Source organism: Arthrobacter sp. Cza30, from assembly GCF_059090765.1.
This window is the reverse complement of sequence record NZ_JBNHGA010000011.1, coordinates 1-115343: the sequence shown is the minus strand read 5'-3', so window position 1 is coordinate 115343 and position 115343 is coordinate 1. Positions and strand designations below refer to the sequence as shown.

The window sequence follows — 115343 nt, the reverse complement described above, 5'->3', positions numbered from 1 at the left end:
CTGGACCACCACGCCGTGGACGCTGCCCACCAACGCGGCCCTCGCCGTCGGGCCGGAGATCAGCTACGCGGTGCTGCCGGCCGGCCCCAACGGGACGCAGGCCGCGGGGGAGAAGTTCCTGGTGGCCGAGGACCTGCTCGGCTCCTACGCCAAGGACCTGGGGTACGACGACGCCGCTGCCGCCACCGAAGCGGTCACCGCCAGCTACGCCGGCGCCCAGCTGGCCGGCCTGCGCTACGAGCCGCTCTGGGACTACTACACGGACGCCGCGAAGTGGGGCACCGGCAACGCGTGGCAGATCGTCGTGGCCGACTACGTGACTACCACCGACGGCACGGGCCTGGTCCACCAGGCTCCGGCGTTCGGCGAAGACGACCAGAAGGTCTGCGAAGACAACGGCATCCCCGTGATCGTCTCCGTGGACGAGGGCGCAAAGTTCCTGTCGAATTTCGCCGAGGGCCCGCTGGCTGAGATCGCCGGCGTGCAGGTGTTCGAGGCGAACAAGCCGATCACCCGGGTGCTGAAGGCCGACGGCCGGCTGGTCCGCCAGGCCAGCTACGAGCACAGCTACCCGCATTGCTGGCGCTGCCGCACGCCGCTGATCTACCGCGCCATCTCCTCCTGGTACGTGGAGGTCACCAAGTTCAAGGACCGGATGGTCGAGCTGAACCAGCAGATCAACTGGATCCCGGAAAACGTCAAGGACGGCCAGTTCGGCAAGTGGCTGGAGAACGCCCGCGACTGGTCCATCAGCCGCAACCGCTTCTGGGGTTCGCCCATCCCGGTGTGGGAATCGGACAACCCGGACTACTCGCGCCGCGAGGTGTACGGCTCGCTGGCCGAGCTGGAGGAAGCGTTCGGCACCCTGCCGCGCAACCACGACGGCGAGGTCGACCTGCACCGCCCGTACATCGACGAGCTGGTCCGGCCCAACCCGGACGACCCGACCGGCCAATCCATGATGCGCCGCGTGGAGGACGTGCTGGACGTCTGGTTCGACTCCGGTTCGATGCCCTACGCCCAGGTGCACTACCCGATGGAGAACAAGGACTGGTTCGACAGCCACAACCCGGCCGACTTCATCGTGGAGTACATCGGCCAGACCCGTGGCTGGTTCTACACCATGCACGTGCTCGCGACCGCGCTGTTCGACCGCCCGGCGTTCCGCAACGTGATCAGCCACGGCATTGTGCTCGGCTCCGACGGGCAGAAGATGTCCAAGAGCCTGCGCAATTACCCGGATGTGTCCGAGGTCCTGGACCGCGACGGCTCCGACGCCATGCGCTGGTTCCTGATGGCCTCCCCGATCCTGCGCGGCGGCAACCTGATCGTCACCGAGCAGGGCATCCGCGACGGCGTCCGCCAGGTGATGCTGCCGCTGTGGAACGTGTGGCACTTCTTCAAGCTCTACACCAACTCCGCGAACAACGGGGCAGGCCATGAGGCCGTCTCCGTCGTCGGCGACACCGACCGGATCAAGGGCATGGAGTCCCTGGACCAGTTCATCCTGGCCAACACCGGGGACCTGGTCCGCGACATGACGGCCGCGCTCGATGCCTATGACGTCTCCGGCGCGTGCGACGCGCTGCGCGAGTACCTGGACACCCTGACCAACTGGTATGTCCGCCGTTCCCGCCAGCGGTTCTTCGACGAGGACCGCGACGCGTTCGACGTGCTCTACACCGCGCTGGAGGCAGTCTGCCGCGTGGCAGCCCCGCTGCTGCCGCTGGTCACCGAGGAAATCTGGCGCGGCCTGACCGGCGGGCGTTCGGTCCACCTGACCGACCTGCCCGACGCCGGCGAGTTCCCGCAGCTGGCCGAACTCGTGGAACTGATGGACACCACCCGGCAGATCTGCTCCTCCGGCTCGAGCCTGCGCAAGGCAGCGAACCTGCGCGTCCGGCTGCCGCTGGCCTCGCTGACCGTGGTGGTGCCGGGCGCCGAGCGGCTCTCCGGCCAGTACGCCCTGATGATCCAGGACGAACTGAACATCAAGTCGGTCCGGCTGATCGACGCCGCCGACGCCGCCCCGGAAGAGTTCGGCATCTCGCAGAAGCTGGTGGTCAACGCCCGCGCGGCCGGCCCGCGGCTGGGCAAGAACGTGCAGCAGGCCATCAAGGCCGCCAAGTCCGGTGACTGGTCGGTGGACGACGCCGGTGCCGTCACCGCCGGGGGACTGCTGCTCGAGCCGTCGGAGTACTCCCTGGAAACCGTCGTGTCCGGGGATGCCGCGGCCGGCGCGGCGGTCACCATGCTGCCCGGCGGCGGGTTCCTGGTGCTGGACACCGCCGTGACCGCCGAACTGGAGGCCGAAGGCGTGGCCCGCGACTACGTGCGCAGCATCCAGCAGGCACGCAAGGAGGCCGGACTGGTTGTCAGCGACCGCATCCGCACCACGGTGACGGCGGACCAGTCCGTCCTGGACGCGCTGACCCTGCACCAGGGGCTGGTCTCGCAGGAAACCCTCACCGTGGACCTCGTCCTGGTGGCCGGGGACGGCGACGCCGTGTCCGTGGAAAAAGCCGGATCCTGAAGGGGCACCAAACCATGAGTGATGAATTCGGCGTCGAGAGCGTCTACGCGGAACTGCTGGGCCGCGCCCCGGAAAACAAGATGGAACCACGCATGGAACCACTGTTCCGGGCGATGGACATCCTGGGCGAACCGAACAAGGCCTTCGCCAGCATCCACCTGACCGGCACGAACGGCAAGACGTCCACGGCCCGGATCATCGAGGCCGGGCTGCGGGCGCACGGACTGCGGACCGGCCGCTACACCAGCCCGCACCTGTCCAAGGTCACCGAACGGATCAGCATCGACGGCGAGCCGGTCGCCGACGAGACGTTCGTGCGGGTCTGGGACGAGATCCGGCCGTACCTGGAAATCGTCGACCAGGAACTGAACGCCGAGGGCGCGCCCCGGCTGACCTACTTCGAGTGCGTGACCATCCTGGCCATCGCCATCTTCGCCGACGAGCCGGTGGAGGTGGCGGTGATCGAGGTCGGCCTGGGCGGCATCACCGACGCGACCAACGTGGTGGACGGCCAGGTCTCGGTGATCACCCCGATCTCGCTGGACCACACCGACCTGCTCGGCGACACCACCGAGGACATTGCGCGGGAAAAGGCCGGCATCATCAAGCGCGGCGGCTACCTGGTCAGCGCCGCCCAGCCACTGGACGCAGCCCAGGTGCTGCTGGAACAGGCGCGGGACCTTCAGGTTCCCTTCCGCTTCGAAGGCGTCGAGTTCGGCGTCGAGTCCCGCAAGGTCGCCGTCGGCGGCCAGCAGCTGACCATCAACGGGCTGGCAGGCCGCTACCAGGACCTGCTGCTGCCCCTGCACGGCGCGCACCAGGCCCAGAACGCGGCGGTCGCCGTGGCCGCGCTGGAAGCGTTCCTTGGCGGCGGTGAAAAGGAACTCAACGTGGAAGTCCTGCGCGAGGCGTTCCTTGAGGTGACCTCGCCCGGCCGGCTGGAAGTAGTGCGCACCGCGCCGACGATCATCGTGGATGCCGCCCACAACCCCGACGGGATGAAGGCCAGCGCGCAGGCCATCCTGGAGGCGTTCAACTTCACCAAGCTCATCCCGGTGGTCGGCGTGCTCCAGGAAAAGGACGCCGTCGGCCTGCTGGCCCAGCTGCGCGAGCAGCTCAGCGACCTCACCAACGAAATCTGCGTCACCGAGTCCAACTCACCGCGGGCCATTCCCGCCGAGCAGCTGGCCGAAGATGCCATGGCCGCCGGTTTCCCCGAGGACGCCGTGCACATCGCGCCCCGGCTCGACGACGCCATCGAATGGGCCGTCGGCCGGGCCGAAGCCGACAACGACCTCGCCGGCGGCGTGCTGATCACCGGGTCCATCACCCTGGTCGCCGACGCCCGCATCCTGCTAGGAAAGTAACAAGATCCATGGCCAAACTGACCAAAGCCCAGCGCGAGTGGCGTCCGGACATGCCGAAGAAACGGCGCTCGATCAAGACGATGTTCGCCTCCACCGTGCTGCTGCTGGAAGCCTTCGTCGCCTTCTTCGCCACGCTGGTGGTCTTCGGGCTCTACCGGGACGACGTGCCGCCGGCGCTGATCCTCGGGCTCGGGATCGGCCTGAGCGTCCTGCTCGTGCTCTGCTGTGCCCTGCTGCGCCGCCCGTCCGGCTACGCCATCGGCTGGGCGATGCAGGTGCTCCTGATCGCCACCGGCATCGTCGAACCGGTGATGTTCGTCGTCGGCGTGCTGTTCGCGCTGTCCTGGTTGTACGCCGTGCGCACGGGCGGCCGGCTGGACCGCGAGAACGCGCAGCGCGACGCGGAACAGGCGGAATGGGAACGCCGGCACGGCTCGGCGGCCGGCGCCGCGGACGGCACGGCTGACGGCCCGGAGACCGGCGCCGCGGACGACGCCGGGCGCTGACCTGCGCTGCCCGCGCGTCCCGTTAGGATTGAACGGGGTTTCGGAGCCAATCGTGAAGCAAATGAGGAGAAATTGTGAGCGTTGAACGCACACTGGTACTGGTCAAGCCCGACGGCGTATCCCGCGGTCTCACGGGCAGCATCCTGGCCCGCATCGAGGCCAAGGGCTACACCCTGGTCGAGCTGAAGCTGGTCAACGCCACCCGCGAACTGCTGGAACAGCATTACGAAGAGCACGTCGGCAAGCCGTTCTACGAGCCGCTGGTCGAGTTCATGCTCTCCGGCCCGGTCGCCGCCGCCGTGTTCGAGGGGCACCGGGTGATCGAAGGCTTCAGGTCGCTGGCCGGCACCACCGACCCCACCACCGCCGCCCCCGGGACGATCCGCGGCGACTTCGGCCGCGACTGGGGCGTGAAGGTGCAGCAAAACCTCGTGCACGGTTCCGACTCGCCCGAGTCCGCCGCGCGCGAGATCGGGATCTGGTTCTCCTAGACCCCTGAAGCAGCCGAGGCCGCGGCCCCCGACGGGGACGCGGCCTCTGGTTTATCCGGGTTCAGCCCGGGTAGGCTTTTCCGGTCAGCCCGGGAAGACGATCCCGGTCAGCCCAAAAAGGCGTCGATGAAGGCCAGGAAGATCGTCCCGGCGGTCACGATCCACAGCAGGGCGGTCAGCGTCCAGGCCCAGCTGCCGGCGAAACGGACCACCGCCGCCGGCGCCTTGATCACGCCGTGCGCCAGGTTCCGCGCCGTGGTGTGCACCAGCATCGGGATCATGGCGGCCCACACACCCATGCAGTATAGGCACAGGATGTGGATGTCGTAGAGCGCCTGGCTCCACAGCCAGACGACGAAGACGAAGCCCAGCGTGACGCCGGCCTGCAGTCCCATCCAGTACCACCCGCGGAACCGCGCCCCCGCAAGGATCGCCACCGCCGTCGTGATGGGAACCGCGAAGGCGACGATCCCGATCAGCGGGTTGGGGAAGCCGAAGAGGCCGGCCTGCCAGTGCAGGAACACCTTGCCGCAGGAGACCCACGGGTTGATGTCGCAGCTGGTCACATGACCCGGATTTTCGTAGGTGGCCAGCCGCTCCAGGACCAGGATGCCGGACATGATCCAGCCGACAACGCCGGTGGCCAGCAGCAGCCACGCGAAGGGTTTCTCCCGGGCAACGCCGGGAACCCCGCTGTCAGGGAGTTGGCCGGGGGCGGTGGCGGCCGGGGATGTGGAGGTCTGCGCGTGGGTCTGCACCGTGTTCCTCGGGCTAGGGGGGCATGTGGCTCGATTCTACGCCGGAGAGAACGCCCATTACTCACCAAATCGCACCCGGTGTGAGAGAATGATCGTGGCTAATAGCAGCCCCACATGCTGCTGTTGGTCCAGCGACAGGCTTCCAGGTCCGTCGGCGACGCTTCCCGAACAAGGAGCCCATCAATCCGGATGGGCGCTGGGAATCCGCCGGGCGGCCCTGCCGGTGAAGAGAAGGTTACGGCAGACGGAAAAGCGCCGCTGGTCCCCGGGTGTGCCGCGCCCCACGTGATGGCGCGAGCTCGGGTGATACCAAGACGACTTTCGGTGTCGGGCAGCCCAAGGCACCCGGATACCCGGCTACATGCCCCCAAGGGCACCGGGATGTGGCCGGTGCCGCAAGGGTTGGAGCATAACTTTAAATGGACAATGAACAGGTAATTCCCGCTACCTCCTCTCCGGTCGATGCGCCGGAGGTACCAGCCAAGAAACCGCCGCGGCCCCGCCGCAAGCCCACTGTGTCGGCACCGTCGCAGGACCAGTTGGACGTTGAACTGCCCGCCGTGGCGCCCACCGCCCCCACCAACGACGGCGACGCCTCCGCCGCTTCCCCCGCCGCCACCGCGCCGGACGCCGCGCTAGCCGCCGCGGAGCAGCCGGCAGGGGAGCAGCCCGCAGGCCAGGCCCCCGCAGGCGGCCAGCCGGCCGAGGCCGCTCCGGCGACCACCCGAGCCCGGCGGCCGCGCAAGACCGCCGCCCAGAAGGCCGCCGAAGCGGCGGCCGCCCAAGCCGCGCCGACGGAAGATGCCGCCGCGGCGGAGCAGGGCACCGTCCCGGCGGCCGCCGGTGAACCCGGCGCCGACCAGTCGGGCGAAGAAGCGCCGCCCGCCAAGACCCGCACGCGCCGGCCGCGCAAGACCGCCGCCGACAAGGCCGCCGAGGCTGCCGAAGCCGCCGGGGCCGCCCAGGCCGCCGGGACTGCGGCACAGGACAGCGTTCCGCAGGACGGCGCCGAGGCGCAGCCCGCCGCGGAACCCACCGAAGCCGAAGGCGTCCCGGCCGCCGGAGGAGCGGCCGAGCCCGCCGAACAGCCGGCCGGCCGACGCCGCACCGCCGCCACCCGCACCCGCCGCAGCAGCAGCAAGGCCCAGGCCACCGCAGCGGCGGCCGCCGAACTGACCGTCGCCGAGGGTGAAGCCCCGGCCACCGCAGCCGCCACTACGCCGCCGGCCCCGATGGCGGCCGACGGAGACGCCGCCCAAGCCGTCGCCGGACACGCCGCCGGGACGGAAACCGAAGCCGAAAACACGGCAGGGGAGCAGCCCGCGAAGGCCCCAACCCGCCGTCGTCGTTCCACCGCGGCCGCCGCCGCCCCTGCCGTCGAGGACACCGCCGCCGCCACGCCGGAGCAGGCCGCGGCCGCCACGCCTGAGCAGTCCGCCGCCGGGGGAGACCCGGCCGAAGAAACCTCCGCCGAGGCGGGCCTCGGGGCCGATCCGTTCACCATCCCCTCCTCGCCGGTATCCCTGCTCTTCCACGCCCCGGACCTGTCCGCCGTCGCCGCCAAGCCGGAACCGGCCGCCGCCGACGAGTCGGACGAAGACGACGAAGACGGCGGGCGTCGCCGCAGCCGGCGGAACCGCCGCGGCCGCACCCGCAACCGCTCCGAGGAAGCCGCCGGTGACGAGGCCGGCGCCACCGAAGAAAGCGACGAGGCCGCCGAAGCCGCTGAAGAGGGTGCTGCGGGCGAGAAGGACGGCGTGACCTCGCGCCGCCGCCGCCGTCGCCGCCGCGGCGATGCCGATCTTGAGCTCACCGGCGGTGCCGACGACGACCCGCCCAACACGGTCACCCGGGTCCGGGCGCCGCGGCCGATCACCGAGACCGCCCCCAGCAACAAGGTGGCGTCGGTCAAGGGGTCCACCCGGCTGGAGGCCAAGAAGCAGCGCCGCCGCGAATCGCGGGAGACGGGCCGCCGCCGCCAGGTCATCACCGAGGCCGAGTTCCTGGCCCGCCGCGAATCCGTCGACCGCCAGATGGTGGTCCGCCAGCGCGACGACAGGATCCAGATCGGCGTGCTCGAAGACGGCGTGCTGGCCGAGCACTTCGTGTCCAAGACCCAGCAGGACTCGTTGATCGGCAACGTCTACGTGGGCAAGGTACAGAACGTGCTGCCCAGCATGGAAGCGGCCTTCATCGACATCGGCCGCGGCCGCAACGCCGTGCTCTACGCCGGCGAGGTCAACTGGGACGCCGCCCACCTCGACGGGCAGCCGCGCCGGATCGAACTCGCGCTCAAGTCCGGCGACTCTGTCCTGGTGCAGGTCACCAAGGACCCGGTGGGCCACAAGGGCGCCCGCCTCACCAGCCAGATTTCGCTGCCGGGCCGCTTCCTGGTCTACGTGCCCGGCGGCTCCATGACCGGCATTTCCCGGAAACTGCCCGACGTGGAACGCAACCGGCTGAAGAAGATCCTGAAGGAACATGTTCCCGACGGCGCCGGCGTGATCGTCCGTACCGCGGCCGAGGGCGCCAGCGAAGAAGAGCTGATGAACGACATCAACCGGTTGCGCGCGCAGTGGGAGGGCATCGAATCGCGTGCCGGGTCCACCAAGACGCTGGCACCGGAGCTGCTCTACGCCGAGCCGGACCTGACCATCAAGGTGGTCCGCGACGTGTTCAACGAGGACTTCTCCAAGCTGGTCGTCTCCGGCGAAGAAGCCTGGGACACGATCGAGGCCTACGTGACCTATGTGGCCCCCGACCTGGTGGACCGGTTGGAGAAGTGGACGTCGGAGACGGACATTTTCGCCGCCCAGCGGATCGACGAGCAAATTCACAAGGCGCTGGACCGCAAGGTCTTCCTGCCCTCCGGCGGTTCCCTCGTGATTGACCGCACCGAGGCCATGACCGTGGTGGACGTCAACACCGGCAAGTTCACCGGCTCCGGCGGCAACCTGGAAGAGACCGTCACCAAGAACAACCTGGAAGCGGCCGAAGAAGTGGTCCGCCAGCTGCGGCTGCGCGACATCGGCGGCATCATCGTCATCGACTTCATCGACATGGTGCTGGAGTCCAACCGCGACCTGGTGCTGCGCCGCCTGGTCGAATGCCTGGGCCGCGACCGGACCAAGCACCAGGTGGCCGAGGTGACCTCGCTGGGCCTGGTCCAGATGACCCGCAAGCGCATGGGCACCGGGCTGCTGGAAGTCTTCGGCGAGCAGTGCGAGCATTGCGCCGGCCGCGGCGTGATCACCCACGACGAGCCGGTCGAACACCGCCGCCCCGCCGCGGCCACCGAGCACCACCAGGTCCGCATCGAGAAGCGCTCCGAACGGCAGTCGCGCAGCGAGAAGCGCCGCAACCGCGGCCAGGGCGGGCAGGAGACTGCCGCCGAGGCCCCGGCCGCCGTGGTCCAGGAAGACGACGCCGAGCGCCGGGCCAAGGCCGAGGCAGCCCGCGCGGCACTGGCCACCATCGCCGCCGCCGCGCACGCCGCCCACGAGGCGGAAGAGCACCCGGAGACGGCCAAGGCCAAGCAGCACGACGGCGAACAACCCGCCGGCGCCGCCGCTGCCGGCAAGCCCGAAGCCGCTGCGGCCGGTGCGCCCGCGGGAGCGTCGGGCCAGCCCTCCGGACGCAAGCGCAGGTCGCGCCGTGCCGACGATCCCGGCGTCGCTACTGCCGTGCCCGCGGCATCGGCCGGTGAGGGACCCGAAGCCGCCGTGCTGGAGATCAACGGAGAGACAGTGGCCATCCCGCGCGCCGTGCACAGCCCGGCGGCCGCCCCGGAAGAGCCCTCGCTGACCTTGGAGAGCCTCACCGAGGCCTTCAACAAGGTAGCGCCGGTGGAGAAACCGGAGCCGACCGCGGTGGAGGCATCCGTGGCTGCCGAACCGCAGGCCCCGCACGGCGACGCCCCGGCCGCGAAGGCCGCCGAACCGGCCGCTCCGGCACCGGCCGCCGTCCGCAAGCCGCGCCGCCGTCGTGCCGCCAGCAGCCCCCAGGGTGCCGCCGACGCTCCCGTCCAGACGGTTGATGCCGCCCTCCCGGCGGAGAACAACGGCGGCCACCGCCACGCCGCCACGGCCCCGGCCGGGTCCGCGCTGGCCGAAGCGGCAGCGGACAAGAATGAAGCCGCCGCTCCGGTGGTGCTGGGTGTAGGAGTACCGGCCTCGGAACTGTAGGCACCGTCGCATGCCGGGCAGGCCGCGGACCGCATCGGTTCCGCGGCCTGCCTGCGTCCGGGGCGGCTGTGCCCGGCAGCGGCTGGGCTGGCTGGTTCCCGGCTGCCCGGCCGGCAGGTGGCCGAGGACGCCGTCCCAGCCCATTTCCCGCCGCGGAATCCACGCACGGCGTGTCGCGGCGGCGAAGTGCACGTGCCCGGCCGGCCTGGCCGGTAGTATTGTCAGGTGCGCCCGAGCGGATTGCAGTCCGCCCGTGCCAGGAGAAGATAACGCCAGAGCCCGTCCCGGCACCCCCGGAGCCCGCTGGTTTGCGGCTGATAGCCGTAATAGCGTAATCTAGATCTTCGGTGCGTACGCCTTCGAAGGGTTTCCACCCGCAGGCGCGGATGCACAGTGCTTTCCAGGCCGTCACGTCGTGCCTGCGTATTCGAGCAAAAACTGTAATAAACGTCTAGAGAAGTGAGTTCCCAAGTGGTGTACGCGATTGTCCGCGCCGGCGGCCGCCAAGAAAAGGTTTCCGTTGGAGACCTCGTGACCCTTGACCGCGTCCCCGGCGAGGCCGGTAGCACCATCGAGCTGCCTGCTCTGCTCCTGGTCGACGGCGACAAGGTCACCTCTGCTGCCGATGCTTTGGCCAACGTCAAGGTCACCGCCGAGATCGTCGAAAATCTCCGCGGCCCGAAGATCGTTATCCAGAAGTACAAGAACAAGACCGGCTACAAGAAGCGCCAGGGCTACCGTTCTGCACTGACCAAGGTCAAGGTCACCGACATCGCGTAAGCGGTCGGCTGACTTATAGTAAACGTTCCTTCAGAAACAAAGGTAGGCAAATCAGATGGCACATAAGAAGGGTGCGAGCTCCACTCGCAATGGTCGCGATTCCAACGCACAGCGCCTTGGCGTGAAGCGCTTCGGTGGCCAGGTAGTTTCCGCCGGCGAGATCATCGTCCGCCAGCGCGGCACGCACTTCCACCCCGGCGCCAACGTAGGCCGTGGCGGCGACGACACGCTGTTCGCCCTCGAGGCCGGTGCCGTTGAGTTCGGTACCCGCCGCGGACGCCGCGTCGTGAACATCGTTGCTGCCGCTGCGGAGTAATCCAAGCAGCTAACAGCTTTCCAGTGAGGCGGGCCGTCGGTCCGCCTCACTGGTGTTTTAACCAGACTAGAATCACTGGTGGGCCGTTTCGGTTCGCGCCCACCGGCACAGAGGAGATCGATCACGTGGCAACATTTGTTGACCGGGTAGTCCTGCATGTATCCGGCGGATCCGGTGGCCACGGTTGCGTCTCCGTCAAGCGCGAAAAGTTCAAGCCGCTGGGCGGGCCCGACGGCGGCAACGGCGGCAACGGCGGCGATGTGATCCTTCGCGTGGACCCCCAGACCACCACGCTGCTGGACTACCACCACGCCCCGCACCGGCACGCCACCAACGGCGGCCCGGGGATGGGGGACTGGCGCGGCGGCAAGAACGGCGCCACGCTGGTGCTGCCCGTCCCCGACGGCACCGTGGTCAAGACCAAGAACGGTGACGTTCTCGCCGACCTCGTGGGCGAGGGCGCCGAGTTCGTTGCCGCCGCCGGGGGCCAGGGCGGGCTGGGCAACGCCGCGCTGGCATCGGCCAAGCGCAAGGCACCCGGATTCGCCCTGCTGGGCATTCCGGGCGACGAGCGGGACATCGTCCTTGAGCTGAAGTCCATCGCCGATGTGGCGCTGGTCGGCTTCCCGTCCGCGGGCAAATCGAGCCTGATCGCGGCCATGTCCGCCGCCCGGCCCAAGATCGCCGAGTACCCGTTCACGACGCTGGTGCCGAACCTGGGCGTGGTCCAGGCGGGCGATATCCGTTTCACCATCGCCGACGTGCCGGGCCTGATCGAGGGCGCCAGCGAAGGCAAGGGACTGGGCCACAACTTCCTGCGCCACGTGGAGCGCTGCGCCGCGCTGGTGCATGTGCTGGACTGCGCGGCGCTGGAAGCCGACCGCAACCCCCTTGCCGACCTCGACATCATCGAGCGGGAACTGGAACAGTACACCGTGGACATGAGCTACGCCGGCGCCGACGGCGGCGTGGTCCCGCTGAACCAGCGGCCCAAGCTGGTGGCGCTGAACAAGGTGGACGTGCCCGACGGCCGCGACATGGCCGAATTTGTGCGCCCCGAACTGGAAAAGCGCGGCTACCAGGTGTTCGAAGTCTCCGCCGCCACCCATGAGGGCCTGCGCCAGCTCGGCTTTGCAATGGCCGGGATCGTCGCCGCCGCGCGCGCCGAAGCGAAGGCCGCCCCGCCGAAGGTGGCCCCCGCCGTCCTGCGCCCGCGCTCCGTGAACGAGCGGGGCTTCATCATCCGGCGCGAGGAAAAGAACCTGGAACCGCTGTTCCGGGTGCTCGGTGACAAGCCGGAGCGCTGGGTCAAGCAGACCGACTTCAACAACGACGAAGCCGTGGGCTACCTCTCCGACCGGCTGGCCAAGCTGGGCGTCGAGGACCAGCTGTTCAAGTCCGGCGCCCGCCCGGGCGACACGGTGGTTATCGGCGAAGACGACGCCGTGGTCTTCGACTGGGAGCCCACCATGGCCGCCGGCGCCGAGCTGCTGTCCTCCCCCCGCGGCACCGACCTGCGCCTGATGGAGTACATCCGGCCCACCCGCGAAGAGAAGCGCGAGCAGTACCAGGAGCGGAAGGAAGCCAGGGCCGCCACCCGCGCCGAGCTCGAGGCCGAACGCAAGTCCGGCGCCTGGACCGCAGAGGAAGACAGTGACGACGACGATGCGCGCTGAGCCGGCCACGGCGGCCGACCGGACCCTGCTGGCCACGGCCGGACGTCTGGTGGTCAAGGTCGGCTCGTCGTCGCTGACTTCGGTGGCGGGGGGCATCTCCGAGGAGGCCCTGCTGTCCCTGGTGCAGGTGCTGGCCGCCCGCCGGAACGCCGGCAGCGAAGTCATCCTGGTGTCCTCGGGTGCCATCTCCGCCGGACTGGCCCCGCTGGGCCTGGCCCGCCGGCCGCGGGACCTGGCCACCCAGCAGGCCGCCGCCAGCGTGGGACAGGGCCTGCTGATGGCCCGCTACACCCAGGCCTTCGGCGCCCGCGGCATTACCGTCAGCCAGGTGCTCCTGACCGCCGAGGACCTGATGCGGCGCCAGCACTACGCCAACGCCTACCGGGCGCTGCACAGGCTGCTGCACCTCGGCGTCGTCCCCGTGGTTAACGAGAACGACACCGTGGCCACGCACGAAATCCGCTTCGGCGACAACGACCGGCTGGCCGCCCTGGTGGCCCACCTGGTCAAGGCCGACGCGCTGGTGCTGCTCTCGGACGTGGACGCGCTCTACGACGGCCCGCCCAAGGACGGCGCGCGGCGGATTCCGCTGGTGGCCCGGCCCCAGGACCTGGACGGCGTCAACATCGGCCGCACCGGCGCCGCCGGCGTGGGCACCGGCGGCATGGTGACCAAGGTGGAGGCCGCCGGGATCGCCGCCGGCTCGGGCATCCCGGCCCTGGTCACCTCCACGCCGAACGCGGCGCGGGCTTTGGCCGGCGAGGACGTGGGAACCTGGTTCGCGGCCAGCGGCACCCGCCGCCCCCCGCGGCTGCTCTGGCTGGCGCATCTGGCCTCCGTGCAGGGCCGGCTGGTACTCGACGACGGCGCAGTGCAGGCCGTGCGCGAGAAGCACCGCTCGCTGCTGCCGGCCGGCGTCGTCTCGGTCAAGGGCGACTTCGAGCCGGGGGATCCGGTGGAGCTGGCCGACGGCGACGGCCGCGTGGTCGCCCGCGGCCTGGTCAACTTCTCCTCCTACGAGCTCCCGCGCATGCTGGGCCGCTCCACCCGCGAGCTCGCCGCCTCGCTCGGCCGCCAGTACGAGCGCGAAGTCATCCACGTGGACGACCTCGTCCTGCTCTGAACCACCGCGCCGGCCGGCGGCGGCAGCGTAACGTGACCTCCGTCGTCGTGCTGTGCCGCGCCCACGGGCTAAAATCGAGGGTATGACCCAGACAGCCTCTTCCCAGTCCACGGCCGACGAGCTCCAGGACGGCCGGAAACCGGACGCCGTCGCCGCCGTCGAGGCCATCGCGGGACGGTCCCGGACCGCCGCCCGCCGCATGGCACGCGCCAACCGGGCCTGGAAGGACAAGGCGCTGCGGGAGATCGCCGACTCCCTGATCGCCCGGCGCGACCTGGTGCTGCAGGCCAACCGCCAGGATCTGGACGAGGGCAAGTCGAACGGCACCAGCGCCGCACTGCTGGACCGGCTGTCCCTGGATACCAAGCGCATCGACGGACTGGCCGCTGCCCTGCAGAACCTGGCCGCGCTGCCGGACCCGGTGGGCACCGTCATGCGCGGGCAGACCCTGCCGAACGGGTTGCGGCTGCGCCAGGTCCACGTCCCCATGGGCGTGGTCGCCGCCATTTACGAGGCCCGCCCGAACGTCACCGTCGACATTGCCGGCCTGGCCCTCAAGAGCGGCAACGCCGTGATCCTGCGCGGCGGCAGCGCGGCCCGGCACACCAACGTGGCGCTGCTGGGCATCATCCGCGACGCGCTGGACCGGGTGGGCCTGCCCTCCGACGCGGTGCAGAGCGTGGACGACTACGGCCGCGACGGCGCCACCGCGCTGATGCAGGCGCGCGGCCTCGTGGACGTCCTGATTCCGCGCGGCGGCCGCGAGCTGATCCAGTCCGTGGTGAACAACGCGAAGGTGCCGGTGATCGAGACCGGTGAGGGCAACGTCCACATCTACCTGGACGAATCGGCCGGCACGGAGATGGCCGTGGACATCCTGCTCAACGCCAAGACCCAGCGGCCGTCGGTCTGCAACACCGTTGAGACCCTGTTGGTGCACCGCGACGCGGCCGCCTCGGCCGACGTCCTCGCGGCGCTGGCCGGTGCCGGCGTGCGGCTGCATGTGGACGAGCGGGTGGCCGGCATCCTGCCGTCCGGCGTCGAGGCCCAGACCGCCACCGACGAGGACTGGGGCCGCGAGTACATGGACCTGGACCTGGCGGTGGCAATGGTGGATTCCGTGGACGATGCGGTCAAGCACATCCGCACCTGGACGACCGGCCATACCGAGGCCATCATCACCAACGACCTGCGCAACGCCGAGAAGTTCATCGCCGAGATCGATTCGGCGGCGGTGATCGTCAACGCCTCCACCCGGTTCACCGACGGCGGCGAGCTGGGCCTGGGCGCGGAGGTCGGCATTTCCACGCAGAAGATGCACGCCCGCGGGCCGATGGGGCTGCGCGAACTCACCACCACCAAGTGGATCGTCCAGGGCGACGGCCAGGTCCGCGACTAGGCATGTGCCGGCCGGCCTGTCCCGGCCGAATCACGGTTCCGCGCCCGGAACGCGTACCATGAGTAGGAAGCCATATCCCGTCCGCCTGCGTGCGGCCGGGCTGAAGAACCGCAAGGGAGAATCATGCTGTCTCAGGTCCTCGACGCCGCACTCGTGGCCAGCGAAGCCGCCCACGTCGAACTACCGGTCCCCGCCTGGGCGATCGGCGCCGGTATCATGGCCGCCTTCCTGATCATGATGTTCGCCACCATCGCGTTCACCAGCGTCGGGCAGCGCCACTCGGCGGTCGAGGAGACCGTGGACCCGCACCGCCAGCATCCGAACAAGCACGATCACGGCCAGGCCTCGCGCCGCTAGCCATTCGTGTCCGCGCTGCCCGTCAAAGCCCTCAACGCCGGAGACCTGCACCTCACTTACCCGGGGCGCAAGCTCCGGCTGGGCGTCATGGGCGGAACGTTTGACCCAATCCACCACGGGCACCTCGTGGCGGCCAGCGAGGTAGCGTCGGTCTTCGGCCTGGACGAGGTGGTCTTCGTGCCCACCGGCCAGCCCTGGCAGAAGAGCGGACGCGAGGTCAGTCCGGCCGAACACCGTTACCTGATGACGGTGATCGCTACCGCATCGAATCCGCAGTTCACGGTCAGCCGGGTGGACATCGAACGGCCGGGACTGACCTATACCATCGACACGCTGCGGGACCTGCGCGCGAGGCGTCCCGACGCGGAACTGTTCTTCATCACCGGAGCGGACGCGCTGGCGCAGATCATGTCCTGGAAGGACATCGACGAGCTGTGGTCGCTGGCGCACTTCGTCGGCGTGACCCGGCCGGGCCACGAGCTGCACGACCTGGGCCGCAAGGACGTGAGCCTGCTGGAAGTTCCGGCGATGGCCATTTCCTCCACGGACTGCCGGGAGCGCGTGGCCGAGAACCAGCCGGTCTGGTACCTGGTGCCGGACGGCGTAGTACAGTACATAGCCAAGTATGGTCTCTACCGGCGCGCGCCGGACGGCGCCGTCGCCCTGAGCCAACTGCAACCAAGCCAATGAAATCAGTCGTTTACTTCTGGGTGATCAGCAAAGCATGAGCAATCAATCCCAGCCGCCGCCCAGCCGCCGGGACATCCGGCGGCAGCGCGACGGCGCCGGTACGGGTCCGGAGAATGCCTCCGGGAACGTCTCCCAGGCACCGGATGCCCAGGCAGCGGCCCCAGTCGATGGCGGGGGAGAAGTTGCCCAGGCGTCCGGCGACAGTCGGACGGAGTCCCGCGAACGCCAGGGCGAGCGGTCTTCACAGACCCGTGCCCGCGAGCGTGAGGCCCGCCGTGCGCTCAAGACCCTGACCGCGGCGCTGCCCAAGATCCCGGCCCCCGAGCAGGAACAGATTCCCACCCGGCGCCAGCTGCGCCAACAGCAGCTGGAGCGCGAGAACCGGCTCCCCGCGTCCGGCGCCGCTCCGGCCGAGGACCGGACCGGGAACTCCGACGGCCCGGCCGCCCCGGCGGGCAGCCGCGGGCGCACGTCGGGCGCCCCGGCCGGCGCCCCGGCCGGCGCCCCGGCCGGCGCGCGGGCCCGGACGCCGGGTGCCCCGGCGGCCCCGGCGGACGCGCGCGCCCGGACATCGGGCGCGCCGGCGGATGTCCCGTACGAGCCGCAGCGGCCGCCGATCGAGGGCGGACGACGGGCCCGGCGCAGCGGGGACACCGGCCGCCATCCGGTCCAGCCTCCGGCCGCCGCGCCGGACAAGCCCCTCTCGGAGGCCGGGCGCGAGGCCGTCGACGCCGGCGAGATGACCGTTGAGCAGGCGCTGGCCGCTCGCGATCTGCTGATGGGCCAAGCCAAGAACATGGTGGCCATGATGGAGTCCCGGCAGGAGCAGGACCCGCATGACGTGGACCTGGAACTGCTGGCCCAGCAAAAGGCCCTCGCCGAGCGTGCCGCCGTCCTGAACCGCAGGGCCGCGGACAAGAAGCGGCTCAGCGACGAGAACGAACAGCGCCGGCACACGGCCATGGAGCGGCCGGCGGCGGACATTGCCTCCGCACCGATGGAATTCGTGGCCGTCCCGGGGACCGACCGGCACGAGCTCCGGCCGTCGTCGACGTCCTACGTTCCGGTGGTGACGACGCCGGCTCCGGCCCAGGCGCCGCCCACTCCGGCGAAGCCTACTCCGGCGCAGGCGCCGCCCGGCCGGCAGCAGGCTCCCGCCCGCCGGAAGCCGGCACCGGAAACGGTCAAGCCGCAACCACCGGCGGCGACGCAAGCTGTGCCGGCGGGATCAGGGAAACCTGCAGGGCAGGACCGGAAACCGGCTCCGGCACCGTTGGACACGGCCGCATCGGCGCCGCCGCGATCGAAGATCCTGGCCCAGGCCGAAGCACTGGCCGAAGGGCGCGGTGCCACCATCCATCCGCTCAAGGCCAGCAGTGCCTACGGGCTGGATCCCCTCGATGCCCGGACGGCAGGGCTCGACCGGCTCCGTCGGGTGAGGCTTGCGGTCGGTGGTGCGCTGGTGGTTGGCGCCGCCGCCTTCGCGGCGGGGATTGCCATGATGCTCGGTATCTTTGGCGGCTAAAGCCGCCGCTCATTCGCTGGTTCACATTCCAAGGAGACACATGACCGCACCCGAGAGCTCAATCGCCATCGCGCGCACTGCCGCGAAGGCAGCCAGCGACAAAATCGCCGAAGACATCGTCGCCATCGACGTCAGCGAACGGCTGGCCATCACCGACGTGTTCCTCATCGCCTCGGCACCCACCGAGCGGCAGGTCAACGCCATCGTCGACGGCATCGAAGAGGAACTGCACAAGCAGGACCTGCGCCCGGTCCGCCGCGAAGGCCGGTCCGAGGGGCGCTGGGTGCTGCTCGACTACGCGGGCGTGGTCATCCACGTCCAGCATCAGGAAGACCGCGTCTTCTACGCCCTGGAGCGGCTGTGGAAGGATTGCCCCTTCATCGACTTGCAACTGGACGCGAAGCCCGCGTCGACGGACACGGAGTAGCCGGGCCGACGGGCCCGGGCGGCCGGAACCAATCCTCCGGCTGCCGGCTGCCCGGAACCACCCGCTGATTTGGAATCCGTGCGGGTCTCTGCATAGAATATTCAAGTTGCTTCGAAGGAAGCGGCACGGAATCCGCAAGGATAACGGGGCTGTGGCGCAGCTGGTAGCGCACCTGCATGGCATGCAGGGGGTCAGGGGTTCGAGTCCCCTCAGCTCCACTCCGTGAACCACCATCGGTGATATTCACGCAGCGGAATATAACGCCTGTTCGGCGAATCATTCCGTTCCAGGGGCTGTGGCGCAGCTGGTAGCGCACCTGCATGGCATGCAGGGGGTCAGGGGTTCGAGTCCCCTCAGCTCCACCCTTCAGAAAAGGTCCGGGGCAAACATCTGTTTGCACCGGACCTTTTCGTATCCGCCAGGCGGGAGAACTTTCTTTGTGTCCGCCAAGCGGCCGTCCCAAGCCGGCCGGCAGCCGCGGCGACCGGCGGCCCCCGTCCCCGTTATCTCGAGCGCGAAGCGAATCGCGATCGAACTCTTGTTGCGCATCACGCGCCGAGGAGCAGAAAACGCTCCTGTTCGACCGACGTGGTCACGATGCCATAACTCCTTGAAACCCGCAGTAATTCAACGTTAGAGCGCCGCGCTCGTGCGTTTTCGCGGCGGATCCGCACGCGGATTCAGCTGAGGGCGAACGGGGCGTTGCTACGGTGGGAATGAAACAACCAGTCAACGATCAGCCTGGGGACAAGACGGCGGAGCCGTCGCAATGTGCTGGATGTCGAACTGACGGTTGGGGGTAGCTTCCCGCCAGCGCCTTGGCGAGACCGTCTTCCTCTGCGCCGCGATCGCGGCAGCCGGAGCTAAAAGGTTCGACGCCTGGCCGTTGTCCGCAGGACCAAGCACCAATCGCTGCAAAGCCGCGCGATCCTGGCGGCCCGGCAGCGTAGACGGGCCGTGAGTGAACGAACAAGTTGCGCTGAGCGTACAGCATGTCTACAAGGTCTTCGGCAAGCGTCCTGCCGAGGCCGTCAAGCGCCTCAAAACCGGGAAGACGCGCGAGGAAGTGTCCTCCCTGGGCACGGCCGCCGTGATTGACGCGTCGTTTGATGTCCGGGCCGGCGAGATCTTCGTGGTCATGGGGCTTTCCGGTTCCGGCAAATCGACACTGATCCGGACCCTCAACGGACTGCAACCGCAGACCGCTGGGAACGTCGTCGTCCGCGGAACGGACATCTCCAAAATCTCCGAGAGGGAACTGCGGAAGGTCCGGCAAGAGAAAATCTCCATGGTCTTCCAGCACTTTGCGCTGATGCCGCACCGCACCGTGGCGGACAACGCGGCCTATGCCCTGGAAGTCCAGGGCGTCGGCAAGGCCGAACGACTGTCGCGCGCCGAGAAGGTGCTGAAGCTGGTGGGCCTGGACGGCTGGGGGGACAAGTTCCCGTCCGAGCTGTCCGGCGGCATGCAGCAGCGCGTCGGCCTGGCCCGCGCGCTGTGTGCCGAAACCGACATCCTGCTGATGGATGAGGCGTTCTCGGCCTTGGACCCGCTGATCCGGCGTGAAATGCAGGAACAGCTGGTCGGGCTGCAGGCCGAACTGGGCAAGACGATCGTGTTCATCACCCACGATCTCAACGAGGCAATGTTCCTCGGCGACCGGATCGCGGTGATGCGTGATGGTCGCATCGTGCAGATCGGCACCCCCGACGACATCCTGACCCACCCCGCCAACGACTACGTGGCCCAGTTCGTACAGGACGTGGACCGAACCCGGGTGCTGACCGCAGGATCCGTGATGGAGCCGGCCCGCGCCGTCGTCAATCTCTCCGGCGGTCCGCGCAACGCCCTGCGCACCATGCGGGATTTGCAGACCTCCGCAGCCTTTGTGGTGGACCGGCGCAGGACCTTCTTCGGCACGGTGCGCGACCGCGATGTGATGAACCTGGTGGAATCGCGGGCGCAGGACCTGACGGCCGCCGTGCAGAACGGCAACGGGCCGGTCCGCGCCGAGACCCCGCTGTCGGAACTGTTCGGCCTCGCGGTGGAAAGCCCCGTGCCGCTGCCGGTGGTCGACGACGAGGGCCGGCTGGTGGGGGCCATCCCGCGGGTGACGCTGCTGGCCGCCCTGGGCAACGTGCCGTCAGCCACCACCGGCATTCCGATCGTGGAAAGCGCGCCCGCGCCCATCCCCGAACAGGAAGTCACCCGGACCCTCAATAAGACCTCTGAGCAAGGAGGAGCCCGATGACGGACCTCGAGTTCCGGATCCCGCTGGGCGACTGGGTGGACGTTGGCCTCGATTGGCTGCTGGCGACCTTTGCGGCGGTCTTTGCCTTCGTCCGCACCTTGTTCCTGGGTGCCTACGACAGCCTGGAGTGGCTGCTGATCACGCCTCCCAGCTGGGTGATCATTATCGTTCTTGCCGCCATCGCCTATGCAGCCAAAGGCTGGAAGCTGGCGCTGGGCACCCTGGTCGGCTTCCTGCTGATCGTCGGCGTGAACCAGTGGGAGCACGCCATGGAGTCGTTTGCGCTGGTCATCGTGGCCACCGTGGTTGCGGTGGTCATCAGCGTCCCGACCGGTATCCTCGCCGCCAGCTCCACGACCGCCTCCGCCATCATCCGGCCCATCCTGGACTTCATGCAGACCATGCCCGCCATGGTGTACCTGATTCCGGCCCTGGTCATGTTCCGCGTGGGGGTGGTTCCCGGCATCATCGCCACCATCATCTTCTCCATGGCGCCGGGCGTGCGTTTCACCGAGCTGGGCATCCGCGGGGTGGACAAGGAAGTGGTGGAGGCCGGCTATGCCTTCGGCTCCAGCCCGGGCAGCATCCTGCGCAAGATCCAGCTGCCGCTGGCCATGCCCACCATCATGGCCGGCATCAACCAGGTCATCATGCTGGCCCTGTCCATGGTGGTCATCGCCGGCATGGTCGGTGCCGGCGGGCTGGGCGGCGAAGTGGTCGCCAGCCTGAACCGGATCGACGCCGGCCTCGGGTTTGAGGCGGGGTTGGCCGTGGTCATTCTCGCGATCTTCTTGGACCGCGTGACCGCCAGCGTGGGCAAGGCCTCGCAGCCCGGACAGCGTCGGCGCGCCGGCCGGCCGGCGAAGCGGACCCTGCAGAGTGCGTGACGGCGCCGTCGACAAGACCAATCAACGTGCCCTGGGGCATAACGAAAGGAACAACATGAAGCACTACAGCAAGCTGGCGGCGGTAGCCGCCGTCGCGGCACTCGGACTGACAGCCTGCGGCAGCGGCGGCGGGTCGGAGGGTGGCGGCGCCACCGGCGGCCTGGACAACGGGGACCAGCAGGACGTGACCATCGCGGTGTTCAACGGCTGGGACGAGGGCATCGCCGCGTCCGAACTGTGGAAGACCATCCTTGAGGAGAAGGGCTACAACGTCACGCTCGAATACGCCGACCCGGCACCGGTCTTCTCCGGCCTGTCCAGCGGCGACTACGACGTGACGCTGGATACCTGGCTGCCGGTCACGCACGCCAGCTACCTGAAAGAGTACGGCGACAAGATCACCGAACTGGGCCAGTGGAACGACGAAGCGAAGCTGACCATCGCGGTGAACGAGGACGCTCCGATCGATTCCCTCGACGAACTGGCGGCCAACGCCGACCTGTTCGACAACCGCCTGGTGGGCATCGAGCCCGGCGCGGGCCTGACCGAGGCCACCAAGGAGCAGGTCATTCCGACCTACGGCCTGGAGGACATGGAGTACCTGACCTCCTCCACCCCGGCGATGCTCTCCGAACTGAAGTCGGCCACCGACGCCGGCGAAAACGTCGCGGTCACCCTGTGGCGTCCGCACTGGGCCTACGACGCCTTCCCGATCAAGGACCTGGAAGACCCCGAGGGCACCCTGGGCGGGGCCGAAGGCCTCTACACCTACGCCAGCACCACGTTCGAAGAAGACTTCCCGACCCTCGCGGGCTGGCTGAAGGACTTCAAGATGGATTCGGAAACGCTGTACTCGCTCGAGAACGCCATGTTCAATGAGGCCGACACCGACGACTACGGACCGATCGTGGAACAGTGGATCGGTGAAAACCAGGAGTACGTGGACGGCCTCACCGCCGGATAAGTCCGCAACCGTAACCGACCGCAACAGCCCAGCAGGCGCCGCCGGATCCCGCCCTACCGCGGGGACCGGCGGCGCCTGCCCCGGCGAATGCCTCAGGTGCGCCTGGTCGTGATGCTCATGTCGCGCAGGATCACCGACAGCTCGTCCATGAACAGGCCCAGCTGCGCGTTCTGCCGGTCGTTGATCAGCAGCGCAAAGATGTTCCGTGCCAGCCGGATTTCCGGCACGTCCAGCACCACGATGCCGTCCGGCCCGTCATGCATGGCCAGTTCCGGCACCAGGGCGGCGCCCAGGCCCGCCGCAGCCATGGCCAGGCTGGCGTTGAAGTCGTCGCAGTAGGCGACAACCCGCGGGTGGAGGTTGCAGCCGGCGAAGAGGCGCTCAATCACGGTAGCGTCCGCCGTGCCGGGATGGTGCATGATCCAGGGCATCTCCGCCAACTGGGAGGCCGTCACCGAAGCCCCGGGCCGGATGCCCCACGATTCAGGCAGCACGACCCTGAAATTGTCGTCGCCGATCCATTGCCGGCTCACCGTGTTGGGCCACGCCAGCCCGCCCTGGCCCACTTGGAACACCAGGGCGACGTCGAGTCCGCCGCCGGCGCGCAACCCCTGGATCGTCTGGCCCGGCTCCGCGACGGAAACCTTGAGGTTGATCCCCAGGCCCGGCCATCCGGGGGCCTGCAGCAACCGGGGGAGTACGTAGGTGGCCAGGCTGGGAAAGATCCCCAGCCTGACTTCCTGGGTGCTGGTGTCCCGGCTGCGGGCGGTGGCAGCCAGCAGCGCATCGATGTCCGTGAGGACCTTGGCAGCGTGCCGGGACATCACCATCGCCGTCTCGGTCGGCTGGACGCTGCGCGCCGACCGCTCGAACAGCTTGGCGCCCGTCTCGCGCTCCAGCGCGGACATCTGTTGGGAAACGGCCGAAGCCGTATAGCCCAGGTTGGCCGCGGCCGCGGCGAACGACCCGCGCCGGGTCACTTCGAGCAGCGTGCGCAGGTGCACCGTGTTGACCATCAGCCCTCCTGTCGCTCATTCACTCTTGCGCTAAGCCTACCTTGGGCTCTGCTGGGGCCGCCGGGCCGTACCGGGAGGAATGCCGCTGCCCTACGCAGCGTTGTATTAAGGGTGCCGCGAGCACGCGAGGGGGAGTGTTTCGGGCCCGGACGTGCTGCCCAGGCAGTCCCGGACGTGAATGACATCGGACCGCGGCGCGTGGCGCCGGCGAAAGCGGCGGGCCGATTGTCCGAGGCGGCCGCTAGAGTCCGGGGCACCAGGAAGCGCCATAGGAGAAACGACGGAAGCCAGGACCACAACATCTAGTGGTCCAGGCCCCTAGGAGCGACACGCCGAGGAAACAGCGACACGAGACTTTCCGAAGTTGTGGGCAGCCCATCCACAGGCTGTGGACGGCGGTCTGGAAACGCCGGAATATCAACTGTTTAACCGCAGAAAATATCCCCATGGGCTGTGGACGAAGGCGGACTCGGAATGACATACTTGTAATACATCATCTTGGGGTTCCGAATGGCCGAGTCCACTAGATGTAGTATTGGAACCGCTGGCGGGCAGCGAGCGCGGGTTCTTCTGAGGGACAGCCGCACAGCCAGAAATCAGCAGAACGCCGTACCGAGAATTAGGGGAGAAGGACCATGACTGTAACGGTTTACACCAAGCCAGCATGCGTGCAGTGCAATGCCACGTACCGGGCTCTGGACAAGAAGGGCATCGCCTACCAGAGCGTTGACCTGTCCCAGGATCCGGAAGCGCTGGAGCGTGTCCGTTCCCTTGGTTACATGCAGGCGCCCGTCGTCGTCACCGAGCAGGACCACTGGTCCGGGTTCCGCCCGGACAAGATCGAGGAGCTGGCCCAGGCCGCTGCCTCGGTAGCCTGAGCGGATTCGTTCGGAACCAGAACCAAGCGCCATGACCGAGCTGCTGATGAGTGAGGCCGCCAGGCGTGAGGCGGGTCCGGCAACCGACGGGACCGCCGATACGGACCTGATCTATTTCTCCTCCGCCTCCGGCTACACCGACCGCTTCATGCAGAAGCTGGGGCTGGCGGCGGCACGAATCCCGCTGCGCACCCAGCAGGAGACGCTGCACGCGCTCCGGCCGTTTGTCCTGGTACTGCCGACATACGGCGGCGAATCCGGCCGGAATTCGATTCCGCCACAGGTCATCAAATTCCTCAACCTTGAGGAGAACCGGCGCCTGCTCCGCGGAGTGATCGGCTCCGGCAACACGAACTTCGGCACAACGTACTGCCTGGCGGCGGAAAAGATCGCCGCCAAGTGCCAGGTGCCGCTTCTTTATCGATTCGAACTCATGGGCACGTCCGAAGACGTCGACCGGGTCAAGCAAGGATTGGAACACTTTTGGAAACGACAGTTGCACACGCAGCCGTAGCCGATGCCAAGGCAGAACTGCCCGCGGCATTTAAGGGACTGGGCTACCACGAACTCAATGCCATGCTGAACCTCTATGGTCCGGATGGGAAGATCCAGTTCGAAGCCGACCGCGAAGCTGCGCGCCAGTACTTCCTGCAGCACGTTAATAACAACACGGTGTTCTTCCATGACCTGGAAGAAAAACTCGACTACCTGATCAAGAACGACTACTACGAGCGCGAGACGCTCGACCAGTACACGATGAACTTTGTCCGGTCGCTCTACGACCGGGCCTACAAGAAGAAGTTCCGCTTCGAGACCTTCCTGGGCGCGTTCAAGTTCTACACGTCCTACACGCTCAAGACGTTCGACGGCAAGCGTTTCCTGGAGCGCTACGAAGACCGTGTCTGCATGGTGGCCCTGCACCTAGCCAGGGGTGACGAGGAACTGGCGAACCGGCTGGTGGACGAGATCATCGACGGTCGCTTCCAGCCGGCCACGCCCACGTTCCTGAACGCCGGCAAGAAGCAGCGCGGCGAGCTGGTCTCCTGCTTCCTGCTGCGCATCGAAGACAACATGGAGTCGATCGCCCGCGGCATCAACTCCGCCCTGCAACTGTCCAAGCGCGGCGGCGGCGTCGCGCTGTCGCTGACCAACATCCGCGAGCACGGCGCGCCGATCAAGCAGATCGAGAACCAGTCCTCCGGCGTCATCCCGGTCATGAAGCTGCTCGAAGACAGCTTCTCCTACGCCAACCAGCTCGGCGCCCGCCAGGGTGCCGGCGCGGTGTACCTGCATGCGCACCACCCGGACATCTACCGCTTCCTGGACACTAAGCGCGAGAACGCCGACGAGAAGATCCGGATCAAAACACTCTCGCTGGGCGTTGTCGTCCCGGACATCACGTTCGACCTGGCCAAGAAGAACGAGGACATGTACCTGTTCTCGCCGTACGACGTCGAGCGCGTCTATGGGGTGCCGTTCTCGGACATCTCCGTCTCGGAGAAGTACTACGAGATGGTCGACGACAGCCGGATCAAGAAGACCAAGATCAGCGCCCGCGAGTTCTTCCAGACGCTGGCCGAGATCCAGTTCGAATCGGGTTACCCGTACATCATGTTCGAGGACACGGTGAACCGCGCCAACCCGATTCACGGCAAGATCATCATGTCCAACCTTTGCTCTGAGATCCTGCAGGTTTCCTCGCCGTCGCTGTACAACGAGGACCTCACCTACGCCGAGATCGGCAAGGACATTTCCTGCAACCTCGGCTCGATGAACATCGCCAAGACGATGGACTCGCCGGACTTCGGCACCTCCATCGAGACCGCGATCCGCGCGCTCACCGCGGTGTCGGACATGTCCTACATCAACTCGGTGCCCTCGATCGCCGAAGGCAACCTGCAGTCCCACGCCATCGGCCTGGGCCAGATGAACCTGCACGGCTACCTGGCCCGCGAGCGGGTCCATTACGGTTCCGAGGAAGGCCTGGACTTCACCAACATCTACTTCTACACGGTGCTGTTCCACGCGCTGCGTGCCTCGAACAAGCTCGCGATCGAACACCGCCAGACCTTCGGCGGCTTCGAGAAGTCCAAGTACGCCTCGGGCGAGTTCTTCGACAAGTACACCGAGCAGGAATGGGTGCCGCAGACCGACCGGGTCAAGGAACTCTTCGCGCATGTGGAGATCCCCACGCAGGCCGACTGGCGGGAGCTGAAGGCCTCCGTCATGGAGCACGGGATCTACAACCAGAACCTGCAGGCCGTCCCGCCCACCGGTTCGATCTCCTACATCAACAACTCCACGTCCTCGATCCACCCGGTGGCCTCCAAGATCGAGATCCGCAAGGAAGGCAAGCTGGGCCGCGTGTACTACCCGGCTCCGTACCTGACCAACGACAACCTGGAGTACTACCAGGACGCGTACGAGATCGGCTACGAGAAGATCATCGACACCTACGCCGCGGCCACCCAGCACGTGGACCAGGGCCTGTCGCTGACGCTGTTCTTCAAGGACACCGCCACCACCCGCGACATCAACAAGGCGCAGATCTACGCCTGGCGCAAGGGCATCAAGACCATCTACTACATCCGGCTCCGCCAGCTCGCGCTGGAGGGGACCGAGGTAGAGGGCTGCGTCAGCTGCATGCTGTAGCAGACCCGGACAACTGAAAAGTACGACGGCGGGTGCCCGCCCGCCGTCGTACGGGCACCGACGGGAAGCCGGACATCCGGCCACCACCCGCTGGCCCCAGCCGGCCGCACCCCGGCCGGCATTCGGGCACTATGGAACAAGACAGACTTTGGGAAGAAGGGGACGCGATGTCAGCCGAGAAGGTCAAGCTTCTGCACCACGTGGAAGCGATCAACTGGAACCGGATCGAGGACGAGAAGGACGTTGAGGTCTGGAACCGGCTTTGCAACAACTTCTGGCTGCCCGAAAAGGTCCCGCTGTCCAATGATGTGCAGTCCTGGGGCACGTTGACCGAAGACGAAAAGCTGCTCACCATGCGCGTCTTCACCGGCCTGACCCTGCTGGACACGCTCCAGGGAACCGTCGGCGCCGTCAGCCTGATCCCGGATGCGCTGACTCCGCATGAGGAAGCCGTCTACACGAACATCGCGTTCATGGAGTCGGTGCACGCCAAGAGCTATTCGTCGATCTTCTCCACCCTGTGCTCCACCAAGGAGATCGACGAGGCCTTCCGGTGGTCCACCGAGAACGAAAACCTGCAGAAGAAGGCCCGGATCATCGAGGGCTACTACTACGGCGACGACCCGCTTAAGCGCAAGGTCGCCTCCACGCTGCTGGAGTCCTTCCTGTTCTACTCCGGCTTCTACCTGCCGATGTACTGGTCCTCACGGGCCAAGCTGACGAACACCGCGGACCTGATCCGGCTCATCATCCGCGACGAGGCGGTGCACGGTTACTACATCGGCTACAAGTTCCAGAAGGGCGTCGAGGGGGAGTCCGAGGCGCGCAAGCAGGAGCTGAAGGACTACACCTTCGAGCTCCTCTACGAGCTGTACGAGAACGAGGTGCAGTACACCCACGACCTCTACGACGCCGTCGGCCTGTCCGAGGACGTCAAGAAGTTCCTGAACTACAACGCCAACAAGGCGCTGATGAACCTGGGCTACGAAGCCATGTTCCCGTCCACCGTCACCGACGTGAACCCGGCCATCCTCTCCGCCCTGAGCCCCAACGCGGACGAGAACCACGACTTCTTCTCCGGCTCCGGCTCCTCCTACGTGATCGGCAAGGCCGTCAACACCGAAGACGAGGACTGGGACTTCTAGCTCCTTGTGAGATCCGGACCTATCTGAGCAATACCGCAGCATTTGAGCAAAATGGCCGACCTATCTGGGCATTGCTCAGATAGGTCGTCATTTCGTTTGTTCTTATCCGTCGCGCTTGTAGATAGGCGCATAGCATCTGCTCTTTCTCCTGCCTCATGGAAAAAGCGAGTCAGTTAGGTCGGACGACGGCTCTTAGCAGTGGGGGACCAAGTTGGCTTTTAGAACCACGAAAATTCAGTCTGTAGCAGTAGCCGACCCGGAGGCTCTGTACAGACAGCTTGCAAAGACCAACTCAGGTCCGGCCCATCTGTGGGGCCACCAGCAAGAACTTCTTCGTGGCTGGCACGAAGGCTTCCGGGGCAAGGAAAATGTTGCTTTGGAGCTTCCAACCGGGGCGGGGAAGACCCTGGTGGGTGGTTTGATCGCGGAGTGGCTGAAACGCGAGGAACGCAAGCCGGTGGCATATCTTTGCCCGACCCGGCAGTTGGCGAAGCAGGCTCATGAAAAGCTGGAGTCCTACGGCATTTCGGCGGTCAACTTGACTGGTAAATCGTCGGACTGGAGGCAGGCGGACCGGGCTAAGTTCACCAGCGCGCAGGCCGTGGCCGTCGCCACTTACAGTCATGTCTTCAACGCATACCCGAAAATCCGGGACACGGGCACACTGATTTTCGATGATGCTCACGCCGGGGCAACATATATATCATCAGCTTGGACAGTCTCAATTCTCCGGTCTGAATCCCTTTACTTCAACATATTGAATGCACTGTCTGCAGGGCTGGATTCAGCAACAGTCGAAGCCCTCCGCGATGATGCATCGAACCTCCGCAATGGCGGCGTTTATCTGGTTTCACCCAGAGCGGTCCACGCGGCCCGGACCCAGCTGCAGGCTGCCATGGCAGCCGACTCGGGGAACAAGGACCGCGCATACAGGATGTCCATGATCGGAGGAAACGTTGGCTTGTGCATGGTCTACGTTTCCCACGCAAAGATTGAGCTTCGACCTCTTATCTGCCCCACAGCAACGCACGATGCCTTCAGTTCGCCGCAGCGCCGGATCTTCATGAGCGCAACCCTGGGCGAGGGAGGCGAGCTCGAGCGTTCTTTCGGTGTCGATGAGATCGCGCGGATGCCCATCCCCCGGGGATGGGATAAAGAAGGCACTGGCCGCAGGTTCTTCGTGTTCCCGGAGGTCACTAATGAGCTGAACGACGACACGGGCCTTGTCGCGCCATGGGTGAAGCAAACGATCGAACTCCACGGCCGCACCGCACTCCTGACGCCTAGCGCAGCTGAATCGTCAAGCGTGCTGCAAGAATCCCGTCCTGAAGGCTACGTACGCCTAGACGGGCACACCGTGGAGAACGACATGACGATCTTCACGAACAACAATAAATCGATTCTTGATCTCGCGAACCGCTACGACGGGGTGGACCTTCCTGACGACGCCTGCCGGCTGGTTATTCTGTCCGGCCTCCCTGCCCAAAGCGATTTGCAGGAAAAGTTCCTGTACAACTCACTGGGCGCGCATAACGTCCTTCAGGAAAGGATCAGGGCCCGGCTTGTGCAGGGCATGGGCCGGGCTACGAGGAATCAGCACGATTTTTCGACCGTGGTCGTCCTTGGCAGCGAGTTGACGAACTTTATGTTCCGCCCCGAGGTCCTTCAAGCTTTCCGGGAGGAAATCCAGGCTGAAATTGAGTTCGGACGTGACGAGAGCCTAGGCCGCGGCATCTCGGACGTCAATGAGAACATTGCCGCTTTCCTGGAACAGGGGGAAGAGTGGGCGGCCGTGGACGCGCGAATCGCCAGCGACCGGCAATCGAAGAAGCGCAACAGTCCCCACGGCACTGTTGAATTGGCTAGGGCCGCCTCCTATGAAGTGAAGGCCCTGGACGCCCTGTGGGCAGGGGATCTCGAGGGCGCCCTGCGGCAGGCACGCGCTGTGCTGGACGAACTGGAGCGAAACCCCAAAACCGAGCGTTACGCTGCGCTATGGTTCCTGCTCGCCTGCAGCTGGACCCAGATGTTGGCTGATCAGAGAGGAGACGCTACACGGTCGCTACACAGGGCCGCAGTAGAGCATTTTGCAAATGTGCGGGAGCGTGCCCGCGGGACAACCTGGTTCAAACACCTCGACCCTGAAGAACCAGATGCGGTGACCGTCGAATCTTACGACGAACTGGACCGTCTGGCCGCAGCCCAAATTGTTGAGCGCATCAAGGCCAAGACGTGGGGGCGCGAAACCCGGGAGCAGCTGAACCAGGCCAAACGGGGCCTCAATCAAACAAGCTACAAGCCATTCGAAGCCGGCCTCGTGACCCTGGGAATTCTGGCAGGGGCCAACGAGTCGTTCGGCAACAACGGAGAACAAGCAGCACCTGACGCCGTGTGGATTTTCGGGGAGCTGCTTTGGGTTGCATGGGAGGCGAAGAGTGAGGCTAAACCGGAAGGGAAGGTTCCCGCCCGGCACTCTCGGGAGGCCCGTTCCCATCTGACCTTCACCGCAACTAAACGTGCGGAAGAGGCCCCTCACCCGTCCTTCATTTGCTACGTAACCCCTCAAACGAGCGCCGACGCTGGTGCCATGGCCGTCTCAGGCGAGAACGTCTTCATGCTGCGGCTCCATGAACCGGCAACTCTGCTGACGCGGCTCGAAAAGGTCTGGGCTATTGCCCGCGCGATGGGTGACGGAGTGGAGTCGCTGACGGTGCTCCAGGCGCTAAAGCAAGAAGGATGCCTACCGAGCCAGTGGATCGCGGACTACATGCGGCGACCTCTCAAGTACGCGCCGATGGCAGGCGACTTAGACGGGTCAAAAGAGGAGGGGGTGCCAGTCTTGGTCCAGGAGCCGGTTACTGCGTAGGATAAGGCCGAGCCCGGGAATGAAAAGGGCGTGAAGGGGCAAACTGGTGATTCTAGCTCCCCTGAGGATCCTGAAGAGCCAGCAACCAGCCCGTAAATTCGCCGGTGGACAGGTGAGTCCCGACGCCTCGAGAAGTCCAGGTCAGTCGTGCCCCGAGCACGAGGACCTGGACGAGCTTGTCGAACACGACCCGGTCCGACACCCGGAGCCGGTGGCACCCCAAAGGATGGGTGTCGATCACGGGCGGAATCAGGGCCTCGAATTGGGCCCAGAGCGGATTCATGACCGATGATGGGACGGCAGGCACAAGCTTCCTGAGGCAACACTGGTTCTAGACAAACACGTGTTTATCAAGGCTTGTGCCTGCGCCGTAAGTCCGGTGCGGCCTCACCTACCGGCGGAACCTCTTAGGGCGTGCCGCCAGCGTTTAGGTAGCTCTCGTACTCTTGACCGGCCGCGCGCATGTCTTCTTCGGTCACAAATCCCCAGTCGGCGAGCAGGATTGGGCGATGTGAGTTTGCTCCGTCAGTGCAGCGCACGTCGTCGTGCCAATCATTGTTCATGGTCGGGTCATAGAAACATGACCACACCTGACCGAAGGCTTTCTCCCACGAACTTTGTACCGCCTCTTCGATCTCCTGGTCGGTGGGCTCGTAGTCCTCATCATCATATTGAAAGTGTGGCTGAGAGGCGCGGGTCGGTCTTTCTCCTTGCTCCTCGGCTCCTGCTTGGGCGCCGGAACCGCATCCGGTCAGCAGCAGCACTGCGCCGATGATCCAAGCGAGGACGCCGGTGCCGAAGTCGGCCAACGCCCCGCTACGGCCCTTGGGTTTCGTGGTCATTTACCCTCCTGTCGATAGAGTAGCGCTCGGCGCGGACTGGTTAGCAAGAGGCGCGCACGTCCCGGCAACACTGGTTCTAGACAAACACGTGTTTATCAAGGCTTGTGCCTGCGCCGTTAAATCCGGTGCGGCCTCACCTACCGGCGGAACCTCTTACTCAAAGTACGCATCATGTCCCTGTCTGTGTAACAGCGTTTGTCCCACGCTAACCGTGGCATGATGGCCCTAGGAAGGAAACGGACGTTGCGAAGCAATAACTTCTGACTCTTTACTACCGGGTTTCCCGCCGACTGCGCTGGCAGCGTGTCCGGATCCAACTCGGGCCGGGCCCGAAGAAAGCGCACAGCGTGTCTGAAGGACGTACCGGTCATCGCGGTGTCGGCTGAGACTTCAACGACCAGCGGTTCCACCAGAGCTAGCTCGGTATCGCCGGCGTCGGCGTTCAATTTCGCCGACCCCCTTGGCGCCGGACGGGCTCACCAAGGCGGCGCCAAGTCAGTTTGGGCGGCCTGCGAACGGGCTTAGGTGCCAATCGGAAAACCTCCCAAGGAGTGCCAAGCGTGTTGGATCGGTTGCTTCATCCTGGTCGAAGGGGCCGCCCCTAACCCCTGCAGTCGTCCCTATGACGAACAAGCCGCCTGCCACTAAGAGTTTCGAAACGCGCCGGAAAGCATCAGCCAGGCTGCCGGGAGGTAGGAAGGCAGGTACGTTGCCTGACATCAGGATGGCGTCAAACTGAGTAGGCCAGCCTTGCTGCTGCAGTGAAGCGGATGACAATTCTTCCAAGGCAAGTTGCCGATACCAGGTCGGATCAAACAGGTCTCGAGCGACATTCAACACCGATTCGGCAGGGTCCACGCCATATGCTTCGTGGCCGCGCCTGCGAAGGCCATTCACCGCGGATCCAATCCCGCAGCCGACGTCAAGGATGCGCGAGTTCCGTGGGCAAAGCATGTCGATGAAGCGGCTATCCACTTCGAGGTCGTTACCCGCAGCAGCCAGAGAACGCATCTTGTGGGCATATGTCTCGTAGTCAACTTGAGGCTCCATGATAGGAGCCTAGCGCCGGCCCCAGCAGCCGCAGCAGGAACGGGACGGGCTGGCGCCCGTCCTTCTCTGTGCTGCGCCATTGTTGATCAGTAGGAACGGGGGCTCTCAGCCCTGAAAGTCTGGACGTAGAACGTTTCGTCGCGGAGACATTGATCCGGTGTACCACCCAGTATTTTTCCAATGTCGTTGCGGGATAGGTATCCGCCGCCGAAACTGACGAGATCTCCGACCCGAAGGGAGTGGCCTTCCACCTCAACGGTCGGCGGGTCGCCAGCGCCGAATCGTGCCCCGGCCGGGAACAGCAGCCCAAAGTCCAGTCCCTCGCTGGTCCTCCCGATTATGCAATCGTCCTCGCCTACGACAAGTGTTCCGTCGAAAGCGGCTTCCATCACGGAGTTCGCCTGGGCGCTGCGTGGGTGCACCAGCAGCATTTCGCCGTTCGGCCCGCTGACGATATTGCCTGAGGCTCCGCTGTCGGCAGAGTTTCCGCAGCCGGCCAGAAGCACTGCGAGAACCGAAAGGGCCAGGACTGTTGTGCGGTTCTTCTTCACGACAACTCCGCTCGGGTTCGCCTCTGCATACCGCCCATGTGGGGCAGTGTAGCCAGCCGACCTCACGAATCCCATGGACCGGTGGGAGGAATGTCATCAACCCAGCAGGCGCCGCAGGAACGGGACGGGCGCGACGGGCAAGGCATTCATGGCACGCATCTACCGTCAAGGCTGTGCTGGAGTCGGTAACGCTGCGGCGTGCCCTCCAAGACACAAACCGGAAAGAGTTGGGCCATTCCAGTGTTTGAGCAGGACGGAGAAACTGTCATAGGAGAGTTCGTCATCGGAGGACGGTAGGTTCGGAGCTACCGCCGGTGCAGGAGGCTCTGTACAGCTCTCTGCAAACCTATTGCTGGAGGTGGTGGGTTCCGGTGACCTATTGCTGGAGGTGGTGGGTTCCGGTGAGGTTGAACCTTTTTCCCACGCTAAGTCGTTTTGCCGCCTACGGGGGCCCGTGCAACTCACGAGTGCGTGCCGTCGGAGTGGTTCGATCACGTCGGGACGGTACGCGACGACGTCACGTGGTGGGTCGATCGATTTTGTGGTGCGCGCCGCAGGAGGCATTAGCGGCAGCAGCGCCTGGATGTTGCTGTGTCCCTCCGGACATTGCCTCCACGACAGCCCGTCCAGAGTGCGGAGGTACCAGGATCAGGAGTTCCACTGCACCGTATGTGCTGGATCTCGCGCAGTCGAGGGCATCACCTCTCTGGTGGACACGGACCCTGTACTCGCCACGGAGTGGGACCTGCAACGAAACGGCGATCTGACTGCAGGTATGGTTCTTCGCGGTTCGGGGACAAAGGCTTGGTGGACCTGCGCCGAAGGCCACACGTGGCAAGCCACTGTTGCCAACCGTGCACTAAATAACTCTGGGTGCCCGTACTGCGGTCAAAGGACTGTCCTTCCGGGTTTCAACGATTTAGCGACGACCCACCCAGAGCTGACTAAGTTCTGGGATCCGCAGTTCGATCAGAAGCAAGCACACCAAGTATCTGCAGGGAACACAAAGACGTCCCTCCATCTCCTCTGCCCGGCAGGTCACCGCTTCGTCCGGACGCCAGCCGTCCTAGTACGGCACTCCTCTTGTCCAGTATGTGAAGGTCGGAGGGTGGCGGCAGGCGAGAACGATCTGGCGACGACACATCCCGAAGTGGCTTCCTGGTGGCACACGTCAAAGAACGGAACGTTGCAACCTACCCATATCAAAGCGGGCTCGATGAAACGTGTCTGGTGGATGTGCCCGGAAGGGCATGAATTCGAGCAACAGATTTATTACAGAGCCAAGCAGCAGAAACTACGGTGCCCCACCGAAACAGGGCACCTTGTCGTGCCCGGACTCAATGACCTTCAGACCAGGTATCCCCGGCTTGCCATCGACTGGGATCAAGAACGCAACGGTATCGCCGCAAGTGAGATGGTTCCGGGCGCCAAGAGACATTGGTGGACCTGCAAGCGAGGCCACTCGCAGCATATGCAGGTCCGCAATCGCATTCGCGCCGGTGGATGCACGGCTTGCCCTCCCGAAGATCGCGTCGCAACTCCTAATAACGGCTTTTTCCACGGTCGACAAGGCTGGGAGAAACGTCTGAAGAAGCTTTGAGTGAAGATGAAACGCCGCGCCATGCCGAGTCATAGGCTATTGCGGCTGTTTTCAGGCAACATGCTCCGCCCGCACCGCTCACCCGGAGCCTACTGCCGCTATCCAGGAATTCATTAGTAGGTTCTTACGCAACCGTCGACTGCCGTGGCCAGTCCTGCTGACGTCACATTCTGTATTCTCGTCCTTATCGCGGGCTCTGCCGCCACCTACTGAGCTAGATGCAGGACGAATGTCTTTCCTCGTCCTGTCGTTCGCAGGCCGAGCATCGGCGCTCCTCTGTGTATCCAAAGCCAACAGCTTCGCTCAGCGCCACCGTAAACCGCCCAGGGGACTGGTGCAGTAGCAGGATGCCATGAGTCCGCTGCTTGAGCGCCACAGTTATCAATTTCATTGACTGTGCCCTCAAGGTAACGGTCCAGCGACGCCGCGTCCTCGACTCTGACACTGATCGAGTGTGGGGGCATCTACCTCAGTCACAGCTCTTCCTCGAAAAACGTCTGGGCGGCCCCGTAGCCTCCTGCGGGAGGGCAAGTATAGTTCTCTTCAACTGACGTGGTTGTGCAACGCGTTTGGGGTCCCACTGGTAATCTGCCGGTTGTATTCATTATCGCTGAGGGGAATCTTGAAGGTCTTTATTAGCTGGTCGGGTAACAGTCGCGCAACCGCCCATGCGATATACAAGGCATTGCCTGCCTTGTTTGACGACGCGGATCCTTGGATCAGTGTAGAGAACCGTTCCGGCTCGATGTGGCTGCCCGAGATAGACAAGGAATTGAGCTCAACAGACTTCGGTATCGTGTGCGTCACTCAAGAGAACCAGCACGCTCCGTGGCTCAACTACGAGGCGGGTGCTCTTTCTCGAAGAGTGGACGCAAAGCGGGAGCTCATGCCGGTTTTGCTCTTGGACTTCGATGCTATGAATGATGTCGACGGTCCGATCACGGGCTTCCAGATGAAGACAGCTGACCTTGACGGATTTTTCGAGGTAATGAGAGACCTCAACAAAAGCGACTTGGGCCCGAATATTAGCGAAGCAATACTCCGCCAGAGGGTGGAGGGCGTCTGGCCCAGTATCGAGAAAGAAGTAGTCAAGCTTCGAGAAAGCGCGGGATCCGTTGAAGTCGGGAAGCGCACGGATTCGGAAAAGATCGACGAGCTGCTTGATGTAGCTCGGAGCTTGGCACGTTCTATGGCTCCGCGAAACTGGTCAACGGGAGCACCAGAATGGCGCATCAGTAATGAGAGTAAACGAGCAGTAGCCAAGGCCATTGGCGACGCGGCCGAAAAATTCGATCTGGGCGAAGTAGTGACCACATACCCGGAAGAACGAAGAATCCTCATACGGTCGGAGAATCCTATTACCTATGAGGCCCAGGAGGCCATCAGTTCCGTGGTGTTAGGGGAGCTATGGCACGAAGCAGAGGTCTCGTACCAGACGATGACGCCAACGGAAGTGCAAAATAATCGTTTCCTTAGGGAACAGTTAGCCAGGATTGGGACACACTAATTGCGGTGGCGGGCGTACAGCCTCGCTCGTCGATGACGGTCCAGCATCGATGACACGTAACGCCGAGTTGCCTGCCAACAATTGGTGCCACAAGCCCGCTAACTCTCCAACAGGTTGGCGGTTGCCCGCAGCCACCGCGCGACGACCTCGGCGCGAACGCCCGCGCGGATCAGGTGTTCTACGTCGGATGGCGAGTCGGCCGCATCCGTCAGCATCACGGCCGCCGCGCCCGAGGCCGGTAGCCCGAGAAACGGCGATTTCAGGTACTTATCATCGCCATAGAAGCCGGGCGTCTGCGGCGCCGCCACTCCCATATTGCTAAGGACTAGGGCGATAAACTGTTCGTTCGTCAGCCGACCGGCGGCATCGGCGAGCAGCGGCACCGCGGCCGCCGAGAAGAGGCCGCGCTGCTGCGACTCGTAGGCAAACTGATCGGGCGAGCAGGCGCTGAAACTGATAGCAGCGTCAGGGGCTGCGACGGTAAGCGGCGCCGGATTGCCGCGCGCATTCGCGAACGCCTCCTGCTCGCGGTCGCCGAGTTTCATATAGCGGACGTCGACACCGGGGATTGAAGCCGTTGCCTGGACGGCGGCGTCGCCCAAGCCGGATCTGGTGAGCCCGCCGCGGATGTTATCTCCGGAGTGGCAGGAGTCGAAGAAAACGGTGAGGCTGACGTCCTTCGGCAGCGTGTCCCAGATCGCGCCGAGGTCGTCGTCGATAACGTACTCGCCGCTCGTAGTGCCGCGGCCGGACCCAGAGGGCACGAGCGCCTGATCCATGTACGCAGCGGCACCCCTTCGCAACGCCTCGTCGCCGTCGAGGTCCTTCACCAAGGTGCCGTGCCCGGAGTACTGCACTACGAGGACATCATTGGGTCGGCTGTTCGCGACCAGCAGTGTGATCTCGCGCAGGATGCCCTTTCGATCGGCGGCCTCGTTGTGCAGGGGAGTCACCCGGAATTTGAGCTCCTCCAGCGCCTTCTGCCAGGCCTCAGCGTCGGCGACGCATCCGTGCAGGGGCTGCGTCACGTACTTGTCGATCCCAATGCACAGTGCACGCCGCTGTACCCACGCGCTCGGATTCTCCGGCAAAACGATCGGGGCGGGTTCGAACGGCGAGAAGCCTCCCTGGCCGCGGGTACTCGCAGCCGGGAAGTCGGGCACGGTGTCGGAGCCGACGATGCGACAGGCGACGCTCTGCATCGTGTCCGGGTCGTTGTCGAAGCCACCGTGCGATTTCGCCGCAGTCTTCCAGCGCGGATCAGGGCCGACTGTGCCGTTGGACAAGACAAGATCGGCCCGCCCGCCGCCCCCGGCCTGAAAGGTCGCTTTCAGCGTGTCGTCCGCCGCGATGCACCGCGCCAAGCCAAGGATGTCCGCGGAGTACTCCTTCTCAAAAGCACCCCTGATCAAATACAGCAGCGACTTGTTATACAGCTTGAAACAGTTGTCCTGCTGTTCTCTGGCGTCGTCCATCGTGAACATTGCGACATGCTTTATCTTCTCCTCACGGATCAGCGGATGCAGTGTCTCCAGATACGTATCCACGCGGATGGCCGGCGCGAGCAGGCTCAACGACTCGATGTCGATATGGTCTTTGACGAGCAGCGGCAGGAAACCCGAGTGGAAGATTGATCCCGCGCTGTGACCGACCGCATGCAGGGTGACCGCGCCTTTCCGCTGGAGCACCTCCGGCTTGAGGTACTCGGCAAGGAGGAATGCGGCGCCGCCGTCGGCGCTGGAGGCTGCGACTGCGTCGAGCTTCATCTCGCCCCAGACCTCCGGACCGAAGTGGTGGTGAAGCAGCAGTTCGACCTGACGGTCGAAGATGTCGGTCAAAGCGCCGCGGCCGCCGCTCCACCACCCCTCAATCGCTCGTTGCATCGCGCCGCCGAGAGAGGACCAGAAGGCCGAATCCCAGACGAAATAGACCGGGTAGGCGCCCATGCAACGCCACCAGTCGATCGTAATCAGCGCGTAGTCGAGCGCTCTCTCCGGCGGCACCAGTCCGCCGTGAGAGTACAACACCACTGGCACAGGCGAATGCGGATCCACGCTGCGCCGTTCGTCGACGAATGTTCCGATTGCACGGGCGAGGTCCGCTATGTCCTGCTCGCTAGTGGTGAATGCGGCGTCGTTGGGCCTGTCGTAAAGTTTGCCGTCGTGCATTGCGATCACGTGCGCCTTCAGCTTATTGCTTTCATCGTCAGTGTATTGACGGCCGCGCGTGCCCTCCGATTTAGTGTCGGTCATGACGTTCCTCTCGGACTAGTTAGCTGTGCAGTAGGGGCAGGTCATCGATACAGGTAAGTCATCCGGAGCGGACGACGGTGACCTCCGTATTCGGGTCGGCGTAAACGGCGTAGCCGAGCCAGCTCGGGTCGTGGCTGTCGCGTGCCTTCTCTCGGGCCCGCCGCACAGCGGTGCTGAGAGCGACGCTCGGTTCCGCGAGAAGCGATTCGTAGAACTCGGTCGAGTAGTCGACCGCCGGCTCATCCTCGATCGACCACAACGTACCAATGAACACGCTCGCGCCCGCCGCCAAGAATGCGGAGCCGAACCCAGAACTCGGTGAAGCGACCACGCCCGTCTGGCAGGCGTTCAACACAACGACGGCGCCAGCGGCGCGTCCCGGCTCAACGGGTGAGAACGGCACCGTCTCCTGCAACTGAGACACCGTGAACCGCTCCCCGGCATCGAGGAGGAGATGCTGGATCGGCGGCACTGCATCGTCGATGCCTCCGTGACCGGCGAAGTGGAAGAGGGAGAACTGAGTCTTGCGCAGGAATCGATCGAGGGTCGCAGTGTCGGCGGGATCGATGATCTGGGCGTCGAATCGGCTGCGCAGGAACTCGATCTCGGCCGCGACGTTCTTTAAATCGCTCGTCGGTGCGAGCACCAGCGCGCGCGGGGGTTCGATTCGGACGGCAGTGATTTTCGGGGTGCCTGTTAACCATCGGTACACGCCGCAGGCGCCGAGGAAGAAGGGGGGATCCTGCCCCTCCTGCGGCTCCGCACCCGGTTCGGATTCCGGGGCATGTACGCAAGTGATCTCCCACGGGATCTCGGTCTCGTTGGTCGATAGATAGATGTCCTTCAGCGTCGCACGTTGTCGCCAGAGTTCTTTGCGGATGTTCGCTGGAAAGAGGGTGTCGAAGAGCGTCGCACCGCGACGGGCCAATGCCTGCCCCCACCGCTCGGACCGGAGAGCATGGTCCGGGATGTCCGCGTTTTGATTCCAAAGCCCGCTCAGCTTCCCATAGAAGGCGAGCAAGTGGGAACTGCGGTCGATTTCCGTTATGCCCTCGACGACACCGTGGTCGCTACGGAGTTGGAAGCTAAGGGCGATTTTTCCTGGGTCTGCGTCGAAGCTGCCCTGTGTGATCTGCAGTTGCCAGTTCTGCGGATAGCGGTCTGCGTCGAGCGCGGCTTTGGCTTGAGAAGCTGCTACCGTCGCCGCGCCGGCCTCCGCGACGGCGGCAAGACGAAAAGTGGCCAGTAGCGTGAGTTCCTGCACGAGCCGGACCTCCACGAGAACGGGCCCAACCTTGAGCGCTCTGAGAGTGAAGATCTTGCTGAGGCTGTCTGCTTTGCTAGGTATCTGCGGGAAGAATGGATTTGAGCCCGCAATCAGCGTGACGTTCTGGACGCGGAGGACCTGCACCGTCACCGGGCCGACCTCTCGCCCTATGAAGGTAACGTCGCGGGTTGCAGGCTTGACGTCGGGACCGTTCAGTTTGACGACGAGTTTGAATGGTGCATTGACCGGTACTCGCTCTGGCATTTTGGCCGAGGCACTCGCGCCTACATATTCCGCGGGCACCGCCGCCTCCGCGCGGGCAGATACAACCTCGGTAAAGGCGTCAGGGAGCGGCTTATCCCTCGGGTCGGATACTCCATCAATGAGGTCAAAATCCCTCGCCATCATGCCCTGCAACGACTCCACAGCGGGTTGGGCGTTCCCCTCGCCTCCAGGGTCCGAGGCGCCGGGGCCAATCCACTCCTGTTCGGTGATGCGGACGTCTCGTTCCCGTTCGGACCCGATGGCAAACCGCCGCTGATTGCGAAAGGAGAGCACAATCAGCTCCGTGACGGGTCCGCCCACCTCCAGCTGCAAACGGAGGTAGCCGGGCGCACCGCGGTTCGTCCTCGCGTCGAGCCAGCCGACGAATCCGGATCGGGTTAGCAGCAGCAACAACTCGCGGTTCGGCACGAGCCGGAGGATTAGGGTACGTTCGGTTCCACGCTTGCCGATGAGGATGCGCGTCAGACCGACTGGTGATCGACGGTCGGGAACGCCGACGAGGGCAAGCCGCTCGACGGCGCGTGCGTTCCGCCGCACGCCAGCATAGTCGCTCCATGAAAGCTTCGTTACGCTCATAGGGCCCCCGCTTCTGTCGATCAACGACAAAACCCTCCGCGTCAGCGTTGACCTCATTCTAGAGCCGGATCCGTCTGCTAAGAAAGCCCCGTGCACGGGTCAATTCAGCACGGCTGGAGCTACTAAGGTGGAATGCGAATTCGACAACCATGGCCAGGATGTTGAAGAGCAGCCGGCCTACGAGCCCCATAGGGGCGGTGGACCGATCCACCGATGCTCAGGTTCACGTTGCCAATGGTGAGGTCTTCGATGATGTCCCTATCGTCAGAGATGCACGGGCGATCCGGTCCGCTGACGCTTCCGGTAGCATCGCTGCTCCGCCAGCTGTTTGAGCAAGTTTCATCTCTCACATCGAGAAATGCTCAGATAGCCAGACCCAGGGGTGCATTGCAGTAATGGGCGAAACCTTGCAGATCCGGGTGATTCGTACTTGAGCATTTGCTCAGATAGGTCGACGTCTCACAGTCGCCGTCGCCACCGCCTCCAAACAGCACTTTTGTCGTCGACCGGATCCCCGATCCGGTCGACGGCCCTTTCGCCACCGCAGGACAAGAACCGGCAATCTCTATAGCCTAGGGATGTGGAGGGCGTATGACAGTTCGCAGCGCAGGCATCCTGCTGTACCGGCGGAGCCTGGAAGGGCACTTGGAGGTCTGGATCGCCCATAATGGTGGCCCTTATTGGACCGGCATGGACACCCGCTCCTGGACAATTCCAAAGGGAATATACCTCGACGCGGAGGACCCACTGGTGGCCGCGCTGCGGGAGTTCGCCGAAGAAATCGGGACGCCGGCGCCTCAGGCGGACTACCTTGAGCTGGGCGCTTTCCGCCAGCCTTCGGGGAAGGTCATCACCGCCTTTACCGCCGAATCGGATTTCCAGCCAGAGCACATCACCAGCAACACGTTCCCGCTGGAATGGCCGAAGGGTTCCGGTGTTGTGCGGGAGTATCCCGAAATCGACGATGCCAGATGGTTCCGAGAGTCCGAGGCGCGCAGCAAACTGGCGAAGGGGCAGGTGTCGATCCTCGATGCCCTTGCCGAGTACCTCGGGAAGCCGGGCGGGTCCTGAGCTGGGCAGTTTTCAGGCGACATCGTTCTCTGCAATGGGCAGTAGTAACGAGCGTATGGTGCCGGTGTAGAGCCTGGCCGTGCCGTTCAACCCGGGGTTGGATGACCTGAGCTGGTTCGCCGCATTAGGCATTGCTCAGTTTCGGTTCAAGCCAAACTTTCGGCTGACGTGGCCACGAAGATGTGTACCTTTCAGCCGTGAACAGGGTGATACATCGCATTGCCTATCAGTTTCGCCAAGTAGGTCAGTCAGCCGACATGGTCAGTAGTCCTATGAAACCGCGGAAACACGGTGATTCGCGTCTGGCGCTAACCGCCAACTAGCCTCCGACCTCACACTCTCTTTCTTCCTTAGGTATTCCCGGCCGTCCCAGCAAGATGGCCGCCTCCGGGTAAAATGAACGACCTATCTGAGCAACGCTCAGGTAGGTCCTTCCTTTAGCGGGCACTGCCTTCGGGAATGGCCGGAAGTAACTGGGACAGGCTCGCTTGTGACCGGAACAACCATTGAGGGGCGGAAAATTCCTTGGATCTCTTGGGCGGGATGAGCCGCGACGAACTCCGCGTCTTTCCTTGGTGTGCGGCGGCCGTCTTTGCGCTACTGGCCGGCGCCTGGCGTCCGCGCAGGCTTCATTGGACTGCGCTTGGTTCCGTCCTCCTCTTCGCGGCACTCAACGCGGGTGCCGGGATCTACGTCTTGAACCATTTCGGTGATCCACGCTGGTCCGCCGGGGGAGAACCGCCGCTGAGCGCTCCGTCGTTTTCCGGGACGCCTGTCGTGGGGCAGTTTCTGGGTCCGCTGGACACTGCTCTTAATGGAGTCGTCGGTGGCGTGAACGAGTTTCTGGCCTTCAGGCAGGCACTTCCCGTAGCACTCGAGTTCCTTGCCGCGTCCGGCTGGGCCCTGCTGGTGGCGTTCCCGCTGGGCATCCTCGCCGCCGGCATCAGTTACTCCGTGGCCAGGCGCCCGACGGCGCAGTTCGAACAGTATCGTGTCACCGTTGACCTGCTCAAAGATGAGCTCGAGCAGATCAAGCGGCAGATCTCGGCAGGGACATCGGTCGACACGGCACGCCCTCCCGGGGACAGGGTCACTGACGTGCGGCCTGGCTAACCCGCTGCGTTGTGCTTGAGTCCGCCCGCCACCCATCATGCAACCCTCCGGCCACGCGGCGTCCCGTCTCGGTTTTGGTCAGCCTTCGACTCGTATGTCGGTTTGCAGGTCACGGAGCGAGAGTCGGTCGGTCGCAGTGCGGAAATCTGTAATCACACTAAGCTGCGGATTAAACGTTGCTTCCGCCGTGTAGTCCGCATCATCGATGTAAACCATCGAGAGATGAATGCCATCTCCTTGCCGTTCCATGCCCGTGATGCGCTGGTTGTCTTGGTGCCCGCCCCAGGTGCGCATGCTGAGGGGATAGAAGAGCTGGATTTCATCAGGAAGCCAGTCCGGTCGTTGGAATCCGATCGTTTCAACTCTGTTGCCGGTCCTTATGACGCAGCCGTCGGAGGGATTGCACGTGATGCTGCCGTCATCGCCTTCAACGCTCCAGCTGTGATCGCCATCGCTGATGCGGACTCTCGTGCTAACAATGTTTCCTTCGTGGTCGGTCCTGTCCACGACGGCCGACATGGGGTACCGCAGGACCGCATTGCGCACCGCTGACAACAATTCCAGCAATGCTTCGAAGTCTTCGCGCCCGCTCACAATCGCCTGCTCTCGACCGCAGAGGCGGCACGTCAGTTTTGAACCGATGGTCCCAACTTAGGGCGCAGCGCTCCGTTTATACCAGACACTGCTTTTTGACAGTTATAAGCTGGTTTACTCTGGCTCTCTTGGCACACTTGATCATCCTGCTAAAGACGAGGGCAGCGGTGAGTCGCGTCCGGGTCCGACAACGATTGGCGACGCGGCGGCCACTGGTTCTGGTGCCGGAAATAACCTTAATCTGACCATCGACGTTGCTTCCGCCCCCTAATCACTACCTTTGGGTGTGACGTTCTCGCCTGCCTCCTGATATCCCATTCGCAGTTGGGAGAAACGGTGCATTTCATCTGAAACCCGTATCAATACACCCTCAATTCAAGAGGGTAAAGGGACTTGCTAAAAACGTTTGACAGTCGGAAAACTGCAGACGTAGGTTGGGCGCACTGTGCGCCTGGCTGGGGGAGGAACGCAGGGACCGTGGTTCTCTCAACGGACCTGTCGCCACTACGGCATCCAACGGACATTCGTGCAGGATGAGCGACCAGCCCTCCTGCTGCCCAGGAGACCCCATCATGAACCGCAAAAAAGCACTGCGATTGCCCATTTTCTTTACAATCTTCCTCGCTGTGGGGGCCGCTCCCGCCGCTGCGACGCCCGAGGAGGAAGCCCCCGCCCCCTGGCCTCCCCCGGACACCGGCGGCCATTACCTGCCAGTTCCGGAAGAATATTACGACCCGATTGAGATCAAGGCCTGCGGCACCACCGTCACCATGGAATCCGGAGATGTCCGGGAAGTTCATTACAAGTCCCGGGTGAAGCAGAACGGGGCAACTTCGCTGAAGTTCAAAGGCGATGCCACCGTTGACCTGACCCGCGCCACGGACGGCGCCTTCATTGACGAGCTCGACATTTCCGGAACGCTTTATCAATACATTTCAGCCGATGAACTCACCACGGTGGAACTCCTCAGCGCCAACTCGATCGTGGCAGCAGCGAACCCCGAAGAAGCCGAAAAGATGGCCGACGAAGGGCTGCCGGAGTTCGCTTACTACACACGGGGGTGGCTGGGGTTCTACAGTCAATTCTCTGAGGACCCCGAGGTGATGGAGCCAATCGCTTCCGATATCGTGCTGAACACCACCCGGCACGTGCACGACGTGTGCGCAATGCTGGATGAGGCGGCCTGGGAATAACCAGCCCACCACCCGCTCCAAGTATTTGAAGGATAGGAGACTAGCCCAGGTTCAGGTTTTGCAGCTCACCTCCTTGCCGCCGACGGAGGAAACGACACCCTGCCCGACCGCCATTCCCTAGCAGGGACTGCAAGCGAAAAGCGGCCTCTTCGAACTGACGGGTTGGGGCTTCTCAGCTCTTTTAGTTCTCCTGCCGTGCGGAGCGCCCATGTGCCAGCCCGGTGGGAATGCCAAGGAACGCCGGCTCGGAAGCAGCGCAGCAGGCTTCGTCGGGCCCGGTGGCCGCTGCCGTTGTGTAGCAGCTGCCGCCGAGGTCGGTGGAGCAGACGCCGGTTTCCGGCAGGACGAGTTCGACGTTGTCTGCTGCCTCCTGATCGCCTGCGAGGGCAGCCGCGATGGAGCGGACCTGTTCGTAGCCGGTGGCCATCAGGAACGTCGGCGCGCGGCCGTAGGATTTCATCCCCGTGATGTAGAAGTCTTTCTCCGGGTGGGACAGGAGTCTGGCGCCGTGGGGTTCGACGGTGCCGCAGCTGTGGAATTCGGGATCGATGAGCGGGCCGAGCTCCCGCGGTGCTTCCACCGCAGGGTCCAGGTCCAGCCGGACTTCGCGCAGCATCTCCAGGTCCGGGCGGAATCCGGTGGCCGGCACCAGCAGGTCCACGTCCAGCTGTGCCGGTCCGTCAGGGGTGGTTCCGAGGACGGCGAGCGTGTTGGCGCTCTTGAAGCCGGTGATCGTGAATGAAGTGTGCAGGTCGATGGCTCCTTCTTCGACCAGGGCGCGCAGGCGGGAACCGAGTGCGCCACGGGCGGGCAGGCCGTCGAGGTCGCCGCCCCCGTACAACGTGGCGGCTGAGTTGCGCCGGATGGTCCAGCTGATCCGGGTTCCGGGTTGCTGGCCGGCCAGCTCGCCCAGCGACAGCAGAGTGTTGGCGGCCGAGTGTCCGGCGCCGACGACCAGAACGTGTTTGCCGGCGAAGCGTGCCCGGTCGCGTCCGGTGACATCGGGCAGCGGGTCGGTGATGAAGCCCGCCACGCGGGCTTCATCCTCCCCTTCGGCTGGAAGTCCGGCCTGCCCCAGCGGGTTCGGGGTGTTCCAGGTGCCGGAAGCATCGATGACGCCGCGGACACGATGATCTGTGGTCGTGCCTTCGGCGTCTTCGACCCGGACCAGGAACGAGGCAGTCTCCCGGCCGCGGGAGTAGGTCTTGTCCATGCCTTCACGACTAATGGCGGTGACGCGGCAGGAGGTCCGCAGGGCACCGGCGATCGCGGGGACCGCTGCCAGCGGGTTGAGGTAGTCCCTAATGAGTTCGGCGCCGGTGGGCAGTGCCTCCGGGTCCGGTTCCTGCCAGCCGGTGCCGGAGAGCAGCCGGTGTGCGGCGGCGTCGATGTTGTACCGCCACGGCGAGAAGAGCCGGATGTGTGCCCAGGCGTCGAGGGCCGCGGCAGGCGTGTCACCTGCTTCGAAGATGACCGGGAGCAGCCCGCGTTCGAGCAGGTGTGCGGCGGCCGCCAGGCCGACCGGGCCGGCACCGATGACGGCGACCGGAAGCTGCAGGGCCTCGGTCTCGGCGGCGGTGTTCTCAGCCATGGGAGCCCTCCTCGACGAGTGCGGTGGCAATGCTGTCGGAATCTTCCAGCGCCGCGAGGTAGCGTTCGGCGTCCAGGGCGGCCGAGCAGCCGGTGCCGGCGGCGGTGATTGCCTGTCGGTACCGGTGGTCCACGGCGTCTCCACAGGCGAAGACGCCCGGGAGGTTAGTGCACGTGGTAGGGGCGTCAACCTTGATGTAGCCCTCGTCGTCGAGGTCGATCTGCCCCTTGACCAGGTCGGTGCGGGGCAGATGCCCGATGGCCACGAAGATCCCGGTCGCACCCAATTCGCGGGTCGCTCCGGTAACGGTGTCTGTCAGGGTCACGCCGGTGACCTTGCCGTTGCCGTGGATCGCGGTGACGGAACTGTTGTATTCGAAGCGGATCTTTTCGTTGTCCTTCGCCCGTTGCGCCATGATCTTCGATGCTCGGAGGGCGTCGCGGCGTACGACGACGGTGACGGACTTGCCGAAGCGGGTCAGGAACAGGGCTTCTTCCATGGCCGAGTCGCCGCCGCCGACCACAATGATGTCCCGTTCGCGGAAGAAGAAACCGTCGCAAGTGGCGCACCAGGACAGGCCATGTCCGGAGAACTTCTTTTCTTCCGGCAGGCCCAGTTCCTTGTAGGCGGATCCGGTGGCCAGGATGACCGCAGGTGACTCGTGGGTCTGCCCGGCTCCGGTAGTCACCCGCTTGAGGTGGCCCTTCAGAACAACCTCAGTGACGTCGTCGAAGACTATGCGCGCGCCGAATTTCTCAGCCTGTTTCTGCAGCCCTTCCATGAGCTCGGGTCCCTGGATGCCGCCCGGGAAGCCGGGAAAGTTTTCTACCTCCGTGGTGTTCATCAACGCTCCGCCGGCAGTGACGGACCCTGCCACGACCAAGGGGTTCAGCCCCGCGCGGGCGGCGTAGATCGCGGCAGTGTATCCGGCCGGGCCGGACCCGATGATGATCAGCTGTTCGGTGTGGACGTCGGTGTTCACGAAAGTCTCTCCTGGTGCTCTCATTCGGGTTGGTCTACTTGGCTGCCGGGATCAGGGATTCGATCAATCCCTCGATGCGGGTCTTGATCTCGTCGCGGATGGGGCGGACAGCGTCCACGCCCTGCCCGGCCGGGTCCTCCAGGACCCAGTCCTCGTAGCGCTTGCCGGGAAAGTAGGGGCACTCGTCGCCGCAGCCCATGGTGATCACGACGTCGGACTCCTTGACTGCCTCGGTGGTGAGGACCTTCGGGATCTCGGCGGACATGTCGATGCCGAGTTCGGCCATGGCCTCCACAGCGGCCGGGTTGACCTTGTCTGCGGGCTGGGAGCCGGCAGAGCGGACTTCGATGGCGCCTTCGGACAAGGTGGTCAGGAAGGCCGCCGCCATCTGCGAACGCCCTGCGTTGTGGACGCAGACGAAGAGGACGGAAGGCTTTTGGGTGGTATCGGTGCTCACGGGTTTCTCCTGTGGTTCGAATGGTGGATATTTGGTTGGGCATACGGCCCGCTCCATCGCTGCACCGACTCCGTATTGATGCCTGTCGATGTATGGAGTATCCGGCACTATATTGATGGTTGTCAATATGGCCGCGCTGGTCCTGCCTGAAGCCAGTCAGGCGGCACGCAAACGCGGCGCGAGATCGCTGATGCGGTCGGAGATGTCGAGGAAGGCGTGTTCAAAAGCGTCGTTGGTGTTCGATCGGAGGGGGTCCGGAACGGACCAGTGAATTCCTTCCAAGTTCGGCAGTTCCTCGTGCGCGTTGTCGCACACGGTGACGATGAAGTCGTCGCTCGTTGCAACTTCAGCCAGTTGGCGCGGAGTCGCGTTTCCGAGGTTGACGCCGTGACGTTGCGCGATGTCGATTGCCCCTTGGGCGACGCGGTCTGCCGGGTTCGTGCCCGCCGACGTCGCTGGGATTTTACTTACGCGCCGCCATAGGGCGGTCGCCAGCTGAGACCGTGCGCTGTTCCGCGTGCAGACGAAGAGGACGCGGCGCACGCCGTGTTCACGCCCGGGGGTCAACCCCTCCAGCGCACCCGAGCTGAGTCTGATGTAGCTGCGCCGCTTATCAGCCTCCGAGCGGCGGCGGGTAGCGAGACCGGCAGCCTCCAGGGTGCGCAGGTGGTGGGACAGCAGGTTGGAGGGGATGCCGAGCTCGGCCTGCAGCTCCGTCGGTGAGTAGTCGCCGAGCGTCAGCAGGTCGACGATTCGCAGTCGGGCAGGGTCTGCCAGGGCGGCGTGCTTTGCAACTCGCGCCTGAAAGTCCCCGCTTCGCTCAATAGTCATTGATTCAATTTTGACTGAGTTAATTTATTCGGTCAAGCTGGATCTCATGACTTCACACCAGCCACCCTTGTGGCGCCGCGCTGTCGCCGAGCTGCTCGGGACGGCCCTGCTTGTTTGCATCGTCGTGGGCTCGGGCATTGCCGCTCAGCAACTGTCCCCGAACGATGTGGGACTGCAGCTGCTGCAGAACAGTACCGCCACGGTGCTGGGACTGACGGTCCTGATCCTCATGTTTGGACCGGTCAGCGGCGCCCACTTCAATCCCATGGTTTCGCTCGCGGACTGGCTTCTGGGTAGGCGCAGCCGCACCGGCTTGACCCTTGCGGAATTGGCTACATATCTGGTGGCGCAGATGGTCGGCGGGATCGGCGGCAGCGTACTCGCCAACGCCATGTTTGAGGTGGCTACGAGCGTCTCGACCAAGGACCGGGCAACTGCGGGAACCCTGCTGGGCGAGGTGGTTGCGACGGCTGGGCTCATTCTGCTGATCTTCTCCCTGGCTGCCACTCGAAGGGGTATCCTCGCTGCTCCCGCTGTGGGTGCGTACATTGGCGCGGCGTACTGGTTCACGTCCTCGACGTCTTTCGCCAATCCCGCCGTAACGGTCGGCCGCATCTTCAGCGACACGTTTGCCGGCATCGCCCCGGGCTCCGTCCCAGGTTTCGTGCTGGCGCAGGTGATCGGTGCGGCAGTGGGCGTCGGCCTCCTCATGCTCCTCTTCCCGGCGGCATCGCGCATGGCCGACGACGTTGTTGTCCCGCACCCTTCGCACAGGGACGGATCCTGAACGCAAGAGCATGAATTCCGGTTCCGCCAGAATTCGGGCTGTCGGCCCCAAAAGATTGATAGCGGTCAATGTTCCGGCATAATGGTGTTCATGACTGCGCTGCCCATCCTCGAACCGGCCGCGAAAGAAACCTGCTGCACCCCGGCGGGGACGGTTTTGGGCGCCGAAGCGGCGAAGGAAAAGGCCGTCATCTTCAAGGCCCTGTCCGACCCGAACCGACTGCGCCTGCTCTCCATCGTTAAAGCCGAAGCCTCCGGCGAATCGTGCGTTTGCGACCTCACCGAACCCCTGGACCTCGGCCAGCCCACCGTCTCGCACCATTTAAAAATCCTGGTGGATGCCGGCCTGCTGCACCGCGAAAAGCGGGGCACCTGGGCATACTACTCCCTGGCCCCCGGCGCCCTGGACAAAGTCGCAGGCATCCTGACCGAGCTGTGAGCGCCACAGTCACTCTGAATCCGGCTTTGGGCCAATGGCTCGAAACCGTCCAGCTGGAAGGGGTTCCGCTCGGAAGTTTTCACTGATTGCCGAGGGCGTTACTCACGGTCTTCTTGGTCGTCGTCGTGGAGTTCTTCGAGGACCTCGAACGGTGACTCGACATCACCCCTCCAGGCCTCGATGCCTTCGCGGACGGCAAGGGCGGCGACCACCAGTGCCGCGATCGAATCTGACCAGGTCCACCCGAACAACGTGTTCAGAATTAGACCAATCAGTACAGTCCCGGACAAGTAGATGCAGAGCAACAGTTGTTTGGCATCTGCCTGAACGCTCTTCGAGTTCAACTCACGCCCGGTCCGGAACTCGAACCACGCGAGCACGGGCATCACGATGAGACTCAGTGAAGCGATGCCGATGCCAAGGGGGCTGTGCTCGACCTTTTCAATGCCCGAGAGAGCCAATACTGCGTCTATCGTGACGTAGGCTGCCAGGGCAAAAAAGGCAATGCCGATTGCGCGGACAGTCACTTTCTCCCAACGTTCGGGGTCTTTGCGTGTGAACTGCCAGGCGACGGCTGCCGCGGAGAGAACCTCGATGATGGAATCGAGGCCGAAGCCTATGAGCGCCGCAGACGAAGCCATGGAGCCGGCCCAGATCGCGACAATGGCCTCGATCACGTTGTACGTGATGGTGGAAGCGACAATGAGTCGCACGCGGCGGTGCAGCACAAAACGCCGCTCGGCAGAAAGCGCTGTTGGTGCTGTCATCGGGACCCCTCGCAGCATCCGGGCAACGGGCATGCCGGGTCGGCGCAGGGTTTGTTTTCGTCCACCATCAGTGTCACTTCCACGAGGGCCTGTAGGGCGTTCGCCAGGTGGGGGTCGGCGATCTCGTACCGGGTTTGCCGACCTTCGGGTTCTGCCATGACAATGCCGCAATCACGAAGGCACGTCAGGTGATTGGCCACTATCACAAAGGCTACCTCTGCTCGTGTTGGCCATTACTGGAAGAATCTGGTGCGGGAAATAACCTTAATCCGGGCTTTGACAGCGCTTCCGCCCCTAATACCCACCTGCGGATGTGACGTTTTCGCCTGTCTCCCGATATCCCATTCGCGACTGGGAGAAACGGTGCACTTCTTTTCGAACGGTTTTATGCACCCTTAATTAGAGAGGGTAGTGGGACTGCGTCAGAACTCGTTGACAGTCGCAGAACCGCAGGCGTAGGTTGACCGCACTGTGCGCCTGGCTGGGGGAGGAACGCAGGGACCGTGGTTCCCTCAACGGACCTGTCGCCACTACGGCATCCAACGCATATCCCTGCAGGATGAGCAAGAAGCCTCCTGCCCGCCCAGGAGCCCCATCATGATCACGAAGAAAACACTGCGCCTGCCCATTTTCATTGCTCTTGCCCTGGTCGCGGGGACCGCGCCAGCCGTCGCGACGCCTGAGGAGGAAGGCCCGGTCACCTGGCCTCCGGCAGACACCGGGGGCCAGTACCTGCCAGTCCCCGCCGAATACTACGCGCCGGTGGAGATCGAGGCGTGCGACTCCACAGTCACCATGGAATCCGGAGACGTCCGGGAAGTCCACTACAAAGCCCACGTTAGGCAGAACGGGTCAACACTGGTGAAGTTCCGAGGCGATGCCACCGTGGACCTGACGCGCGCCTCGGACGGTGCTTTCATCGACGAACTCGACATCTCCGGACCGGGCTTCCAATACTTCTCGGCTGATCAGTTAACCGTCGTCGACTCGCTCAGAGGTGCCTCGATCATCTTCCCCACGGGCCCTGGCGATGCCGCGGCGCTGGAGGAAGAAGGCTTCCCGGAGTTCTTCTACTTCGAGCGGGGGTGGCTGGCCTTCCATGTCCAACTGTCTGAGGACCCGGAGGTGGTCGAGCCACTTTCGGTGGATATCGTGATGAACAGCACCCGACACGTCCACGATGTGTGTGAAATGCTCGATGAGGCGGCCTTGGAGTAACACGGCGTCCTCACCGGACCGGGGAGAAAGCGCCTAGGATGGGGCGACCCGAGAGGGCCGTCAGTCGTGTCAGCTGCGGTGACTCGAGATGACGCCTTAGTCCTGTCGCTTGGCGTAGTCACTGTATCCGTGCCAGTCAAGCACCACGCATGGCTCATCGCCTACAACCCATGCATCGTGACCTGGAGGAACCGACATCAGGTCGCCGACGGCGAACTCGTTTTCCTCGCCGTCGTCCATGACGATCTTGATTCGTCCGGACAACACATAGCCGGTATGGGCCACCTGACAGCTGTCCGTCCCGGCGATAGGTTTGACGTGCTTGGACCACTGCCAACCGGGTTCGAAAACCGCCCGCCCGACGGCGCCTGACTCGAGATTGATCAGATCCAGCTTCCCCTTACCGTCCTCGAAAGGCCGGGTTTCTTCGGGCTCGTTCAGACTCTTGCGGATCATGGGTGACATGAGGGTCTCCTTTGAACCAAACTGCCCTGCACACACAAGTGTGGCAGCACGCCGGGAACAGGGTCAACGCGTGCCGGCCTGACGTGGACCGTCACCAGCCGCCGCGCGTCGGTGTATGTCCCTTTCGGGCGTCGTCGGGCATTGCCATTTCGGCCCGCAGGCCCAAGAGCCGGATGGGACGGCCTTCTTCGATTCCTGCTGCGAGGTCCAAGGCCCGCGCGAGGATGTCGTCCCGGTCGAATGTCTCGGGAATCTTCCTCGCGTGGGTCTTGGTGAAGAACGGAGCATATCGAACCTTCAGGGTCAGCCCGACGACGGGCCGTCCCTCGGCCACAACGTCCTCAAGGACACGCGCTGTCAGCTCCCTGACGGCGTCGTCGACCTGGGCGGGCTCGGTCAGGTCCCGCTGGAAGGTGGTCTCCCGGCTATGCCCGCGGGCAACCCACGGGGTGTCGTCCACAACGCTGGCGCCGTCCCCGCGTCCAAGCTCGGCGTACCAGGGCCCCATCCTGGGGCCGAACTCCGGGACCAGGTCTTGGGGGTCGCACGCGGCGAGCTCGGCAACGGTATTGATGCCGAGCTTGGCCAGTCGTCCCGATACCTTGGTGCCGACGCCCCACAGGTCCTTGGTGGGCCGGCCGCCCATGACGTCAAGCCAGTTCCCGGCGGTGAGACGAAAGACGCCGGCCGGCTTGCCGAAACCGGTGGCGACCTTGGCGCGGACCAGAGTGTCGCCGATGCCCACGCTGCAATGCAGCCGCGTTCGCTCCAGTACGGCGGCCTGCACCTGCCGGGCGTAGGCTTCGGGATTCTCTGTCTCGACGCCGACAAAGGCTTCATCCCAGCCCAGCACCTGCACGGTGGCGCCTGGCTGCGCTCGCAGCGTAGTCATCACCGCTTCTGACGCCGCGAGGTACGCCTCGTGATCGACGGGGAGGATGACGGCGTCGGGCACTTTCCGTGCCGCCGTGCGCAAGGGCATTCCCGAACCCACGCCGAAGGCCCGGGCTTCGTAGGATGCGGTCGACACCACAGCCCGTTCCGTGGGGTCGCCCCGACCGCCCACAATGATCGGCTTGCCCGCAAGCTCCGGCCGCCGGAGCACTTCGACCGCAGCGATGAACTGGTCGAGATCGACGTGCAGCACCCACGGGATTCCGCTCACGCCACCAGTCTGCCCTAAACAACCCCGGCAAGCATCGGGTCGCCGCTGGACCTTGGGTCACGACTTCGCGGTGGCACGGCGGTCCACAACCGAGGCGCCCACGGCGGCCGTCACGATGGACACTGCAAGGAACAGCGGCAACTGGGTGGCCTGCGAAACGACGGCACCGGCAACAGCAGTTCCTGCCGAACCGGCAGTGATCTTCAGGGCTCCGACCCACACGAACACCTGGCCGCGTGCCTCCGGCGGAGCATATTCGCTGCGGGCGGCCAGGGTTGCGGCGAAGAAGTACGAGTTCGCGATCCCGGCCAAGGAGTAGGCCGCCACCGCGACAGGGAAGCTGCCGGCGAATGCCGCCCCGGCCAGGGCTACGCCGACCCCGGCCGCAAGCCATGTCATCAGTCGGTCGGCGTCGGCCTGCATCGGCCGGACCATCACCCCTGCCGAACCGGCCAGCCCACCCAGCCCATAGGCTGCGGCCAGGACGCCTGCTGCAGCAGGTGCCACGGCGAAGTCGCCGGTGGAGGCCACGGCCGTGACGGGCAGCACGGCAACCGACAGGGCGACAACAACCGTCATGTAGAGGGTTCGCCGCAAAGGACCCGACGAGAACATCATCGCCAGCGTCCGTCCCGGCTGAGGCACCTCCGAAGCCGCGGCAGCAGGCGGGGAATATGGCAGGAGCCTGATCACCGCCGCGGCGACGAACGTGGCAGCGGCCAGGATCAGCGCCGCCACCGCCGGACCTGACCACGCCGAGACGGCGGCGACAAGGGAGGGCCCGATCGTGCCGCCAATGCCATAGGTGGCCACGTCCCAGCCTTGGGCGCGGCGCTGGCTGGATCTTCCCGGTCCCGCAAGGGCCGGCAGCCGGCTGCTGATGCCCCCTGTCAGCAGCGGACCCACGAGTCCGGAAGCGACCAGCAGCACTCCCGTGATGACGGGCCAGGTCACCGGATACAGCAGTACAGCCGCCGCGAGCGTTGCCCCGTGGGCCATGCAGGCCAGGGCAATCACGGAACGGCCGTCGCGGGCAGTATCAAGGCGCCGGGCGACGAAGGGGCCAAAGAGGTGGGGCGCGGTAATGCAGGCGCCCAGAAGGCCCGCCAGCCATCCCGGCGACCCGCTCGTCGTCACCAGCAGAATGATGGCAACCACCGCGCCCCCGTCCGCGCTGCGGGCCAGGGTGGCCGCCACGACATAGCGGGCGAGCGCCCCCCGCACACCGGTGCCTCGACTGGGTGTGCGGGCGGTAGCCACCCTACGGCTTGAAAGACTCATCCGGCCTGTGCCTCATCCGGGATCGGGTTCATGGATAGTTCCTCGCCGGCCTTCCTCCAGGCACGCAGTGAACCGTTGGGGCAAAGGCTTTCCGCCCCCGCGCCTGCGCGCCAAAGATGCCGGAGCCGGGCAGAAACCCTTTGGTCATGCCTGAAGACCGCACTGGCGAATGGCGTCCGCAACTTTCAGGCTTCCTTCACTGTCCAGGCCGTGAAGCGGCAACGGCAGGCTGGGTGACGGAATCAGCCCCAGCTGGTCTGCAATTGCTGCCGTAACGCGCAGGCTGCCGTACGTCCGGAAGAGCGACCAGAGGGGCTCAAGATTCGCCGACGCTTCCACGGCCCGGTCGCTGCGGCCAGCCAACGCATGATCCGCCATCACCTTGGCCGTTTCGGGAAGGACGCCGGCGATCACCGAATACCACGCGTCACAGCCCGCAAGCAGCTCTTCAGCCGCGGCCCAGTCGCCGCTGATGCCTACCGTTATGCGTTCCGGCAGCAGCGAGCGCAACTCCCTCAGGCGTGCAGAAGCCTGCCCCGGCGGGGGAGGCGGGATTTTGATGGAGGCAATCGCCGGGATGTCGGCAATGCGCGAATACAGGGCATCGGAAAATGTGAACCCGGTAGTGCCTGGGTTGTCGTAGACGACGATGGGTACCGAAGATGCCGCCGCGACGTCCTGGTACAGGCTGAACACCTCCGCCTCCGTTAGGCGTTGGTGTGACACCGGGGCCAGCAGCAGGCCCGAAGCCCCTGCCGCCTGGGCATCTTCAACATGCGCCTGGACATCGCGGGTACGCACCGCACCCACTCCCGCGATGACCGGGACCCCGTCGGCGGCATCGACAGCGGCTTCAAGTACTGCACGGCGTTCCTCCCGGGACAAGTACGCGTAGTTTCCGGTGGAGCCGAGCACGCCAAGGGAGTCCACGCCGGCTCTCGCGGCCCGGGACACCAAGAGAGCAACGGCCTTCACGTCGATGCGGTCATTGACAATCGGTGTGAGGGGGAAAGCGCAGAGTCCGTGAAACATGAGTCCTACTCTCATCCGGCTCCCGGCCGGGAAAAGGCGGAGCAGCGGCGTGGGCGTCTGGTTGCGGTTTCCATGGTGGCAAGCGCCTTGGTCCTACACTAGGTCCAAGAAAGATCAAATCAGGAGGTCCATGTGGGAGAGGCCGAGCTTCCGCTCACACTCGACAGGAATGCGCCGGCTCCACTTGCCGCCCAACTTGCCGATCAACTCCGCCGGGCCATCCTCAGTGGGCTGCTGGGGCCGGAGCACACGCTCCCGGCAACACGCAGGATGGCCTGCGAGCTCGGCATCTCACGCGGGGTCGTGGTCCGGGCGTTCGAGCAGCTGGCCGGTGAGGGCTTCCTGGAAAGCCACGGTGCCGGTGGAACCAGGGTCGCGCTCCGCCCTGACGTTCAACACCCTGCCCGCGAGGAACACCCGCCCCCGCACCTTCAGGACAGCAGGCCGATCATCGACCTCACGCCGGGACGTCCCTCGTCCGCCCCTTTCCGCGACCGCGAGTGGCACACGGCCTGGCGCAGGGCAATCTCCGAACAGGGACCCACGCACCTGCCCCCACCTCTTGGGACCGCCACCCTGCGGAAGGAAGTCGCAGGGCACCTGGCCGCAGCCAGGGGACTGGCCGTCGAACCCGATGACGTCATCATTACCGCCGGAACCAGCGACGCCCTGCATCTGGCCGTGACAGCCCTCCGAAGCCGCAGAGAGCATCCCCGCATACTCGTCGAGGATCCCGGGTATCCCACGGCCCGACGGGTCATGGCCGCCGCCGGTGCCGTGGTGGAGACAGTGCCCGTCGACGACGACGGACTCAAAGCCGCCCAGCTGGCGTCCCTGGGTCGGCCTCCGGACGCCGTGCTGATCACCCCGAGCCACCAGTACCCGCTAGGCGGCCGGATGCCGGTGCAGGAACGGCTGAATCTTCTGAACTGGGCAGCCGAACACGGCGTGCTCGTCCTCGAAGACGACTACGACAGCGAATTCCGTCACCGCAGGATGCCCTTGCCTGCCGTTGCTTCACTTCCCTCCACAGCCGACGTCGCACTGCTGGGGACATTTTCCAAGTCCCTCAGCCCCTGGCTGCGGTGCGGCTACCTCGTGGTCCGCGGGGAATCAGGCCGCGCGCTGAAGGCCATCCGCGAAGACCTGGACACGCCGGTCGCCGGAATCATGCAAACGGCCCTTGCCTACTACATCCAGGCCGGGGGCCTGGCACGGCACATCTCGCGTGCGCGCCGCGAATACGCGCACCGCAGGGCCCTGCTGCTGGAACGCCTTGGGGCCCGATCGGACCTTCAACTTGCAGCCCTCGACGGCGGACTTCACGCAGTGCTGCGGTTCCAGGGAAACGACGCCCCTCAACTGGCCGACGAGGCCCTTCGCCGCGGAGTCCGCCTGGCCACATTGGCCGCCTACTACGCCGACCGCGCGCCCGAGAACGGCTTCGTCATCGGGTACGGCGCCCCCAGCGATCTGCAGCTCACCAAAGCCCTCGACGTCATCGTCGAATTGCTGAGCGTGCGCTGACCGCTGCAACTGCCGGCCGGCAGTGACTCCTCGTCTCAGTTGATCTGATCAGGGTGGGAACCGATCCGGCCGTCCCGGCGGTCAAGGCCGGCCAGGCACTCCATGGCGGCGTTGTCCAGCAGGAAGTCCCAGACGCGGAAGTTTTCCTGAATGCGGGGACCGGTTGCCTTGGGAATGGCAATATTGCCCAACTGGAGATGCCAGCGCAGGACCACCTGTGCAGGGGTTTTGCCCAGGTCGCGGGCCAAGTCCGCCACGATGGGGTCACTCAGCGTTGCTCCCCGGGCGAGGGGACTCCACGCCACGGTGCGGATGCCATGGGCGGCGTTGAATGCAGGTGCGCCTGCTGGAACCACGGGTGTAGCTCAATTTGGTTAACCGCCGGGACGATTTCCGTGTGTTGGAGCAGCTGTTCGAGGTGTTCCGGAAGGAAGTTCGAAACGCCGACCGCCCGAACGCGCCCCTCCTGGTAGAGGCGTTCGAGTGCCCGATAGGTTTCCACAAACAGAGCCCGCTTGGGTTGCGGCCAGTGGATTAGATACAGGTCGATGTAGCAGAGTCCCAGCAGCCGGGCAGAATCTTCAAAGGCCTGGAGCGTTTGGTGATAGCCGTGGTTATGGTTGTAAACCTTGGTGGTGACGAAGATTTCCTCACGGGAGGCCAGCCCGCCGGCCGTATATTTGCGGACAGCCTCACCTACCCCTTGCTCGTTGCCGTACAGGGCCGCGGTATCGATATGGCGGAAACCGGCCTCCAAGGCGCGATAGCAAAGCCCGGCCGTCTCGGGCGGGGGAATCCTGGCGGTGCCGTAACCGAGCCGATCTATCCGCACACCGTTGTTGAGCGCTGTTTTCTGCTCCGCCGCCATGGACGAGACTCTAGTCTTTCAGGGACGCCTGTCACCTTCGTCACGGCGGTAGACGAAGGGCGGACCCTCATGGTGCACGAATCCTCGCGAGCGGCCCTTGGCATCCGCCGCCGGCGGGAGGACGATTAAAGGACCGACACGAAGGAGGTTCGTGATGTGCTACGCCTCGAATAGGGATTCCCGCTGGGGCTTCCGCAAGGAAGCCGTGGACACGCCGGAAACCCGCCGCGAAGACAAGGACACCGGGCGCGAAACCTGGACGAAGACTGATGACTCCGAAGTGATTGCCTTCCTGGACAAGTCAACAGTGGAAGAGCCAGCCAGCGACCGAACCACGTAGCCGAAACCGTACGGGATAGATGAAGCCCCGCAGTAACACTGCGGGGCTTCATTGCGCCTACTGGCTCGGCGATTCATCCGGGTCGAAATCCTCCAGCGGGGCTCCCAGCCGGTCGTCCGCCATCCCGCCCTCAAGCGGATCGGACAGGGTCTCGTCCACGGGACGCTCGGAGTCCGTATCGATCCCGGCGTCCACCAGTTCCGGCGGCACCGCGTCGACTCCCTCATCCGGGATGAGCGGGTCTTCACCCTGAATGTTCAGCTCCGGATCCGGCAGGGTCCGTTCGTCCTCCGGGTGGTTCTGCTCGCTCATTGCAGCCTCCTTCGATCGTGATTTACCTTGCGCTGAGATTGCCACCGTAACCCGGACGAGCCGTGAGGGAAACAGGCAGGACTGCCGGCAAACCGGCCAGTGCGTGCTTCATCGCCCGATGCCGGTCCGCCGGCGTGGGGGAAACGGGATCAGGTCCAGGTCCCGGGCCGCAACCACCTCGGCCCCTCCCGCCCGCGCCCTGGCCTGTTCCTCGAGCGGGACCAAGTCGGGGTAGCGCGAGGAGAAATGGGTCAGCACCAGCGTGCCCACGCCACCGCCGGCCGCAAGTCCGCCCGCCTGGCCGGCCGTGAGGTGGCGGTGCCGGACGGCGAGGGCCTCGTCGTCGTCGCTGAAGGTGGACTCGGCCACGAGCAGGTCGGCGCCGTCGGCCAGTTCCTCCGCCCCGGCGCAGACCGCGGTGTCCATCACGAACGCAAAGCGCTGCCCCGGCCGGGGAACGCTGACCTCCTGGAGCCGCAACCCCTTGAACGTCCCATCCCGCTGCAGGCGGCCGACGTCGGGGCCGGAAATACCGGCGGCAGCCAGCCGGTCGGGCAGCAGGGTGCGGTCGTCGGGTTCGACCAGCCGGTAGCCGTAGGCCTCGATCCGGTGGTCCAGGGGACGCACCTCAAGGCCGTCAGCAATGGCCCCTGGGGCGCCGTGCGGGTGCAGGCGCAGGTCAAGACCCGGGGAGGCGAGCGAGACCAGGGCCCGCACCACATCACCGCCGGAGGCCGGATAGTGCAGATGAACCGGATGCTCAACGCCGTCCAGGACCATGCGCGAGAGCACGCCGGGCAATCCGTAGCAGTGGTCGCCGTGCACATGCGTGAGGCAGATGCGCGTGATCCGGCTGGCCGAAACCCCGGCGAGGATCATTTGCCGCTGCGTTCCCTCACCCGGGTCGAACAGCACTCCCTCGCCGTCCCACCGCAGCAGGTAGCCGTTGTGGTTGCGGCTCCGGGTAGGAACCTGCGAGGCGGTGCCCAGGACGACAAATTCGCGCATGCGGCCGAGTCTGCCATCGCCGCCGCGCCGGCGGCCACCGTCTGAAGCGCAGCGGCGCGGCCGGCCGGGGAACCGGGGAACGGCGCATGAACGACGGCGACGCATTGCTGGCTCGTCCCGGGGCTGGAAAAATGTCAGGAACAGCCCGGTGGCTGAGCATCGGGCCCAGGTCGTAGCGGAGGCGGTGTCTGACGAGTGAACAGCAGGGCAGCGGGTGACAACGGCCGGCGGCTGGAACGCGCCGCGGAGCTGCGGGCGTCACGGGAACGCGGGCCGGCCGACGCGGACGAAGAGGAGCGGGCGGAGGCCGAAGAGGAGAAGCACCGGAAAATCCGGGAGCTGGACACCTCCCGGCGCGCCGACTACCTGATCCGGGAGGCCATGGCCCGCGGGGACTTCGACGACCTGAAATACGCCGGAAAACCGATCCCCAACCTGGGCAACGGGTATGATCCCGACTGGTGGCTCAAGGGGCTGATCGAGCGCGAGAACCTCACGGGGCTGGGCCCCGAAGCCCTGCTGCTGCGGACCGAGGATGCCGAGCTGGACGGACGGCTGGACCAGCAGATCTCGGACCGGCGGGTGCGCGAAATCCTGGAGGACTTCAACGCCCGGGTGGTCAACGCGCGGCGACAGCTACAGGGCGGCCCGCCGGTGATCACCAAGACCCGGGACGTGGAGTATGAACTGGAACGCTGGCGGGAACGCCGGGCGGCCAGGGCAGCCGCGGCGGCACGCGAGGAAGCGGAGCCCGAGCCCAAGCGGCCGTGGTGGCGCCGGATGTGGGACGTGACCGAATAGCCGGGCGCTACTTCCGCTGGGCGGCCGGCGCCCCGCGCAGGCCAGCCAGTTCCCTTTTCACCTGCCGCTTGGCCACCGGGCGGAAACCGGCCGCCAGGTAGCGGTCGCGCACGGCACGTTCGGAGCGGAAGAGCGCCCAGCCGCGTTTGAGCAGGAACGGCAGCGGTTTGCGGTGCTCGCGCAGGTCGCGCACCAGGCGGCGCACCGCCGTCGTGATGGGAGAGACCGTGATGAAGACGGCGTCCACCTCCAGCCCGAGGCTTCGCAGCTGGCCGAGCACGGCGTCGGCGAAGATGCCCTCGGCAATCACCGGCCCCTCCGCGAGTTCCACGGTGCGGTGCCCGTTGTAGCTGGAGGTGGCGATGGAGTAGTCGGGAATCCGGGTGCGGCCGGTCTCCAGCAGTTCCGTCATGGCGCGGGCCGCGGCGCCGCTGTTCCAGGTGCCGGGATGGTCCCAGTCGATCTCCCCGTACGGGGTCAGCGGCAGCGGGGACCCCGGGGTGTGCTCGGCGATTTCCCGGTAGAACGCGTCGAGCTCCAGATGCGGACGGCCGAACCGCGCCGCCAGATAGGACTTGCCGGAACCGGAGGCGCCGCCGAGCAGCACGAGCGGCATGTGGGGAGAAGGCACATGGCTATTATTCCGTGCCCGGAACGGTGGCGGGTCACCCAACCCGCCGCGGCGTGGCAGGAACGGCACATGTCGTGCCCCCGCGCCGTAAAATGGCAGGGGCCGCCGGGCAGGCGGTGCGGATCGGCAGGTTCAGGAAGCAGGCAATACTTTGGAGCACTCAGCGCAGGGCCTTGGCGGGCTCGACTGGGTCCGCCAGCCGGAGTCGTTCGGCGCGGAGGCGGACCTGCAGTTTGGCCTGGCACTGCTGGCAGCGGCAAGGCAGGGACGGCTCGGCCCTACCGTGCGCGTGTACCGTCCGGCACCGACGGTGGCGTTCGGGCAGCGGGACGCGCATCTGCCCGGCTTCGGGGAGGCGGCGCGCCGCTGCCGCGAACTTGGATTCGAACCGCTGGTGCGCAAGGCGGGCGGCCGGGCGGCCGCCTACCACGAAGGCTGCCTGGTGCTGGATCATGTGGAGCCGCTGGCCGATGCGATTGCCGGAGCGAAAAGGCGTTTCGGCCAATTCGGGGAACTCATCGCCGGCGGATTGCGGGCAACCGGGCTGCAGGCCGGCGTGGGGGAAATCCCGGGGGAGTACTGCCCGGGCGAGTTCAGCATCCACGGCGCGTACCCGGTTGATCCCCTGCGCCGGATCAAGCTGGTGGGCACCGCGCAGCGGGTTGTCGCCGGCGCCTGGCTGTTTTCCTCCGTCGTGGTGGTGGAGGATGCGGCGCCGCTGCGCGAGGTGCTCACGGCCAGCTATGACGCACTCGGCCTGGACTGGGATCCGGCAACGGCCGGCGCGGGCGAGGACCTGCTGCCCGGCCTCGGCGTGGGCTCGGTGGAGCGGGCGCTGCGGGCGGCGTACGCCGGCTACGCCGACGTGGCGGACGGGGCGTTTCCCGACCTGCTGGCCCGCCTGCAGGTCCCGGAACCGGCCCCGTTGTAGTGAACGCCCGGCCAGCCTAGTCTGGAGGGGACTTCGAGTCCCGGCAGCGGAGGCACACCATGGACGGGCCAGCACAGCACGGTCCGCACACCCTCGACGACGCACTGGGCCGGCCCCTGCGGGATCTGCGGATCTCCGTCACCGACCGGTGCAACTTCCGCTGCGTGTACTGCATGCCCAGGGAAGTATTCGGCCGCGACTTCGTGTTCCTGCCCAAGGACCAGCTGCTGACCTTCGACGAGATCGTCCGGGTGGCCCGGATCGCGGCCGCGGAAGGGGTGGAGAAGCTGCGGCTGACCGGCGGCGAACCGCTGCTGCGGCGGGGGATCGAGGACCTGGTCGTCGGGCTGGCCGCGCTCCGCACGCCCGAAGGCCGTCCGCTGGACCTGGCGATGACGACCAACGGCTCGGCACTGGCCCGCAAGGCCGCGGCGCTCAAGGCGGCCGGGCTGTCCCGGGTGACCGTCTCGCTGGATTCGGTCGACGACGCCACCTTCCGCGCCATGAACGACGTCGACTATCCCGTCGCCGCGGTGCTGGAGGCCATCGAGGCCGCGGCCGCGGTCGGGCTGGGCCCGGTCAAGGTGAACATGGTGGTCAAGCGCGGCCAGAATGACGGCGGCGTCCCGGCCATGGCGCGCCACTTCCACGGCACACCCCACATCGTCCGGTTCATCGAGTACATGGATGTGGGCACGACCAACGGCTGGAACCTGGAGCAGGTGGTCCCGTCGGCCGAGATCGTGCGGCGGATCGACGCCGACCTTCCGCTGGAACCGCTGGCACCCCGGTATCCCGGGGAGACGGCCACACGCTTCAGGTACCGCGACGGCGGCGGCGAAATTGGGACCATCTCAAGCGTCACGCAGGCGTTCTGCCACGGCTGCACCCGCGCCCGGCTGAGCACCGACGGGAAGCTGTTCACCTGCCTGTTCGGCACCGGCGGAACGGATCTGCGCGCCCTGCTGCGCGGCGGCGCGGATGACGGCGAACTGGCCCGCGTGCTGTCCGGCGTCTGGCGGGGCCGCTCGGACCGCTACTCGGAACTGCGCGGCGCCGAGACCGCGGGCGTTGACCCACGTTCCGGCAAGACTTCGGCCGGGATAGCTGCCCCGCCTGCCGCCGGCTGGCCGGGGCGGAAAGTGGAGATGCACTATATCGGCGGCTAGGGCCCCACTTATCCACATCGGCGCAATCGCCGGTGCCGTTGCAGCGGATGCGGATGCAGACTGGCTGGACAATTCAATCCATCGGCAAGAGGAGCCCATGGTGTGCGATATCTGCAACGGCATGACCCATCGGGAGGCCAGGGAGAAGACGCTGCAAACCATCGATAAGTACGGCTGGCAATGCATGATCGTCGAGGGGGACGCCGACAACACCGCTTTTGGCTACACCATCGGGCTGACCCAGGTCCAGCATCCCGAAATACTGCTGACCGGACGGGCCTTGGCGGAAACGCACGCCATTCTCAGCCTCTTGGCGCACCGGGTGCTTCACCATGGCCGCACCCTGGTGGCGGGGATGGAAGTACCGCTGCGGCCGCGGAAAGTGGCGCTGGCCCGGATTGAGCGGCCGGAGGATGTGCTCCTGGTCGCGGCAGATATTTACAAAGGCCGACTGCGCGGCCTGCAGGCCATCTGGGCCGACGAGGAAGGGCTGTTTCCGTGGCAGCAGGACGTCCCGGACGTGCTGACCCAGCCCCTGTATGGAACACCGCCCGTGCTCAGGCCGAAGCCGGGTTGAGCACGGGCGGTGTAGCAGGGTTTAGCGGACCGTTGTCAGTGCCCGCGGGCAATCCACTCGTCGAGCTGCGGCGCCTCGGCGCCGATGCTGGTGGCATCGCCGTGACCGGTCTTCACCGTGGTCTCGGCCGGCAGCGTCAGCAACCTGCCCTTGATCGACTCGATGATCGTCTCGAAGCTGGAGTAGCTGCGGCCGGTGGCGCCCGGACCGCCGTTGAACAACGTGTCGCCGCTGAACAGCACGTTCTGCGAGGCCAGGTGGAAGCAGACCGAACCGGGGGAGTGGCCCGGAGTGTGGATGGCCTGCAGCCGCGCCCCCGCGATCTCGAAGGTGTCGCCGTCCTCAATCGCGTGGTCGGGTGCGCTGTCCGGGAAGACGGCGTCCCAGAGCATCCGGTCGGCGTCGTGCAGGTAAACCGGTGCCTTCACCAGGTCCCGGAATTCACCGACGGCGCGGATGTGGTCGTCGTGACCGTGCGTGAGCAGGATGGCCTTCACCGTCCGGGAGCCGACGGCGTTGGCAATGGCCTGCGGATCATGTGCCGGGTCGATGACGATGACCTCGGTGGCGTCGCCGACGATCCACACATTGTTGTCCACGTCCCAGGTGCCGCCGTCCAGCGAGAACGTGCCCGAGGTGACCAGGTTTTCGATTGCCGCGCTCATGCTACCTCCACCACCGAACGCAGCACCTTGCCCTCGTGCATCTTGTCGAACGCGGCCTCAACCTCGTCCAGCTTGATCCGCTCGGTGACGAAGGCGTCCAGGTCCAGGTTGCCCTGCTTGTAGTGGCTGACCAGCATCGGGAAGTCGCGGGACGGCAGGCAATCGCCGTACCAGGAGGACTTCAGCGAGCCGCCGCGGCCGAACACGTCCAGCAGCGGCAGTTCGATCTTCATGTCCGGCGTGGGGACTCCCACCAGGACCACGCGCCCGGCCAGGTCGCGGGCGTAGAACGCCTGCTTGTACGTTTCCGGACGTCCGACCGCTTCAATCACGACGTCGGCGCCGTTGCCGCCGGTCAGCGCCCGGATGGCTTCCACCGGGTCCTGTTCCTTCGAGTTGATGCCGTGCGTGGCACCGAGCGACTTGGCCAGCTCCACCTTGTTGTCGTCGATGTCGACGGCGATGATCGTGGTGGCGCCGGCCAGCTTGGCACCGGCGATGGCGGCGATGCCCACGCCGCCGCAGCCGATCACGGCCACGGATTCGCCGCGCTTGACCTCGCCGGTGTTGATCGCCGCGCCGATGCCGGCCATGACGCCGCAGCCGAGCAGTCCGACGGCCGCCGGGTCGACGTCGTCGTCCACCTTGGTGCACTGGCCGGCGGCCACCAGGGTCTTCTCGGCAAAGGCACCGATGCCCAGGGCGGGGGAGAGCTCGGTCCCGTCCTCGAGGGTCATCTTCTGGGTGGCGTTGTGCGTGTTGAAGCAGTACTGGGCCTCACCGCGCCGGCAGGCCCGGCACTCGCCGCACACGGCGCGCCAGTTCAGGATGACGCGGTCGCCGGGCTCAAGATCGGTCACGTCGGGGCCGACGGCGCTGACCACGCCGGTGGCTTCGTGGCCGAGCAGGAACGGGAAGTCGTCGTTAATCCCGCCCTGCTTGTAGTGCAGATCGGTATGGCAGACGCCGCAGGTGAGGATGTCCACCAGCGCCTCGCCCGGGCCCGGATCGGGAACCAGGATGGTTTCGATGGAGACCGGAGCATTCTTTTCCAGGGCCACTACTGCCCGAACCTTGTGAACCATGCGGGAGTGATTCCTTCCTAGCGAAGTCTGGCGAGGCCGTCGTCGGCCGTCCTGCCCCATCCTAGGAACAAAACAGGGGCGCCACAATTTCCAAAACGATTGTTATGGAAACTGCGGCGCCCCGTGGGCCCGCGGTCCGAATGCCGCCGGCGGAGCCTGCCGCTGTTAGACGCCCAGGCGTTCCTTGACCAGCGAGAGCGGCGGGTTCGTGGCGCTGCTGCCATCCGGGAAGAGCAGGGTGGGAACCGTCTGGTTTCCGTCGTTGAGCTTCTCGACGAGCTCCGCGGTGCCGGGGACCTCTTCGATATTGATCTCGGTGTAGCCGATGCCCTGCGCATCGAACTGGGTCTTCAGGCGGCGGCAGTACCCGCACCAGGTGGTGGAGAACATGGTGACGGTTCCGGCAGCAGGTGTGTAATCCAAGATGGCTCCTTCTGGTCTGAAAGCTTGTGTACATGTCAACGTCGCACGGGGCGCGGTCATTCCCGGCGCCGCAGGCGGCGGCAGCCGGCCGGGCATTCCGGCGCGGTGCGTGGCTGTTTCGGGCCGCGCGCCGGGCATCAGCCGCGCGGCTGGACCATAATGGAGGCATGTGCGGCAGATACGTCATGGCCCGGAGCACCGGCGACCTGGTGGCTTCGTTCGACGTCGATGAGTCCTATGTCGAAGAGATCCAGCCTTCCTACAACGTGGCACCTACCGACGAGGTCCCCTTGATCATCGACCGCAAGCAGGCCGACGGCGAGGGAGTGTCCAGGAAACTCATTGTGGCCCGGTGGGGCCTCGTGCCGCCGTGGGCCAAGGACCCTCGCTCCGGCGCCCGCCTGATCAACGCGCGGATGGAGACCGTGACGGAGAAACCCTCGTTCCGCAAGGCGGCGGCCAGGAAGCGCGGATTGCTTGTTGCCGACGGGTATTTCGAATGGCAGAAGACCGAGGACGGTAAGATCCCGACCTACCTGCACGGCGAAGGCGAAGAGGCGCTGGCTTTCGCGGCCTTGTTCGAAAACTGGCCCGACCCGGCCCTGCCCGAAGACCACCCGGAGAAGTGGCTGCGCACTTGCACCATCATCACCACCCAGGCGGCCGATGCGCTCGGGCATATCCATGACCGGACACCGCTGATCGTTCCGCCCGGCCTCTATGCGGACTGGCTGGATCCGGAAACAACATCAGAGGCCGACGTGCGGCAGCTGCTGGAGGCCATGCCCGAACCGCATCTTGTCCCGCGGCGGGTCAGTTCGAAGGTCAACAACGTGCGCAACAACGGGCCCGACCTCATCGACGAGGCAGCATGACTGCCGTCCGGCGGCCCGGAAGCGGGGATCGTTCCCTGAGCGGCGTCCCCGCAGCCATTGTGCGCCGGCCCCGGCTGCCGGAAGCTGGGATGGAGTAGCCGGACCCGCGTCGCAAAGGCGGGAACCAGGGGAGGAAGCCATGCCCGGACAGTACGTGGCCAGTTCGACGGCGACCATTGCGGCGCCGCCGGACCGTGTCTGGTCGGTGATCACGGACCCCGAAGCCATCCGGGGATTCATGTTCGGCACCGACGTGCAGACCGATTGGAGCGTCGGCGGGCCCATCCGATGGCGGGGCGAGTGGGAGGGCGAAGCGTACGAGGACAAGGGCCAGGTGCTGGAGTTCGAACCAGGACGCCGGCTGGTCGTCACGCACTTCAGCCCGCTGTCCGGCCGGGAGGACCTGCCCGAGAACTACCACCGTCTCGTCTGGACGCTGGAGGAAGTTCCGGGCGGCACGGAGTTCACGCTGTCGCAGGACAACAACGAGACCGCGGAGGCGGCGGAGCACTCCAAGCTGATGTGGGACAAGCTGGTCGGCGACGTGAAGTACCTCGCCGAGCACGAGGTCTAGGCTCCATGGCCGCCGTACTGCGGCACGCTTGGCCGCGGTCGGCGGGCGGCCCGATTTTGTCAGTGCCCGAACCTACGCTTGATCTTGGATTCGAATACATATTCGAATAGAATAAGAGGGTCAAGTTCTTCGGCGGGCGTGTTGGCAGGGGCGCTCGCCGGGGAATATGACCCGTTGTCCAGATGAAAGGCGACTGGGACATGGGTGTTTTCAGTGAAGCAGTTGACGTTGTGTGTTCCCCTGCCGGACAGCCGCTCCGGCTGCGCTGGCAGGGCAGGAGCTACCGGATCGTCGCGGAACCGGTGCGTTGGTACGAACGCCGCAAATGGTGGGCGGAGGAACTGCGTGCGGAACGGGGCAGGGGCGCAGGGCTGGTGGACCATGAGATCTGGCGGGTGCAGGCGCGGCTGAATGGCCGGTCGCAGATCCGCACCCTGGACCTTTCCCATCAGGTGGATACCGGACGCTGGCGCCTGATCCGCGTCCATGATGCCGTCCGGGAGCTGAGCGCCTGACGGCACCGCGGTTCCCGCCGGCCTTTCTCCCAGCCCCCGGTTCGCCCCGGCAGTCCGCCTGATGCTCGATCCTGAGACCCAACCGTTGTTTGGAATGTCCATGAGCTTTACCCACCTGCACGTATCCACGGCGTACAGTGCCCACTACGGTGTCTCCTGGCCGGAGGAACTGGCCGCAGCGGCCGCTTCCTTCGGAGCCGACGCCTTGGCCTGCACCGACCGGGACGGCCTCTACGGCACGGTCAAGCACCTGAAGGCATGCCTGGCCACGGGGATGGATCCGATAGTCGGCGTGGACCTGGCCGTCCAAGACGGCGGCGGCCGGGACACCGGCCGCGTTGTGGTGCTGGCCCACGGCGGGAACCAGGGCAGGGGCTACCATGCGCTCTGCCGCCTGATCTCTGAAGCCCATGCCGGCACGGCTGCACGCGGGCGTGCCGGCAGCCGCCGGACGCCCGGCGTGACGGTGGATCAACTCGCCCGGCATGCGGGTGTTCCGGACGGCGAACCTGCCCTGACGGTGCTGCTCGGCCCTTTTTCCGACGTCGGACAGGCGCTGCGCCGCCGCAGCTACGCCGAAGCCCGCCGGCTGGCCGGACGCTGGCGCAGCGGACTGCCCGCCGGGTCGCTGGCAGTGGAAATTGTCTCCCACTTGAGTGCCCCGGGGGAGAACCTCAGTACCGCCCACGCGGTACGGATGCTTAACCTGGCCGGGGAGCTGAATCTTCCGGCAGTGCTGACCAACGCCGTGCGCTACTGCGAAGAGGACGGCGCCGCCACCGCCGATGTGCTGGACTCGGCGAGGGCGCTGACAGCCTTGTCCAAGCTGCCGGATCTGCAGCCGAGCGCCCAAGGCTGGTTGAAATCCCCCGACCGGATGCAGGCCCTGGCGCGGGAAATCGTGCAGGCAGCCGGCGGCGGAAGCAAGGACGTCATCCGCCTGCTGGCCACGACGGAAGCGGTGGCCGACCGGTGCCGCATGGATCCTTACGAGGACATGGGGTTCAAGCGCCCGGTGGTCCCCGAAGCCTCCGTCATCGGGATCGACGGGGATCCCGTGGCCGAGCTGGTCCAGCGCTGCGAAACCGGCATCGCGGAACGGTTTGGCGGAATGTCCGGACGGGCGGAGAAGGAACTGCGGGACCGGCTTGCCCATGAGCTGGGCATCATCTCGCGGCTGGGCTTCGCCTCCTACTTCCTGACGGTGGCCGAAGTGTCGCGCATGATCACCGGGATGGGCGTGCGCGCCGCGGCCCGGGGGTCGGGTGCCTCGAGCCTGGTGAACTACCTGCTCTACATCAGCCACGTGAACCCCCTGGACCACGGGCTGATCTTCGAGCGCTTCCTCTCCCAGGACCGTTCCACCCTGCCGGACATCGACATCGATGTGGAAAGCGCAGAGCGGCACAACGTCTATCAAAAAATCTTCGACCGATTCGGCAGCCAGCGGGTCACCCTGATGAGCATGCAGAACGGTTACCGTGCCCGCGGGGCGGTCCGCGACGCCGGCTTGGCGCTTGGCCTGCCGGAGGAGGAGATTTCGGGCATCGCCAAACAGCTCTGGCGGTTCTCCGCGCGCCAGTTCCGTGAGGCGATGGCGGAGAAGCCGGAGCTGCGCGCGTTTTCCGCCCAGGTGGAGCAGAACCAGCAGTTGGACCTGCTGGTGGATCTGACCGAACGGCTGGACCGGCTGCCCCGGCATATCTCCATGCACCCCTGCGGCGTGATCCTGGGCGACAGCTCGCTGTTGGACCGCACCCCTACCCAGCCAAGCGGGCTGGGGCTGCCGATGAGCCAGTTCGACAAACACGACATGGACCCGATGGGCATGCTCAAGCTGGACGTGCTGGGCGTGCGGATGCAGAGTTCCATCGCCTACGCGCTCAAGGAAATAGCCCGCATCCATCCGGACAAGGACGCCGTCACGGCAGCCGGCCGGCACCCGGTGGGCGAGGACGGAACCGGGCCCGACTACATTGCCGCGGACGGGACCATCAACCTGGAACAGGTCCCGCTGGACGACGAGCCGACCTACGAGCTGATCCGCAGCACCCACACGCTGGGATGCTTCCAGATCGAATCGCCGGGCCAGCGCGAGCTGGTGGGCAAGATGGCCCCGCGGGACTTTAACGACCTGATTATCGACATTTCGCTGTTCCGGCCGGGCCCGATGCAATCGGATATGGTCCGGCCGTTCCTGGAACACCGCCATGGCTGGGCGCCGGAGCGCTTCCCGCACCCCGATTTGAATCCGGTCCTGAAGGAAACCCACGGCGTCACGATCTTCCACGAACAGGTCCTGCGGACCTTCGACGTCTTCACCGGCTGCGGACTGGCCAAGGCGGACGAATTCCGCCGGCTGCTGGGCAACGAGGAAGCCGAACCCGCGGTGGAGGAATACTTCCGCAGCGCCTCGCTGGACCGGGGATATCCGCCGGAGGTGGTCGACACGGTGTGGGGCACGCTGAAGTCCTTCGGCAGCTTTGGCTTCTGCAAAGCCCACGGGGCCGCCTTCGCCGTGCCCACCTACCAGACGGCCTGGCTGAAGGCCCACCATCCCGAGGCGTTCCTGGCCGGGTTGTGGCAGCACGATCCGGGAATGTACCCGCTGCGCCTGCTGGTGGCCGAAGCGCGGCGGCTGGGCATCCCGATCCTGCCGCTGGACATCAACCGCAGCACGGACCGCTACCAGGTGGAACGCGATCCCTCCGGCTCCGGTGAAAAGCTGGGGATCCGGCTTAGCCTGACCGGCATCTACGGGCTCTCGGCGGCCGAGCTCAAACGCATCGTCGCCGGCCAGCCGTACGAATCGCTGGCCGACCTGCGCGCGCGGGCCAAGGTCGGCAAACCCGCGCTCAAGCGCCTGGCCCAGCTGGGCGCCTTCGACGAGCTGAACCGCAGGACCGGCCAGCGCGGCGGCCGGGCGGCCAGCCGGACGGATCTGGTCTACCATCTGGACCAGCCGGACACCCGCCCGGTTCCCCAGCGCTACCAGCCCACCGAGGGCCAGCTGTCCCTGCCGCTGGGTGACCTGGAGCTGCGCCATCTGGTCCCGGTCTTCCCGGAACCGACCACGGTGGACAAGGTGCGCACCGAACTGGACCTGCTCTCGATCGATGCCAGCTCCCACCTGATGGAGAGCTACGCTCCGCTGCTGGCCCAACTCGGAGTCACCCGGGCCCAGGGCCTGCTGCACCTGCGCAACGGGAGCGAAGTGATGGTGGCCGGCATCCGTGTGGCCACCCAGACACCGCCCATGCGCGGCGGCCGGCGGGTGGTTTTCATCAGCGTGGACGACGGCACCGGCTGCGTGGACGCCACCTTCTTTCAGGAAGCCCAGGAACGCTCCGGCCCGCTGCTGTTCGGCACCGAGATGCTGCTCATCCGCGGCCTCACCCGGCGGACCGGCCCCCGGGGAATCGGGCTGCAGGCGCTGGAGGCATGGGACCTTTCGGACACCGCCAGCCTGCCGCTGCCGGGGCGCCCTGTTCCTTCCGGGGCCGCGGCAGGACGCGGGACGGCAGCACCGGCGGCAGGGCGGGGGACGGCGGCACCGGCGGCTGGCAGGGGCGCCGCCCGCGAGGAAAAGCTTGGAACTGCCGAACTTGCCCGCCGCATGGCCGCGGAAGGACTGGATCACCGCGTTCCGGCCGGGTCCCGGCTGGCCGGAAGCCACGGGACCCGGGCAGGGTGATCGGCCGGCCTGAGGCGGCTCGCCGGCACCCAGCGGGCGCGCAGCCCCGCCGCGGCGGTGTTGGTCGGGCTTCGCGTCAGCGGATACGATCGTAGAGGCTTGCAGCGCCCAAGTATGTCGCTGCAGTAACGGCTTACATCCACCATAAGGAGACCTCTGTGTCAGCGCCCCAGAACATCACCCTCATCGTCGACGGCGAAGAGAACCAGGTGACCGAGGGCACGACGGGAGCCGACCTTTACGGCGCCCGGCGGGAGGTCGTCGTCGTCCGCGTCGACGGCGAACTGAAGGACCTGGACCAGCCGATCCCGGCCGGGGCCAAGGTCGAAGCCGTGACCATCGACTCTCCCGACGGACTCAACGTGCTGCGCCACTCCACCGCGCACGTGATGGCCCAGGCCGTCCAGCAGCTGCGGAAGGGCTCCAAGCTCGGGATCGGCCCGTACATCACCGACGGTTTCTACTTCGACTTCGACGTCGATGAGCCCTTCACCCCGGAGGACCTGAAGCAGCTGGAGAAGATGATGCTCAAGATCGTCAACTCCAACCAGCGCTTCGTCCGCCGCGCCGTCTCCGAGACCGAAGCGCTCGCCGAGATGGCGGGGGAGCCGTACAAGGAGGAGCTGATCGGGCTCAAGGGCCACTCCGACGAGGCCGGCGAGGGCGCCAGCATCGAAGTGGGTGCCGGCGAACTGACCATTTACGACAACGTGGACGCCAAGAGCGGCGAAGTGGTCTGGAAGGACCTCTGCCGCGGGCCGCACCTGCCCAACACCAAGCTGATCTCCAACGCCTATGCGCTGACCCGCTCGGCCGCCGCCTACTGGCGGGGCAACGAAAAGAACAAGCAGCTGCAGCGGATCTACGGCACCGCCTGGCCCACCAAGGAAGACCTGAAGGCCTACCAGGAGCGGCTGGCCGAGGCAGAGCGCCGCGACCACCGCCGGGTGGGCGCCGAACTGGACCTGTTCTCCTTCCCGGATGAACTCGGCTCCGGCCTGCCCGTCTTCCACCCGAAGGGCGGCATCGTCCGCAAGGCGATGGAGGACTACTCGCGGCAGCGGCACACCGAGGCGGGCTACGAATTCGTCTACACCCCGCACATCACCAAGAGCAACCTGTACGAGGTCTCCGGCCACCTGGACTGGTACCGGGACGGGATGTTCCCGCCCATGCACGTGGACGAGACCCGCGACCCCGAAACCAACGAGGTCGTCAAGCCCGGCCAGGACTACTACCTGAAGCCGATGAACTGCCCGATGCACAACCTGATTTTCCGCTCGCGCGGCCGGTCCTACCGCGAGCTGCCGCTCCGGATGTTCGAATTCGGCTCCGTCTACCGCTACGAAAAGTCCGGCGTGGTCCACGGCCTGACCCGCGTGCGCGGCATGACCCAGGATGACGCGCATATCTACTGCACCCGCGAGCAGATGAAGGACGAGCTGACCACCACGCTCAACTTCGTGCTGGACCTGCTCAAGGACTATGGGCTCGACGACTTCTTCCTGGAGCTCTCCACCAAGGACCCGGAGAAGTACGTCGGCTCCGAGGAGGTGTGGGACGAGGCCACCCGCACCCTGGCCGAGGTCGCCGAGGCGTCCGGCCTGGAACTGGTGCCGGACCCGGGCGGAGCGGCCTTCTACGGCCCCAAGATTTCCGTACAGGCCCGCGACGCGATCGGCCGCACCTGGCAGATGTCCACCATCCAGCTGGACTTCAACCTGCCGGAACGGTTCGAACTCGAATACCAGGCAGCCGACGGCAGCCGCCAGCGCCCCGTCATGATCCACCGCGCCCTGTTCGGGTCGGTAGAGCGCTTCATGGGCCTGCTGATCGAACACTACGCCGGCGCCTTCCCGGCGTGGCTCGCCCCGGTCCAGGTGGTCGGCATCCCGGTGGCGGAGGCATTCAACGACTACATGCTGGAGATCGTGGCCAAGCTGCGCGCCCAGGGCATCCGCGCCGAGGCCGACCTGGGCTCGGACCGCTTCCCGAAGAAGATCCGGACCGCCAGCAAGGACAAGGTTCCGTTCGTGCTGATTGCCGGTGGCGAGGACGCCGAGGCCGGAGCGGTTTCCTTCCGCTTCCGCGACGGCAGCCAGGACAACGGCATCCCGGTGGACGAGGCCGTGGCCCGGATCGTGCAAGCCGCCGCCGGGCGCGGCAACTGACGATGGCCGAGACGACCGAAGCTATGACCGACCAGACCGGCGACGAGGTGACGGACGCCTTTGAGCTGCCCGGCGTGCCGGATGCCTTCCAACGGCTCTGGACACCGCACCGCATGGCCTACGTCAAGGGCGGTCAGGGCCAGTTCAAGAACAAGGACGAGTGCCCGTTCTGCGTGGCACCGGCCCGCCCCGACGAGGAATCGCTGATCGTCCACCGCGGCGAGTTCGCCTACGTGGTGCTCAACCTGTTTCCGTACAACCCCGGGCACCTGCTGGTCTGCCCGTACCGCCATGTGCCCGACTACACCGACATCACCGCGGAGGAGACAGCCGAGTTCGCCGAGCTGACCCAGACGGCGATGCGGGTCCTGCGGAAGGTGGCGAACCCCAGCGGCTTCAACCTGGGCATGAATCAGGGCGAAGCCGGGGGCGCCGGGGTCGCGGCGCACCTGCACCAGCACGTGGTGCCCAGATGGGGCGGCGACGGGAACTTCTTCCCGATCATCGCGCAGACCAAGGCGATCACCGAGACCCTGGACGAGGTCCGCAAGCAGGTAGCCCAAGCCTGGCCGGCACGGTAGCGCGGCGATGCTCAATAAGTACGCGCGCGGATTCTTTGGAAAGCTGTTCACGCCGCTGGCCCGTGCCCTGATCCGGATGGGCGTCTCGCCCGACGCCGTCACCATCGTGGGCACCCTCGGGGTCTCCGTGGGGGCGCTCGTGTTCTACCCGCTGGGGGAGCTGTTCTGGGGAACGGTCTTCATCACGGCGTTCGTCTTCTCCGACATGGTGGACGGCTTGATGGCGCGCATGCTGGAGCGCAACAGCCGCTGGGGCAACTTCCTGGATTCCACCCTCGACCGGCTGGCCGACGGCGCGGTGTTCGCCGGCGTGGCCATCTGGTTCTTCACCGGCGGAGAGAACACCGCCATCGCCGTCTCCGCGCTCGTATGCCTGCTGCTCGGCTCGTTGGTCTCCTACGCCAGGGCCAAGGCCGAGTCGCTGGGCTGCACCGCCGCGGTGGGCCTGGCCGAACGCTCCGAGCGCCTGGTATCCGTCCTGGTCTTCACCGGCCTGACCGGGCTGGGCCTGCCGGAGGTGGTCCTGCTGGTGGTCCTGGTGCTGCTGGCCGCCGCCAGCCTGCTGACCGTGGCCCAGCGGATCATGGCCGTCTACCGTCAGACCCAGCAAACCGCCTGATCCGCCCCGCCGACCGGGTGCGGCCCGCGGGCAGCCAGGAAGGTTACGTCATTGGTGACCCCGCGCACCGGGCCGGACGTATGATGAGATGTACGTTTCCTACCGACTCCTAGGGGCTTTTAGTGTCCAGCAGTGAAGAAACTTCAACTCACGCGCCCGTGACAGGCAGCAGCCGCGTCAAGCGGGGCATGGCCGAGATGTTGAAGGGCGGCGTCATCATGGACGTCGTGACTCCCGAACAGGCCCGCATCGCCGAAGACGCCGGTGCCGTGGCCGTGATGGCCCTTGAACGCGTTCCGGCGGATATCCGCGCCCAGGGCGGCGTGTCCCGGATGAGCGATCCGGACATGGTGGACGGCATCATCGAAGCCGTCTCCATCCCGGTGATGGCCAAGGCCCGCATCGGCCACTTCGTCGAGGCGCAGGTGCTGCAGTCCCTCGGCGTGGATTACATCGACGAGTCCGAGGTGCTGACCCCGGCCGACTACACCAACCACATAGACAAGTGGAACTTCACCGTTCCCTTCGTCTGCGGCGCCACCAACCTGGGCGAGGCCCTGCGCCGCATCAACGAGGGCGCGGCCATGATCCGCTCCAAGGGCGAGGCCGGCACCGGGGACGTCTCCAACGCCACCGGCCACATGCGCCAGATCCGCTCCGAGATCAAGCGCCTGTCGGCGATGCCCGAAGACGAACTGTACGTGGCCGCGAAGGAACTGCAGGCCCCGTACGAACTGGTCAAGGAAATCGCCGCCACCGGCAAGCTGCCCGTGGTGCTGTTCACCGCCGGCGGCATCGCCACCCCGGCCGACGCCGCGATGATGATGCAACTGGGCGCCGACGGCGTGTTCGTCGGTTCCGGCATCTTCAAGTCCGGCAACCCGGCCGAGCGCGCCGCCGCGATCGTCAAGGCCACCACCTTCCACGACGACCCGGACGTCATCGCCAAGGTCTCGCGCGGCCTGGGCGAGGCCATGGTCGGCATTAACGTGGACGAGATCCCGCAGCCGCACCGCCTCGCCGAGCGCGGCTGGTAAATACCGACGACGGCGAACGCCCGGTCCCGCACGAAGGTGCGGGACCGGGCGTCTGTCGTTTCCGGGGGCCGGCGTTTCCGGAGCCGCCGTTACGGGACGTCCCCGCGGCCGGCCGGGGTGCTGCTGTCCCGGTCGAGCCCGCGCCGGGCCAGCAGCGGCGCCAGGTCGGCGTCCCGGCCGCGGAAGGTCCGGTAGGCCTGCAGCGGGTCCATGCTGTTGCCCCGTGAGAGCAGTTCGCGGCGGAAGCGGCCCCCGTTGCCGCGCCGGAGTCCGCCGTTTTCGGCGAACCAGGCGACCGTGTCGGCGTCGAGGATTTCACTCCACAGGTAGGAGTAGTAGCCCGCCGCGTAGCCGCCGGCGAAGATGTGCTTGAAGTAGCCGGTGCGGTAGCGCGGCGGGACCAGGGGCAGGTCGATTCCGGCGTCGGCCAGTGCCTGCCGTTCGAAGGCCAGCGGATCCTCGACCCGCTGCCCGGCGGCCAGGCTGTGCCAGGCCAGGTCGAGCACGCACGCGGCCAGGTACTCGGTGGTGGCAAAGCCTTCGCCCCACAGCTGCGCAGCCTTGATGCGGTCCACCACCTCCCGCGGCAGCGGCTCGCCGGTCAGGTGGTGCCTGGCGTAGTTGCCGGCGACCTCCGGCTCCAGCATCCACATTTCATTGACCTGCGACGGGTATTCCACGAAGTCCCGGGGCACGTTGGTGCCCGAGAGGCTGGGGTACTCCACCCGGGACAGCAGGCCGTGCAGCGCATGGCCGAACTCGTGGAAAAGCGTCACCACGTTGTCGTAGCTGAGCAGGGCCGGTTCGCCGGGAGCGGGCTGCGGGATGTTCAGGTTGTTCATCACGACGGCGCGCTGTCCCAGCAGGTGGGACTGCTCGACCAGCGAATCCATCCAGGCGCCGCCGTTCTTCGTGTCCCGGGTATGGAAGTCGCCGATGAACAGGCCCAGCCGGGCACCGTCGTCGTCCATCACTTCCCAGATCCGGGCCTGCGGATGATAGGCGGCGAGGTCCGGCCGGGCCTCGAACCGCAGACCGTACAACCGGTTGGCGGCGAAGAAGACGCCGTCGGCGAGCACGCGTTCGAGCTCGAAGTACTGCCGCAGCGCGGCCAGGTCCACGCTGTAGTCGCGGCGGCGCACAACCTCCGCATAGTAGGCCCAGTCCCACGGCTCGAGGGGGTGGCCGGCCGCCTCGGCGAGGATCTCCGCCTCGGCGCGGGCGTTGGCGACGGCCGGCGGGACCAGCCGCGCCAGCATGTCCTGCACGGCCGCGAGCGAGGGCGCCGTCTGCCCGTCCAGCACATACTCGGCATGATTGGCGAAGCCGAGCAGCGCCGCCCGCTCGGCCCGCAGCTCCGCCGTGCGGGCCGCCAGCTCCAGCGTCCGGTGGCCCGCTTCGCTGCGGTTCACCGATGCCTCATGCAGGCGGCGGCGGGTGCCGCGGTCGGTGAGGGTTTCCAGCGCCGGCTGGGCGGTTGGCAGGGTCAGGGCCAGCAGCCATCCGGCGGCGTAACCGGCGTCCCGCGCCGCGAGTTCGGCGGCGGCCAGGTCGTCGTCGGCGAGCCCGGCCAGTTGTGCGCGGTCGGTGACATGTACCGCGGCGGCGTTGCCGGCGGCCAGCAGTTCCCGCGAGTACTCCGCGTCCAGCTCCGACAGCTCCACGTTCATGGCGCGCAGCCGCTCCTGGTCCGCCGGGGGGAGCTGGGCGCCGGCCCGGCGGAACTTCTTGCGCAGCTCGGTGAGCAAACGCAGGTCTTCGCCCTCGCGGCCTTCGGCGGCTTCGTCGACAGCCGAGACCCGCCGGTAGAGCGCCGCATGCAGATGGATGTTGTCCCGGTGGGCGGCCCGCTGCGGGGCCATCTGCTGCTGCAGCTCCATCACGTCGTCGGTGGCGTCGGCGGCGGCGAAGTTGTCCAGCACGGCGCTCACCCGGTACAGCGTGCGGCCGGACTGTTCGAAGGCGACGGCGGTGTTCTCGAACGTTGCCGGTGCCGGATTGGCCGCGATCGCCTCGACTTCCGCCAGTTGCTCGCGGAACCCGGCCTCGAATGCTTCCGGATAGTGTTCGGGACGGATCGCGGCGAAATCGGGCAGCTCGTAGGGGAGGAGACTGGGTTCCAGGAAGGGGTTGGCCATGCCACCACTCTGCCACGGGCACCCGGCGTCCTAGCCGTTCCGGCCGCGGGCACGCCGAAGCGGCGCCGTGAGGCACGGCACGACCGGACTTACACTTGCGGCATGAACAGGCAGCCGCCCGAGGGCCCGACGGGTTCCCCGGTGCGGAAACCGGGCCGACGCCTTCACCGGGCAGCGGTGTCGCGGACTCCCGCAGCGGCGGGGGCGGCGTTGGCCATCGCGGCCCTGCTGCTGGCCGGCTGCGGCCCGGGGCGGGAGTCCGCCGGGCCGCCCGTCACCGGCTCGGCGGCGGCGCCGGCCCCGGTGCCCTCCGGATCCGGCCGGCCGGGGAGCGGCGGCACGGGGGAGGCAGCGCCGTCGACCTCCGCACCGGAGCCCGCCCCGGAGCCGACGGCGACGGCCGGCGCGGGTCCGGCGTGCCCGGGAATCCGCTGTGCCACCGTGGCCCTCACCGGCGACCTGTTGCTGCACGAGCCGCTCTGGGAGCAGGCGGCCGCAGACGCCCGGCGAACCGGGAAAGGGGCCCTGGACTTCGAGCCGATGCTGTCGGCCCAGGAGCAATACCTGGACACCGCCGACCTCGCCGTCTGCCAGCTGGAAACCCCGCTGGCCGGCGACGACGGACCGTACTCCGGCTACCCGGCCTTTAACGCGCCGCCGCAGATCCTCGACGCCGCCGCCGCCGTGGGCTACGACGCCTGCACCACCGCCAGCAACCACGCATTCGACCACGGCACCGCCGGCCTGGAACGGACCCTGGCCGCGCTGGACGCGCGCGGCCTGGAACACACCGGCACCTATGCCAGCGCGGCCGAGGCCGAGGAGGTGCTGGTCCTGGACACCCCGGCCGCGCGGATCGCGGTCATCACCGGCACGTTCTCGCTGAACGGGCTGGTGCCGGAGCGGCCCTGGCAGGTGGACGTGCTGGATCCCCAGGCGATGATCGCCAAGGCCAGGAAGGCCCGGGCGCAGGGCGCGGACATCGTCCTGGGAGCGGTCCATGCCGGGGACGAATACACCGACTACGCCAGCCCGCAACAGCAGGAGGCCGCCCACGCGTTGGCCGAAAGCGGCGAGTTCTCCTTGGTGTACGGGCACCACAGCCACTCCGTCCAGCCGGTTGAGCGCCACGACGGCACCTGGATCGTCTACGGGCTGGGCAACACCCTCGCCGCGCATGCAACGCCGAACATCCTCAACACCGAGGGGTTGATGGTCCGGGCCCAGTTCAGCCAGGCCGACGACGGCGGCGGCTGGGAGGTGGCGCGGCTGGACTGGCTGCCGGCCACGTTCGACGGACCCGGACGCCGCTGGTGCCCGGTGGCAGCCGATGCGCTGGCGGCAGCCGCGAAGTCCGGGGACTGGTGCGTGTCCGAACAGGCGGACGCGGCCAGCCGGCTACGGACCAAGGCGACGGTCGAGTCCATGGGAGCCCCGACGGACGTCGCCCGCGAGTGGCTGCTCAGCGGCGATTGACGCCGCGGTCCGTCGCCCGGACCGGCTCAGCGGCGGTCGGCGTCAGCGCCAGCCGATGTCAGCGCGGACGGGCGGCCGCGTCGGCGCGGGCCTCGGCCTCATGCGGAATGTCCAGCGCCGCGTCGTTGAAGCTGCCGTAGCGCCGCTCGACGGCGTGGCGGATCAGGTAGTCGGCCACGGCCGGGTTCTTGGGCAGCAGCGAACCGTGCAGGTAGGTGGCAATCACGTTCTGGAAGCGGGCTCCCTCGGTGCCGTCGGTGCCGTTGTTGCCCTGGCCCTTGGTGACCCGTCCCAACGGCTGGACATCGCTGCCGAGGGTGGTCAGGCCGCTGTGGTTCTCGTACCCGATAATCGTGCCGAACTCGCCGCTTTCGAGCACGGTGTTGCCGATCAGCCGGGTGGGCCCGCCCACGGTCTCGGCATCCAGCAGCCCGATGCCCGTGATGACCTCGCCGGTGTGGGTGGTGAACCGGTGGCCGAACAGCTGGTAGAGGCCGCAGACCGCCAGCATCGGCAGGCCGTCCTCGGCCAGCTCCCGCAGCCGGCCGCCCTGGGCCAGGAGGTCGGCTTGGATCTTGTTCTGGCCGGAGTCCTGGCCGCCGCCGCCCACGATCAGGTCCACCTGCCCGGGGAACGCGTCGCCGGGGTTGTACTCGTGCAGCCGGACGTCATAGCCGCGCAGCTCCAGGCGCTTGCGCAGCACCAGGACATTTCCCCAGTCGCCGTAGATGTTCATGTCCCGCGGGTAGAGCTGGAGCAGGTCGATAACAGGAGCGTCCATCAGGAGACCACTTCCACTTCGGTCAGTTTGCCGAGCTCGCGGCGCAGCGCCAGCATGGCGGTGTAGGTGCAGTAGATGCGCTTCGGCGTCTCCGGATCGCCCGCAATGAACCGCTGCAGCGAGGCATTGAGGTTTGTGTCAACCCGGTCCACCGGAACGTCCTCGTAGAAGAGGCGCAGCCCCATGTCGCGCGCCCGGACCCCGGAGACCTCGGCCACGCCGGTGTCCCGCAGCGAATCGAAATCGACGTCCCACAGCCAGGACATGTCCCGCCCGTCCGCATAGTTGTCGTTGATGGCGATCATGGTTCGGTAGCCGGCGGCGGGGAAGGACTTCAGTGCCAGCCGGAAACCGGCCGGGTTCTTCACCAGCACCAGGTCCAGCGGCTGGCCGTTGACGGTCAGCGATTCGCCGCGGCCGAAGGCCGGGGTCACGTTCTCCAGCGAGGCCAGCAGCGCCGGTTCGTCCACCGCGGGGCCCAGCACGGTTCGCGCCAGCGCCATCGCCGCGGCGGCGTTGAACACGTTGTAGACGCCGGTCAGCTTCAGCTCGACCTCGATCTCGCGGCCGTCCAGCTGGAAGGTTGCGGCGGCCCCTTCGCAAGCCGAGAGCACGACGTCGGCGCTCGGCCGGCCGGCGTCGTCGGCGGTGGTACCGGAGGGGCCGGCGGTCGCGGCGGACCGCATCTCGTCGTCGTGCGGGAACATGTGGCGCAGCTGCGGTGCCAGCCCGAAGTATTCGATCCGCGGCGCGGCCACGGCGCCCGCCAGCGCCGCGATGCGCGGGTCTTCCCGGTTCAGTACTACTGCCTCGGTCGTCGCGGCGGCGATCTGCCGGAGGAATCCCGCGGTCGTTTCGATTTCGCCGAAGCGGTCCAGTTGGTCGCGCATGACGTTGAGCAGCAGGCTGTAGCGCGGGGCCACCAGTTTGACGAAGTGAACGGCGTGGGCTTCGTCCAGCTCCAAGACGGCAATGTCCGCGTCAAGCCGGCCTCGGGCGTTGGAATCGCCCAGCACGGCAGCGACCACGCCGCGGGTGAAGTTGCTGCCCGTGCGGTTCGTGAACACCTTCAGGCCCTGCCCCTGCAGCAGCTCCACCACCATCTTGGTGGTAGTGGTTTTGCCGTTCGTACCGCTGATCACTATGACGCCGCGCGGCAGTTCGCCGAGCGTGCGCGGCAGGAACTGCGGATCGATTTTTTCGGCCACCAGGCCGGGCAGTGCGGAACCGCCGCCGCGGAGCCTGGCTACCGCCTTTACGGCCTTTCCGGCAACGGTCGCAAGGAGGTGTCGCATGAGTAGAGACTATACAAGCCGCCGTGCCCGGGCACCGCCGGCCCGGGCCGAACAGTGTCGGTCCCCACACCGGGCGGGGGCACGGTTTAACATCGCCGGACCGGATGGCACTACTGTTTTTCCGTACGGCCGCCACTGAGGCGGCCCCGATGCGAATTCCGAGGAACCGTCACCGTGGTCACGATTGGTGTGCTCGCCCTGCAGGGCGATGTCCGCGAACATCTATCCGTCCTGCAGCACAGCGGCGCCACGGCGGTGCCGGTGCGCCGGCCGGCGGAACTGGCGGCCGTGGACGGCCTGGTCATCCCCGGCGGTGAATCCACGACGATCGACAAGCTCACCCGCATCTTTGAGCTGGCCGACCCGCTGAAGCGGCGGATCGAGGCGGGCATGCCGGTCTACGGTTCCTGCGCGGGCATGATCATGCTGGCCCGGGAGATTGCAGATCCGGCCACTGACCTGAAGGGCGAACCGCAGCAGACGCTGGGCGGCCTGGACATTACGGTGCGGCGGAACGCCTTCGGCCGGCAGCGCGAGTCGTTCGAGTCCGACCTGGACTTCCGGGGCCTGGAGTTCAGCGCGGCGTCTCCCGGCCAGGGCCCCGCGCCGGTCCACGCGGTGTTCATCCGTGCGCCCTGGGTGGAACGCGTGGGCGAGGGCGTGGAGGTCCTGGCCACCGTCGAGCCGGAGGAGGCCTCCCACACCGAGACTTTGCACGGGACAGCTAGAATAGTGGCAGTGCGTTCGCGGCATCTGCTGGCGACATCCTTCCACCCGGAGATTACGGGGGAGCGCCGCATCCACGAACTTTTCATCCGCATCGTCAGAGGAGAGGCGTAAGCATGGCCGGACACTCGAAGTGGGCAACCACCAAGCACAAGAAGGCCGTGATCGACGCCAGGCGTGCCAAGTCGTTCGCGAAGCTGATCAAGAACATTGAGGTGGCGGCGCGCAACGGGGGAGCGGACATGTCCGGCAACCCCGCGCTGGAACTGGCCGTCCAAAAGGCCAAGAAGACCTCGGTTCCCAACGACAACATCGACCGCGCGGTCAAGCGCGGCGCCGGCCTGACCGGCGAAACGGTGGACTACAGCGAAATCATCTACGAGGCCCGCGGGCCGCAGGGCTCCGCTGTGCTGATCGAGTGCCTCACTGACAACAAGAACCGGGCCGCCTCCGAGGTTCGCCTGGCCATCACGCGCAACGGCGGCACCATTGCCGACCCGGGGTCGGTGTCCTACATGTTCTCGCGCAAGGGCGTGGTGTCCCTGCCCAGGAACGGGCTCACGGAAGACGACCTCCTGATGGCGGTGCTCGAAGCCGGCGCGGAGGAAGTCAAGGAGCAGGGCGACAACTTCGAGGTCCACACCGATCCCACGGACCTGCGTGCCGTCGTGGGCGCGCTGGAAGAGGCCGGCATCGATTACGAAACCGACGAGATCGAGTTCGTGTCCTCGATGGCCGTGGATCTCGACGCGGACGCGGCCCGGAAGTTCATGAAGCTGGTGGATGCCCTCGAGGATTTGGACGACGTCCAGAACGTCTACTCCAACGCCGACATCAGCGCGGACGTCCTCGCCGAAATCGAGAACGACTGACACCGGTCCGGCCGTCGCCGTCGGCCATGCGCGTGCTGGGGGTGGACCCGGGCCTGACCCGCTGCGGCCTGGGCGTGGTCGATGTCGAACCAAACCGGCGCTCCTCCCTGGTGGACGTCGGGGTGGTCGGAACCACCCCGGACATGCCGCTGGAGCTGCGCCTGCTGAAGATTGCGGACGCGATCGACGAATGGCTCGACGCGCACGCCCCCGACGTGCTCGCCGTCGAACGCGTTTTCAGCCAGACCAATGTCAGCACGGTGATGGGCACCGCGCAGGCGTCCGGCGTGGTCATCGCGGCCGCGGCACGGCGCGGGATCGGCGTCGCGCTGCACACCCCCACCGAGGTCAAAGCGGCGGTCACCGGCAACGGGCAGGCGGACAAAGCCGCCGTGACCAAGATGGTGACCCGGATCCTTCGGCTGGACACCCCGCCGCGCCCGGCCGATGCCGCGGACGCCCTGGCGCTGGCGATCACCCATGCCTGGCGCGGCGGAGCAGCGAAACCGGCTGCCGGCGGCGGGATGACGACGGCGCAGCGGCTCTGGGCGGAAGCCGAAGCGAAGGCCAAGCGCACCCGCCGCTGACGTGCGGCCGGCGGCGGCCGCGGAAGCGGGGCCACGGTGTGGCGGTGGCCGGCAATGTCCGTGCTGCCCCGTAAGCTATTCGTAGATATGTTCGGACAATCCGCCGCCGTGCTGCCTGCGGGGCGGACTCCGGGCCGCAGTGCCGGAATTGGGAGTTGAGTTCATGATTAGCTCGTTGCGCGGCGTCGTCGCCCACGTGGGATTGCAATCGGCCGTGATCGACGTCAACGGATTCGGCATGCTCGTCCAGGCGACGCCGCAGACCCTGGGCACGCTGTTCGTGGGGCGGGAGGCCGAACTGGCCACCACCATGATTGTGCGCGAAGACTCCATGACGCTGTTCGGTTTCGAGGACGCAGCGCAACGGGAAGTTTTTGAAACCCTCATCTCGGTCAGCGGGGTCGGTCCGAGGCTGGGCCTGGCGGCGCTGTCGGTGCACTCGCCCGAGGCCCTGAGGGTTGCCGCCGCGGAGGGGGACAGCAAGGCATTCACCAAGGTTCCGGGCATCGGGCCCAAGCTAGCCGGCCGGATCGTGCTCGAGCTGGCCGGGAAGCTGATCCCCACCGGCGAGCAGGCCCCCCAGCAGAAGGGCGGCTGGAAGGGACAGGTGCAGGAGGCCCTCGCCGGCCTGGGCTGGTCCGAGAAGGACGCCGCCGCGGCGGTGGACACCACCGCCGATGAAAATCCGGAGGCGGCAGCAGCAGGCAACGTGGGCGACTTGCTGCGGCTGACCCTGCGCAGGCTCGGCCAGGACGGCGCCCGGACCGGCGCGGCCCGGCGGACCGCGGGAGTGAACTAGCGTGGCGGAGGAATCCGAGAACAACCGGCTGGTCGCCAACACGTCGGAAACCGAAGAACGGGCGATCGAATCGGCGCTGCGGCCCAAGAACCTGGACGATTTCGTGGGCCAGGCCCGGGTCCGCCAGCAGCTGTCGCTGGTGCTGGAGGCGTCCCGGATCCGCGAACGGACAGCCGACCATGTTCTGCTGTCCGGCCCGCCCGGGCTGGGCAAGACCACGCTGGCCATGATCATCGCCGCGGAAATGAACGCGCCGCTGCGCATCAGCTCCGGGCCGGCGATCCAGCACGCGGGCGACCTGGCAGCGATCCTGTCGTCGCTGACCGAGGGGGAGATCTTCTTCCTGGACGAGATCCACCGGATGTCGCGGCCGGCAGAGGAAATGCTCTACATGGCGATGGAGGACTTCCGGGTGGACATCGTGGTGGGCAAGGGCGCCGGCGCCACCGCCATCCCGCTCGACCTGCCGCCGTTCACCCTCGTCGGGGCCACGACCCGGGCCGGACTGCTGCCGGGCCCGCTGCGCGACCGGTTCGGTTTCACCGGGCACTTGGAGTTCTACGCCGTCGCGGAGCTTGAACTGGTGCTCCGCCGCTCGGCCATGCTGCTGGACCTCAAGGTGAGTTCGGCCGGTTTCGCCGAGATCGCCGGGCGCTCCCGCGGCACGCCCCGCATCGCCAACCGTCTGCTGCGCCGGGTGCGGGACTGGGCCCTTGTGCACAAGATCGAGGAGATCGATGCGCGGGCGGCAGCGGCGGCGCTGGATATGTACGAAGTCGACGAACGGGGACTGGACCGGCTGGACCGGGCGGTGCTGACCGCCCTGATCACCAAGTTCGGCGGAGGGCCCGTCGGCCTGTCCACCCTGGCCATAGCCGTCGGCGAGGAAACCGAGACGGTGGAGACGGTGGCCGAGCCCTACTTGGTCCGCGAAGGGCTGCTCGGCCGGACGCCGCGCGGACGGATCGCCACCGCCGCGGCCTGGCAACACCTGGGGCTGGCGGTGCCGGATCACCTGGCAGCGGGACAGACCGAAGACCTGCTCTCGGAACTGGAGCCGGACACGGATTTCGCCGAAAACTGAAGCTTGACCGTGTAAGGGCGGTCACCGCGTAGAATGGTAGGAACGTGCGGAGTGCGCCGTCCCTCACCGGACGCGGCAGGCTGCGTACACGGTCCGGATCTTCCTACCGGTCCGCTCCAGACTTCTAGGACGGAACTTTCCTGTGTTCGTAAATCTCTTCACCGGCACCACTCCCCAGCAGCAGTCGGGCGGCATCGACGTGATGACCATCGGCCTGTTCGCCGTTTTCGCGCTGTTGATCTTCTTCATGTTCCGCAAGCAGAAGAAGGTCCAGGCGCAGATGCGCGAGAAGGCCGAGCGCATCAAGGAGCAGATGGTGCCGGGCACCGAGGTGATGACGCAGTTCGGCCTCTTCGGCACCGTCGTTTCCCTCGACCCCGACAACAACAAGGTGGTCCTTGAACTGTCGCCGGGCAACACCGCCACCGTGCACACCCAGGCGGTGAACGAAGTCGTGACGCCGGAGGCCCCCGAGGTTCCCGACGACGCCTCGTCCCTCACCGCGGAAAGCGCTACCCGCCCGGAGGAATCCGCCGAGGACACCCTGAAGCGGCTCAACGAAGAGCAGAACAAAGACACCAAGTAGGCCAGCGACGGCTTAGCCGTATAGGCGTGCAGTGGCGGGGCATGCCCCGCCACTTCGCCATGTACCGGCCGGTTCCGCCGGCCGACTGAGCCGATGAGAGAAAGATCTTCCATGGCACGATCCGGTTCCACCAGCATTGCGCGGCGGACACTTATCTGGCTCGGTGTGCTCCTGGCCGCCGGCACCGTCATCCTGGGCAGCGGTGTATTCACCGGCCAGGCGAGCTGGGCGCCCAAGCTGGCGCTCGACCTTGAGGGCGGCACCCAGATGATCCTGGCTCCGCAGGTCCAAGGCGGCGGAGGCGAGATCACCGCCGAGCAGCTCAACCAGGCCGTGGAGATCATCCGCCAACGCGTCGACGGCTCCGGCGTGGCTGAAGCTGAGATCACCACGCAGTCCGGCCGCAACGTGGTGGTCAGCCTGCCCGGTGTTCCGGACCAGCGGACCCGCGAACTGATCCAGGCGTCGGCCGCCATGGAATTCCGCCCGGTGCTCACCGCTGCGCCGGGTTCCGCCGTTCCCGAGGAAGAGCGGACGCCCGAAGCGGACCTTCCAAAGCCGGCGGGCGACCCGGAGAACGCCAGCGACTTGAACTGGATCACCCCGGAGCTCTATCAGGAGTTCGAGGCGCTGGAGTGCCTTGACCCGGCCGCGGCCGAAGAGGAGAGCGAGCCTGCCGACCCGGCCAAGCCGATGGTCGCCTGCGAACCGGATACCGGCATGAAGTACATCCTGGGCCCGGTGGAGGTGCCCGGCACCGATATCGCAGACTCCAGCTTTGGCCAGGTGCGCGGCACCCAGGGACAGACGCTGAACCAGTGGGCAGTGAACATCGAGTTCAACAGCGAGGGAACCGCAACCTTCAAGGAAGTGACCGAACGGCTGTTCGGGCTCTCCGGCGCCCAAAACCAGTTCGCCATCGTGCTGGACGGCGAGGTGATTTCCGCTCCCACGACCAACGCGGTCATCCCGGACGGCAAGCCGCAGATCACCGGCAACTTCACGGAGGAATCTGCCCGTGTCCTCTCCGAGCAGCTGAAGTACGGCGCGCTGCCGATCAGCTTCGAGATTCAGAGCGAGCAGCAGATTTCCGCCACTCTGGGCGCCGACCAGTTGAGGATGGGGCTGTTCGCCGGGCTCATCGGCCTGGTGCTGGTCGCCGCCTACTCGATCTTCCAGTACCGCATGCTCGGCCTGGTGACCATCGCGTCACTGGTGGTGGCCGGCCTCATGACTTATCTGGCGATCGCGATCCTGGGCTGGACCGAAAACTACCGGCTGTCGTTGGCCGGGGTCGCCGGCCTGATCGTGGCGATCGGCCAGACCGCCGACTCGTTCATCGTCTACTTCGAACGCATCCGCGACGAACTGCGCGAGGGCCGGGGCCTGGTCTCGGCCGTGGACAACGGCTGGAAGCGTGCACGGCAAACCGTGCTGGCTTCCAAGGCGGTCAACTTGCTGGCCGCCGTCGTGCTCTACTTCGTGGCGGTCGGCAACGTGCGTGGCTTTGCCTTCACGCTGGGCCTGACCGCGGTGGCCGACCTCCTGGTGGTCTTCATGTTCACGCACCCGGCCATGCAGTTGCTGGCACGCACCAAGTTCTTCGGCGAGGGCCATCGGTTCTCCGGCCTGGATCCGCGCCTGCTGGACGCGGTGCCGCTGTACCGCGGGGCGGGCCGGATCCGCCAGCCCGGCGAACGCAAGGTGCCGGTGCGGGCCAAGAACGCCGCCGCGGCTGCCGAAGCCGACCGCCGCCAGACCATCGCCGAACGCCGGGCGGCCGAGAAACAGCGCGCCACCAGCGGCGCGGGCCGCGGGTCCGACAAGGAGAGCAACTAAATGGCCAACTTTGCTAAGTGGGGCAACGATCTCTACACCGGCAAGCGCTCCTACGACTTTGTCTCCAAGTACCGGCTCTGGTTCGGCATTGCCGCCGCCGCGATCCTGCTGTCCATCGTCGTGCCGTTCGTCAAGGGCGGCTTCAACCTGGGCATCGATTTCCGCGGCGGCTCCGAGTTCACCGTGTCCAACGTGGAAAACACGGACGCCGGTCCGGGCGAGGCTGCCGTGGCCGGGGTCGCGGCGGATGCCGATCCCCGCGTGACGAACATCGCGCCGGGGACCATGCGGATCCAGACCGAGCGCCTTGACGACGACCAGACCCTGGAACTGCGCGACGCCCTCGTCGAAGCCTACGGCGTCAATCCCGATGAGGTGACGTCCTCGTTCGTCGGTCCCACCTGGGGTGCGGACGTGACCCGGCAGGCGGTCTGGGGTCTCATGGTGTTCGTTGTGCTGGCGGCGATCATGATGGCGTTGTACTTCCGGACCTGGAAAATGTCCGTCGCCGCGCTCAGCGGCCTGGTGGTGGTGCTCATTGTGACCGCCGGCATCTATTCGCTGAGCGACTTCGAGGTGACGCCCTCGGCGATCATCGGCTTCCTGACCATTTTGGGGTACTCGCTGTACGACACGGTGGTGGTCTTCGACAAGATCCGCGAGAACACGGAAGACCTGGACAAGTCCACCAGGAGGACCTTCGCGGAAGAGGTCAATCTCGCCGTGAACCAGACCCTGGTCCGGTCCATCAACACCTCCGTGGTCGCCGTCCTGCCGGTCGCCGCCATCTTGTTCATCGGCGCGTTCCTGCTCGGCGCCGGCACGTTGAAGGACGTGTCCCTGGCACTGTTCATCGGCATCATCATCGGCACCGCCACCACAATCTTCATTGCGGCGCCGATGTATGCGCGGCTCCGGGCCAAGGAACCGGCGCTGCTCAAGCAGGCCAAGAAGGTCGAAGAACGGCGCCGCACCGAGGCCGCCCCCGTCGGGTGACGCCGCACCGGAACGCCCGAGCCGCCGGACGAGCATAGAATGGTTTCCGGAACAATCCTGGGCTGTGCGCCGCCAGCCAGCGGGCCAAAAGGCTGTAGCGTCGGTACCAGGACTCATCGGGAAGGCGGGAAGGATTGGCCGAACACCTCAGGTCGACAGACCAGGCCAGTGACGCCGGTGTGACACCGGATCCTGGTCCTTCTGTTGTGCCCGCGGCCGCCGAAGTCCCGGGCAACGCTCCGGTCCGCCATGCCTTCCCGGGGCGCCGGGAACGGACGATGTCCCGGCTTGCCCGGCTGGCCGGCCGGGGCGGCACCAGCTACTCGCCCATCCTGGAGCCGCTGCTGCGCACCGTCCGGGCCAACAACCCGCGCGAGGACTTCGACCTGATCCACCGCGCCTTCGTGGTGGCCGAACGCAGCCACCGCGGGCAAAAGCGCAAGAGCGGCGACCCGTACATCACCCATCCGGTGGCTGTCGCCACGATTCTCGCGGAACTGGGCATGACGGGCACAACGCTGGCCGCCGCCCTGCTGCACGACACGGTCGAAGACACCGAGTACACGCTCGCCGACCTGAAGGCCGAGTTCGGTCCGGAAATCGCGATGCTGGTGGACGGCGTCACCAAGCTGGACAAGGTGCAGTTCGGCGACGCGGCGCAGTCCGAGACGGTGCGCAAGATGGTCGTGGCGATGGCCAAGGACATCCGCGTCCTGGTGATCAAACTGGCCGACCGGTTGCACAACGCCCGGACCTGGCGCTTTGTCTCACCGGAGTCGTCGGCGAAGAAGGCGCGCGAAACCCTGGAGATCTTCGCCCCGTTGGCGCACCGGCTGGGCATGAACACCATCAAGTGGGAGCTGGAAGATCTCTCCTTCGCGGCCCTGCACCCGAAGGTCTACGAAGAGATCGTGCGGATGGTGGGGGAGCGCACCCCCGAACGGGAGAAGTACCTGACGACGCTGCGCACCAAGATCGGCGACGACCTGCGCGCCGTGAAGATCAAGGCCACGATTACCGGCCGGCCCAAGCACTACTACTCCATCTACCAGAAGATGATCGTGCGGGGTAAGGACTTCGACGACATCCACGACCTGATGGGCATCCGGGTACTGGTGGACACGGTGCGCGACTGCTACGCGGCACTCGGTGCCCTGCATGCGCGCTGGAACCCGCTGCCCGGCCGGTTCAAAGACTACATCGCCATGCCCAAGTTCAATATGTACCAGTCGCTGCACACCACGGTGATCGGCCCGGGCGGCAAGCCGGTGGAAATCCAGATCCGCACCCACGAGATGCACCGCCGCGCCGAGTACGGCGTCGCGGCCCACTGGAAGTACAAGGACATCGCCCGCGGCGCGACGGCCGACGGCGGTGACATGGGATGGCTGCGCAGCCTGGTCGACTGGCAGCAGGAGACCAGTGACCCCGCCGAATTCCTGGACTCCCTCCGGTTCGAAATCAACGCCAAGGAAGTCTTCGTCTTCACGCCCAAGGGTGAAGTCATGGCGCTGCCGGCAGGATCAACGCCGGTGGACTTCGCCTATGCCGTGCATACCGAGGTCGGCCACCGCACCATCGGTGCCCGGGTCAACGGCAAGCTGGTCCCGCTGAACAGCGAACTCAGCCATGGCGACTGGGTGGAGATCTTCACCTCCAAGGCGGAGGGCGCCGGTCCCAGCCAGGATTGGCAGGGCTTCGTCAAGAGCCCGCGGGCACGGAACAAGATCCGCCAGTGGTTCACCAAGGAGCGCCGCGAAGAGGCGATCGAAAAGGGCAAGGACCAGCTCACCCGCGCGATGCGGAAGCAAAACCTGCCGCTGCAGAAGATGATGACGCACGACGCGTTGATGTCGGTGGCGCAGGAACTTCACCACGCCGACGTGTCGGCGCTGTACGCCGCCGTGGGCGACGGCCATTCGTCCGCCCAGAACGTGATCGAGCACTTGGTCGGCCTGCTCGGCGGACGCGAAGCGGTCGAGGAGGCCGAGCCGTCGCTCCCGACGACGGTCAGGCGGCCGAAGCATCCGGACTCCGGCGTCACCGTCGTCGGGGTCGGCGACGTCTGGGTCAAGCTGGCCCGGTGCTGCACCCCGGTCCCGCCGGATCCCATCATCGGGTTCGTCACCCGGGGCTCGGGCGTGTCGGTGCACCGCTCCGACTGCCGCAACGTGGTGGAACTGCGCGAAAGCCCCGACCGGATCGTCGATGTCGCCTGGGCGCCCACCCAGTCCAGCGTCTTTCTGGTGGAAATCCAGGTCGAGGCGCTGGACCGCAAGAGCCTGCTCTCCGATGTCACCCGGGTGCTCGCCGAGAACCATGTCAATATCCTCTCCGCCACGGTGCATACCTCGAGCGACCGGCTCGCGATCTCGCGGTTCTCCTTCGAGATGGGCGACCCGAAGTACCTCAGCCATGTGCTCAGCGCGGTCCGGCGCATCGACGGCGTCTACGACGTGTACCGCACCTCGGGGTCCCAGCGCCGCTGATCCGCCCGCCCGCGGGCTGACACCGCTCCGCGGCCGCCCCGCAGGAACGCTCCCGCCGTTAGGCTGTGCCCATCGCCGCGTCCAGGCGCTGCAGCGCCCGGGCCTTGCCCGGCAGCCTCGGCCTCGCCTCGACCGCCTGCCGGATGGCGTCCAGCGGACAGCCGAGCCCGCTGGCCCCGGCCAGCGCCCGCAACACGGGGATGGCCTCTTGGTCCGGAGCGTGCAGGGCCACGTCCAGCGCGGTCCTCAACGGCGTGCTGACCGGGACCCCGCCGATAGTCACGGTATCCAGGGGGCCCAGGGTCACTTCGTGGATCAGGGCAAGGCGATACCGGCCCTGCGACGTGGTCCTGTGCCGGTGGTCCAGCAGCACCGAGAGCTTCTGCGGGGCCGGCGCGCAGCCGTAGACCCATGCCGCCGTCATCCTCCCCAGCACCACTTTCCGGCGGACCTGCCCGGGCAGGCTGAAGTACGCGGCCGCCGCGCGGTGTCGGGGTGTGATCGGCTCCCACGGCACGGCGAACCCCGGACCGTAGACGTTGACCAGGAGGCCCTCCAGGCGCATGCACTCCAGTTCGCTGCGGCTGAACGGATGCCCTGGCCGCAGTACCGCCGGCGCGGCCTGGGCGGTACGTTCAGCCGCCGTGGCGGCGGGATGCAGACGGGCCATGCAGACAGCATGCCAAACGGTCCGGGACAGCCGAAGGGCCCCCGAACGCCTTGTGGAAAGCGTTTGGGGGCCCTCCGGTTGTGTAGGGCTTAGCCTGCTAGGAGAAGTCCTCCGCCGAGCGCTGCAGCGTGTCGAGCCACTGGCGGCGGGCCTCCAAGGCCTCCCGGGCCTTGGCGATCCGCCGCTGGTCGCCGGCCTTTTCGGCCTGGGCCAGGTCATCCTCGAGCCCGGCGATGGCCGACTCGAGCTGGGACAGGGCACTGTTGGTGCGGGCCTTGGTCTCCGGGTTCGTCCGGCGCCAATGGTCGTCCTCGGCGGCCTTCACCGCATCCTCGACCTTGCGCAGGCCGGCATCGATCCGCTGCATGTCACCGCGCGGAACCTTGCCGGCTTCCTCCCAACGATCACGGATGGACTGCAGGGCCTTCTTGGCTGCGGACAGGTCGGTCACGGGCAGCAGCGCCTGGGCCTCGGCGACCAGCGCTTCCTTGACCACCAGGTTGGCGGCGAACTCCTGGTCGATCGCCTCGTTGGCGGACTGGCGTGCCGCGAAGAACTTGTCCTGCGCTGCCCGGAACCTGGCCCAGAGCGCGTCGTCGTCCTTGCGGCTGGCGCGCTTGGATGCCTTCCAGTCGTCCATCAGCTTCCGGTACTCGGCCGCGGTGTGGCCCCAGTCGGTGGAGGTGGAAAGCTCTTCGGCCCGGGCGATCAGGGCTTCCTTGGCGGCCTTTGCCGCAGCGTTGTCACTGTCCAGCTGGCTGAAGAACGCGCGGCGGTGCCGATCGAAGACCGTCCGTGCGGAGCGGAACCGTTTCCACAGTGCGTCCTCGGTGCTGCGGCCCAGCCGGATGCCGCTCTTCTGGGCGGCCTTCCACGCGTCGAAGAGTTCGTTCATGCGGGCGCTGCTGGTCTTCCACTGCACCGACGACGGGTCCTTGCCGGCGATCTCCTCGGCTTCGGCCACGATGGCTTCGCGGGCCGCCAGTTCTGCGGCACGCTGGGCTTCCTGGTTTGCCTTCTCGGCCTTCTGCAGTTCGCTGATGGCAGAGCCAAGTTTCGCCAGCCGGGACTCGAGCGCGGGCACGTCGCCCACCATGTGGCGCTCGGCCACCTGGGCCTTCAGATGCTCGAGGGTCTTGTGCATGTCGTTGGAGGGAGCCTTGGCTTCGACCCGCTGTTCCAGCAGGGCAGCCTGGGCCGCCACGTCGTCATACTTGCGCACGAAGTAGGCCAGCGCCTCGTCCTTGCTGGCGTCCGGGTACTGTCCGACCGGATGCTCCTGCCCGTCGACCAGCAGGAACACGTGGCCGTCGTCGGTGACGCGGGCCCACTTGGACGCCTCGGACAGCGGTGTGGAGGCGACCGCCGGAACAGGGATGACCTGCTGTGCGGGAGCAGCGGCAGCAATCTTCCCCGGCATGGCCGCCGGCGTGGGCCTGCGGCCCGGGGCGGGCTTCGGGGCCGGTTTGCCCGCCGGCTTCGGGGTACTGGGGGAGGGCGAGGCCGATGCCTCAACCTCGGTGGCCTGCGGCGCCGTGGCAGCCGGGTGCTCCGTAGCCGCGGCTTCGCCAGCCTCCGGCGACCGCTCAGCCTGCTCGGCTGGTGCCTGTTCGGGCTCCTCAGCCTTCGGCGCGTGCTCAGCAGGGACCTGTTCCGTCTCGTTGGCCGGGGCCTGCTCAGCAGGGACCTGATCCGTCTCGTCGGCCGGCGCCTGATCAACAGGGACCTGTTCCGTCTCGCTGGACGGGGCCTGGTCGGTTGCCGGCTCGGCGCTGGCCGCCTCTGCGGCAGGCGGCTGGCCGGCTGCCGAGCCGTTTGCGGTTTGTTCGGTCGGAACCTGTTCCGCTGCCAAACCGTTTGCGGCGGGCTCGGTCTCGGCGGTCTGGGCTGCTTCGTCGGATTGCTGACTAGGTGTCACCGCTAGAACTCTTTCGCTTGTGCCTGGGGCCGCGTATTCAGCGGCACCATCGTGGTGGGGTGCTCACTGGAGGGTGAACGACTCTATTGTTACCGGTATCTTAGGCGGGCCGTCCTGGCTGTCGGCGTCCTCGACGCCTCCGGCCGCGATCTGCTCGATGACGTCCAGCCCTTCGGTTACCTTACCCATAATCGTGTAGCCGCCGGTATCCTGCGGGATGGTGGAATCTTTCCACGCAATGAAGAACTGCGTCCCGTTGCTGTAGGTATCGGCGCCGCGGGCGACGGCGACTGTGCCGGCCGGATACACGCCGTCTTCGGGGGTGTTTTCCACCGGGCCCCACTGGTATTTGGGGTCGCCGCCGCCGGCCCCGTCCACGGAACCGCACTGCAGCACGCCCATGCTGGCGGCGGTCGTGAGCCGGTGGCAGTTCTTGCCCTCGAAGAAACCGTCCCGGGCCAACGTGCTGAAGACCGCTGCCGCCTGCGGCGCCGCGTTGCCGTCCAGTTCCACGCCGATGTCGCCCTCGTTAGTGGCGATGGTGCCGCTGAAGATCTTTCCCTCGGCGATCTCCGGCGACGGGATGCCGGCCGCGTTGGCGGACGGCCGCGGCGAGGCGACGCCTTGCGGGTCTTCGAGGCCCTGGCGGACCTGTTCCACCTCGGACGGAGTGGGGTTCGAGGCGAACACGGTCAGCTGGACGATCACGCCGCCGGCCACCAGGGCCGCCAAGGCTGCGCCGCCGATGATGTTGTCGCGCTTGCGTCGCGCCGCCTGCTGCCGGCGCAGGTCGCGTTTGGCCTCCATCCGGGCGATGCGGCGCCGGGTTTCGCGGTCATGACGGCTCCGGGCCAAAGCTCCTCCTGGTCGTTGCGATGAACGGCTCCGCCCGACGCCGGGGCGGCGCCCGGCAGCGCGTTTGGTTCCGCTGCCGTGGCAGGCCTTAAACTGGTCCAGCAGTCAGTCTAGCGATCCAGTGCCGCCGCACTGCCCGCGGGCTTCAATGCACCCGCCTCATCCTTACCCCTCATCTACTAGGAGATACGCCCGTATGGCACGCAAGGCCTCCCTGTCAGGCTTCCCGGAATGGCTTCCGCAGGAGAGGCTTGTGGAGCTGCATGTTCTGGATTCCCTGCGCCGGACGTTTGAGCTGCACGGTTTCTCCTCCATCGAGACCCGCGCCGTCGAAACAGTGGCCCAGCTGCTGCGCAAGGGCGAGATCGACAAAGAGGTTTACGGCCTGCACCGCCTGCAGGCCGACGAATCCGACGGCAAGTCCGAAGACAAGCTGGCCCTGCACTTCGACCTTACGGTCCCGTTCGCCCGCTACGTCGTGGAGAACGCCGGCCACCTGGCCTTCCCGTTCCGCCGCTACCAGATCCAGAAGGTCTGGCGGGGCGAGCGTCCGCAGGAGGGCCGGGCCCGCGAGTTCACCCAGGCGGACATCGACGTGGTGGGCGACGGCGAGCTGCCCTTCCGCTACGACGTGGAGCTGGCGCTGGTCATTGTCGAGGCCCTCAGCGCGCTGCCCATTCCGGAGTTCAAGCTGCGCGTCAACAACCGCAAGCTGGCCGAAGGCTTCTACCGCGGGATCGGACTGACCGACACCGCCGGGGTGCTGCGCAGCATCGACAAGCTGGAAAAGATCGGTCCCGAGAAGGTGGCCGCGCTGCTGCAGGAAGAACTGGGCGCCACCGACGAACAGGCGCAGGCCGCGCTGAAGCTGGCATCGATCCGCACCGAGGACACCTCCTTCGTGGACCAGGTGCGGGCGCTCGGAGTCCGGCACGAGCTGCTGGACACCGGCCTGGCCGAGCTGGAGGAAGTCATTGGCGAGGCGCACCGGCGCGCCCCGGGCAAGGTGCTGGCCGACCTGAGCATCGCCCGCGGCCTGGACTACTACACCGGCACCGTCTACGAAACCGTCCTCGTGGGCCACGAGCAGCTGGGCTCCATCTGCTCCGGAGGCCGTTACGACGCGCTGGCGGCCAAGGGCAACCGGACCTTTCCCGGCGTAGGCCTCTCCATCGGCGTAACCCGGCTGGTCATGCGGATCCTGGGACAGGAGTTCGCCGTGGCCTCCCGGCAGGTGCCGACGACGGTGCTGGTGGCCCTGGCCAACGAGGACAGCTGGTCGCAGGCCCAGGACGTGGCGGGGGAGCTGCGGTCACGCGGCATCAGCGTGGAAGTGGCCGCGAAGGCAGACAAGTTCGGCAAGCAGATCAAGTACGCTGACCGCCGCGGCATCCCCTACGTCTGGTTCACCTCGGTGGCCGACGACGGCAGCCTCAGCCACGAGGTCAAGGACATCCGCTCCGGCGACCAGGCCGCGGCGGACCCGGCGGTCTGGACCCCTCCGGCGGAGGATCTGGCCCCGCAGATCACCGCGGCCGCCCACTAAGGGCAGCCGCGGTTGACGGCGGCCCGGCTCAGGCGCCGGGACGGCGGCGGACCGGTGCCAGCGCCGCACGGCCGACCACGCCCGCGCCGAGCACGGCCAGCATCATCACCACGGACGTGACCGGCAGGGTGAAGGCCAGCAGCAGGCAGCCGAGGAGCCCCGCGACGTTCAGCAGTTTCGGCGCGTGCCAGGGCCGCTCGTCGAGGGTGAGGGCGGCCGCATTCGTGACGCTGTAGTAAATCAGCACGCCGAAGCTGGAAAGCCCCACCACGGCGAGCACATCCTGGGTGAGCAGCAGGAAAATGACGACGGCGGCCACCACCAGGTCCGCCGCCCACGGAACCTTGAAGCGGGTGCCCACCGTGGCGAAGACGCGCGGCAGGTCGCCCTCCCGGGCCATGGCGAAGGTGGTCCGGCCGACACCGGCAATCAGCGCCAGCAGGGCGCCCAGGCTGGCGAGGGCGACGGCGATGGCCATCGCCGTGGTGCCCACGCCGCCGCCGACCTCCTCCATGACGGCGCGCAGCGGGGCATCGCTCTCCGCCAGCAGCTCGGGTCCCAGATAACGCAGCAGTCCGAGTCCGATCAGCACGTAGAGCACGAACGTAATCAGCAGCGCCGAGAAGATCGCCACGGGAATCAGCTTCTTCGGTTCGCGGATCTCTTCGCCCATGGTGGCGATCCTGGCGTAGCCGGCAAACGCGAAGAAGAACAGCCCCGCGGCCTGCAGCACGCCGTACGGGGACGCGGCGATCTGCCCGCCCGGGGCCCCGACCGGATCGGCGTCGAAGGCCACAACGACCGCGAAAACCAGCACGGCGGCCACGAACGCCACGATCCACCGGGTCACCCACGCGGTCCGGGTGATGCCCAGCAGGTTGATCGAGGTCAGCACGACGACGGCGGCCACGGCGGCGGCCGTGGCATACTCCGGGAAAACGTAGAGGCCGAAGGTCAGGGCCATGGCCGCGCAGGAGGCAATCTTGCCGGTCACGAAGCTCCAGCCGGCCAGGAAGCCGGGCCATTCGCCCAGCCGCTTCCGTCCGTATATGTAGGTGCCGCCGCTGGTGGGGTAGAGGGCGGCCAGCTGCGCGGTGGCCGCCGCGTTGCAATAGGCCACGAACGCCGCGATGCCCAGTGCCAGCGGCAGCCACGAACCGGCCGCGGCGGCCGCGGGACCAAACACCACGAAGACGCCGGCACCGATCATGGATCCGACGCCCACGGTGGTCGCGTCGACTCCGCCGAGGCGGCGTTCCAGCGACGATTCACTACTCACAGTTGCTCCAGCTCCTTGCCCGCTGCGCCCGGGCGCCGGCCGGCCGACCCGTGCCAATTCCTCTCACGCGGCGGCAGCCGAGGTCCGGGGCGCAGCTTGATCAACGGTAAACTCGTCTACATCTCCACTCACCATAGCCGTACCCCGCCGCCGCACCAGGTAAACAGCGGGCGGCGGACAGATGAGCAAATCGTTCTACCGGAAGGACTGTTGTGCTGCGCACACACGACCTCGGCACCCTCAGGGCCGAGCACATCGGACAAACCGTTACCCTCGCCGGCTGGGTGGCCCGCCGCCGCGACCACGGTGGTGTGGCGTTCCTGGACCTGCGCGACGCCTCCGGTGTGGCGCAGGTAGTAGTCCGCGAGGAGGACGTGTTCCATTCGCTGCGCAATGAATACGTGCTGCAGATCAAGGGCACCGTGGAGAAGCGCCCGGAGGGCAATGAGAACCCCGCCCTCGCCACCGGTGAGGTGGAGGTCATGGCGGAGGACGTCGTCGTCCTCAACACCGCCGACCCGCTGCCCTTCCAGGTGGACGAACACGTGGAGGTGGGCGAGGAAGCCCGCCTCAAGCACCGCTACCTGGACCTGCGCCGGCCGGGCCCCTCGAAGGCGCTGCGGCTGCGCTCGGAAGCCAACCGCGTGGCGCGCGAGCTCCTGCACGGCGACGGATTCGTGGAGATCGAGACCCCGACGCTGACCCGCTCGACGCCCGAAGGCGCCCGCGACTTCCTGGTCCCGGCCCGCCTGGCCCCGGGGGCCTGGTACGCGCTGCCGCAGTCGCCGCAGCTGTTCAAGCAGCTGCTGCAGGTGGGCGGCTTCGAGAAGTACTACCAGATTGCCCGCTGCTACCGCGACGAGGATTTCCGCGCCGACCGCCAGCCGGAGTTCACCCAGCTGGACATCGAGGCCAGCTTCGTGGACCAGGACGACATCATCGCCCTCGGCGAGCGGATCGTCCAGGCCCTGTGGCGGCTGATCGGCGTCGAAATCAGCACCCCGATCCCGCGAATGACCTACGCCGAGGCGATGGACAAGTACGGTTCGGACAAGCCGGACCTCCGGTTCGGGCTGGAGCTGACCGAGCTGACCGAATTCTTCAAGGACACCACGTTCCGTGTCTTCCAGGCGCCCTACGTGGGGGCCGTGGTGATGCCCGGCGGTGCCTCGCAGGCCCGCCGCACCCTGGACGCCTGGCAGGAATGGGCCAAGCAGCGCGGCGCCAAGGGCCTCGCCTACGTGCTGGTCCAGGAGGACGGCGGGCTGACCGGCCCGGTGGCCAAGAACCTCACCGACTTCGAGCGCGAGAACCTCGCGGGCACCGTCGGCGCCAACCCCGGCGACTGCATCTTCTTCGCCGCCGGCGACCGTGCCGCCTCCCGTGCGCTGCTCGGTGCGGCGCGCGTGGAGATCGGCCACCGCACCGGCCTGATCAACGAGGGCGACTGGGCGTTCGTCTGGGTGGTCGACGCGCCCATGTTCGAGCCTGCCGAGGCGGCTGTCGCCTCCGGCGACGTGGCCGTGGGCGGCGGCAAGTGGACGGCCGTGCACCACGCCTTCACCTCGCCGAAGCCGGAGTTCATGGACACGTTCGACACCGACCCGGAGTCGGCACTGTCCTACGCCTACGACATCGTCTGCAACGGCAACGAAATCGGCGGCGGCTCCATCCGTATCCACCAGCGGGACATGCAGGAACGCGTGTTCAAGGTGATGGGGCTGGACAAGGAGTCCGCGCAGACCAAGTTCGGCTTCCTGCTGGAGGGCTTCAAGTACGGCGCCCCGCCGCACGGCGGCATCGCCTTCGGCTGGGACCGCGTGGTCGCCCTGATGGCCGGCGAGGAGTCCATCCGCGAGGTCATCGCCTTCCCGAAGACCGGCGGCGGCTACGACCCGCTGACCGCAGCGCCGGCACCGATCACGCCGCAGCAGCGCAAGGAAGCCGGCGTCGACGCCAAGCCGCAGCCCAAGGACGCGGCCAAGGAAGCCGGGGCCAAGGCGGAGTAGCCGGGCACCGATCCGTCCCTGACGTACGACGGCGGGCGCGCACCCCTTGCGGTGCGTGCCCGCCGTGCTGTCTGCTGGGAGCATGCAGACAGCTACCGGTGCCGGCGTCGCCGTCGTCCCGGCAAACCACGCCTCTTTGGAGGACCTGCAGGCGGTCTTCGGCACCCGCGGCGAAGCGGCGCGCTGCCAATGCCAGTGGTTCCAGACCCCGGCGGCCCAGTGGCGGGAGGAGCTGGTCGAGGAACGAGCCTTCCGGCTCCGGGCCGAAACCCGGTGCGGTGATCCCGAGGCCGGTTCCACCAGCGGCCTGGTGGCATACCTGGACGGCGAACCGGCCGGCTGGTGCGCCGTGGAACCCCGGACGGCCTACCGGCGCCTGCGCACCAGCAGGGTGGTGTGGGCTGGCCGCGACGAAGACCCCGACGACGGGACCGTGTGGGCGGCGGTGTGCTTCACCACCCGGGCCGGCTTCCGGCGCCGCGGCATCAGCCGGGTCATGGCCTCCGCGGCCGCCGCCTGGGCGGACGAGAACGGCGCCCGCGCCATCGAGGGCTACCCGCTTATCCCCAAGCCCGGGCAGCGCATGACGTGGGGCGAACTGTACGTGGGCAGCCACAGCATCTTCAGCGCCGCGGGTTTCCGCGAGGTCACCCGCCCCACGCCCCGCCGCGCCGTGATGCGCCTCGACTTCCGCGAATAGGGCCCCGGTGCCCGGGCGTCAGGCTGCAACGATAGCCTTGACGTGTGAGTGACTTGTTCAGTGCCGCCGCGGGCGACGATGAAGATTACGACGGCGACGGCCGGGGACCGGATTCCGACGCCGACGCCGGATCCGGGCGTCCGCGCAGCCCGCTGGCCGTCCGGATGCGGCCGCGCACGCTGGACGACGTGGTCGGCCAGCAGCACCTGCTCCAGTCGGGCTCGCCGCTGCGGCTGCTGGCCGCCGGCGGTGCGGCCACCGGACCGGCGGGGCCGTCCTCGGTGATCCTGTGGGGCCCGCCGGGCACCGGCAAGACCACCCTGGCGCACGTGATCGCCCGCGGACCGGGCCGCAAGTTCGTGGAGCTCTCCGCCATCACCGCCGGCGTCAAGGACGTGCGCCGGGTGATGGACGAGGCCCTGACCGCACGCGACCTGCACCGGATCACCACCGTGCTGTTCCTGGACGAGATCCACCGCTTCAACAAGGCGCAGCAGGACGCGCTGCTGCCCGGCGTCGAGAACCGCTGGGTGGTGCTGGTCGCCGCGACCACCGAAAACCCGTCGTTCTCCGTGGTCTCGCCGCTGCTGTCCCGCTCGCTGCTGCTGACGCTCCAGCCGCTGACCGCCGACGACATCGGGGCCCTGCTGGTGCGGGCCGTGGCGGACGAGCGCGGGCTGGCCGGGCGCGTGGCCCTGAGCGACGAGGCGCTGGAACACCTCGTGCGGCTGGCCGCCGGCGATGCGCGCCGCGGATTGACCGCGCTGGAGGCCGCCGCGGGAGTGGCCTGGGGCGAGTCCGGCGGGACGGGCGAGGACGGCGCCCCGGTCCTCGTCGAGCTCGCGCACGCCGAGCGGGCCATGGACCGTGCCGCGCTGCGCTACGACCGGGCCGGCGACCAGCACTACGACATCACCAGCGCCTTCATCAAGTCGATGCGCGGTTCCGACGTGGACGCGGCGCTGCACTACATGGCCCGGATGCTGGAGGCGGGGGAGGACCCGCGGTTTGTGGCCCGCCGGATCGTAGTCCATGCGTCCGAAGACGTCGGCATGGCCGACCCCACCGCGCTGCAGACGGCCGTCGCCGCGGCCCAGGCCGTGCAGCTGATCGGCATGCCCGAGGCCCGGCTGGTGCTGGCCCAGGCCGTGGTCCACATCGCCACCGCACCGAAGTCGCCGGCCTGCTACTTGGCGATCAACGCGGCAGTGGCGGACGTGCGCGCCGGACGCGGCCAGGGCGTTCCCGTGCACCTGCGCGACTCCCACTACGCCGGCGCGAAGGGCATGGGCCACGGGAAGGGGTACGTGTACTCGCACGACGCCCCGCACGGGATCGCCACCCAGCAGTACGCCCCCGACGACCTGGTGGGCCGGAACTATTACGAACCGACCACCAACGGCGGCGAACGGGAGATTTCCGCCCGGGTGGACCGGCTGCGGAAGATCATCCGCGGCGAATAACGACGGCGGTGCCCGGCCGTGCACGCCCTAATCGCGGCGCGGCTTGCCGAAGTCCTCGGTGTCCAGGCTGACGGTGAACGGGCCCGAATTCACCAGCTCCAGCTCCATCATCGCGCCGAACACGCCGGTTTCCACCTGCGCGCCGAGCACCCGCAGCGCCGCCACGAAGTCCTCCACCAAGGGTTCGCCGACCGCCGCCGGGGCGGCCGCGGACCAGGACGGCCGCCGGCCGCGGCGGGTATCGGCGTACAGGGTGAACTGGCTGACCACCAGCAGCGGGGCGCCGGCCGTGGCGCAGGATTTCTCGCCGTCGAGGATCCGCAGCTGCCAGGTCTTCTGCGCCAGCGCCACGGCGTCGTCAGGGGTGTCGGTATGGGTGGCGCCGACCAGCACCACCAGTCCGGGACCGGGCAGGGCGCCAACCACGGCGCCGTCGACACTGACGCTGGCGCGGCTGGCGCGCTGCAAAATGGCTCGCATGGACCCAGCCTAGGCAAAAAGCCGCCCCGCCTCACGAACTGCGGCGGCCGGAAGCCGGCGAGGGGAGCGGAACAAACTCAACAAGAGCGCCGCCTACGACGTTACGAAGGTGACGGCCTGACGGGCCCTATGTACATACAAGGGTGAATACACACAGGATGTTGCATGTGGCGAAGCCGCGCCAACCGTACCCTCGAGGCACCTGGGGGACTCGGAAGGGGCAGAGTTCTCCGTGCTTTCCTCAACTGAAGGAGGAGCCATCAGAACGATCCGACTCATCAAACGCCAAGTCTTCGAGATGCCCCAGCCGGCGAAGGCCCTCTTCCTGTGTTCGCTTGGGTTCTTCCTCCTTAGCTTTGTCGTTGCTTTACTCAAGGGTCCGGGGTGGCTGGTGCTGCTCGTTTTCGGGGCCGTCGGACTCTCATTCTTTCTCTTGGGTCTCTGCATCTTCAGGGATGTCAATGGTGTGGCCAGTGCTTGGTCCCGCATGCACAAGGAGAGCAAAGGAATACCGCGGGAGGGCTTCACCTTCGCCGATGTTCCGACGATAAGGTTCATGGGCTTCATCTACATGTGCCTGGGAGTCGTGGCATTTGTGGGCGTAGCGCTCGAGACTTTCAGATAGCCACACCAGCCAGGGCACACGCGTGCGGCAGCAACCCGAGCTGCTGCTAGAATGGTTGGCTGACTGGCAAGCCGTTCTTCACGCGCCGTCAAATCCCCGGATCACATCAGAGGTGGGGCCAGACGCGTGCCGCGAACGGACTGTAGCTGAAGGTAGCGGTTGACCAACGCTCTCCGATACATGGAGGCCAGCAAACCATTGCACCGCACATAACTGGAAGGACATCGTGGCTAACAACACACGAGCCCGCCGCAAGGTCCGCATTTCGCGTGCCCTTGGCATTGCCCTGACGCCCAAGGCTGAGAAGTACATGGAGCGTCGTCCGTACGGCCCCGGCCAGCACGGACGCGCCCGCCGCAAGCAGGACAGTGACTACGCCGTACGTCTGCGCGAGAAGCAGCGTCTGCGTGCCCAGTACGGCATCCGCGAAGCACAGATGACCCGTGTCTTCGAGGAAGCCCGCAACACCGCCGGCCTGACCGGTGAAAACCTGATCGAGCTGCTGGAAATGCGTCTTGACGCACTGGTGCTGCGTGCCGGCTTTGCCCGCACGATTGCCCAGGCCCGCCAGCTGGTGGTGCACCGCCACATCATGGTCGACGGCAAGCGCGTGGACCGCCCGTCCTTCCGCGTTTCCGAAGGCCAGCTGATCCACGTCCACGAGCGCTCCGAGAAGATGCCCCCGTTCCAGGTGGCAGCTGCCGGCGCTCACCGCGACGTGCTCCCCAACGTTCCGGCGTACCTGGACGTCGCTTTGGAGAAGCTGCAGGCCCGCCTGGTCCGCCGCCCCAAGCGCTCCGAGGTCCCCGTGACCTGCGAAGAGCAGCTGGTGGTCGAATACTACGCTCGCTAGGCCCGTTGTCCCGGGGGTGAAACCCCGGGACCGCACCTGCGAGATGCCGTCCCCGTGCGCGGGGCCGGCGCAGAACAGCCCGCGGCATCGCCGCGGGCTGTTCAGTAGGTAAGGTGTTGTCAGTGGCGGAACGGTGCCTGCGTCAAGGTGCGCCCCGCCGTCGTTAGCCCGGACCCAAGCAGCAGATGGCCCGCCCACGCTGCGCGCGGAACCCGGAGTACGCCAAGAACCAACAATGAGGAGCGTTTGAGCCCATGTCAGGTGGAGATATCGCCGGTCTGATTGCCGCGGGCGTGTTCGCGGTGCTGGTGGCCCTGCTGGCCATACCGGTCTGGAAGCTCGGCAAGGTGTTTGACGAACTGCGCCAGGCTATCCGGGAAATCAGCGACGGCACCACCCCGCTGATCGGCGAAGTCACCACCACGGTGAGCACCACCAACGATCAGCTCAGAAAGGTCGACGGGATCTCCAACCATGTCTCGGACGCCTCCGCCAACCTGTCGGCCCTGACCTCGCTGGTCTCCGCGACCCTGGGCTCGCCCCTGATCAAGGTGGCCGCCTTCTCCTACGGCGTGCGCAGCGCCTTCAATTCCGCCGGCAAGGGCGCGCCCGAGGGCAAGCGCCGCCGCGGCCGCTGACCGGAAAGAGGAACCGACATGAAGCGAATGATCTGGATGGCCGCCGGCGTGGCGATCGGCGTGCTCGCGGTACGCAAGGTGTCCCAAACGCGTGAGGCGTTGGGCCCGGCGGGTCTGAACCGCGCCCTGGCGCAGGTGGCCGACTCCGTAGCCAACTTCGCCGACGCGGTCCGCGACGGCATGCAGGAACGTGAAACCGACCTGCGCCTGGCCCTGGGCATCGATTCCGCCGACGACGTCCGCAAGCGATAAGTTTTTTTACGGTCACCGAAGCCGCAGCCCGGCGCCCACAACCGTATTGCACCCCGGAAGGTAAGACACAGGCACCATGAAATCCCATGAGATTGTCCGCCGCTGGCTCGACTTCTTCGAGAAGAAGGGCCATTCCGTGGTCCCCTCCGCGTCCCTGGTGTCGCCGGATCCCTCGCTGCTGTTCACCGTGGCCGGCATGGTGCCGTTCATCCCGTACCTGACCGCCCGCGAGACGCCGCCGTACCCGCGCGCCACCAGCGTGCAGAAATGCATCCGCACCGCGGACATTGAAGAGGTCGGCAAGACCGTCCGGCACGGCACGTTCTTCCAGATGTGCGGCAACTTCTCCTTCGGCGACTACTTCAAGGAACAGGCCATCGCGATGGCCTGGGAACTGCTGACCAGCCCGGTGGAGCAGGGCGGCTACGGCCTGCCGCCGGAGAAGCTCTGGATCACCGTCTACGAAGAGGACGAGGAAGCACTGGCCATCTGGCGCGACCAGGTGGGCGTTCCGGCCGAACGGATCCAAAAGTCCGGCAAGAAGGACAACTACTGGTCCACCGGGCAGCCCGGACCGGCCGGCCCCTGCTCGGAAATCTTCTACGACCGCGGCCCGGAGTACGGGATCGAGGGCGGCCCGATCGCCGACGAGACCCGCTACATCGAAATCTGGAACCTGGTCTTCATGCAGTACCAGCGCGGCGCCGGCATCGGCAAGGAAGACTTCGAGATCCTGGGCGAATTGCCGCAGAAGAACATCGACACCGGCCTGGGCATGGAACGCCTCGCGATGATCCTGCAGGGCGTGGAGAACATGTACGAGACGGACCAGGTCCGCCCCGTGCTGGACAAGGCCGCGGAAATCTCCGGCAAGGAGTACACCAGCGCCGAGTCCGACGACGACCCGCACCACGGCGACGATGTGCGCATGCGCGTGGTCGCCGACCACATCCGCTCGTCCCTGATGCTGATCTCCGACGGCGTGACCCCCTCCAACGAGGGCCGCGGCTACGTGCTGCGCCGGCTGATCCGCCGGGCGGTTCGCGCCATGCGCCTGCTCGGCGTGGAACGCGCCTGCCTGCCGGACCTGCTGCCGGTCTCCCGGGACGCGATGAAGGGCACCTACCCGGAAGTGGCCGAGGACTTCGAGCGCATCAGCCGGATTGCCTACGCGGAGGAGAAGGCGTTCCTGCGCACCATTGCCTCCGGCACCGCCCGGCTCGAGGAGGCCGTGAAGGAATCCAAGGCCGCCGCCAAGCCGATTTCCGGCGAGGACGCCTTCACCCTGCACGACACCTACGGCTTCCCGATCGACCTGACCCTCGAGATGGCCGAGGAAGCCGGCCTGCAGGTGGACGAGGCCGGATTCCGCACGCTGATGGCCGAACAGCGCGAGCGCGCCCAGGCCGACGCTCGCGGCAAAAAGCTGGGCCACGCCGACGTGACAGTCTTCCGCGAGATGCTCGGCGACGGCGAGACCGTCTTCACCGGCTACGACGAACTCACCACCGAATCCACGGTGCGCGGCATCGTCCGCGGCGGCGAGGTGCGCGGCTTCGCCGGCCAGGGCGAGGAAATCGAACTGGTGCTCGACGCCACCCCGTTCTACGCCGAGGCCGGCGGCCAGGCCGCGGACGTCGGGCTGATCACCGGCGACGGGTTCGTGGTCGAGGTGCTCGACGTGCAGAAGCCCGTCAAGGGCCTGAGCGTGCACAAGGCCGTGGTGCGCGAGGGCGAACTGCCCTCCGGCGCCACGGTGCAGGCTGCCGTCGACGCCCAGCGCCGCCAGGCCGGCGAGCAGGCGCACACCGGCACGCACATCATCCATGCCGCCCTGCACCAGATCCTGGGCCCGGAGGCGCTGCAGCGCGGTTCCTTCAACAAAGCCGGCTACCTTCGCTTCGACTTCTCCTGGGGCGAGGGCCTCTCCGACGCCGCCAAGGCGGAGGTCGAAGAGGTCTCGAACCTGGCCATCCGCAACAACTTCGAGGTCCAGACCCGCGTCATGCCGCTGGCCCAGGCCCGCGAGCTGGGCGCCATGGCGCTGTTCGGCGAGGCCTACGGGGACACCGTGCGCGTGGTGGAGATCGACGGCGCGTGGTCCCGCGAACTCTGCGGCGGCACCCATGTGGAGGCCACCTCGCAGATCGGTTCGCTGACCCTGCTGGGCGAGGCATCGGTGGGTTCGGGCAACCGGCGCGTGGAGGCGTTCGTGGGCATGGAGGCCTTCCGCCACATGGCCGCCGAGCGCGCGCTGGTGAACGAACTCTCCGAAATGCTGAAGGTGCCGGGGGCACAGCTGCCCGAGCGGATTTCCGCCACCCTGGCCAAGCTCAAGTCCGTGGAGAAGGAGCTGGACAAGCTCCGCAAGGAACAGCTCGCCGCCTCGGCCGCCTCGCTGGTGGCCCAGGCTCAGGACGTGGCGGGGGTCCGGCTGCTGGCGCACCATGCCGGCGAACTCAGCGGCGCGGACGACCTGCGCAGCCTGGCCCTGGACCTGCGGACGCGGCTGGGCTCCGACCCGGTCACCGTGGCGATGACGGGCGTGGCCAACGGCCGGCCCCTGATCCTGGTGGCCACCAACGAGGCCGCCCGTGCCGCCGGTGTCAAGGCCGGCGCCCTGGTCAAGACCGCCGCCGGAGTACTGGGCGGCGGAGGCGGCGGCAAGGACGACGTCGCGCAGGGCGGCGGGTCCGATGCCACCAAGATCGACGAGGCACTGGCCGCCGTGACGGCCGCGGTCGCCAACCGCTAGGGTATCCGGTGTCTGTTCCCGATTATCCGCGCGGCACCAAGCTTGGTGTCGACGTCGGCGCGGTGCGCGTGGGCGTGGCCAGCTGTGATCCGGACGGGATCCTGGCCACCCCGGTGCGCACCCTGAAGCGCGATGCCAAGAAAGACAGCGACGTCAGGGTCCTGGTGCGTGAGGCCGCCGAGCGGGACGCCGTGCAGGTGTTCGTGGGGCTGCCGCGGACCCTTTCTGGCGGCGACTCTGCCTCCACCGAAATGGCCCGCGATTACGCCCGGAAGCTGGCCGCAGCGCTGGCCGGGGCGGGGTCGGACGCCCGGGTCAACCTGATCGACGAGCGCCTGACGACCGTGGCGGCACATCGCGGACTGCGGGAGGCTGGTATGGATACACGTCAACATCGTAAAGTAGTTGATCAGGTAGCCGCAGTGGGTATACTGCAGCAGGCTATTGACATGCAACGGGCCCAAGGGCAGGACGTGGGGACACCTGTCGCACCGCCCGCCGGCAGCCATGTGCCGGCTGCCAGCCATGAGGAGCCGACGATTTCGCACGGACATGACCGAAGCGGGGACCCCGGGACATGAGCAAGCACCCCGACGACTGGAACAACCTGCCGTCCCGGCGCGCCGCACGCGGCCGCCAGGCCGCCGATCCGCGCTTCGACGACACCGTCCCGCCGTATTGGGACGACGACGCCGTACCCGAATGGGAGGAAGCGCCCGCGGACGAGGCATGGCCTTCTCCGCCCGCCCAGCCTGCCGCGCCCGCGGCTCCCGTCGCCCCCGCTCGGTACGAGCCGGAGGCCGGCGTCGGGGAGGCGCCGGCCGCCGCCGGTTGGACCGAGCCGGAACCGGGCCTCGGGGACGAACCGGCCGCCGCCTGGCAGGAACCGGAACCGGCCACCGTCGTCCACCAGCAGGTTCCCGCCGCGGACGGCGACGCGGAGCAAAACTGGGACGCGGCCGACGACGGCGTCGTGTACGAGGACGACGGACAGGTCTACCACGACGGCCGGCTGGACTTTTTCGAGGAAGAACCGGCGCCGGGCCGCAAGGGCCCGCCCCGCAGCAAGCAGCGCGCCCGCCGCCGGCGCAACACGATCATGCTGGTGGTGTTCGCCGTCTTCGCCGCCGGCCTGGTCGGCGTCGTGCTGTTCCTGCAGAACCTGCTCGGCATGGGCGGCGGCCCGGAAGACTACGCCGGCCCCGGGGAGGGGCAGGTGACCTTCACCGTGGAACAAGGCGCGGGTCCGCTGGCCATCGCCGGTTCACTGGTGGAGCAGGACATCGTCTCCAACAGCGAGATCTTCCTGGGCGAGCTGGCCAGCCAGGCGAACGGCCGCGAGGTCCAGCCCGGCGACTACCAGATGCAGTACAAGCTTCCGGCCGCGGACGCGGCCGCCATCCTGCTCGCGGACGTGGGGGAGAAGGTTTCCTACGTTGCCATCAACCGCACCTGGCGGCAGGACGAGGTGTTCGACGCCCTGAGCAAGGGCACGAAGATTCCGGTCTCCGAGTTCGCGGAGCTGGCCAAGAAACCGCAGCAGTTCGGGTTGCCCGAAGACGCACGGAACCTGGACGGTTACCTGTTCCCCGGGGAGTACCGCTGGCCGCTCGATGCGACCGCGGAGGACATCATCGCCGAACTGGTCGCCAACACCAAGGAGCGGCTGACCGCGGACGGCATCAGCGATCCGCAGGATCAGTTCCGGGTGCTGACCATCGCCAGCATCATCGAAGCCGAGGCCGGCGAGGCCGACTACGCCAAGGTGGCCGGGGCCATCCAGAACCGGCTGAAGCCCGACAACACCGAAACGAACGGCCTGATCCAGTCCGACGCCACGGTCACGTACGGCCTGGGCCGGAAGGGCTACGACATCACGCCCGAGGAAAAGGCCGACAAGTCCAATCCGTACAACACGTACGCGCACACCGGGCTGCCGGCCGGGCCGATCAACTCGCCCGGCGGACCTGCCATCGACGCGGCCGCCAACCCGGCCGACGTCCCCTACTACTACTGGGTGACGGTCAACCTGGACACCGGCGAGACCAAGTTCGCCGAGACACTGGCAGAGCACAACGCGTACACCAAGGAATACCAGCAGTGGTGCAGCGAGCAGGAAGAGGGCCGGTGCAGCTGACCGACCGTCCCGCGGACGGCGTGCCGGCCGGCACGCGGCCCGCTTCCCGGCAGTACCAGGCGGCGGTGCTCGGCCATCCGATCGACCATTCCCGGTCGCCGGCCCTGCACCGCGCCGCCTATGAGCTGATCGGCTTCGACTGCAGCTACCGGGCCATCGATCTCACGGCGGACCGCGTGCCGCAGTTCGTCCGAAACCTGCGCGCCGAGCGGGACTGGGCCGGGCTGTCGGTGACCATGCCGTTAAAGGCCGCCATGGTCGGCCAGATGGACCGGGTCAGCGAACTGGTGGACCTGCTGGGAGTGCTCAACACCGTGGTTCCCGAGTACGACGGCGGGGGAGGCGTGACGCTCTCCGGCCACAACACCGACGTGGCCGGCATCGTCGGCGCGCTGCGGCACGGCGGCGTCGCAGAGGGCGAGCCGGCGGTGATCCTCGGCGGCGGCGGCACCGCCGCCGCGGCCGCCGCCGCGTTGGCGGACCTGAAACCGTCCGAGGTGACCCTGTGCCTGCGGAATCCGGCCAACGCCGGCGGCGTGCAAGGCATCGCCCGCCACCTCGGCCTGCCGCTGCGGGTGGCCGGCTGGGACCAGGCGGCCGCCGCCCTTCGGCAGGCCGGGACGGTGGTCTGCACGCTGCCGCCGCGCGCCGCCGATCCCCTGGCCGCGGAGCTGGCGGCGGAGGCCGGGACGGACCGGAGGGGACGCGTGCTGCTCGACGTCGCCTACGATCCCTGGCCCAGCGACCTGGCAGCCGTCTGGCAGCGCCACGGCGGGTCGGTGGTCCATGGTTTGGAAATGCTCATCTACCAGGCCGTGGAACAGGTGCGCCTGTTCGCCGGCGACCGCTTCACCGACGCCGCCGAAGTCACAAATGTGATGTGTGACGCGGTAGGTGCACCGCGGCGCTAAACAGCCCGCCGAGGCATGGCAGTATTGAATCCATGTTGCGTTGGTTAACCGCCGGTGAATCCCATGGTCCGGCCCTGGTAGGCATTATCGAAGGCGTCCCTGCCGGCGTCGAACTGACCGCGGCCGAGGTCCAGGATGCCCTGGCCCGGCGGCGTCTTGGCTACGGCCGCGGCGCCCGGATGAAGTTCGAAAAGGACCAGGTCACCCTGGTGGGCGGCGTCCGCCACGGCCTGACCCAGGGCGGCCCGGTGGCCATCGAGGTCGCCAACACCGAATGGCCCAAGTGGGAAACCGTCATGTCCGCCGACCCGGTGGATCCGGCGGCCCTGGCGGACCTGGCCCGCAACGCCCCGCTCACCCGGCCCCGGCCGGGCCACGCCGACTTCACCGGCATGCAGAAGTACGGCTTCGACGAAGCCCGCCCCGTGCTGGAACGGGCCAGCGCCCGGGAGACCGCGGCCCGCGTGGCCCTGGGAACCGTGGCCGCGAAATTCCTCGCCGCGCTGGGCATCCGGCTGGTCAGCCACACCACCGCGGTCGGCCGGGTCTCCGTACCCGAAGGCTGCCCGCTTCCCGGGCCGGGCGATGTCCTGGCACTGGACGAAGATCCGCTGCGCTGCTTCGACGCCGAGACGTCCGAGGCCATGGTGCTGGAGGTGGACCAGGCGCACAAGGACGGCGAAACCCTCGGCGGCGTGGTCGAGGTTCTGGCCTACGGCCTGCCGCCCGGACTGGGCAGCTACGTGCACTGGGACCGCCGGCTGGACGCCCGCCTGGCCGCCGCCTTGATGGGAATCCAGGCGATCAAGGGCGTGGAGGTCGGCGACGGCTTCCTCACCGCCGCCCGCCGCGGATCGGAAGCCCACGACGAGATCGTCCGCGACGACGACGGCACGATCGTGCGGGCCAGCAACCGGGCCGGCGGCATCGAGGGCGGCATGAGCATCGGGGAGACCCTGCGCGTCCGGGCGGCCATGAAACCGATCGCCACGGTGCCCCGCGCGCTGTCCACCATCGACGTCACCACCGGAGAGCCGGCCAAGGCCCACCACCAGCGGTCCGACGTCTGCGCGGTGCCGGCGTCCGGCGTCGTCGCCGAGGCCATGGTGGCCCTGGTACTGGCGGAGGCCGTGACCGAGAAGTTCGGCGGCGACTCCGTGAGTGAGACGGCACGCAACCTCCGGTCCTACCTGGCGGCGATCCCGGAGTCGCTGGATTCGATCGGCCGCTAATGGCAGCCGGGCAGCCGCTCCAGCTGCGGCGCCACCTGGTCCTGATCGGCCCGATGGCGTCCGGCAAATCGACGTTGGGCAGCCAGTTCGCCAGCCGGCACGGCCTCGCCTTCGCCGACAGCGACAAGCGGCTCGTCGAACGGCACGGTCCCATTTCCGCCATTTTCACCTCGATGGGCGAACACGCCTTCCGCGAGCTCGAGGCCCGCGAAGTGGCGGCACTGCTCGCCGCGGGCCGGCCGCCCGCCGTGGTGTCGCTGGGCGGCGGCGCCATCCTGGACACCGGCACGCAGCAGCTGCTGGGCAACTGCACCGTGGTTTTCCTGGACATCGACGTGGATACCGTGCGCCCGCGCATCATCAAGGACACCGGCCGGCCGCTGCTGGCCGGCGACCCCGTGGGCCGCTGGGTCGAGACCTTTGGACAACGCCGGCCGGTCTACGAGCGGCTGGCGGACCTGGTGCTGGACACCCGCGGCAAATCACAGCAGCAACTGCTGGCCGAACTGAGACAACTGCTTGATGAAAGGCACGAACCGTGAGCAACACCGCCGAGGCAACCACCATCCCGGTCACCGGCAACACGCCCCAGGAGGCGTACGACGTCGTCGTCGGCCACGCGCTGCTGGGCCGCCTGCCGCAGGTGCTGGGGGAGCGGGTCCGCAAGGTCCTCGTGATCCACCCGCGCGCGCTGCGAGCCACCGGCGACGCGGTGCGCGAGGACCTGGCCGCCAACGGGCTGGAGGCGCTGACCGCCGAAATTCCCGACGCCGAGGAGGGCAAGCACATCCAGGTGGCCTCGTTCTGCTGGCAGGTGCTCGGACAGAACGACTTCACCCGCTCGGATGCCATCGTGGCCGTGGGCGGCGGCGCGGTTACCGACGTGGCCGGCTTCGTGGCCGCCACCTGGCTGCGCGGCGTCAAGGTGGTGCACATCCCCACCAGCCTGCTGGGCATGGTGGACGCCGCGGTGGGAGGCAAGACCGGCATCAACACCGCCGAGGGCAAGAACCTGGTGGGCGCGTTCCATCCGCCGGCCGCGGTGTTGGCCGACCTGGACGCGCTGCAGACACTGCCGCCCAACGAACTGGTCACCGGTCTGGCCGAAGCCGTCAAGTGCGGCTTCATCGCCGACCCGGCCATCCTGGAGGTGATCGAGGCCGACCCCAAGGCCGCCAGCACCGCCGGCACGCCGCAGCTGCGGGAGATCATCGAGCGGTCCATCCGGGTCAAGGCCGAAATAGTCTCCTCCGACCTGCGCGAGTCGGGACGCCGGGAGTTCCTGAATTACGGGCACACCCTCGGCCACGCGATCGAGCTTGCAGAGCGCTACCAGATGCGCCACGGCGCGGCCGTTTCGATCGGCCTGGCCTTTGCCGCCGAGCTGTCCCGGATGGTGGGCCGGCTGGACGACGCCACCGCCGACCGGCACCAGGCGATCCTGACGTCGCTCGGACTGCCCGTGACCTACCGCCGCGACCGCTGGGCCGCGCTGCTGGATGGGATGAAGCGGGACAAGAAGGCCCGCGGCGACCTGCTGCGGTTCGTGGTGCTGGACGGCCTGGCCAAGCCCGGGATCCTGGAAGTTCCGGACACCTCGCTGCTGTTCGCCGCCTACCAGGAGATCGCCGAGTAGCGCCGGACGCCGCGTGGTGCCGGAGGCTTTCGACGCCGTGCTGTCCACCTTTTGGCAGGGCGGCCGGCGTTTCCGCAGGTCAGGAGCTTGGGCGCCTCCAAGAGTTGGACAATTCCCGCGGAACGTGGACACGTTGGGCCGTACGGCCGGAGAGCAGCGCCCCACCGGAGATCCAGCGCCCCAATCGGTGCAGGGGTCCCGCGCGCGTAGGGTCCCGCGCGCCTTGCGTTCGCTCCCACGTTTGGCCGGCGGGCCCGGACATCGCCGAACGTCAGGGCCCTTTACGCTGCCAAGACGTGGGACGTTAGGGCTAAACGTGGGACGCGACCGCCCACCCTGTCCGCGGCAGCGGCTGGCGTTGCCGGCCGCCACAGCCGCTCCGCGCCAAGGGGCGGCCAGCCCATCCGCAGGGCCGCGCTTCGGTCAGGCAACCCGCCAGCAGGTAGAATGTCTGCTGGACTTCGCTCCGGGCCGGGCGGACTTTCCGCCCGCGGCCCGCCATCATCGACGAAAGTGAAACTGTGGCCACGACCAACGACATCAAGAACGGCACCGTGCTGAAGCTGGACGGCCAGCTGTGGAACGTCATTGAGTTCCAGCACGTGAAGCCGGGCAAGGGCGGCGCGTTCGTGCGCACCAAGATCAAGAATGTCGTCAGCGGCAAGATCCAGGACAAGACGTTCAACGCCGGCCTGAAGATCGAGACCGCCACGGTTGACCGCCGCGATTACACCTACCTGTACAAGGACGGCGACGACTTCGTCTTCATGGACGTCCAGGACTACGACCAGGTCACCGTTCCCGGCCCGGTGGTCGGCGACGACGAGAACTTCCTGCTGGAAAACATCAAGGTCAACATCGCCATGCACGACGGCATCCCGCTCTACATCGAGCTGCCCGCCTCCGTGGTCATGGAGATCACCTACACCGAGCCCGGCCTGCAGGGCGACCGTTCCACCGGCGGCACCAAGCCCGCCACGGTGGAGACCGGCTACCAGATCCAGGTTCCGCTGTTCCTGGAGACCGGCACCAAGGTCAAGGTCGACACCCGCACCGGCGACTACCTGGGACGAGTCAACGACTAGTGAGTGCTCCCACTTCTGCCCGCGGCAAAGCCCGCCGCAGGGCCGTCGACGTCCTTTTTGAAGCCGAACAGCGCGGCGTGTCCGCCGCCGAGGCGCTGGCCGGTCGCGGCAACACCGACCAGGTGATCAACCCCTACACCGCGCAGATCGTGGAGGGCGTCGCCGCGCTCCAGCCGACGATCGACGAGTTCCTGTCCACCTACGCCCAGGGCTGGACGCTGGAACGGATGCCCGCGGTGGACCGCATCATCCTGCGGGTCGGCTCCTGGGAACTGCTCTACAACGACGACGTCCCCGACGGCGTAGCGGTCAGCGAGGCCGTGGAGCTGGCCAAGACTCTGTCGACGGACGAGTCGCCGTCCTTCGTCAACGGTCTGCTGGGCCGGTTGCAGCAGCTCAAGCCCACGCTCCTGGCCTGACACTGGCCCGCAGCCACCATCCCCACCGGCGACGGGGGGGGGGCCCCAGTTGGGGGCACCCCCCCCCGCCCCGGCCGGGCCCCGAGGGGGGGGTTCCACCACC

104 protein-coding genes, 2 tRNA genes and 3 pseudogenes (1 of these 109 running past the window's edge) are annotated in these 115343 nt (G+C 66.8%); 74 read left to right on the top strand and 35 right to left on the bottom strand.

The window, feature by feature from the left end; translation table 11 throughout:
- The 4 genes from ileS to ndk all read left to right on the top strand — a co-directional run.
- A protein-coding gene (gene ileS / locus AC5RVZ_RS29455) for an isoleucine--tRNA ligase (RefSeq protein WP_494069162.1) crosses the window boundary here: on the top strand, positions 1–2533 show its 3' portion. The gene continues 749 nt to the left of window position 1, outside the view; 2533 of the gene's 3282 nt are visible here — the last part of the coding sequence; its start codon lies off the left edge, out of view; its stop codon occupies positions 2531–2533.
- Positions 2534–2547: 14 nt separating this feature from the next.
- A complete protein-coding gene (locus AC5RVZ_RS29450; protein ID WP_494069161.1) occupies positions 2548–3900 on the top strand; it encodes a bifunctional folylpolyglutamate synthase/dihydrofolate synthase in 1353 nt (450 codons plus the stop codon).
- Between the two features lie 8 nt (positions 3901–3908).
- Positions 3909–4406, top strand: a complete 498-nt coding sequence (locus AC5RVZ_RS29445) for a DUF4233 domain-containing protein (protein ID WP_494069160.1) — start codon at positions 3909–3911, stop codon at positions 4404–4406.
- A 74-nt stretch (positions 4407–4480) separates the two neighbouring features.
- Entirely contained in the window at positions 4481–4897 is a 417-nt protein-coding gene (gene ndk / locus AC5RVZ_RS29440; protein WP_493977451.1) for a nucleoside-diphosphate kinase, read from the top strand.
- Between the two features lie 107 nt (positions 4898–5004).
- On the opposite strand, the gene AC5RVZ_RS29435 is transcribed toward ndk, so the two are convergent.
- Positions 5005–5655: a vitamin K epoxide reductase family protein gene (locus AC5RVZ_RS29435; RefSeq protein WP_494069159.1), complete on the bottom strand. Its 651-nt coding sequence runs from the start codon at positions 5653–5655 to the stop codon at positions 5005–5007.
- A 419-nt stretch (positions 5656–6074) separates the two neighbouring features.
- Here AC5RVZ_RS29435 and AC5RVZ_RS29430 point away from each other — a divergent pair, with 419 nt between their 5' ends.
- From AC5RVZ_RS29430 to AC5RVZ_RS29360, 15 genes are all read left to right on the top strand, one after another.
- Positions 6075–9839: an Rne/Rng family ribonuclease gene (locus tag AC5RVZ_RS29430; protein ID WP_494069158.1), complete on the top strand. Its 3765-nt coding sequence runs from the start codon at positions 6075–6077 to the stop codon at positions 9837–9839.
- Positions 9840–10310: 471 nt separating this feature from the next.
- The gene (rplU, locus tag AC5RVZ_RS29425) at positions 10311–10619 is read left to right on the top strand and encodes a 50S ribosomal protein L21 (RefSeq protein WP_493977453.1); all 309 of its coding nucleotides are present in this window, start codon (positions 10311–10313) and stop codon (positions 10617–10619) included.
- 55 nt (positions 10620–10674) lie between these two features.
- On the top strand, positions 10675–10935 hold the full coding sequence (gene rpmA / locus AC5RVZ_RS29420; protein ID WP_136785451.1) for a 50S ribosomal protein L27: 261 nt from the start codon (positions 10675–10677) through the stop codon (positions 10933–10935).
- A 125-nt stretch (positions 10936–11060) separates the two neighbouring features.
- A complete protein-coding gene (obgE, locus tag AC5RVZ_RS29415; protein WP_494069157.1) occupies positions 11061–12611 on the top strand; it encodes a GTPase ObgE in 1551 nt (516 codons plus the stop codon).
- Positions 12601–13734: a glutamate 5-kinase gene (proB, locus tag AC5RVZ_RS29410; protein ID WP_494014138.1), complete on the top strand. Its 1134-nt coding sequence runs from the start codon at positions 12601–12603 to the stop codon at positions 13732–13734. Before obgE ends, proB begins: the two co-directional genes overlap by 11 nt.
- A gap of 82 nt (positions 13735–13816) precedes the next feature.
- Positions 13817–15133 (top strand): glutamate-5-semialdehyde dehydrogenase, encoded by a 1317-nt coding sequence (locus AC5RVZ_RS29405; protein WP_494069156.1) that lies wholly within the window; start codon positions 13817–13819, stop codon positions 15131–15133.
- A 123-nt stretch (positions 15134–15256) separates the two neighbouring features.
- Entirely contained in the window at positions 15257–15490 is a 234-nt protein-coding gene (locus AC5RVZ_RS29400; protein ID WP_494069155.1) for a hypothetical protein, read from the top strand.
- A gap of 45 nt (positions 15491–15535) precedes the next feature.
- Complete coding sequence (gene nadD / locus AC5RVZ_RS29395; protein ID WP_494001261.1) at positions 15536–16180, top strand: nicotinate-nucleotide adenylyltransferase; 645 nt, start codon at positions 15536–15538, stop codon at positions 16178–16180.
- 34 nt (positions 16181–16214) lie between these two features.
- The gene (locus AC5RVZ_RS29390; RefSeq protein WP_494069154.1) at positions 16215–17705 is read left to right on the top strand and encodes a hypothetical protein; all 1491 of its coding nucleotides are present in this window, start codon (positions 16215–16217) and stop codon (positions 17703–17705) included.
- A 40-nt stretch (positions 17706–17745) separates the two neighbouring features.
- The gene (rsfS, locus tag AC5RVZ_RS29385) at positions 17746–18132 is read left to right on the top strand and encodes a ribosome silencing factor (protein ID WP_493977459.1); all 387 of its coding nucleotides are present in this window, start codon (positions 17746–17748) and stop codon (positions 18130–18132) included.
- A gap of 145 nt (positions 18133–18277) precedes the next feature.
- A tRNA-Ala gene (locus AC5RVZ_RS29380) sits at positions 18278–18350 on the top strand.
- Between the two features lie 71 nt (positions 18351–18421).
- A tRNA-Ala gene (locus tag AC5RVZ_RS29375) sits at positions 18422–18494 on the top strand.
- A 599-nt stretch (positions 18495–19093) separates the two neighbouring features.
- Positions 19094–20383, top strand: coding sequence for a quaternary amine ABC transporter ATP-binding protein (locus tag AC5RVZ_RS29370; RefSeq protein ID WP_494069153.1), 1290 nt, complete (start codon positions 19094–19096; stop codon positions 20381–20383).
- On the top strand, positions 20380–21270 hold the full coding sequence (locus AC5RVZ_RS29365) for an ABC transporter permease (protein ID WP_494069152.1): 891 nt from the start codon (positions 20380–20382) through the stop codon (positions 21268–21270). The genes AC5RVZ_RS29370 and AC5RVZ_RS29365 overlap by 4 nt, the downstream gene beginning before the upstream one ends.
- 55 nt (positions 21271–21325) lie before the next feature.
- Positions 21326–22234: a glycine betaine ABC transporter substrate-binding protein gene (locus tag AC5RVZ_RS29360; RefSeq protein WP_494069151.1), complete on the top strand. Its 909-nt coding sequence runs from the start codon at positions 21326–21328 to the stop codon at positions 22232–22234.
- 92 nt (positions 22235–22326) lie between these two features.
- Here AC5RVZ_RS29360 and AC5RVZ_RS29355 read toward each other — a convergent pair whose 3' ends face one another.
- The gene (locus AC5RVZ_RS29355) at positions 22327–23250 is read right to left on the bottom strand and encodes a LysR family transcriptional regulator (protein ID WP_494069150.1); all 924 of its coding nucleotides are present in this window, start codon (positions 23248–23250) and stop codon (positions 22327–22329) included.
- A 635-nt stretch (positions 23251–23885) separates the two neighbouring features.
- On the opposite strand from AC5RVZ_RS29355, the gene nrdH reads away from it, so the two are divergent.
- The 5 genes from nrdH to AC5RVZ_RS29330 all read left to right on the top strand — a co-directional run bounded on the left by nrdH (position 23886) and on the right by AC5RVZ_RS29330 (position 30791).
- Complete coding sequence (nrdH, locus tag AC5RVZ_RS29350; RefSeq protein WP_127513743.1) at positions 23886–24128, top strand: glutaredoxin-like protein NrdH; 243 nt, start codon at positions 23886–23888, stop codon at positions 24126–24128.
- A 46-nt stretch (positions 24129–24174) separates the two neighbouring features.
- Positions 24175–24642: a class Ib ribonucleoside-diphosphate reductase assembly flavoprotein NrdI gene (gene nrdI, locus AC5RVZ_RS29345; RefSeq protein WP_494069191.1), complete on the top strand. Its 468-nt coding sequence runs from the start codon at positions 24175–24177 to the stop codon at positions 24640–24642.
- 17 nt (positions 24643–24659) lie between these two features.
- On the top strand, positions 24660–26780 hold the full coding sequence (gene nrdE, locus AC5RVZ_RS29340; RefSeq protein ID WP_493977561.1) for a class 1b ribonucleoside-diphosphate reductase subunit alpha: 2121 nt from the start codon (positions 24660–24662) through the stop codon (positions 26778–26780).
- A gap of 167 nt (positions 26781–26947) precedes the next feature.
- Positions 26948–27925 carry a class 1b ribonucleoside-diphosphate reductase subunit beta gene (gene nrdF / locus AC5RVZ_RS29335; RefSeq protein WP_493999860.1) on the top strand — a complete coding sequence of 326 codons (978 nt, stop codon included), beginning with the start codon at positions 26948–26950 and terminating at the stop codon, positions 27923–27925.
- Between the two features lie 211 nt (positions 27926–28136).
- Positions 28137–30791 (top strand): DEAD/DEAH box helicase, encoded by a 2655-nt coding sequence (locus tag AC5RVZ_RS29330; protein WP_494069149.1) that lies wholly within the window; start codon positions 28137–28139, stop codon positions 30789–30791.
- Between the two features lie 148 nt (positions 30792–30939).
- On the opposite strand, the pseudogene AC5RVZ_RS29325 reads toward AC5RVZ_RS29330, so the two are convergent.
- The 4 genes and pseudogenes from AC5RVZ_RS29325 to AC5RVZ_RS29310 form a co-directional block, all read right to left on the bottom strand.
- Positions 30940–31098, bottom strand: a pseudogene (locus AC5RVZ_RS29325) (IS5/IS1182 family transposase); the annotation flags it as partial.
- A gap of 100 nt (positions 31099–31198) precedes the next feature.
- Positions 31199–31633 carry a hypothetical protein gene (locus AC5RVZ_RS29320; RefSeq protein WP_494069148.1) on the bottom strand — a complete coding sequence of 145 codons (435 nt, stop codon included), beginning with the start codon at positions 31631–31633 and terminating at the stop codon, positions 31199–31201.
- 495 nt (positions 31634–32128) lie between these two features.
- Entirely contained in the window at positions 32129–32683 is a 555-nt protein-coding gene (locus tag AC5RVZ_RS29315) for a class I SAM-dependent methyltransferase (protein ID WP_494069147.1), read from the bottom strand.
- Positions 32684–32769: 86 nt separating this feature from the next.
- Positions 32770–33234 (bottom strand): hypothetical protein, encoded by a 465-nt coding sequence (locus tag AC5RVZ_RS29310; RefSeq protein ID WP_494069146.1) that lies wholly within the window; start codon positions 33232–33234, stop codon positions 32770–32772.
- A 583-nt stretch (positions 33235–33817) separates the two neighbouring features.
- Between AC5RVZ_RS29310 and AC5RVZ_RS29305 the strand changes: the two are divergent.
- From AC5RVZ_RS29305 to AC5RVZ_RS29295, 3 genes and pseudogenes are all read left to right on the top strand, one after another.
- Positions 33818–34114 (top strand): annotated as a pseudogene (locus tag AC5RVZ_RS29305) (zinc-ribbon domain-containing protein); the annotation flags it as partial.
- A 228-nt stretch (positions 34115–34342) separates the two neighbouring features.
- Complete coding sequence (locus AC5RVZ_RS29300; protein WP_494069190.1) at positions 34343–34834, top strand: zinc-ribbon domain-containing protein; 492 nt, start codon at positions 34343–34345, stop codon at positions 34832–34834.
- Between the two features lie 622 nt (positions 34835–35456).
- On the top strand, positions 35457–36341 hold the full coding sequence (locus tag AC5RVZ_RS29295; protein WP_494069145.1) for a toll/interleukin-1 receptor domain-containing protein: 885 nt from the start codon (positions 35457–35459) through the stop codon (positions 36339–36341).
- 98 nt (positions 36342–36439) lie between these two features.
- On the opposite strand, the gene AC5RVZ_RS29290 is transcribed toward AC5RVZ_RS29295, so the two are convergent.
- Both AC5RVZ_RS29290 and AC5RVZ_RS29285 read right to left on the bottom strand, forming a co-directional pair.
- Positions 36440–38593, bottom strand: a complete 2154-nt coding sequence (locus tag AC5RVZ_RS29290) for a caspase family protein (RefSeq protein ID WP_494069144.1) — start codon at positions 38591–38593, stop codon at positions 36440–36442.
- A gap of 58 nt (positions 38594–38651) precedes the next feature.
- Positions 38652–40721 (bottom strand): CHAT domain-containing protein, encoded by a 2070-nt coding sequence (locus AC5RVZ_RS29285; protein ID WP_494069143.1) that lies wholly within the window; start codon positions 40719–40721, stop codon positions 38652–38654.
- Positions 40722–41312: 591 nt separating this feature from the next.
- Here AC5RVZ_RS29285 and AC5RVZ_RS29280 point away from each other — a divergent pair.
- Both AC5RVZ_RS29280 and AC5RVZ_RS29275 read left to right on the top strand, forming a co-directional pair.
- On the top strand, positions 41313–41792 hold the full coding sequence (locus tag AC5RVZ_RS29280; RefSeq protein WP_494069142.1) for an NUDIX hydrolase: 480 nt from the start codon (positions 41313–41315) through the stop codon (positions 41790–41792).
- Between the two features lie 543 nt (positions 41793–42335).
- Positions 42336–42905 carry a hypothetical protein gene (locus tag AC5RVZ_RS29275; protein ID WP_494069141.1) on the top strand — a complete coding sequence of 190 codons (570 nt, stop codon included), beginning with the start codon at positions 42336–42338 and terminating at the stop codon, positions 42903–42905.
- Positions 42906–42983: 78 nt separating this feature from the next.
- Here the strand turns inward: AC5RVZ_RS29275 and AC5RVZ_RS29270 are convergent, their stop codons facing one another.
- Positions 42984–43499 (bottom strand): hypothetical protein, encoded by a 516-nt coding sequence (locus AC5RVZ_RS29270; protein WP_494069140.1) that lies wholly within the window; start codon positions 43497–43499, stop codon positions 42984–42986.
- A 572-nt stretch (positions 43500–44071) separates the two neighbouring features.
- On the opposite strand from AC5RVZ_RS29270, the gene AC5RVZ_RS29265 reads away from it, so the two are divergent.
- Positions 44072–44692, top strand: a complete 621-nt coding sequence (locus AC5RVZ_RS29265; protein ID WP_494069139.1) for a hypothetical protein — start codon at positions 44072–44074, stop codon at positions 44690–44692.
- 181 nt (positions 44693–44873) lie between these two features.
- Here the strand turns inward: AC5RVZ_RS29265 and AC5RVZ_RS29260 are convergent, their stop codons facing one another.
- The 4 genes from AC5RVZ_RS29260 to AC5RVZ_RS29245 all read right to left on the bottom strand — a co-directional run bounded on the left by AC5RVZ_RS29260 (position 44874) and on the right by AC5RVZ_RS29245 (position 48553).
- Positions 44874–46283, bottom strand: coding sequence for an NAD(P)-binding protein (locus AC5RVZ_RS29260; protein WP_494069138.1), 1410 nt, complete (start codon positions 46281–46283; stop codon positions 44874–44876).
- Positions 46276–47289, bottom strand: a complete 1014-nt coding sequence (gene trxB / locus AC5RVZ_RS29255; protein WP_494069137.1) for a thioredoxin-disulfide reductase — start codon at positions 47287–47289, stop codon at positions 46276–46278. Before trxB ends, AC5RVZ_RS29260 begins: the two co-directional genes overlap by 8 nt.
- A gap of 10 nt (positions 47290–47299) precedes the next feature.
- Entirely contained in the window at positions 47300–47722 is a 423-nt protein-coding gene (locus tag AC5RVZ_RS29250; protein WP_494069136.1) for an arsenate reductase ArsC, read from the bottom strand.
- A 156-nt stretch (positions 47723–47878) separates the two neighbouring features.
- A complete protein-coding gene (locus AC5RVZ_RS29245) occupies positions 47879–48553 on the bottom strand; it encodes an arsenate reductase/protein-tyrosine-phosphatase family protein (protein WP_494069135.1) in 675 nt (224 codons plus the stop codon).
- A 46-nt stretch (positions 48554–48599) separates the two neighbouring features.
- Between AC5RVZ_RS29245 and AC5RVZ_RS29240 the strand changes: the two genes are divergently transcribed.
- Both AC5RVZ_RS29240 and AC5RVZ_RS29235 read left to right on the top strand, forming a co-directional pair.
- Complete coding sequence (locus AC5RVZ_RS29240) at positions 48600–49340, top strand: aquaporin (protein WP_494069134.1); 741 nt, start codon at positions 48600–48602, stop codon at positions 49338–49340.
- Between the two features lie 90 nt (positions 49341–49430).
- The gene (locus AC5RVZ_RS29235; RefSeq protein ID WP_494069133.1) at positions 49431–49778 is read left to right on the top strand and encodes an ArsR/SmtB family transcription factor; all 348 of its coding nucleotides are present in this window, start codon (positions 49431–49433) and stop codon (positions 49776–49778) included.
- A gap of 98 nt (positions 49779–49876) precedes the next feature.
- Here AC5RVZ_RS29235 and AC5RVZ_RS29230 read toward each other — a convergent pair whose 3' ends face one another.
- Positions 49877–50545: a cation efflux transmembrane domain-containing protein gene (locus AC5RVZ_RS29230; protein WP_494069132.1), complete on the bottom strand. Its 669-nt coding sequence runs from the start codon at positions 50543–50545 to the stop codon at positions 49877–49879.
- Positions 50542–50745: pseudogene (locus tag AC5RVZ_RS29225) on the bottom strand (ArsR/SmtB family transcription factor); the annotation flags it as partial. The gene AC5RVZ_RS29230 and the pseudogene AC5RVZ_RS29225, both read right to left, overlap by 4 nt.
- 397 nt (positions 50746–51142) lie before the next feature.
- Between AC5RVZ_RS29225 and AC5RVZ_RS29220 the strand changes: the two are divergent.
- Entirely contained in the window at positions 51143–51763 is a 621-nt protein-coding gene (locus AC5RVZ_RS29220; protein WP_494069131.1) for a hypothetical protein, read from the top strand.
- Positions 51764–51859: 96 nt separating this feature from the next.
- On the opposite strand, the gene AC5RVZ_RS29215 is transcribed toward AC5RVZ_RS29220, so the two are convergent.
- The 4 genes from AC5RVZ_RS29215 to AC5RVZ_RS29200 form a co-directional block, all read right to left on the bottom strand.
- On the bottom strand, positions 51860–52228 hold the full coding sequence (locus AC5RVZ_RS29215) for a cupin domain-containing protein (protein WP_494069130.1): 369 nt from the start codon (positions 52226–52228) through the stop codon (positions 51860–51862).
- A 91-nt stretch (positions 52229–52319) separates the two neighbouring features.
- Entirely contained in the window at positions 52320–53393 is a 1074-nt protein-coding gene (locus AC5RVZ_RS29210; protein ID WP_494069129.1) for a DNA polymerase IV, read from the bottom strand.
- 57 nt (positions 53394–53450) lie between these two features.
- On the bottom strand, positions 53451–54653 hold the full coding sequence (locus AC5RVZ_RS29205; RefSeq protein ID WP_494069128.1) for an MFS transporter: 1203 nt from the start codon (positions 54651–54653) through the stop codon (positions 53451–53453).
- Positions 54654–54818: 165 nt separating this feature from the next.
- Positions 54819–55706 (bottom strand): dihydrodipicolinate synthase family protein, encoded by an 888-nt coding sequence (locus AC5RVZ_RS29200; protein ID WP_494069127.1) that lies wholly within the window; start codon positions 55704–55706, stop codon positions 54819–54821.
- Positions 55707–55838: 132 nt separating this feature from the next.
- Between AC5RVZ_RS29200 and pdxR the strand changes: the two genes are divergently transcribed.
- Complete coding sequence (pdxR, locus tag AC5RVZ_RS29195; RefSeq protein ID WP_494069126.1) at positions 55839–57233, top strand: MocR-like pyridoxine biosynthesis transcription factor PdxR; 1395 nt, start codon at positions 55839–55841, stop codon at positions 57231–57233.
- A gap of 35 nt (positions 57234–57268) precedes the next feature.
- On the opposite strand, the gene AC5RVZ_RS29190 is transcribed toward pdxR, so the two are convergent.
- Positions 57269–57538: an aldo/keto reductase gene (locus tag AC5RVZ_RS29190; RefSeq protein ID WP_494069125.1), complete on the bottom strand. Its 270-nt coding sequence runs from the start codon at positions 57536–57538 to the stop codon at positions 57269–57271.
- Positions 57502–58101 carry an aldo/keto reductase gene (locus tag AC5RVZ_RS29185; RefSeq protein WP_494069124.1) on the bottom strand — a complete coding sequence of 200 codons (600 nt, stop codon included), beginning with the start codon at positions 58099–58101 and terminating at the stop codon, positions 57502–57504. The genes AC5RVZ_RS29190 and AC5RVZ_RS29185 overlap by 37 nt, the downstream gene beginning before the upstream one ends.
- 154 nt (positions 58102–58255) lie before the next feature.
- On the opposite strand from AC5RVZ_RS29185, the gene AC5RVZ_RS29180 reads away from it, so the two are divergent.
- On the top strand, positions 58256–58441 hold the full coding sequence (locus AC5RVZ_RS29180) for a hypothetical protein (protein ID WP_494069123.1): 186 nt from the start codon (positions 58256–58258) through the stop codon (positions 58439–58441).
- Between the two features lie 57 nt (positions 58442–58498).
- On the opposite strand, the gene AC5RVZ_RS29175 is transcribed toward AC5RVZ_RS29180, so the two are convergent.
- Positions 58499–58753: a hypothetical protein gene (locus tag AC5RVZ_RS29175; RefSeq protein ID WP_494069122.1), complete on the bottom strand. Its 255-nt coding sequence runs from the start codon at positions 58751–58753 to the stop codon at positions 58499–58501.
- A gap of 108 nt (positions 58754–58861) precedes the next feature.
- Complete coding sequence (locus AC5RVZ_RS29170; RefSeq protein ID WP_494069121.1) at positions 58862–59761, bottom strand: ribonuclease Z; 900 nt, start codon at positions 59759–59761, stop codon at positions 58862–58864.
- 195 nt (positions 59762–59956) lie between these two features.
- Here AC5RVZ_RS29170 and AC5RVZ_RS29165 point away from each other — a divergent pair, with 195 nt between their 5' ends.
- Positions 59957–60562, top strand: a complete 606-nt coding sequence (locus AC5RVZ_RS29165) for a DnaJ family domain-containing protein (RefSeq protein ID WP_494069120.1) — start codon at positions 59957–59959, stop codon at positions 60560–60562.
- A 7-nt stretch (positions 60563–60569) separates the two neighbouring features.
- On the opposite strand, the gene AC5RVZ_RS29160 is transcribed toward AC5RVZ_RS29165, so the two are convergent.
- Complete coding sequence (locus AC5RVZ_RS29160; protein WP_494069119.1) at positions 60570–61193, bottom strand: uridine kinase family protein; 624 nt, start codon at positions 61191–61193, stop codon at positions 60570–60572.
- Between the two features lie 151 nt (positions 61194–61344).
- Here AC5RVZ_RS29160 and AC5RVZ_RS29155 point away from each other — a divergent pair, with 151 nt between their 5' ends.
- From AC5RVZ_RS29155 to AC5RVZ_RS29145, 3 genes are all read left to right on the top strand, one after another.
- A complete protein-coding gene (locus AC5RVZ_RS29155; RefSeq protein ID WP_494069118.1) occupies positions 61345–62124 on the top strand; it encodes a lipoate--protein ligase family protein in 780 nt (259 codons plus the stop codon).
- Between the two features lie 59 nt (positions 62125–62183).
- Positions 62184–63293, top strand: a complete 1110-nt coding sequence (moaA, locus tag AC5RVZ_RS29150) for a GTP 3',8-cyclase MoaA (protein ID WP_494069117.1) — start codon at positions 62184–62186, stop codon at positions 63291–63293.
- Positions 63294–63390: 97 nt separating this feature from the next.
- Entirely contained in the window at positions 63391–63870 is a 480-nt protein-coding gene (locus AC5RVZ_RS29145; protein ID WP_494069116.1) for a DUF4262 domain-containing protein, read from the top strand.
- Positions 63871–63905: 35 nt separating this feature from the next.
- Here the strand turns inward: AC5RVZ_RS29145 and AC5RVZ_RS29140 are convergent, their stop codons facing one another.
- From AC5RVZ_RS29140 to AC5RVZ_RS29130, 3 genes are all read right to left on the bottom strand, one after another.
- The gene (locus AC5RVZ_RS29140) at positions 63906–64535 is read right to left on the bottom strand and encodes an MBL fold metallo-hydrolase (RefSeq protein WP_494069115.1); all 630 of its coding nucleotides are present in this window, start codon (positions 64533–64535) and stop codon (positions 63906–63908) included.
- Positions 64532–65620: an S-(hydroxymethyl)mycothiol dehydrogenase gene (locus AC5RVZ_RS29135; RefSeq protein WP_494069114.1), complete on the bottom strand. Its 1089-nt coding sequence runs from the start codon at positions 65618–65620 to the stop codon at positions 64532–64534. The genes AC5RVZ_RS29140 and AC5RVZ_RS29135 overlap by 4 nt, the downstream gene beginning before the upstream one ends.
- Before the next feature lie 165 nt (positions 65621–65785).
- Positions 65786–66043, bottom strand: coding sequence for a glutaredoxin domain-containing protein (locus AC5RVZ_RS29130; protein ID WP_127512700.1), 258 nt, complete (start codon positions 66041–66043; stop codon positions 65786–65788).
- Between the two features lie 167 nt (positions 66044–66210).
- Here AC5RVZ_RS29130 and AC5RVZ_RS29125 point away from each other — a divergent pair, with 167 nt between their 5' ends.
- The 8 genes from AC5RVZ_RS29125 to pdxS all read left to right on the top strand — a co-directional run bounded on the left by AC5RVZ_RS29125 (position 66211) and on the right by pdxS (position 76109).
- Positions 66211–66918, top strand: coding sequence for an SOS response-associated peptidase (locus AC5RVZ_RS29125; RefSeq protein WP_494069113.1), 708 nt, complete (start codon positions 66211–66213; stop codon positions 66916–66918).
- Positions 66919–67057: 139 nt separating this feature from the next.
- Positions 67058–67492, top strand: coding sequence for an SRPBCC domain-containing protein (locus AC5RVZ_RS29120; RefSeq protein ID WP_494069112.1), 435 nt, complete (start codon positions 67058–67060; stop codon positions 67490–67492).
- 200 nt (positions 67493–67692) lie between these two features.
- A complete protein-coding gene (locus tag AC5RVZ_RS29115; protein ID WP_493977563.1) occupies positions 67693–68007 on the top strand; it encodes a DUF6504 family protein in 315 nt (104 codons plus the stop codon).
- A gap of 100 nt (positions 68008–68107) precedes the next feature.
- The gene (locus tag AC5RVZ_RS29110; protein ID WP_494069111.1) at positions 68108–71701 is read left to right on the top strand and encodes a DNA polymerase III subunit alpha; all 3594 of its coding nucleotides are present in this window, start codon (positions 68108–68110) and stop codon (positions 71699–71701) included.
- A gap of 158 nt (positions 71702–71859) precedes the next feature.
- A complete protein-coding gene (gene thrS / locus AC5RVZ_RS29105) occupies positions 71860–73872 on the top strand; it encodes a threonine--tRNA ligase (protein WP_494069110.1) in 2013 nt (670 codons plus the stop codon).
- A 2-nt stretch (positions 73873–73874) separates the two neighbouring features.
- Positions 73875–74453 carry an HIT family protein gene (locus tag AC5RVZ_RS29100; protein WP_494069109.1) on the top strand — a complete coding sequence of 193 codons (579 nt, stop codon included), beginning with the start codon at positions 73875–73877 and terminating at the stop codon, positions 74451–74453.
- A 7-nt stretch (positions 74454–74460) separates the two neighbouring features.
- On the top strand, positions 74461–75072 hold the full coding sequence (pgsA, locus tag AC5RVZ_RS29095; protein ID WP_494069108.1) for a phosphatidylinositol phosphate synthase: 612 nt from the start codon (positions 74461–74463) through the stop codon (positions 75070–75072).
- A 122-nt stretch (positions 75073–75194) separates the two neighbouring features.
- Positions 75195–76109: a pyridoxal 5'-phosphate synthase lyase subunit PdxS gene (gene pdxS, locus AC5RVZ_RS29090; protein ID WP_494069107.1), complete on the top strand. Its 915-nt coding sequence runs from the start codon at positions 75195–75197 to the stop codon at positions 76107–76109.
- A gap of 89 nt (positions 76110–76198) precedes the next feature.
- On the opposite strand, the gene AC5RVZ_RS29085 is transcribed toward pdxS, so the two are convergent.
- Positions 76199–78247 (bottom strand): M3 family metallopeptidase, encoded by a 2049-nt coding sequence (locus tag AC5RVZ_RS29085; RefSeq protein WP_494069106.1) that lies wholly within the window; start codon positions 78245–78247, stop codon positions 76199–76201.
- 102 nt (positions 78248–78349) lie between these two features.
- Here AC5RVZ_RS29085 and AC5RVZ_RS29080 point away from each other — a divergent pair, with 102 nt between their 5' ends.
- Positions 78350–79723, top strand: a complete 1374-nt coding sequence (locus AC5RVZ_RS29080; protein WP_494069105.1) for a CapA family protein — start codon at positions 78350–78352, stop codon at positions 79721–79723.
- Positions 79724–79781: 58 nt separating this feature from the next.
- Here the strand turns inward: AC5RVZ_RS29080 and AC5RVZ_RS29075 are convergent, their stop codons facing one another.
- Both AC5RVZ_RS29075 and AC5RVZ_RS29070 read right to left on the bottom strand, forming a co-directional pair.
- Positions 79782–80504 (bottom strand): type 1 glutamine amidotransferase, encoded by a 723-nt coding sequence (locus AC5RVZ_RS29075; protein WP_494069104.1) that lies wholly within the window; start codon positions 80502–80504, stop codon positions 79782–79784.
- Positions 80504–81799 carry a Mur ligase family protein gene (locus AC5RVZ_RS29070; RefSeq protein ID WP_494069103.1) on the bottom strand — a complete coding sequence of 432 codons (1296 nt, stop codon included), beginning with the start codon at positions 81797–81799 and terminating at the stop codon, positions 80504–80506. The genes AC5RVZ_RS29075 and AC5RVZ_RS29070 overlap by 1 nt, the downstream gene beginning before the upstream one ends.
- Before the next feature lie 174 nt (positions 81800–81973).
- Here AC5RVZ_RS29070 and pdxT point away from each other — a divergent pair, with 174 nt between their 5' ends.
- The 9 genes from pdxT to AC5RVZ_RS29025 all read left to right on the top strand — a co-directional run bounded on the left by pdxT (position 81974) and on the right by AC5RVZ_RS29025 (position 91777).
- A complete protein-coding gene (gene pdxT, locus AC5RVZ_RS29065) occupies positions 81974–82639 on the top strand; it encodes a pyridoxal 5'-phosphate synthase glutaminase subunit PdxT (protein WP_494069102.1) in 666 nt (221 codons plus the stop codon).
- A gap of 2 nt (positions 82640–82641) precedes the next feature.
- On the top strand, positions 82642–83397 hold the full coding sequence (locus tag AC5RVZ_RS29060) for a YebC/PmpR family DNA-binding transcriptional regulator (protein ID WP_494069101.1): 756 nt from the start codon (positions 82642–82644) through the stop codon (positions 83395–83397).
- A 26-nt stretch (positions 83398–83423) separates the two neighbouring features.
- Positions 83424–83984 (top strand): crossover junction endodeoxyribonuclease RuvC, encoded by a 561-nt coding sequence (gene ruvC, locus AC5RVZ_RS29055; protein ID WP_494069100.1) that lies wholly within the window; start codon positions 83424–83426, stop codon positions 83982–83984.
- A 163-nt stretch (positions 83985–84147) separates the two neighbouring features.
- Positions 84148–84783 carry a Holliday junction branch migration protein RuvA gene (gene ruvA, locus AC5RVZ_RS29050; protein ID WP_494069099.1) on the top strand — a complete coding sequence of 212 codons (636 nt, stop codon included), beginning with the start codon at positions 84148–84150 and terminating at the stop codon, positions 84781–84783.
- Between the two features lies 1 nt (position 84784).
- Positions 84785–85867, top strand: coding sequence for a Holliday junction branch migration DNA helicase RuvB (ruvB, locus tag AC5RVZ_RS29045; RefSeq protein ID WP_494069098.1), 1083 nt, complete (start codon positions 84785–84787; stop codon positions 85865–85867).
- 142 nt (positions 85868–86009) lie between these two features.
- Entirely contained in the window at positions 86010–86453 is a 444-nt protein-coding gene (locus tag AC5RVZ_RS29040) for a preprotein translocase subunit YajC (protein WP_494069097.1), read from the top strand.
- Positions 86454–86564: 111 nt separating this feature from the next.
- On the top strand, positions 86565–88292 hold the full coding sequence (gene secD, locus AC5RVZ_RS29035) for a protein translocase subunit SecD (protein WP_494069096.1): 1728 nt from the start codon (positions 86565–86567) through the stop codon (positions 88290–88292).
- Positions 88293–89288: a protein translocase subunit SecF gene (gene secF, locus AC5RVZ_RS29030; RefSeq protein WP_494069095.1), complete on the top strand. Its 996-nt coding sequence runs from the start codon at positions 88293–88295 to the stop codon at positions 89286–89288. It abuts the gene before it with no gap.
- 278 nt (positions 89289–89566) lie between these two features.
- Positions 89567–91777 (top strand): RelA/SpoT family protein, encoded by a 2211-nt coding sequence (locus AC5RVZ_RS29025; protein WP_494069094.1) that lies wholly within the window; start codon positions 89567–89569, stop codon positions 91775–91777.
- 58 nt (positions 91778–91835) lie between these two features.
- Here AC5RVZ_RS29025 and AC5RVZ_RS29020 read toward each other — a convergent pair whose 3' ends face one another.
- From AC5RVZ_RS29020 to AC5RVZ_RS29010, 3 genes are all read right to left on the bottom strand, one after another.
- Positions 91836–92447, bottom strand: a complete 612-nt coding sequence (locus AC5RVZ_RS29020; protein ID WP_494069093.1) for a type IV toxin-antitoxin system AbiEi family antitoxin — start codon at positions 92445–92447, stop codon at positions 91836–91838.
- A 97-nt stretch (positions 92448–92544) separates the two neighbouring features.
- The gene (locus tag AC5RVZ_RS29015) at positions 92545–94365 is read right to left on the bottom strand and encodes a DUF349 domain-containing protein (protein ID WP_494069092.1); all 1821 of its coding nucleotides are present in this window, start codon (positions 94363–94365) and stop codon (positions 92545–92547) included.
- Positions 94366–94428: 63 nt separating this feature from the next.
- A complete protein-coding gene (locus AC5RVZ_RS29010) occupies positions 94429–95220 on the bottom strand; it encodes a peptidylprolyl isomerase (RefSeq protein ID WP_494069091.1) in 792 nt (263 codons plus the stop codon).
- Between the two features lie 196 nt (positions 95221–95416).
- On the opposite strand from AC5RVZ_RS29010, the gene hisS reads away from it, so the two are divergent.
- Entirely contained in the window at positions 95417–96766 is a 1350-nt protein-coding gene (hisS, locus tag AC5RVZ_RS29005; RefSeq protein WP_494069090.1) for a histidine--tRNA ligase, read from the top strand.
- 28 nt (positions 96767–96794) lie between these two features.
- On the opposite strand, the gene AC5RVZ_RS29000 is transcribed toward hisS, so the two are convergent.
- Positions 96795–98045, bottom strand: coding sequence for an APC family permease (locus AC5RVZ_RS29000; protein WP_494069089.1), 1251 nt, complete (start codon positions 98043–98045; stop codon positions 96795–96797).
- A gap of 212 nt (positions 98046–98257) precedes the next feature.
- Here AC5RVZ_RS29000 and aspS point away from each other — a divergent pair, with 212 nt between their 5' ends.
- The 3 genes from aspS to AC5RVZ_RS28985 all read left to right on the top strand — a co-directional run bounded on the left by aspS (position 98258) and on the right by AC5RVZ_RS28985 (position 102217).
- Positions 98258–100054 (top strand): aspartate--tRNA ligase, encoded by a 1797-nt coding sequence (gene aspS, locus AC5RVZ_RS28995; RefSeq protein WP_494069088.1) that lies wholly within the window; start codon positions 98258–98260, stop codon positions 100052–100054.
- Between the two features lie 82 nt (positions 100055–100136).
- Positions 100137–100754, top strand: a complete 618-nt coding sequence (locus tag AC5RVZ_RS28990; RefSeq protein ID WP_494069087.1) for a GNAT family N-acetyltransferase — start codon at positions 100137–100139, stop codon at positions 100752–100754.
- Positions 100755–100798: 44 nt separating this feature from the next.
- A complete protein-coding gene (locus tag AC5RVZ_RS28985; protein WP_494069086.1) occupies positions 100799–102217 on the top strand; it encodes a replication-associated recombination protein A in 1419 nt (472 codons plus the stop codon).
- Positions 102218–102244: 27 nt separating this feature from the next.
- Here the strand turns inward: AC5RVZ_RS28985 and dtd are convergent, their stop codons facing one another.
- Positions 102245–102697 (bottom strand): D-aminoacyl-tRNA deacylase, encoded by a 453-nt coding sequence (gene dtd / locus AC5RVZ_RS28980; protein ID WP_494069085.1) that lies wholly within the window; start codon positions 102695–102697, stop codon positions 102245–102247.
- 232 nt (positions 102698–102929) lie between these two features.
- On the opposite strand from dtd, the gene AC5RVZ_RS28975 reads away from it, so the two are divergent.
- The 13 genes from AC5RVZ_RS28975 (at position 102930) to nusB (ending at position 115240) form a co-directional block, all read left to right on the top strand.
- Positions 102930–103322, top strand: a complete 393-nt coding sequence (locus AC5RVZ_RS28975) for a hypothetical protein (RefSeq protein ID WP_494069084.1) — start codon at positions 102930–102932, stop codon at positions 103320–103322.
- A gap of 226 nt (positions 103323–103548) precedes the next feature.
- Positions 103549–104175 carry a 30S ribosomal protein S4 gene (gene rpsD / locus AC5RVZ_RS28970; RefSeq protein WP_493967703.1) on the top strand — a complete coding sequence of 209 codons (627 nt, stop codon included), beginning with the start codon at positions 103549–103551 and terminating at the stop codon, positions 104173–104175.
- Positions 104176–104429: 254 nt separating this feature from the next.
- The gene (locus AC5RVZ_RS28965) at positions 104430–104813 is read left to right on the top strand and encodes a DUF948 domain-containing protein (protein ID WP_494069083.1); all 384 of its coding nucleotides are present in this window, start codon (positions 104430–104432) and stop codon (positions 104811–104813) included.
- 18 nt (positions 104814–104831) lie between these two features.
- Positions 104832–105065 (top strand): DUF6167 family protein, encoded by a 234-nt coding sequence (locus AC5RVZ_RS28960; RefSeq protein ID WP_493977520.1) that lies wholly within the window; start codon positions 104832–104834, stop codon positions 105063–105065.
- 76 nt (positions 105066–105141) lie between these two features.
- The gene (gene alaS, locus AC5RVZ_RS28955; protein ID WP_494069082.1) at positions 105142–107820 is read left to right on the top strand and encodes an alanine--tRNA ligase; all 2679 of its coding nucleotides are present in this window, start codon (positions 105142–105144) and stop codon (positions 107818–107820) included.
- Between the two features lie 8 nt (positions 107821–107828).
- A complete protein-coding gene (ruvX, locus tag AC5RVZ_RS28950; protein ID WP_494069081.1) occupies positions 107829–108401 on the top strand; it encodes a Holliday junction resolvase RuvX in 573 nt (190 codons plus the stop codon).
- The gene (mltG, locus tag AC5RVZ_RS28945; protein ID WP_494069080.1) at positions 108398–109957 is read left to right on the top strand and encodes an endolytic transglycosylase MltG; all 1560 of its coding nucleotides are present in this window, start codon (positions 108398–108400) and stop codon (positions 109955–109957) included. The genes ruvX and mltG overlap by 4 nt, the downstream gene beginning before the upstream one ends.
- Positions 109954–110868: a shikimate dehydrogenase gene (locus AC5RVZ_RS28940; RefSeq protein ID WP_494069189.1), complete on the top strand. Its 915-nt coding sequence runs from the start codon at positions 109954–109956 to the stop codon at positions 110866–110868. Before mltG ends, AC5RVZ_RS28940 begins: the two co-directional genes overlap by 4 nt.
- A gap of 32 nt (positions 110869–110900) precedes the next feature.
- Positions 110901–112100, top strand: a complete 1200-nt coding sequence (gene aroC / locus AC5RVZ_RS28935; RefSeq protein ID WP_493977524.1) for a chorismate synthase — start codon at positions 110901–110903, stop codon at positions 112098–112100.
- Complete coding sequence (locus AC5RVZ_RS28930) at positions 112100–112642, top strand: shikimate kinase (protein ID WP_494069079.1); 543 nt, start codon at positions 112100–112102, stop codon at positions 112640–112642. The genes aroC and AC5RVZ_RS28930 overlap by 1 nt, the downstream gene beginning before the upstream one ends.
- On the top strand, positions 112639–113736 hold the full coding sequence (gene aroB / locus AC5RVZ_RS28925; RefSeq protein ID WP_494069078.1) for a 3-dehydroquinate synthase: 1098 nt from the start codon (positions 112639–112641) through the stop codon (positions 113734–113736). Before AC5RVZ_RS28930 ends, aroB begins: the two co-directional genes overlap by 4 nt.
- Positions 113737–114257: 521 nt before the next feature.
- The gene (gene efp, locus AC5RVZ_RS28920; RefSeq protein ID WP_493977527.1) at positions 114258–114821 is read left to right on the top strand and encodes an elongation factor P; all 564 of its coding nucleotides are present in this window, start codon (positions 114258–114260) and stop codon (positions 114819–114821) included.
- On the top strand, positions 114821–115240 hold the full coding sequence (nusB, locus tag AC5RVZ_RS28915; RefSeq protein ID WP_494069077.1) for a transcription antitermination factor NusB: 420 nt from the start codon (positions 114821–114823) through the stop codon (positions 115238–115240). The genes efp and nusB overlap by 1 nt, the downstream gene beginning before the upstream one ends.
- The last annotated feature ends 103 nt before the right edge of the window (positions 115241–115343 follow it).

Excerpts from the sequence above, each read along its gene's own strand:
- AC5RVZ_RS29450 (WP_494069161.1), top strand. The coding sequence starts at position 2,548 with ATGAGTGATGAATTCGGCGTCGAGAGCGTCTACGCGGAACTGCTGGGC.
- AC5RVZ_RS29445 (WP_494069160.1), top strand. The coding sequence starts at position 3,909 with ATGGCCAAACTGACCAAAGCCCAGCGCGAGTGGCGTCCGGACATGCCG.
- AC5RVZ_RS29430 (WP_494069158.1), top strand. The coding sequence starts at position 6,075 with ATGGACAATGAACAGGTAATTCCCGCTACCTCCTCTCCGGTCGATGCG.
- rpmA (WP_136785451.1), top strand. The coding sequence starts at position 10,675 with ATGGCACATAAGAAGGGTGCGAGCTCCACTCGCAATGGTCGCGATTCC.
- proB (WP_494014138.1), top strand. The coding sequence starts at position 12,601 with ATGCGCGCTGAGCCGGCCACGGCGGCCGACCGGACCCTGCTGGCCACG.
- AC5RVZ_RS29405 (WP_494069156.1), top strand. The coding sequence starts at position 13,817 with ATGACCCAGACAGCCTCTTCCCAGTCCACGGCCGACGAGCTCCAGGAC.
- AC5RVZ_RS29400 (WP_494069155.1), top strand. The coding sequence starts at position 15,257 with ATGCTGTCTCAGGTCCTCGACGCCGCACTCGTGGCCAGCGAAGCCGCC.
- AC5RVZ_RS29390 (WP_494069154.1), top strand. The coding sequence starts at position 16,215 with ATGAGCAATCAATCCCAGCCGCCGCCCAGCCGCCGGGACATCCGGCGG.
- rsfS (WP_493977459.1), top strand. The coding sequence starts at position 17,746 with ATGACCGCACCCGAGAGCTCAATCGCCATCGCGCGCACTGCCGCGAAG.
- AC5RVZ_RS29365 (WP_494069152.1), top strand. The coding sequence starts at position 20,380 with ATGACGGACCTCGAGTTCCGGATCCCGCTGGGCGACTGGGTGGACGTT.
- AC5RVZ_RS29360 (WP_494069151.1), top strand. The coding sequence starts at position 21,326 with ATGAAGCACTACAGCAAGCTGGCGGCGGTAGCCGCCGTCGCGGCACTC.
- AC5RVZ_RS29355 (WP_494069150.1), bottom strand. The coding sequence starts at position 23,250 with ATGGTCAACACGGTGCACCTGCGCACGCTGCTCGAAGTGACCCGGCGC.
- nrdH (WP_127513743.1), top strand. The coding sequence starts at position 23,886 with ATGACTGTAACGGTTTACACCAAGCCAGCATGCGTGCAGTGCAATGCC.
- nrdI (WP_494069191.1), top strand. The coding sequence starts at position 24,175 with ATGAGTGAGGCCGCCAGGCGTGAGGCGGGTCCGGCAACCGACGGGACC.
- nrdF (WP_493999860.1), top strand. The coding sequence starts at position 26,948 with ATGTCAGCCGAGAAGGTCAAGCTTCTGCACCACGTGGAAGCGATCAAC.
- AC5RVZ_RS29320 (WP_494069148.1), bottom strand. The coding sequence starts at position 31,633 with ATGACCACGAAACCCAAGGGCCGTAGCGGGGCGTTGGCCGACTTCGGC.
- AC5RVZ_RS29315 (WP_494069147.1), bottom strand. The coding sequence starts at position 32,683 with ATGGAGCCTCAAGTTGACTACGAGACATATGCCCACAAGATGCGTTCT.
- AC5RVZ_RS29290 (WP_494069144.1), bottom strand. The coding sequence starts at position 38,593 with ATGACCGACACTAAATCGGAGGGCACGCGCGGCCGTCAATACACTGAC.
- AC5RVZ_RS29285 (WP_494069143.1), bottom strand. The coding sequence starts at position 40,721 with ATGAGCGTAACGAAGCTTTCATGGAGCGACTATGCTGGCGTGCGGCGG.
- AC5RVZ_RS29280 (WP_494069142.1), top strand. The coding sequence starts at position 41,313 with ATGACAGTTCGCAGCGCAGGCATCCTGCTGTACCGGCGGAGCCTGGAA.
- AC5RVZ_RS29275 (WP_494069141.1), top strand. The coding sequence starts at position 42,336 with ATGAGCCGCGACGAACTCCGCGTCTTTCCTTGGTGTGCGGCGGCCGTC.
- AC5RVZ_RS29265 (WP_494069139.1), top strand. The coding sequence starts at position 44,072 with ATGAACCGCAAAAAAGCACTGCGATTGCCCATTTTCTTTACAATCTTC.
- AC5RVZ_RS29260 (WP_494069138.1), bottom strand. The coding sequence starts at position 46,283 with ATGGCTGAGAACACCGCCGCCGAGACCGAGGCCCTGCAGCTTCCGGTC.
- trxB (WP_494069137.1), bottom strand. The coding sequence starts at position 47,289 with ATGAGAGCACCAGGAGAGACTTTCGTGAACACCGACGTCCACACCGAA.
- AC5RVZ_RS29245 (WP_494069135.1), bottom strand. The coding sequence starts at position 48,553 with ATGACTATTGAGCGAAGCGGGGACTTTCAGGCGCGAGTTGCAAAGCAC.
- AC5RVZ_RS29240 (WP_494069134.1), top strand. The coding sequence starts at position 48,600 with ATGACTTCACACCAGCCACCCTTGTGGCGCCGCGCTGTCGCCGAGCTG.
- AC5RVZ_RS29235 (WP_494069133.1), top strand. The coding sequence starts at position 49,431 with ATGACTGCGCTGCCCATCCTCGAACCGGCCGCGAAAGAAACCTGCTGC.
- AC5RVZ_RS29230 (WP_494069132.1), bottom strand. The coding sequence starts at position 50,545 with ATGACAGCACCAACAGCGCTTTCTGCCGAGCGGCGTTTTGTGCTGCAC.
- AC5RVZ_RS29220 (WP_494069131.1), top strand. The coding sequence starts at position 51,143 with ATGATCACGAAGAAAACACTGCGCCTGCCCATTTTCATTGCTCTTGCC.
- AC5RVZ_RS29215 (WP_494069130.1), bottom strand. The coding sequence starts at position 52,228 with ATGTCACCCATGATCCGCAAGAGTCTGAACGAGCCCGAAGAAACCCGG.
- AC5RVZ_RS29200 (WP_494069127.1), bottom strand. The coding sequence starts at position 55,706 with ATGTTTCACGGACTCTGCGCTTTCCCCCTCACACCGATTGTCAATGAC.
- AC5RVZ_RS29185 (WP_494069124.1), bottom strand. The coding sequence starts at position 58,101 with ATGGCGGCGGAGCAGAAAACAGCGCTCAACAACGGTGTGCGGATAGAT.
- AC5RVZ_RS29180 (WP_494069123.1), top strand. The coding sequence starts at position 58,256 with ATGTGCTACGCCTCGAATAGGGATTCCCGCTGGGGCTTCCGCAAGGAA.
- AC5RVZ_RS29175 (WP_494069122.1), bottom strand. The coding sequence starts at position 58,753 with ATGAGCGAGCAGAACCACCCGGAGGACGAACGGACCCTGCCGGATCCG.
- AC5RVZ_RS29170 (WP_494069121.1), bottom strand. The coding sequence starts at position 59,761 with ATGCGCGAATTTGTCGTCCTGGGCACCGCCTCGCAGGTTCCTACCCGG.
- moaA (WP_494069117.1), top strand. The coding sequence starts at position 62,184 with ATGGACGGGCCAGCACAGCACGGTCCGCACACCCTCGACGACGCACTG.
- AC5RVZ_RS29145 (WP_494069116.1), top strand. The coding sequence starts at position 63,391 with ATGGTGTGCGATATCTGCAACGGCATGACCCATCGGGAGGCCAGGGAG.
- AC5RVZ_RS29140 (WP_494069115.1), bottom strand. The coding sequence starts at position 64,535 with ATGAGCGCGGCAATCGAAAACCTGGTCACCTCGGGCACGTTCTCGCTG.
- AC5RVZ_RS29135 (WP_494069114.1), bottom strand. The coding sequence starts at position 65,620 with ATGGTTCACAAGGTTCGGGCAGTAGTGGCCCTGGAAAAGAATGCTCCG.
- AC5RVZ_RS29125 (WP_494069113.1), top strand. The coding sequence starts at position 66,211 with ATGTGCGGCAGATACGTCATGGCCCGGAGCACCGGCGACCTGGTGGCT.
- AC5RVZ_RS29120 (WP_494069112.1), top strand. The coding sequence starts at position 67,058 with ATGCCCGGACAGTACGTGGCCAGTTCGACGGCGACCATTGCGGCGCCG.
- AC5RVZ_RS29115 (WP_493977563.1), top strand. The coding sequence starts at position 67,693 with ATGGGTGTTTTCAGTGAAGCAGTTGACGTTGTGTGTTCCCCTGCCGGA.
- AC5RVZ_RS29110 (WP_494069111.1), top strand. The coding sequence starts at position 68,108 with ATGAGCTTTACCCACCTGCACGTATCCACGGCGTACAGTGCCCACTAC.
- AC5RVZ_RS29100 (WP_494069109.1), top strand. The coding sequence starts at position 73,875 with ATGGCCGAGACGACCGAAGCTATGACCGACCAGACCGGCGACGAGGTG.
- pgsA (WP_494069108.1), top strand. The coding sequence starts at position 74,461 with ATGCTCAATAAGTACGCGCGCGGATTCTTTGGAAAGCTGTTCACGCCG.
- AC5RVZ_RS29085 (WP_494069106.1), bottom strand. The coding sequence starts at position 78,247 with ATGGCCAACCCCTTCCTGGAACCCAGTCTCCTCCCCTACGAGCTGCCC.
- AC5RVZ_RS29080 (WP_494069105.1), top strand. The coding sequence starts at position 78,350 with ATGAACAGGCAGCCGCCCGAGGGCCCGACGGGTTCCCCGGTGCGGAAA.
- AC5RVZ_RS29075 (WP_494069104.1), bottom strand. The coding sequence starts at position 80,504 with ATGGACGCTCCTGTTATCGACCTGCTCCAGCTCTACCCGCGGGACATG.
- AC5RVZ_RS29070 (WP_494069103.1), bottom strand. The coding sequence starts at position 81,799 with ATGCGACACCTCCTTGCGACCGTTGCCGGAAAGGCCGTAAAGGCGGTA.
- AC5RVZ_RS29060 (WP_494069101.1), top strand. The coding sequence starts at position 82,642 with ATGGCCGGACACTCGAAGTGGGCAACCACCAAGCACAAGAAGGCCGTG.
- ruvC (WP_494069100.1), top strand. The coding sequence starts at position 83,424 with ATGCGCGTGCTGGGGGTGGACCCGGGCCTGACCCGCTGCGGCCTGGGC.
- ruvA (WP_494069099.1), top strand. The coding sequence starts at position 84,148 with ATGATTAGCTCGTTGCGCGGCGTCGTCGCCCACGTGGGATTGCAATCG.
- secD (WP_494069096.1), top strand. The coding sequence starts at position 86,565 with ATGGCACGATCCGGTTCCACCAGCATTGCGCGGCGGACACTTATCTGG.
- secF (WP_494069095.1), top strand. The coding sequence starts at position 88,293 with ATGGCCAACTTTGCTAAGTGGGGCAACGATCTCTACACCGGCAAGCGC.
- AC5RVZ_RS29025 (WP_494069094.1), top strand. The coding sequence starts at position 89,567 with ATGTCCCGGCTTGCCCGGCTGGCCGGCCGGGGCGGCACCAGCTACTCG.
- AC5RVZ_RS29020 (WP_494069093.1), bottom strand. The coding sequence starts at position 92,447 with ATGGCCCGTCTGCATCCCGCCGCCACGGCGGCTGAACGTACCGCCCAG.
- hisS (WP_494069090.1), top strand. The coding sequence starts at position 95,417 with ATGGCACGCAAGGCCTCCCTGTCAGGCTTCCCGGAATGGCTTCCGCAG.
- AC5RVZ_RS28990 (WP_494069087.1), top strand. The coding sequence starts at position 100,137 with ATGCAGACAGCTACCGGTGCCGGCGTCGCCGTCGTCCCGGCAAACCAC.
- dtd (WP_494069085.1), bottom strand. The coding sequence starts at position 102,697 with ATGCGAGCCATTTTGCAGCGCGCCAGCCGCGCCAGCGTCAGTGTCGAC.
- AC5RVZ_RS28965 (WP_494069083.1), top strand. The coding sequence starts at position 104,430 with ATGTCAGGTGGAGATATCGCCGGTCTGATTGCCGCGGGCGTGTTCGCG.
- AC5RVZ_RS28960 (WP_493977520.1), top strand. The coding sequence starts at position 104,832 with ATGAAGCGAATGATCTGGATGGCCGCCGGCGTGGCGATCGGCGTGCTC.
- alaS (WP_494069082.1), top strand. The coding sequence starts at position 105,142 with ATGAAATCCCATGAGATTGTCCGCCGCTGGCTCGACTTCTTCGAGAAG.
- mltG (WP_494069080.1), top strand. The coding sequence starts at position 108,398 with ATGAGCAAGCACCCCGACGACTGGAACAACCTGCCGTCCCGGCGCGCC.
- aroC (WP_493977524.1), top strand. The coding sequence starts at position 110,901 with ATGTTGCGTTGGTTAACCGCCGGTGAATCCCATGGTCCGGCCCTGGTA.
- AC5RVZ_RS28930 (WP_494069079.1), top strand. The coding sequence starts at position 112,100 with ATGGCAGCCGGGCAGCCGCTCCAGCTGCGGCGCCACCTGGTCCTGATC.